This window comes from Cloacibacillus sp. An23 (genome assembly GCF_002159945.1).
Taxonomy (GTDB): domain Bacteria; phylum Synergistota; class Synergistia; order Synergistales; family Synergistaceae; genus Caccocola.
The window spans coordinates 1-115,343 of sequence record NZ_NFJQ01000009.1 but is presented as its reverse complement, the minus strand read 5'-3'; the positions used below and the strand labels follow the sequence as shown (position 1 = coordinate 115,343).

The window sequence follows — 115,343 nt, the reverse complement described above, 5'->3', positions numbered from 1 at the left end:
TATACAACTGGCACACGACGGCGCTGCACCGCGCTCAGGAGGGCGGCATCGACGACGTCGGCACCGGCGTCCTCTACGGACTCTACGACTACAAATACGAGACGGTGGCGCAGCTCATGCTCGCCGAGAACCTCGAAAAAGTCTGCGGCGTGGGGCCGCACACGATTTCCGTCCCGCGTCTGCGCGAGGCCGAGGGCGTGGACATCAAGACATTCCCGTACATTCCGACCGACGAGCAGTTCCTGCGCGTCATAGCGACGCTGCGCGTAGCGACGCCGTACACCGGCATGATAATCTCCACGCGCGAGACGCCCGAGACGCGCCGCAAAGAGCTCGACCTCGGCATATCGCAGTGCAGCGCCGGCTCCTGCACCGGCATCGGCGGATACCACAAGGAGATAGGCCAGCCCGACAGCCCCGACACGGCGCAGTTCAAAATCTCCGACGACCGCTCGCCCGACGAAGTCCTGACCTGGCTCTGCGAGGACGGCTACATCCCGAGCTACTGCACCGCCTGCTACCGCCAGGGGCGCACCGGCGACCGCTTCATGTCGCTCGCGAAATCCGGGCAGATACGCAACATATGCCAGCCGAACGCGATACTCACCTTCAAGGAATACTTAATAGGATACGGCTCCGACCATCTGAAAGAGCTCGGCGAAAAGGTCATCGCCAAGGAGGTCGAGCGCATCCCGAGCGAGCGCGTCCGCGAACTGACGAAAGAGCGCCTCAAGAAACTCGAAGAGGGCGCGCAGGACCTTTACTTCTAAACGATACAACGACGCGGAAAACCATAAAACAACCTTCCAGCAGGAAGCGGGCCGGAGCTTTTCACTCCGGCCCGCTTCGTATGCGCTCGTCCGCTGAAAACTGGAGCGGCGGTTTCTCAGCGCGTCACCGCTGTTTCTTCGGCTGCGAATAATGTATGTGCGCTATCTTCCACTCGCCGTCTTTAAGGACGAGGAACTGGGACTCGCGCCCCTCCGTGTGCATCTCAGAGCCGTCCGCCCGCGCCGTCGCATAGAAGTCCCACTCGAACTCGGCGAAGGCCGCCTCGCTGCACATCCTGCACGCGATGTTCCTGACCACGAGCTCGCGTTTGGTACAAAGCCGCTCCATAGTGCCCTTATAGAAATGCTCCGCGACCTCCTCGAACGAACGCTCGTACCCGTTCGGGTGGATGAACGACACCCGCCCGCTCGAGTCCCACAGGCCGCGCGCGAGTTCGACGTCGCACTCTTCCACCGAGCGCACGTAGTTCTTTATAAGTTTTTCGATCCCTTCGGGCAAAGACTGATTTTCCGCCATTACACGGACCTTCTTCCGCGGATACGCGCCCGCGCCGCGGGCTAAGCCCGCCTGCGCGTTTCCGGCTTCTTCGCCGTCACGCAGATCGCGCCGTCATCGTCGTAATGGACCTTTATCGCGGCGAAGCCGGCTCGCGCCAGACGCGCAGTTATATCGTCCTCTCCGTAGACGGTCATGCGGTCCACCACGTCCGTCCATCTCGCGGACGCCGGGTCGCTCTGGTTGTTGGCTATAAGGAACGTACCGCCGGGCCTTAGCACGCGCAGCGCCTCGGCGAAGCCGTCGTCCACGTCGCTCCAGAAATAGAGCGTCTCGAAGGCCGTGACGAGGTCGAACCAGCAGTCGGGATAGGGTACGGCTTCGGCGCTTCCCGCACGCACCTCGCAGCGTCCAGCGGCTATAGCGTTCGCGTTGCGCCGCGCGCTGCACTCAAGGCCGCACTTCGACACGTCTATGCCGCAGACCTTGCCATCGCGGCAGCGCCTCAGCATCAGCGCCATTGCAGAACCTCCGCCGCAGCCTATGTCCAGCGCCCTTGCGCGCGGCGCGATTTCAACAAGCGACAGCGCCCATTCGTGCAGCTCCCTGTGCCCCCTGTTCATCATCGAAAGGATCAGCTTCCCGACCGAGCCGCGCGGACAGCCGCTGTCTTTGAATAAGCTTTCAAGCATCGCGGAAATTCCTCCTCTATACGATGTTGTCGGATATAATTCATGCAGCCCGATTATAACACGGCGGCGGCTGAAAATTTTTTCTTTCAATCTTCACTAAAAGGGTTGACATATATGTTAGCTCATGCTAATCTTATCACGTCATCAGTTAGCGAGAGCTAACAGATAGACGAAGACGAAGGAATTTTACGGCGGCTTCCCTTCGGCCGCCGGCGAAGGTTCTCGTCGGTTTACCACACTCTCTCTCCTATAAGTCTCATAACCTTCCCAACACACAAAGCGCGCCCTCCGACATCCCGCGGGGGGCGCAAACCTTTTCATGCGGGCGTGATTGTAACGCGGAAGCCGCCGGCGCGCAAAAAAGCGCGGCGCGCGAAGTTTTCGTCCGCGCGCCGCGCCGCCAGTATTTCGGGAAAAGTTTTTACGCGCTTTCCCTGCCCGCCATCGCCTTGGCGAACCAGTCTTTGCCTTCGACGAGGCGCGAGATTATGAGCGACGAGCAGGTGTCGCCGGTGGCGTTGACCATCGTCGCGGCGGGGTCGACGAGGAAGCCTATCGTCGCGATTATCGGGAACGCCTCGGGCGGGAAGCCGTAGAGGCTGACTATCAGCATTTCGCCGACGAGGCCGCCGCCGGGGATGCCGGAGAGGACGACGCCCGAGAGCACCGCGACGGTGACCGCCGTAGCCATCGTGCCTATACCGTCGAAGGGCAGGCCGAATATCCCGAAGAGGAACGAAATTTTAAGAATGCCGGAAAGGCAGGAACCTTCCATGTGCGCCGTCGCGCCTATCGGGAGCGCTATCTCGCTGATGTCGCGCGGTATGCCCATCTTCGACGCGGCCTCGAGATTGATGGGCAGGGTCGCTGTGCTGCTGCCCGAGCCGAGCGCCATGAGCGCGGGCGGGATTATGTTCGTCCAGAAGGTGCGGACGCCCTTGCCCTGCGTCGCCCACCACGAGTAGATCGTGAAGGCAACGAAGAAATATCCGAATGTCGCGACGTGGTATATGACTATCGCGCGGAAGTACGCGCCCAAAAGCTTCGGGCCGTAGTCGCCTACGAGCGTCGCAAAGTAGGCCATGAGGCCGATGGGGGCGTAGTACATGAGATAGCCGACGAGCTTGAGCATAGCGTCCGCGAAGACGGCGATGCCGCGTCCGGCCGCGCGTCCCCTCTCACCGAGGGCCTGGAGGCTGAAGCCGAAGAATATCGTGAAGATTATGAGCGGGAGCATCGCGTTGCGCGAAAGCAGCTTGACGAAGTCGTCGGTCGTAACGGCCTTGACTATCTGGTCAGGCGTGCTGAGAGCCTGGATTTCGCCGGCGGCCTGCATTTCGATGTGGACTCCCTCAGCGGGGGGGAAGAGCGTTACGGTGACGAGCATCAGCAGCGCCGCGACGGCTCCGGTGACTACAAAGACGAGGACGAGGGACTTCATGACCTTGCCGAGACGCTCCATCGACGACATGGAGGCGACCGCGCTGCATATTGTAGAGAAGACGAGCGGAACGACGACCATGAACATCGCGTTGATGAAAAGGTCGCCGAGCGGTTTGAGGACGACGGCCCTCTCCCCCATCACCGCGCCGATGACGCAGCCCAGCGCTATCGCGCAGAGCAGTATTATCGGGAAGCGGTAAGACTTCAGTACGCTGTTCGATTCTGACATAGATTTCTTCTCCTTTCAAACGACGCTTCGAAAATACGGAATTTCTATAAGGATAGCCGCGCGGCCCGCCCGGCCGCCGCCGGCTTAACTTTTGCTCATACATCCGAAACTCGCTTTTTGATGGAATAGCCGCGGCGCGAAGCGCCGTTCCAGTTTGTAGCATTATACATGAATGCTTTTTGAATTTCTACAGATTAGATAAAAGATATTTTAGCGATTCATCGAAATAACGTCGTTAAAATTTCGCCGGGGGAACCGGACGGCGCGGCGCGGACGAAACGGGCCGCCGCGCCGTCGAATGCGGGGCAGGCGGCGCGCCGTACTCCGCTTGCGCTCCGCGTCGGAGGCGGCGAGCGCCGCAAAAAACGCGCTCCCATCAGCGGCGCGCGGCGGAGCACGGGACGTTCGCCGGCGTTTATGGCAGTTTGGGGACCGGCGGCCCCCAGTCATGAAGCGCTTGACGCGGCATCCGGCGGCGCCGTTTTCCGCCTGGGCGTGAAAATCAAGAGGCGAAGCCGCGCGCCGTGCGCTCCCGCCGCCGCAGAAGCGCGGCGCCGGCGGTTTCGGCTTTTCCGTCTAATCGGTATATAATAAAGCAACGCGGTTTTCACGCCGCCGCGCGTATGGGAGGAGGTGCGGCAATGCCGCTCAGGAAGAAGGGCGCGGCCCTTCTGGACAATGTCTTCGCGTCGCTCAAGCACAGGGACTTCCGCATATTCTGGACCGGGCAGTGCGTTTCGCTGCTCGGCACGTGGATGCAGAGGACGGCTCTGATGTGGCTCGTCTATACGATGACGGACTCGCCGTTCCTCGTCGGCCTCGTCGGCGTCGCGCAGTTCATGCCTATGCTGCTTTTCACACTCTTCGCCGGCGCGATAGTGGACCGCTTTCCTAAGCGCAAGATCCTCATAGTCACGCAATCCCTGCTCATGCTGCAGGCGGTCGCGCTCGCGGCGCTCGCCTTCTCCGGCTCCGCGCATTACTGGCAGCTTCTGGCGCTCTGCGTATTCCTCGGAATCACCACCACAATCGACGTCCCCGCGCGCCTCTCTTTCTTCGTCTGCCTGGTCGGCAGGCAGGACGTTATGAACGCCGTGTCGCTCAACTCGTCGATAGTCAACCTCGCGCGCATCGTCGGCCCCGCGCTCGCCGGAGCTGTGATGATGGAGTTCGGAGCCGGAGTGTGCTTCATGCTGAACGCCGTGAGCTTCCTCGCCGTGCTTTTCAGCCTGACGCGGCTGCGGACGGTTGAGCCGAAGGCCCTTCCTGCGCCGAAGAGGCGCAGCGTACTCCGCGAGGTTTTTGAGGGGATCAACTATATCCGCAGGGACGAGACTCTTTCGATAAACGCGACTTTCCTCGCTGTGGTCTGCACGTTCGCGCTGAACGGCGAGGTGATGGTTCCTGTGTTCACCAAGACGGTGCTCGAAATGGGGGCCGACGCGTACACCGGTATGCTCTCGGCGATGGGCGCGGGGTCGCTCGCCGGAGCCGTGACGATGGCCTCGCTCGCGAAGAGCGGCGAGAAGAAGTGGCTGCTTCCCGCCGGAGCCGCCGCGACGCTGTTCGCGCATCTGCTGATGCTTTTCGCGTGGAACAGAGGTACGGCTTATCTTTTCGTCGCCGCGATAGGATTTTTCAATCTCGTTTTCCTCAACGCCGGAAATTCCATATTTCAGGTGCATACGCCGGACGAGTACCGCGGCCGCGTGATGAGCGTCTACACGTTCCTAACGCAGGGCTCTCTGCCGCTCGGGAATTTTTTCGCGGGCTCCGTAATGCAGACTTTCGGCGGTTGGGCCGGGTATCCGTGCTGCGGCCTCTGTGCCGCGCTTCTGCTGTTCCTTACCCTGCGCCGTAAGAAGAATGTGCTGAAGGAATGGATAGCGCAGGCCGGCTTGACGAAAAGCCGCTGAAAAGGACGCCGTACGGACTAAGCGGCGCGCCCCGGGCAGTGTGACCGGACCGGCACGGCAAAATTAGAAATCTCGCACAGGACATACGCGGGACGACGAAGTTTTTATGTAAAAGTTGAAATAGCATAAAAACATGCCATACGCCTATCGAACGTGAAAAGGCCGCCACGCGGGCGGCCTTTGGCTTATCTGTGCGGCTTGCTGCGGGCGAACCTTACAGCCCGCGGCGTATAGTGTCTTCGCGGCCCGCGCCCACGCCTATCAGGACGACGGGGGTCTCCGCTTTGTCTTCGATGTATTTTACGTAGTCGCGCGCGGCCTGCGGCAGTTCGTCGAAGCTGCGGCATTTCGATATGTCGCACTTCCAGCCGGGCAGCGTTTCGTATACGGGCTTGGCTTTCGCGAGCTCCGCGCAGCTGCTCGGGAAGGTCTTTCTGATCTTTCCGTCTATTTCGTAGGCCGTGCAGATTTTTATCTCGTCGAATTCGTCGAGCACGTCGAGCTTAGTCAGCGCTATGCCGTCGAGGCCGTTGACCTTGACCGCGTAGTCGACCGCCACGAGGTCGCACCAGCCGCAGCGGCGCGGACGTCCCGTCGTAGCGCCGAATTCGCCGCCTTTCTGGCGCAGCGTTTCGCCGGCCTCGCCGTTTTCTTCGGTCGGGAAGGGGCCTTCGCCGACGCGGGTGCAGTATGCTTTCGCGACGCCTATGACGCGGTCTATGCGCGACGGGCCGAAGCCCGAGCCGGTGCATGCGCCGCCGGCGCAGGGGCTCGAGCTGGTGACGAAGGGGTACGTTCCGTGGTCGATGTCGAGGAGCGTCGCCTGCGCGCCTTCAAAGAGGACGTTTCCGCCGCTTTTCACGGCTTCGTCTATTTCAAGGAAGGCGTCGCCGAGCATCGGCTCGATGCGGCGGCCCCACGCGAGCGCCTTTTCGTATATTTCGCCGAAGTCAAGCGGCTCGGCGCCGTATATTTTCGTGAGTATGTCGTTTTTGATCTTGAGCGTGCGCGTGAGCTTGTCGCGCAGGACTTCGGGGTTGACGAGGTCTTCCGCGCGGATGCCTATGCGCTCGTATTTGTCGGCGTAACAGGGGCCGATGCCGCGGCCCGTGGTGCCTATCTTCGTGCCTTCGGAGCGCGCTCCCTCGGCCAGCCTGTCTATTATCTTATGATATGGCATGACGATGTGCGCCGCGTGGCTGACGACGAGCTTCGCCGTTTTTTTGCCGCGCGCGGCGAGGCCGTCTAGCTCTTCAAAGAGCGTATCGGGGTCTACGACGACGCCGTTTCCTATCACGCAGCTTTTCCCTTGGTAGAGTATGCCGGAGGGGAGCAGATGAAAGACGTACTTCTCGTTGTCCACGACGACGGTGTGTCCGGCGTTGGCCCCGCCCTGATAGCGCACGACCACTCCGGCGTCCGCGGCGAGGACGTCCACGACGCGGCCTTTGCCTTCGTCGCCCCATTGCACTCCTATGACTATGTCAGTGCGTCCCTTCATTGCGATACACCTCTTTATGCTGCCTTAATTTTCGCGGCCCTTACTATTAGGCCCAAACTTTGTTATTGTAATCACTGGCGCTGAAATTATCAAGCGCGCGCCGTTGTATTTTTACCTTCGCTTAACAAGAGCTTCTCTTCGTGCGTTAGCTTTTTTATCGCGGCTTCGCGGCTCATCGCTTCGCTTCTGCTCGCGCATTCCTCGGCGTAGAGCAGCCTCACCGGCCTGCGCCCGCGCGTGTATTTCGCGCCGCGTCCGGCGTTGTGCGCCGCCAGCCGCTTTTCCACGTCGTTGGTCCATCCAGTGTAGAGCGTGCCGTCGGCGCAGAGCAGTATGTAGGCGCAGGGCCTCATATCGAGAACGAGCCTGGCGGCTCAGGCGCAAACTCGTAATACCAGCGCGGTATAAGCCCGTGGCGGAAGAGGAGCGACAGGAGGTCCCAGAGGTCTTCTATGCCGCTCACCGTGACATAAGCGTCGTGAACCGACGAGCCTATCCAGTAGGAGAGCCCGGTGAAGGCCGAGAAGTGCGCCAGGAGTTCGAACCAGTCCGAACCGTCCCAGCCGCGCGCAAGGTTTATCTCTGGCAGCAGGCCGGGCGCGAAAAACGCGTGCGCCGGCGCGCAGAGCGGCGTCTGGAATATGAGGATGAGCGCAAGCGTCATCGCCGCGATTTTTTTACGTTTCACATGGATCATGTTTTTCTCAAAAAATGGGCGGGGCGCGGCCCCGCCCGCGGTTTTTATTCCACCGTGACGCTCTTGGCGAGGTTGCGGGGCATGTCGATGTCGCAGCCGCGCTGGCGCGCGATGTAGTAGGCGAAGAGCTGGAGCGGCACGACCGCGACGAAGGGGAAGAGCTCCGGCTCCGTCTCCGGCGTGAAGATGACGTTGCGCGTGTAGTGGCAGATCTGGTCGTCGCCCTCGGTCGCTAGCGCGATTATCGGAGATTTGCGCGCCATGGATTCTTCGATGTTGGATATGGTCTTTTCCCACAGCTCGTTCTTCGGCACGAGCGCGACGACCGGCAGCTCTTTGTCGAGCAGGGCTATCGGCCCGTGCTTCATCTCGCCCGCCGGATAGGCTTCAGCGTGGAGGTAGGATATCTCCTTGAGCTTGAGCGCGCCCTCGAGCGCCGGCGGGTAGGCTATGCCGCGCCCGATGAAGAAGAATCCGCGCGCGTCGGCGAAGTCGCGGGCGAGCAGCTCTATCTCGCGTTCGCGGTCGAGCATCGCCGCCTGTTTGCCCGGTATGTCCATGAGGGCTGAGACGAGGCGGCGCTCCGTGTTCGGGTCGAGCTCGCCGCGCAGCTTCGCGAGGTAGAGGCCGAGCAGCGTCAGTATCGTTATCTGCGCGGTGAACGTCTTGGTCGCCGCTACGCCTATTTCCGGCCCGGCTGGCGTTATCAGCGCGTCGCCGACTTCGCGGTGTATCGTAGAGCCGCGCACGTTGGTGATTACGAGGCACTTCGCTCCGCGCGACTTCGCCAGGCGCGCCGCGTGCAGCGTGTCCGCCGTTTCGCCGGACTGCGATACGAAGACCGCCAGCGTGTCCGGCCCGGTCGGGATATTCCTGTAGCGGTATTCAGAGGCGACTTCCGTGCGTATCTCGAAGTTGCCGAAGGTTTCCATTATATGCTGAGCGACTATCGTCGCGTAGTGCGAGGTGCCGCAGGCGACGAAGTGGATGCGCTTCCACTGCGCGGCCTCGTCCGGCGTCCACGAAAGCTCGCGGCTCAGGTCCACGGCGTCGTCGGCGACGCGGCCCAAAAGAGTGTGGGCGACTACGTCCGGCTGTTCGTGAATCTCTTTGAGCATGAAATGCGGATACTTGCCGCGGTTCGTCATAGCGGCGTCCCAGTCGAGGTGCATCGACGCCTTTTCGTGCTCCGCTCCCGAGAAATCGAAGAAGCGGCATCCCTCGCGCGTTATCTGAGCCATTTCGTCGTCGTCCATGAACCACACGTCGTGAGTGAACTCAAGCAGCGCGGTAGGGTCGGAGGCGCAGAAGCCCTCGTTACCCGCGTGTCCGACGACGAGCGGCGAGCCTTTGCGCGCGACCCATATCTCGCGCGGCTTGTCGTAGAACATGATGACGAGGGCGAAGGCGCCGCGTATGCGCGCGGTCAGCTTCACTATCGCCTCCTTCGGGTCGCCGTCGTAGACGTAGCCGAGATACTGCACGGCTGACTCCGTGTCGGTCTCCGTGTGGAATTTTATCCCCTTCGCCTCGAGCTCGGCCCGTATCTCGCGCGCGTTCTCTATGATGCCGTTGTGGACGAGCACCACGCGGTCGTCGCTCGAGATGTGCGGATGCGCGTTCGTCTCCGTCACGCCGCCGTGCGTCGCCCAGCGCGTGTGGCCTATGCCGATGTCGCCGGTCAGCCCCGCGGCGGCGACCTTCTCTGCGAGCTGCGCGACGCGCCCCACGGTGCGCAGCTCGGAAATTTTGCCGTCCTTTATAACCGCTATGCCGGCCGAGTCGTAACCTCTGTATTCATGCTTCGCAAGTCCTTCGAGAATTATCCGCGTCGTGTCTCTGTCTCCGACGTATCCCATAATCCCGCACATATATGATCATCCTTTCGCTTTATGCAAATGGCGGCAGTCGTGTCAAAACCTACGCTATTTTATATCATGTTAGCGCACGGCGCGCAATCGCGTACACTTGACGCGATCAGAGCCAGCGGAGCGCGGAATATGAAAAGGAGAGGAAAACCTCGGAGCCGGGCGAAAGGGCCGAAAGCGCCGCGTCGCCGGCGGAAAGGCGCGCCTTCACCGAACAGCCAGAAACGTCGGCGGAGAGCAGCACCCGCCCCGTCGCGCGCTCGAGCGTGAGCTGAGAGACGACGCCGCGCAGGACGTTCGTATCCTCAGCGCGCGGCGGGATCTCCGTGGAAACGGTTATGTCCGAAGGGCTGAGCGCCGCGGCGCGCGCCGAAGGGCCGGGCCACGCGAATAGCGCCTGACCGCCCGGGAAGGGGCGCGTCATAAGCCCGCCGCAGCGCGTCCAGCCGCCGCGGAAGACGTTCTCCGCGCCGCCGCCCGCGATGCGGCCTCCGTACATGCCGGCGACCTTCGAGGCCGTCTCGTAAAGCCACGCCGTGTCGTGCGTCGATACCACGACCGCGGCCCCGTGCTCGCGCGCGGCGCGCACGGCGGCCTCCATCACGAGCTGCGCGCTCGCCTCGTCCACGTTCGCCGTCGGCTCGTCGAGCAGCAGCGCCTTCGGCCTCAGAGCGAGCCGCGCCGCGAGCGCGACGCGCTGCGCCTCGCCGCCCGAGAGCCTGTACCACGGACGCGGCGCGAACTCCCCGGGCGCGAGGCCGACGGCCTCGAGGCTCTCGCGCACGCGCGTATCGAGCCGCGCTTTCTCCATGCCGCGCAGCCTCAGCCCGTAGGCGACGTTCTCGAATACGGAGCGTTTCAGAAGATACGGCTCCTGCAGCAGATATGTAACCTCGCGCCGAATCTCGCGCTCGCGCCCGGCCGCGGGACGTCCGTCGAAAATTATCTCGCCCGAGGCCGGGATTAGAAAAGCGAGCGCCTTCAGCAGCGTGGATTTGCCGCAGCCGTTCGGCCCGACGATTCCAGTGACGGCGCCGCGCTCTATGGAAAGCTCCGAAATGTCGAGATTCGGGCGTCCCTTTTCGTAGCTCTGCTTGAGATTATGAATTTCGTAAAGCAGGGAGTTCATCGTGCGTTCAGGGTACGGCGGGAAAATCCGCCCGCCTCCGTTTCGCGGACGTTATTTTCCGTGCTTTTTGTTCCATTCGTCCGAGTTCGGGAAGAAGAGCGGTTCGCCGTACTGATCGACTTTGAAGTCCTTTATTATCGTCTGCGCCTCGTCTCCGCAGAGCCAGTCGATGAAGGCGGCGGCGTCCTTATTGTTGACGTTCGGAAAACGCTTCGGGCTTACCTCGATGGCGGCGATGAGGTTGAGCAGTATCGGGTCGCCCTCGACAAGCGGGACTATGGCGATTTTATCCTTCTTCGTCAGGTAAGTCGCGCGGTCCATCAGCGTATAGGCTCCGCGCCTGTCCGCAAATTCCGTCGTATGTCCGTTGCCGAGCTTGCCTAGCGAGAACACAGTATACCACGCGTCCTTTTCTCCGTCCGGCGTGATTCCCGCGGCTTTCCATACGTTCGTTTCGGCGACGTGCGTGCCCGACATGTCTCCGCGGCTGACGAACTCAGCGCCTGACGCCGCTATTTTCTTAAACGCCCCGGCGGCGGATTTCATTCCCTTGATTCCGGCGGGGTCGTCCTGCGGGCCGAGGATGACGAAGTCGTTGTACATTACGTCTCGGCGGTTCTGCCCGTACCCCTCGGCGATGAATTTGTCTTCGAGGGCGCGCGCGTGGACGACGACCATGTCGAAGTTGCCGCTCTTCGCCTTTTCGAGAGTGGCGCCGGTCCCCGCCTTTTCGATGACGAACTCCGTCCCGGTCTCAGCCGTGTATGTATCGGCGAGCAGCGGGATTATGCCGGCGTCGACCGGGCCGATGGTGCTTGAAAGCCTTACCGTCCCGGCGAAGGCCGGGGAGCATATCATAAGAGCTGCGAGAGCTATTGCGAACTGTTTCATAGTTATGGTAACACCCTCCGTAGTACAGTATTTTATGAAGATTCAATTCTGGCTCCTGAGATTCAATTCTGGCTCCTGCGGCGCAGGAAAGTCAGCGAAATGTTGAGAAGAAGCGAAATAAGTATGAGAATGACGCCGAGCGCTATTCCGAGCGCGAACTCGCCCTTGCCGGTCTCGAGCGTTATCGCGGTCGTTATCGTGCGCGTGTGCCATTTGATGTTGCCGCCGAGCATCATCGCGGAGCCGACCTCGCCGACGATGCGCCCGAATGCCGTGAGAGCCGCGACGAGTATCATGAAGCGCGCCTCCCATAAACTCGCGAGCGCGAGCCTGCCGCCCGACGCTCCGAGCGTCATGAGAGTCTGACGCAGGCGGCTGTCGAGCCCCTCTATCGCCGCCGCGGTGTAGGCCGCGACTATCGGCGTGCCGAGTATCACCTGTCCTATAGCCATGCCGCGTATCGTGAAGAGCAGCTCCATGTCTCCGAGCGGCCCGCGCCGCGAGATGAAGGCGTAGACCAGCAGCCCTATGACGACTGTCGGAAGCGCGAGCAGAGTGTCAGTCACCGTGCGCACGGCTCGCTTTCCGGGAAAGTCGAAATATCCGAGAAGGAAGCCCGCCGGAAGGCCGAAGAGCAGCACGCCTGCCATCGACAGCGCCGTCAGCTTGAAGGTCGTCGCGACGATGACGCACGTCTCCTCGTCCATTGCGAGGAGCATTCTGAAAGCCTGTATAAAACCTTCGGCTATGAAGTCCATCTAAAAAACGCGCTTATACGCGAAGACGCGCCGCGAAAAAGGCGGCGCGCCCGTTATGCCTTAAAACGCTATTTCGCGGGGACCGCGTCGGGGAAGAAGAGCTGCTTGCCCTCGACCTTGAAGTCCGCGATATCCTTCTGAGCCTTCGGCGAGGTGATCCACTCGATGTACTTTACCGCGAGGTCGTACTTGACTTCGGGGTGTTTCTCGGGGTTGACCGCCATGATGCTGTACTTGTTGAGCAGTTCGTCGTCGCCCTCGCAGATGATGACGAGTCCCTCACGTCCGTTGAGGCCGGCCTCGTACTTGATGAAGGTGCCGCGGTCGGTGAGCGCGTAGCCGCCCTGCTCCTCTGCGATGTTGATCGTTTTGAGCATCCCCTGCCCGGTCTGCACGTACCACGGAGCCTTGTCGAAATCCTTCACTCCGGCTTTCGCCAGAAGCGCGAGCTCGGCCGTGTGCGTGCCGGACTTGTCGGCGCGGCTGACGAGCTTCTGCTGCTTCGCCGCTATCGCCGCGAGAGCTTCGGTAACGGGCTTGCCCTTCACGCCGGCGGGGTCGCCCGCGGGGCCGATGAGGACGAAGTCGTTGTGCATGACCTTGCGGCGGTCCACGCCGTAACCCTCGGCCTCGAACTTGTCCTCCTGCGACGGCGCGTGCGTCAGCACGACGTCTACGTCGCCGTTGCGCCCGTACTCAAGAGCCTTGCCTGTGCCGACGGCGACCCACTGCACGTCGATGCCGGTATCCTTGAGGCAGAGCGGCGCGAGATAGTCGAGCAGCCCGGTGTCGTCGGTGCTTGTAGTCGTCGCCATTCTGAGCACCGGAGCCTTGTCTTCGGCGCCGGCGAGCGATGCGAAAGCCAGCACGCAGACGGCGAGCAGAAGAGCGGTCACGGAAAACTTTTTGTTGATACGCATGGGTATAAACCCCTCCTCGTGAGATTTATGCTGCGTTTACAGCCCTCTATGCACGTCACGAAAAGGAGGAATTCGCCGTGAATCCCGGCAAGAAGCGTGAAGTCCCCTTTCCGCAGCGGGAGACGGCGACGTTTCCATCGCCGCCCTGACGTCCGGCGCTCATGGCGAAAGCTTTAGAAAGGCCGGATTCAGGGACGTACCGCGCCCGTCCGCGCAAAAGCGCGCGAGAGACGCCCGTCGCGGTTATTTTACACTATTTAGCTTCTTTTGTACCACAGAATAAAACGAAAAAGAACACAACCGGGCGCGAGACGTTGGGGTCGTCCGCGCCCGGCGGGGAAAAATGTGTGAAGCTCTGATAAAAGAAAAGGACCGTCCTCTCCAGAGCACGGCCCTTGTGAAATACAATCCGCCGTTCACCTTTCCAGAGGGAGGCCGCCCCGTTTCCGAAAGCGACCCTGACGGCCTGAAGTCCCTAGGCTTTCGCCCTTAGGCGCGGCAGGCTCGGAGAACCGTCCAAATCTCAACCAGCGCTTTAATCTTACAATGAACGGCCTCAAAACACAAGCGCGCCGCGCGCGTGTAAAACATAGGTAAAACTGCACGGGCGCGAAATTTGCAATAAACAGAAAATATCATATACTGTAGCAAATTCATCCGTCCAGAGGGAGAGATCTGAGGTGCGCATCGTAATAGTCGGAGCTGGTGAGGTCGGATACAGCGTAGCGAAAAACCTGTCTTCCGACGGACACGACATCGTGCTGGTCGAGGAGGACGATGCGCGCGCTGCGCAGGCTGAGGAGTCGCTCGACGTCATGGTGGTCAAGGGCAACGGGGCGCGCCCCAGCGTTCTCGCGAAGGCTGGCATAGAGGGCGGCCGCTCCGACGCGATGATGCTCATCGCCTGCACCAACAGGGACGAGGTGAACCTCATGGCCTGCTGGATAGCGAAGCGCTCCGGCGTGCCTCATGTGATAGCGCGCGCGGTCGGCCTCGAGTTCACCGACAACGAGAGCTGGGCGAAGGACCTAGGCATCGACATGCTGGTCTCTCCCGAGCGCTCCGTAGCGAAGGACATAGAAGAGCTGCTCGAGGTGCGCGCCGCGCTCCACGCGACGGAGATCGCGGGCGGGCGCGCCGGGATATATCTCTTCCGCGTCGCGCAGGACTCGCAGCTCTGCGGCCTGCCGCTCTACGAGATACGCAAGCGGAACCCGAATATGATAATGCTCGTCGTCTGGGTAAAGAGCGGCGAGGACTCCTTCGTCCCGAAGGCCTCCTACGAGCTGCGCCCCGGCGACCTCTGCTACACGATGTGCTACCGCTCGCAGATCTTCGAGATAGAGCGCCTCTTTCAGCCGGCGAAGTCGAAGCGGCTGAAAAGGGTCTTCGTCATAGGCGCGGGCAAGATAGGCCACCAGACGGCGGAGCGTCTGCTCGCGCACATACCGGGCATAGACCTTCGCATCGTTGACGAGGACCGCGCGAAGTGCGAGAAATTCGCCGGAGAGCTGCCTCGCGCGATGATTTTATGCGGCGACGGCTCCGACGCGGAATTTCTGAAATCCGAGGGGATAACCGACGCCGACGGCTGCGTCGCGGCGACGGAGCACGACGAGACGAACCTGATGCTCGCGGTGCTCGCAAAGACTCTCGGCGTATCGAAGAGCATCGCAGTCGTGCGCAACCACAACTACCTCGGCATGACGAACTACATCCCCGTGGACGCCATAGTGAACCGCAACCAGACGCTCGCCGACGTGATAACGCGCAGCGTCCGCTACCCCGGCACCTCGAAGGTTCTGACGGTCCTCGAGGAGATAAGCGCCGAGGCCGTCGAGACCACCATCGCCCCCGATTCGCCCGCCGCCGGCAAAAAGCTCATGGAGCTGCGGATGCCGGCCGGCTCGCTGATAGGGCTGCTCGACCGCGGCGGCGAGCTGCTGATACCGACCGGGCAGACGGAGCTGCGCGGCGGAGACAAGGTAGTCATATTCGGCACGGCCTCCTCCATGGAGACGGCGCTCGGCATACTCGGATAGGCGGAGGCGCGTCTTGCATTACGCCATAGTCGCCAGGTTCCTGGCAATGATAACCTTCACCGTCACAGCCTCGATGGGCTTCCCGTTCATATGGGCCGTCGCCGACGGCACGCGCGACGTGAGGGCATTCCTGCTCTCCGGCGCGATAGGGATGGCGCTCGCTGCGGCGCTCGCCGCCGCAGGGCGCGGCGCCCGGCGCGGAGACATGGGCGCGCGCGAGGCTATAGCCTGCGTCTCCCTCGCGTGGATCGCGGCCTCTTTCGTCGGCTGCCTGCCCTACATCTTCGACGGAACGATACCGTCCTTCACCGACGCCTACTTCGAGGCCATGTCGGGCTTCACGACGACGGGGGCTTCCGTCATACCCGTGCTCGAGCCGATACCGCGCGGCATACTGATGTGGCGCGCGACTACGCACTGGCTCGGCGGCATGGGGATAGTCGTCCTCGTAATAGCCATGCTGCCGCTGCTCGGCGGCAACATGACCTATCTCTTCAAGGCCGAGAGCCCCGGGCCGAGCCTGGAGAAGGTCAGCCCTCGAATCACCGACATGGCGATGACGCTGTGGAAGATCTACGTCGGCTTCACTATAGCCGGCGTCGCGCTGCTGATGGCTGGCGAGATGGATTTCTACAACGCGATAGCGCACTCCTTCGCCGCCGTCTCGACGGGCGGCTTCTCCACCCACACGGCCAGCGTCGCGCACTACGACTCGGCCTACATAGACTACGTGCTGCTCTTCCTGATGTTCGCCTGCGGCGCGAACTTCACGCTGCACCTCGCCGCGCTGCGCGCGCGGTCGCTCAAGCCGTACAAAGAGCCGGAGTTCCTCTTCTACACCGGGGTCGTCGTCACGGCGACGGTGCTGATATGCGCGCGTCTGCTCTGGGAGGGCGAATACGCAAGCTTCTGGGACGCGCTGCGCTTCAGCTCCTTCCAGGTCGTCAGCGTCATAACGACGACGGGCTTCATAACGGCGGACTACGCCAAGTGGCCATACTTCACGCAGCTCGTGCTGCTCGCGATAATGATGATAGGCGGCTGCGCGGGCTCTACGGCGGGAGCGATAAAATGCGTGCGCTTCCAGATAGTCATCAAGGCCGCCTTCGGAGAGCTGAAAAGGCTCGTCCATCCGAAAGCCGTCGTCGTAGTGCGCCAGGGGGATAAGACGGTCAGCCCGCAGATGGTATCGTCGGCCTCCTGCTTCATCGCCGTCTACTTCATGATATGGGGACTCTCCGCGCTGTTAGTGAGCCTCACCGGCAACGACATAGTGACGTCCATCAGCGCCGTCTCCGCGACGCTGAGCAACGTCGGCCCGGGGCTAGCCGACGTCGGCCCCGTGGAGAACTTCGCCGACCAGGCTCCGCTAGCCAAGTGGGTCTACACATTCGACATGCTCTGCGGCAGGCTCGAGATATACACACTGCTCGCGCTCTTCACGCGCGGGCTGTGGCGCAGATAGAAGGGGCGCCGCATATTATCCACACAATTAGCCACACTATGGATAGTGTCGCGGTGGATAAGATGTCAATATATCTAGTGTCTTCAACCTTTTCAACACAGAAATTTATGATATTATAGACGAGCCGGACGGCCGGGAGGCCGCGGCTCTTGAATATTAAAATCTGCTCCTTTGTGCATTTTATTGGAGGTTCTCTATTATGCTCATAAAACCGGCGTTCAGCCCATCAGCGAAGGACATTCTGCGCGACCGCTACCTGTGGCGCGACGAGAACAGAAACCCCGTGGAAAAACCCGAGGAGATGCTCGTCCGTGTGGCGAAGAACGTCGCCGCGGCGGAGGAGACCCTCGCTCAGCAGTACAAGTGGACGGACGAGTTCTACGACGTTATGGCGTCGCTTCTCTTCCTCCCCAACAGCCCGACCCTCATGAACGCCGGACGTCCCGCGCCGCACGGTCAGCTCGCGGCCTGCTTCGTCATCGGCGTCGAAGATTCGATGGAAAGCATATGCGAGGCGCTGCGCAAGCAGATGCTCATACACAAGAGCGGAGGCGGCACCGGATTCAACTTCTCGAAGCTCCGCCCCGAAGGATCTAAGGTCAACAGCACGAACGGACGCGCCTCCGGCCCGGTCTCCTTCATGGGACTCTTCGACAAGGCGACCGAGACCGTACAGCAGGGCGGGATGAGACGCGGCGCGAACATGGGGATACTCAACATCGACCACCCCGACATCAGGAAATTCATCCACTGCAAGGACAAGGACGGCACTATAACGAACTTCAACATCTCCGTCGGCGTATTCGACGGCTTCATGGAGAAGGCCGTCACCGACCCGCACGGCGAAGAGGCCGCGCTTCTCGAGGAGATAGCGGACTCCGCCTGGCGCACCGGCGACCCGGGGATAATCTTCCTCGACGCGATAAACCGCGGCAACACGACGCCGAACCTCGGCGAGCTCTCAAGCACGAACCCGTGCGGCGAGTCCCCGCTCTATCCGAACGAGGCATGCAACCTCGGCTCGATAAACGTAGCCGCGATGGTCAAGGACGGTAAATTCGACTTCGACATGCTGAAGCAGGTCACCGTGGTCGCAACGCGCTTCCTCGACGACGTCATCGACGTCAACCACTACCCGCTGCCCGAGATAGCGGCGGCTGTGAAGCTCACGCGCAAGATAGGCCTCGGCATAATGGGCTGGGCCGACCTGCTCTTCCGCCTCAGGATACCATACGACAGCGAAGAGGCCTACGCCCTCGCCGCCGAGCTGATGAGCACGATACAGAGTACGGCGCACGAAGTCTCCGTTGAGCTCGGCAAAGAAAAAGGCGTCCCAGAGCCGCTCGCGCACCTCGGCCGCCGCAACGCGACGCTCACCTGCATCGCGCCCACCGGTACGATAGCGCTGCTCGCGAACTGCTCGTCGGGCATCGAGCCGCTCTTCGCGCTCGAGCACACGCGCGTGCGCACTCAGATAGACGGCACGAAGGTCGTCATGAAGCAGCGCAACCGCTGGTACGAGCAGGCGATCAAGGAAGGAATGCCCGAAGAGGAGCTTAAAAAGGTCTTCGTCACATCGCACGACGTCTCCCCCTCGGCGCACGTCAGGACGCAGGGCGTATTCCAGCGCTACACCGACCTAGCGGTCTCAAAGACCGTCAACCTCCGTCACGAATGCACGGTGCGCGACGTACTCGACGCCTACATCCTCGCGTGGAAAGAGGGCTGCAAAGGCATCACGGTCTACCGCGACGGCTCCAAGTCGAGCCAGGTGCTCTACAGGAAAGAGGACGAGAAAAAGGCCGAATCCCTGACCGAAAGCGCCGGAGCCGCAAAAGCCGCCGAGCCGGTGCCGGCCGCTCACGGAGCCCCGGCCGCGGAGCCGAGATTCCGCTTCGTGCTGAAAAGGCCGAAAGATTAACCCCGCGCGAAACAGAAACCAGACAGCCCCGCCGCAGAGACGGGGCTGTTTTTTATGCCGGCAGTCAGCCGCTGCGCTTCGGGCGAAGGCTTGACATTCCGCCGCTTACGCGCCACAATATCATGCGGTGATATAGGCCAAACGCGAAGACGGGAAAGAAGTAAGCCCGCAGCCGCTCCCGCAGAGAGCCGCCGGTCGGTGTAAGGCGGCGGAGGGACGGGCCGAAATACATTCCAAGAGCGGCGCACCGAACGGATCTTTGAATTTCAGTAGGCTGCGACGGGTCCGCCCGTAAAAGCGGACAGGGTATCCGGCTTCGGCCCGTACCCGACGAGGGCGCGTTCCGCGAGGGAGCGCCAAACTGAGGTGGTACCACGGGATTCAAAGCCCGTCCTCTGATTAGGGAGGGCGGGCTTTTTTATTGCCGCCGCTCCGAAAAAGGAAGAAAAAGAAAACTTTTAGGAGGAGAACAGCAATGCCTATTACCGACCTGCTTGAGCGCAACGCGCACGAATTCTGCCACGAGACGGCGCTCGTCGAGATCAACCCCGAAGTCAAGGAAATCCGCCGCGTCACGTGGAAAGAATATGAGCTTATAGAGTCCAGCCCTACGGAGAGCTACCGCCGCGAGATAACCTGGGGCGTATTCGACGAGAAGGCCAACCGCTGCGCCAACCTGCTGCTCTCGCGCGGCATCAAAAAGGGCGACAAGGTCGCCATCCTCATGATGAACAGCCTCGAATGGCTGCCCGTCTACTTCGGCATACTCAAGACCGGCGCCATCGCCGTGCCGCTGAACTTCCGCTACACCGCGGAAGAGATAAAATACTGCCTCGAACTAGCCGACGTGGATGCGCTCTTCTTCGGCCCCGAGTTCATAGGCCGCGTCGAGGACATCTGCGACCAGATACCGCGCGTCAAGCTGCGCTTCTTCATCGGCGACGGCTGCCCGCGCTTCGCGGAGAACTACGTACACCTCGCCGCGAACCTTTCCAGCTACGCGCCGCGCATACTGCTCTCAGACGACGACGACGCGGCGATATACTTCTCATCCGGCACGACCGGCTTCCCCAAAGCCATACTCCACGCGCACCGCGCGCTCATGCACGCGGCGAAGGTAGAGCAGGCGCACCACGGGCAGACGCACGACGACGTATTCCTCTGCATACCGCCGCTCTACCACACGGGCGCGAAGATGCACTGGTTCGGCAGCCTTATATCGGGCAGCAAAGGGATACTGCTCAAAGGCACAGACCCGAAGACGATAATAGAGACCGTCTCGAACGAAAAATGCACCATCGTCTGGCTGCTCGTGCCGTGGGTGCAGGACATTCTCGACGCGATAGACGACGGGCGAATCAACCTCGCCGACTACGAGCTCTCGCAGTGGCGGCTCATGCACATCGGCGCGCAGCCCGTGCCGCCGAGCCTCATCACGAGATGGCGCAAGGTGTTCCCCAAGCACAAGTACGACACGAACTACGGCCTCTCCGAATCCATCGGCCCGGGCTGCGTCCACCTCGGTCTCGGCAACATAGACAAGGTCGGAGCGATAGGCGTCCCCGGCTACGGCTGGCGCGTCAAAATCGTAGACGCTAACGGAAACGCGATAACCGACGGCAGAGTCGGCGAGCTCGCAGTCAAAGGCCCGGGCGTCATGAAATGCTACTACAACGACCCGAAGGCGACCGCGGAAGTACTCAAAAACGGCTGGCTGCTGACAGGAGACATGGCGAGACAGGACGAAGACGGCTTCATCTACCTCGTAGACCGCAAGAAGGACGTTATAATCAGCGGCGGAGAGAACCTCTATCCGGTGCAGATAGAGGACTTCCTGCGCGCCAACGACGCTGTAAAAGACGCAGCCGTCATCGGCCTGCCCGACAAGCGTCTCGGCGAAATCGCCGCCGCGATAATAGAGCTCAAGCCGGGCGCGAAATGCACGGAAGAGGACGTAGAAAAATACTGCATGGCCCTGCCGCGCTACAAGCGCCCGCGCCGCATAATATTCGCCGACATCCCGCGCAACCCGACCGGCAAGATAGAAAAGCCGAAACTGCGCCACATGTACCGCGCCGACAACCTCGTAGCGCAGCAGACGAACGGCTAGCCGCGCTTGTAAGTTCGTCCGCTGCATCAAGGATAAAGAGCTGGTCACAACTTCCCCGTGAGGCCTCTGCCCAAGGGGCCTCATGGGGAAGTCGCCGTACCTGCGGTTATGCACTGCCGGCCGCTTTGCAAAATCTTACAGAGAACGGCGCTTATGCGGCGCGTAAAAATATTCGCTGCACTTCCCGCGCGGGTTTTCCGCCTTTCCGTTATGACGCGGCGTGCACGGTTTTACCGGTTTATGCCTTGTCCCATACTGCTCCAACGCCGTGCTCTCTAAATCCCTTCTGCGACAAGACAGGCATTCGGCACGAATTCGACGCCGGCCTGTACGCGCCGCCGCGGATATTGCATCCGTTCGTACGGCTTGATGACATACTTCTTCTTTTGATCAGGCGACGGCGAACGGGCTTCTCAGATACGCCGCATCACTCCGCTTAATGTTTACGCGTTCGCATCGGCATATAACCGGCATATATCTTACATAAACGGAACCTTGTGTAATCCTCTCTATCTCTAGCCGTCACATATTTATGGCAAACCTACAGCCGGCCGGCGGCGGAAACGGCGGACGGTGCGATAAACTGCGCCGCCTCATATTCTTATTTTATAGACAAGAGAGGCGGCGGGCGCTATGATTTTAGGGCTTCGCGCTGCGCGCGGGGCGGCACGGAGGTATGACTATGCGGATATATATGATACGCCACGCGCAATCGACGGCGAATTCTCTCAAGGTATGGACGGGACAGACGAACGCCGGACTCTCTGAGGAGGGGGCCGCCGCGCTGCGCTCGATATGCGGCCGGTTCGAGTATCCGCGCTGCGAGATATACTTTTCCTCGCCGCTGCTCCGCTGCACCGAGTCGATGAAGATAATCTACGGGCGCGCCGCCGACTATGAGCTCACGGAACTCGCGGAGTGCGACATGGGCGAGCTCGCCGGCATGCCGTACACGAGCCTCGACGACGACCCGAACTATTTCGCGTGGATCGGCAGGCCGGAGGAGACGCCGCCGTGGAAGGGCGAGAGCTTCGGGGCCTTCCGCCGCCGCGCGGAACGCGGCTTCGCCCGTATGCTCGGGATATGCCGCGAGCGCGGCGCCGAAAGCGCGGCGTCGGTCATGCACGGCGACGTCATGCGCGCCGTGCTGCACCGTTTCGCCGACGAGAAAGTCGCGCACGGAGACTGGAAGATCCCGAACAGCGGAGCGTACATGCTAGAGTTCGGCGACGGAGAAACGGCGCTGAGGTGCGAAACTCTGCCGGATTTTCTCTTCAGCGCCCGCGGATGACGCGCGCAGGGGTATTTCAGAAGAGCCGCCGGCTGCGGCAGAGCGTTTCCCGCCAGCGCTGAAGAAGCCGTCGCTCCGCGCCGTCGTAATTACGGGGGCTTTTCAGGCGGCGGCGAGGCGAGCGGCAGCCGTACGCAGAATAGGTACTTTTCACCATATATACAAAAATCAGATTTTATCTTACAATATGGGAAGTTTTTATAAAGGGGAAGAATACGCCGTATGGACGACGCGGACAGTTGCTCTGACAGCAGCCGATCATGTGAACAACGAATAACGGAATATACGCGCTTTAAGGACAAGCCTGTATCGTAAAAAGATACTATACGGGCGTGTCCTTTTTTTGTTTTTTCATCCGGGGCCGCTCCGGAAGCACGCGGCGCAGATTTTTAGGAGGAGTCATCTTGGAAGAAAGTATATTGTGGCAGATAGTCTTGCAGATAGTGCTTATCATATCCAACGCGATTTTCGCCTGCGCGGAGATCGCGGTGATATCGGTCAACGGCGCGAAGCTCGAGCAGCTCACGTCTCAGGGCGACAAACGGGCGGGAAGGCTCAAGAAGCTCACTGACAACCCGGCGACGTTTCTCGCGACGATACAGGTGGCTATAACGCTCTCGGGCTTCCTCGCGAGCGCCTTCGCGGCCGACAACTTCTCGAGCCGCCTCGTCGCCCTCTTCGTCGCGCTCGGAGTGCCGCTGCCCGAGAAGACGCTTGGCACTATCTCGGTCGTCGTGATCACCCTCATACTTTCGTACGTCACGCTCATTTTCGGCGAGCTCGTGCCGAAGCGCGTGGCCATGAAGAAGGCCGAGCAGCTCGCGCTCGCTATGTCCACGATGATCTCATTCATCGCGAAGCTCTGCGCGCCGCTCGTCTGGCTGCTGACCGTTTCGACGAACGGCGTGCTGCGCCTGATAGGCATCGACCCGAAGGCCGACGACGAAGAGGTCGGCGAGGAGGACATACGCCTCATGGTCGACGCGGGCAGCCGCAGCGGAACGATAGATGAAGAGGATAAAGAGATGATACAGAACATCTTCGAGTTCGACGACCTTCCGGTCGGCGAGTTCGCGACGCACCGCCGCGACGTAGCGATGCTCTGGCTGGAGGACAGCGCCGAGACGTGGAAGAAGACGATAAACGAGACGCGTTTCTCCAACTATCCGATATGCGACGAGAGCGTGGACAACATAATCGGAGTGCTCAAGGCCAAGGAGTATTTCCGTCTGCGCGACAAGACGCGGGAAAGCGTGATGAAGAACGCCGTCGTCCCGCCCTGCTTCGTGCCCGAGGGCGTGCGCGCCGACGTGCTTTTCAAGCGTATGAAGCAGACGCGCGACCATTTCGCGATAGTGCTCGACGAGCAGGGCGGCATGGCCGGCATCGTCACGATGAACGACCTGCTGGAGCAGCTCGTCGGAGACCTCGACGACGAGAACGCGCAGCCGCAGGAGACGCCGGAGATAGAAAAAGTGGACGACAACAAATGGGAGATAAAAGGCAGCGCGCCGCTCGAGGACGTCGCGGAAGAGCTGGGCGTGACGCTGCCCGTAGACGAGTACGACACCTTCGGCGGCTTCGTATTCGCGAGCTACGGATCAGTACCGGACGACGGCACGACATTCTCGATAGAGGCGGACGGGCTTGCGGTGGACGTCACGGAGATAACGGACCACAGGATAGAAAAGTCGTCGGTCTCCGTGATAAAGGACGAGGACAAGGAAAAAGAGGACGACGTGAACGGAGAGCCGTGCTGACGCGCGCGGCAAAAGCCGGATAAAAAACACAAAAACGGCGGGGCTTCCGGGGCCCGCCGTTTTTTTATGCGCGGCGCGCCGGGCGCGGAAACTTGACGCAATTTCAAAAAAAGAGGGCGCGTATAAGGCGAGACCGTACGGCGCGGCACTGTCCGCGCAGGCGCGGCAGATTCGCCCATTCGGAGGCGGCAGCATGACGTTTATGAGATTCACCGCGGCGCAGGAATAGCGAAGCGCTCGAAAACGCGCGCGAGGACGCTTCGCCATCCGATATTTCCATATTTCCTGTTTTCCGCGCGGAAAGCGATGAGCTTTCGCCGGGCGGCTTATAAGAAGGCGGGGACGGAGCCCGCGGACGGGACTTTCCTTATAAGCGAGGATGACGGCTCGGAGTTCGGCTAAGTTTCTCGCGCCGGCGGCGCTTACAACCTCGACGGCGCGTCCGGCCCGATAATCGCCCCGACGGCGGCAGCCTCGTTCGCGAAACGCGCGGCGCGCGAAAAAATATTCCTCAGCCGGGCCGGTTGACATAGAGCGGACTCCATATCATACAATTTCGCTGCTTCGGCGCGGCGCGGGCCTGTTTTCCGCGCCGGTTGACAAAACCCGGAGCGCGGGATATTTTTAACAGAGCGGCTTTTGAAAGGCGCGCCGTCACGAAGGCGGCGCGGGCGGGGCATCCGCCGGTTCCCGGAAAAAGAGCGCGCTTTCAGGCAGAAACTACACGGATCATGAAGATCCCCGTCTCTCCGGCAAGGGGTTTTCATGGTCCTTTTTTATGGGCTCCAGGCGATTTTCGGCCGTTCGGCCATACGCTGATGGCCGCAGCCCCGTCATGCCGCGCCCGCCGGAAAACGTGAACGGCGCGCGGCGTTAAGCGCGGAACGGTGAAATATGAAAGGCGGTAAATATGGAGAGGGAAAAGAGTTTTCTTGTGGACGGCGCTGGCGTGCCGTGGCTGATATTGTTTCTCGCGGCGGCGGCGCTGCTATCGGCGGCGGCGGCCTCCGGGCTCGGCCCGGTGTCGGTCGCGCCGGGCGAGACCTTGAAGATATTCGCGTCACGCCTGCCTATCGCGGGCGGGCTTGTGGAGCACTCGTGGCGCGCGCTCGACGAGCGGATAGTGCTGGGCCTGCGGCTCCCGCGCGTTCTGCTGGGCATGACGGTCGGCGCCTCGCTCGCTGTGACCGGCGTCGCGATGCAGGCGCTCGTGCGCAACCATCTCGCGGATCCGTTCATCCTCGGCGTGTCGTCAGGCGCCGCCGCGGCGGCTACGCTCGGGATGCTCTTCGGCGTTTTTTCGTTTCTCGGCGCCTATTCGCTTTCGATAAGCGCCTTCATCGGCTCCGCCGTCACGATAACGGCGGTCTACGCGCTCTCTCGCGTGCGCGGACGCATAAACATCCCTCAGCTCCTGCTCTCCGGCGTCGCTATAGCGATGATAATGGACGGCGTGACGCGCATCATAACTCTGAGCGCTCCGAACGCGCTCGGCCTGCACAACGCGACCTTCTGGATGTCCGGCAGCCTAGCCGGCGCGCGCTGGAGCTATCTTACACTGCCCTTCGCTGTGCTCGTGCTCTGCATGGCGGCGCTGATGCTCAACTACAGGGCGCTGAACCTGCTGCTGCTCGGCGAAGAAAGCGCCGCGACGCTCGGCGTGGACGTGCGCCGGACGCACAAGCTTCTCGTGCTTCTCTCGTCGCTGATGGCTGGGACTACGATAGCGGTCAGCGGCACTATCGGCTTCGTCGGACTCATGGTGCCGCACTTCACGCGGCTCATAGTCGGCTCCGACCATAAAAAGGTGCTGCCCGTAGCCGCGCTGCTCGGCGGGATACTCGTCGTCTGGACGGACGTGGCGGCCCGCATGGTGATCGCGCCCGAGGAGCTGCCCGTCGGCATACTGACCGCTGTAGCGGGCGGGCCGATATTCATATGGATGCTTAAGCGGCGCGGCGGGAGGAAGCAGAGATGAACCGCCTCGAAGCGACGCGCCTCTGCTACTCCTACGGCGGGAGGCCGGCTATCGAAGACGTCTCCGTGCGCGCGGAACGCGGAGAGTTCGTCGGCATAATCGGGCCGAACGGCAGCGGCAAATCGACGCTGCTCAAATGCCTCTACCGCGCGATAAGGCCGCAGAAAGGGGCGATAACGCTCGACGGGCGCGACGTCAGCCGCATGAGCTACCGCGAGTCGGCGCGCAAGATAGCCGTAGTCGGCCAGGAGAACGAGGTGCTCTTCGACTTCAGCGTCCGCGACATCGTCGCGATGGGGCGCAGTCCGCACAAGCGCTTCTTCGACATAGACGGCGCGGAAGACGAGAAGATAATAACCCACGCGCTAGAGCACGCGGGCATGGCGGAAATGTCGCACCGCCGCTACTCCTGCCTGTCGGGCGGCGAGAAGCAGCGCGTCCTCATAGCGCGCGCGATGGCGCAGGAGACGGACTTCCTGATACTCGACGAGCCGACGAACCACCTAGACGTGAGCTGCCAGCTCGAAATATTCGACTTCATCAAGCGGCTGAACCTCACAGTCGTCGCCGCCGTCCACGACCTCAACATGGCCTCGCTCTACTGCGACAGGCTCTACGTCATGAAGGGCGGGCGCGTCGTCCGCGAGGGGACGCCGGAGCAAATACTGACGCCGGAGCTGATACGAGAGGTCTACGGCGTTACGGCAGAGGCGGAGCTGCACCACGCCACTCGCAAGCCGGCCGTCACATATCTGCCCGAATGGGCGCTAGAAAACGAAAAACGACGCGAAAACGCGCACACGGAGGAAAAAATATGAAAAGCAGACTATTCACAGCGCTCGCGGCCTTCGCCGTGATTCTCGCCGCGCGTCCGGCGGCGGCATCGGGCTACCAGCCCGTGACGGTAGACAACTACGGCAGAAAAGTCACCGTGACATCGATGCCGCAGCGCGTCCTGACCTTCGGGCCGAACTGCAGCGAACTATTCGTCGCGCTCGGACTCGGCTCCAAAATCGCCGGCAACACGCTAGACAACCACAGCCGCGGCCCGCTGCCCGAGTACGCCGCCGAATACGCGAAGATACCAGAGCTCAACTACGGCAGCGCGACGCGCGAGGCCGTCCTGACGAGCGGCGCGGACTTCGTCTTCGGCATCGACTGGGAGTTCGGCGGCGCCGGGCTCGACATAGCGGAGCTCGAGGCGTGCGGCATGAACGTCCTCGTCGAGAAAGCGTCGAACTTCGACGAGATATACGGCGAGATACGGGCGCTCGGCAAAATATTCAAAATCGAAGAACGGGCGGAGAAATTCATAAAAGAGCAGGAAAGCCGCATCGCGGCCGTCGCCTCCAAGCTTAAAGGGCGCGAGCCGCTGCGCGTGCTCGTCTACGACAGCGGCAGCGGCGGCGTATTCACATGCTCCGGCGGCAACTTCGAGAGCCTGCTCATCGAACGCGCCGGCGGCAGAAACATATTCGCGGACCTCGGCGGCAAACAGTGGGCGACGGTGAGCTACGAGGAAGTGATCGAGCGCGCCCCGCAGGTGATAGTGGTACACGACTACGATTCGCCGTCGGTCGAGCAGAAGATAGCCGAGATAAAGGCCAACAGCGCGCTCTCCCAGCTCGAATGCGTCAAAAACGGACGCTTCGTCGCCATAGCGCTCGAAAGCGTCCTCCCGGGAAGCCGCATGGCCTACGCCGTGGAACGGCTGGCCGCCGGATTTTATCCCGAAATATTTGCCGGCAGATAACGCGGGCGCCCGGCTTGACACAAATTCAAAAATAATGCTAATTTAATTTACAGGCGGATTCGCGAATACACGCGGGCCGCTTAGTTTTTATTTGGAGGCACAACACATGAAACTGAAAATTCTTCTGGCCGTCCTCGCCCTCGCGCTGGCGCAGCCCGTCCCTGCGGCGTCCGCGGAAGAGGCTCCGAGATACGCGGAAGGCGAGGCGATCGTCGTGATGCGCGGCGGCTCCGGCGCACCCGCAGCGGCACCGGCTAAAAACGCGGCTGGGCAAAGCCTGGGACTCGCCGAAGGGGCCGTCATACAGTACTTTAATCCTATAAAAAAAGAAGACGAAACGCAGACCCGCGCCGCTTCAGCAGAAAGCGCGTTCCTGACCGTCGCCCACCTGCGCGCCCCCGAGGGCATGACGACCGAAGAATTTATAGAAAAGCTGCGCGCGGAGCCGAACGTAGTCAGCGCCATGCCGAACTACATAATGCAGACGCAGTCGGTCACGCCGGACGACGAGCATTGGGCCGAACAATGGGGCCCCGAGGCGATACGCGCGCCTGAATTATGGGAGCGCGGCACGGGCTCCGAAGAAGTAGTAGTCGCGGTGATAGACAGCGGCGTCATATACGACCATCCGGACCTCGCCGGCAACATGTACACCTTCGACGAGGCGGCGGCTAACGCCATAATTTCCGAAAATCCTGACATGCTCACAGGCGAGGTGCCGCTTGCGGGAAGCCACGGCGCGTGGTTCCACAGCGAGATAAGCGCACTGGGAATCGGCTCTCCGCACGCTGGAGTACCAGTCGGCCCGCAGCCTACGATGCAGGGCGACGAGGACGAACAGTGGTACATAGATTCCGGCACGATGCAGGAGATGAGCCGCATAGGCGACGTAGAGGGACACGGCACGCACGTGGCGGGCATAATCGGCGCGGTTGGGAACAACGCGCTGGGCGTCGCCGGGATAAACTGGCGCGTGCGCATAATGGCGGTCAACGTCTTTTCGTCCAGTTTTTTCGGCGGCAGGGCCGAGACGAGCGACATAATACGCGGCATAGACTTCGTCATAGCGGCGAAGCGCGCGGGCGTCAACATCCGCGCGGTCAATCTGTCGCTCGGCGGCTGGTTCAGGCCGTCGGAGATGGAGGGCAGCGCCTACGACTATAAAATCAAGGAGCTCAGCGACGCGGACATATTGGTCTGCATGGCGGCCGGCAACGACGGGCAGAACATCGACGCCCCGACGAGCGGGATGACGCGCGGACAGCGCTTCTACCCCGCCGCGTTCCGCCACGAAAACACTCTGTCGGTAGGCGCTCTGATGCGGAACGCGGACGGCACGCTCGCGCCGGACACTCCGGGAAACGGCGGCATCGGCTATAGCGACTACAGCACGAGCGGAGAGTGGGTAGACGTCTTCGCTCCGGGCACGGCTATATACTCCGCCTGCCGCACGGCGAACCTTCTTAACCGCCAGATGTTCGACAGCTCCGGCTACATCTCGGCGAGCGGCACCTCGATGGCGACCCCTCACGTAACTGGCGCCGCGGCGCTGCTTGCCTCGCTGACGCCCGAAAAGAGCGCCGGAGAGATAAAGCAGATGATACTCGACGGAGCCGACGGAAGCACGGCGCGCGAGGGCTTCTCGCGTTACGGCGCGCTCGACGTGTACGAGGCGTGGAACGGCTTCGCCGAACAAGTGGAGACTGTGGACCCCGACAACGAGCATGAAAGCGTCGCTCCGATATACGCGCAGATCGCGAAGGACGAGACGGCCCTAAGCGGCATTTTCTCCGAAGGCGATCTGCGGAAGTCCGACGGCTGCCTCTACCTCGACGCCGGGATAGCCAAGAAGGCAGCGATGAGCGTCCGCACGGATAAGACCGTCAAGGACATCGCGCTCTTCCCAGTCTTTACGGCGCAGAGCGAAAAACTTGAGCAAACCGGCCTCGGCGCGGTCGCCTTCGAAGTGAGCGGAGACGCCTTCGGCGACGGTGCCGCGCTGGCGGACTTGGCTATATGCAAACTGTTCGCCGACGGCACGGCTCTCGAATACAAAGAAGCCGGAGAAGAGCCGGAGGACGGGACTTTCACCGTGACAGAAGCCGGCGGCGGAGCGCTCGCAGGCCCCTTCGACGCCGGCAAAAACTACATCGTCACGCTTTACATCGAAGACAACGGCTCATACGACCTTGATAAGAGCACGGGAAGCATCGTCGATCCGACGGCGATCGTATCGTTCAAAAAGGCAGAAACGCGCGGCGGCTCAGGCGGCGGATGCTCCGCCGGCTTCGGCGCGCTAGCGCTCCTCGCCCTCGTCCCGCTCGCTTTGAAACGCCGCGGATAACGCGAAGCCGCACGACGCAAATACAAAAAACGGAGAGGGCCCGCCTCTCCGTTTTTTCGCGCCGTCCGCATGCTTTAGCGAAGATTCAGGCGCTCACTACGCTCGTCCGCCCGAAAACCTCCGCCGCCGCGGCGCGTGTTTTTTACGCCTCATTCGGCTCGAACGCAGCGGCCACGTCTTTCAGGCGGTCTATGACCTTTATGTGCTGCGGGCAGGCGCGCTCGCACTGTCCGCAGCTCACGCAGGCGGAGGCCTTCGCGCGCGTCTTCGCTATGTTCGCGTAGTAGACGGTCTGTACGTCGAAGATTCCGGCTTTCGTGTGCTTATGCGCGTTGTAGAGCGCGAAGTATTCCGGTATGGGGATCTCCATCGGACAGCCTTCGACGCAGTAGCGGCAGGCTGTGCATGGTATCGCGTGCGCCGCGGCTATCGCGCCCTTGGCGCGCTCGAGCGTCTCGAGCTCGCGCTCCGTGAGCGGCTTGAAGTCCTCCATGTAGCCCGTGTTGTCTTCCAGCTGTTCATAGGAGGACATTCCGCTCAGCACGAGCGCGACGCCCTCCTGCCCCGCCGCGAAGCGCACGGCCCACGACGCGGGCGACATGCCGGGCGTGCAGGCTTCGAACATAGCCTTGGCCTCGTCGGGGATCTCGACGAGCGATCCGCCCTTTACCGGCTCCATGACGAACACGGGCTTTCCGTAGCGGCGCGCCGTTTCGAGGCAGCGTCGCGACTGTATGCCCTCGTTGTCCCAGTCGAGGTAGTTTATCTGAAGCTGCACGAATTCCGTCTCGGGGTGCTCCGCGAGCACGCGGTCGAGAAGGTCCGCGCCGTCGTGGAACGAGAAACCGATATGGCGGACGCGCCCCTCTTCCTTCAACTTGCGGATGAAGCCGAAACTGTCGTATTTCCGCACGTTCTCGATGCTGTTCGCGTTGACGTTGTGCAGCAGATAGTAGTCGAAGTAATCGACGCCGCATTTTTTGAGCTGCTCGTCGAAGATGCGCTCCTGGTCGCCCTCTTTCTCGAGGAACATGAGCGGCAGCTTCGTCGCGACGGTGAACGCTTCTCGCGGGTGGCGCTCGACCAGCGTCTCGCGCAGCACGTCCTCGCTCGTATGGTCGTGATACATGTACGCGGTGTCGAAGTAGGTGAAGCCGCGCTCGAGGAACCTGTCGACCATCCTCTTGACCTGTCCGCGGTCTACGCTCTTCACGTCCTCCTTGTCCGTCAGAGGCAGGCGCATGAAGCCGAATCCGAGTTTTTTCAAAGCTTTAGTCCTCCAATGCAAAATTTCCGTACTTTTATAGAATACCCGCCGGCGGCGTGAAATGCAAACGCGCGGCTCAAACCGCGCGCGTTCCGCCGCCCGCAGCTTCGCCGCTTCGTCCGGCCTCGGCGTCGTGGACGGAAGTTACGGCCTGAAAATTGCCGGAACGACGCGAATTTCTGTCGTTTTCGTCAATATAAAAAAGGCCGAAGGATTTCTTCCCTTCGGCCTTTTGCGTATCCGCCGTTAAATTCCGGCGCGTTTGACTATTTTATTTCGTGAAGCCTATCGCGGAGAGCCACTCGGTCACTTCGCCCTTCGCGCTGCGCGCCGAGCTTCCGCCTATCGAGAGGACTTCGGTGAATTTCGCGCCGGGGCAGAGCTTACGCAGGTCGTCGTCGCAGTTCGCCGTCCCGCCGCCGCCGTGCGTGACGAACTGCGCCACGGTCTTGCCGGAGAAGTCGTTGGCCTCGAGGAATGCCGCGACCGGCATCGGTATCGAGCTCCACCAGTTCGGCGCGCCGATGAATATAGTGTCGTATTCCGCGAGGTTGTCTATCTTCGCCTGTTTCAGCGCGGGGCGGGCGTTCGCGCGCTGTTCGGCGCGTCCCTGGTCCACCGTCGCGTTGTAGTCTTCTGGGTAGGGCTCGACGGTCTCGATGCGGAAGATGTCCGCTCCGGTCTGCGCCTGTATCTCTTTCGCCAGCGCCTCTGTGTTGCCGCTCCACGAGAAGTAGACTACGAGCGCCTTGCCCGCTGCCTCGCCGCGCCCGCAGGCGAGCGAGAGCATGAACGCGAGCGCTATCGCGGGAAGCATACCCGCCTTGAATATTTTCAGAACAAGTGCCATTTTCTTTCAGCCTCCGTTATCCGTGTAATTTTTCTGTGTTATTCGTTATCCGCGCGGCCGGGCGCTGCCGCCGTCCGTCAGCCCCTTGGCGTACTGTTCGTCGGTGACGGGTTCCATCCACTCGACTACGCTGCCGTTCTCGTCCGACTGGCAGATCGAGACGTGGGTCATCGCCGCGTCGGGAGAAGCGCCGTGCCAGTGCTTGACGCCGGGCGGGCACTGGATGACGTCGCCGGGATATGCGCGCGTCACTTCGCCGCCCCACGTGCCGGTGAGGCATACTCCCATAGTCACGACGAGGGTCTGGCCGATCTGGTGGGTGTGCCAGTTGGAGCGCGCGCCTGGCTCGAAGGTGACGTAAGCGCCGCTGAACTTCGCCGGGCCGTTCTCGGGGAATATGTTGTCGATGCGCGCTTTGCCGGTGAAGTTCTGCGCCGGCCCCTCGACCGACTTGTAGGTTCCTGCGCGTATTATGGTCTGCGTCTTGCCGAGATACTGGCCGTCATCCGCCGCGAAGGACGCGCCCGCCGCGAGCACCGACGCCGCGGCTGCCGCGGCCATGAGCTTTTTCATTCCGTTTTTCATAAATTTTTCGCCTCCTGATGCAATTTCGTTTATTTCTCTCCGCGCGCCGGCGCGAATGTCCGTTATAAAATTTACTCTAAGCTATAGAGTAAGCTCTAAGTCAAGAACAACGCTATTCCATCGCCTCTATGCGCACGCCTTTGCCGAGCGTCGATATTTTGTCCGCGCCTTCGACGAACCGGCCGAGAGGCACGAGCCCGCGCGATTCGCGGAACGGCCTGTAAAATACCGCTATGTTGCCCCACGGCGCGTAGATCGTTATGTCTCCGGCCTTCGGCGTATAGCTCTCAGGAGCGCCGGACGTGTCGGGCTTTTCGGGCGTGTAGGCTATGCGCTCCGTGCCGTTGAAGTCCTCGAAGTCGAGCGTAAGCGGCAGCATCGCGAGCAGACTTTCCGCGGCGGCGCCGCCGTCGAGCTCGGCCACGGCCTCGCCGCCGTCCCACGTGAATTTCACGCGCGCCGGCCCGCCGGCCCACGCGGAGCTTACTGCAGTCAGCAGCGCCGTGACGCACACGGCAATCAGAATTTTCATTTTCGTCCGCTCCTTTCATTTCCGCGGCGGCCTTCCCCGCCGAGGCTTCCATGCGCGTATTCTATTTTGAAGCGTGCCGCGATGTCTAATACCTAGGCCGAATTGCCGAATCATGCCCGAAACGTATCTCCGCGCGCGACGCCTTTGCTATAATAAAGATTGGGAGAATTTAATATGACGAATCGATAAATCGAAAGAAGGGGGCGGCTGTATGGAGGTACGCGTACTGCGCTATTTTCTCGCCGTGGCGCGCGAAGAGAATATAACTAAGGCGGCGGAGCTGCTGCATATCACGCAGCCGACGCTCTCGCGGCAGCTCGCGCAGCTCGAGGACGACCTCGGAGTGAGGCTCTTCGAGCGCGGGACGAGGCACATCGTGCTGACGAACGAGGGCGTCCTGCTGCGGCGGCGCGCGGAGGAAATAGTAGAGCTGATAGACAAGACGGAGCGCGAGCTCGCGGAGCAGGAGGAGGTCGTTGACGGCACGATTTCGATAGGCTGGGGCGAGCTTGAGTCGGTGAAGTTCGTCGCGGAGATGCTGCGCGCCTTCAGCGCGCGTCATCCGAACGTGCGCTACAGGCTGTACAGCAGCAACGCCGACCACATCAAGACGCGCATGGACCGCGGGCTGATAGACGTCGGCCTTCTGCTAGAACCGGCGGACATATCGAAATATGAGTTCGCGCGGCTTGGGGTAAAAGAACCGTGGGCCGCGGTGGTGCGCCCCGACGACCCGCTCGCCGCGCTCGAATCGGTGACGGCTGGCGACCTGCGCGGGCGTCCGCTGATAGTCCCCTTCCGCCCGAACGTGCAGAGCGAGCTCTTCAACTGGCTCGGCGAGGCATACGACGAGAAGAATATAATCTGCGTCAGCAACCTCAGCACGAACGCGGCGGTAATGGTGAAGCACGGCTTCGGCTGCGCGCTCACCATCGCGGGCAGCCTTCCGTATCTCGACCCCGATGAGCTCGCGATGCGGCCGCTCGACGGGCTCGTCTCAACGTCCGTGCTCGCGTGGAAGCGCCAGCAGCCTTTCAGCCCCGCCGTGACGAAGTTCATAGATTTCATAAAATGCTTCCCGGGCATTGAGAAGCGATGAATCACAGGTATTAGACAGAGCTCCATATCGAAAATTATATTTTAAGCGCCCCGGCGGGAATTTCATCCGCGGAAGGGGCGCTTACTTTTTTTGTCTAACGCGCCGCGCGGCGGCGCTCATATCGGAGGGAGGATTCTCAATGAACCGTCGGGAGTTTATCAAAGGCGCGTTCGCGGCGGCTGCCGGCGGCGCGCTGCTCGGAGGGCTGAAAAGCGGCGGAGCGCGCGAAGCGTGGGCCGCGCCGTCGGACGGAAGGAAGAAGAAGGTGCTCGTCGTGACGGGCAGCCCGCGCAGGAACGGCAACTCCTGCACGCTCGCGGAGCAGTTCATACGCGGCGCTCAGGAGGCGGGGCACGAGGTCTCGCGCTTCGACGCGGGGCTATCGAACGTGCGTCCCTGCACGGCATGCAACCACTGCGGCATGAACGGGCAGTGCATACTCGACGACGACGATTTCGGCTCCGTGCGCGAGCGCATCGTCGAGGCTGACGCGATACTCTTCGCCTCGCCCGTCTACTACTACAACATTTCGACGCAGATCAAGGCGGTGATGGACCGCTTCTACGCGATAAACGGGCGCATCCACGTACATAAGCGCTCGGCCTTTATCCTGACGCTCGCTAACAGCGACATGGAGCGCGTGCAGCCGATAATCGACTTTTTCCGCAAAGGGCTGTACGACTACCTCGGCTGGGAGTACGCGGGACACGTCGTCGGCACGGGGCTGTGGCCCGCGGGCGCGGTCAACGGAACAAGGTTCATGGACGAGGCGTACCGCCTCGGCAGAAACATATAGAAAACCGAAAGAGGAGTGGTAAGAGATGTCGCTTGGATTCACGGAGATAATTCTGATAGCGCTGTTCATACTTATTGTTTTCGGTGCGAAGCGCATACCGGAGCTGGCGCGCGCTATGGGCCGCGCCTCGTACGAGTTCAAGAAGGCGAAGGCCGACCTCGAAAGTGAGAGCCGCGGCTTTATGGATGCCGCGGAGGACGCTAAGCGGGAGAACGCCGCATGAACGACAGCGAAGAAAGCCTCATAAGCCACCTCGAAGCGCTGCGCGGCGCTCTGCTGCGCTGCGTGATCGCGACGGCGGCGCTCTTCCCGGTCGGGTATCTGATCGCGCCGCGCGTCATCAACGCGCTGACGCTCTGGTGCTTTCCCGACGGCGCGACGCTGCACTATTTCGCGCCGATGGAGGTTTTCTTCGTACAGCTGCGCCTCGCGCTGATAATAGCGCTCGTCCTCGCATATCCCTGGAACATCGCGCAGATATGGCGCTTCCTGCTGCCTGCGCTCTATAAGGAGGAGCGGCGCGCAATAGCCCGCGCGGCGCTGTTTTCGTCGCTGCTCTTCGCATGCGGCGCGGCCTTCTGCGCGGGGCTCGTGCTGCCCGCCGTCATACGCTTCGCGGGGAGCTTCGCCACTCAGGAGCTTGAGGCGAGCCTCGGCGTCGCGAACTTCGCCGGCCTCGCGGGGCGGCTGACGCTCGCATTCGGCCTGATGTTCCAGACGCCGGTGCTCGCGCTGCTTGCGGTGCGCCTCGGCGTGATCTCGGCGGAGAGCCTCGGGCGCAAACGCCCCTACGTGATGACCGCGATACTGATAGCCGCGGGGATTCTGACGCCGCCCGACGTGATAAGCCAGCTCACGATGGCCGTCCCCGCGTGGCTGCTCTTCGAGCTCGGCCTTCTGCTCGCGCGGAGGCTCGAACGCGTGCGCGAACGCGGAAGCGCTTTCGCGGCGGAGCGTTCTTAATGCCCTCGGAGCATGGGAAACAGATAAAAGAGAAGTATTAGACGACGCGCGGCGGAAAAATTATATTGTAGGCGCGCGAGGGAGAAAAGCCCGCGCGCGTAAAAACGGCGGCGAAGCCGCACTCATACGAAAGGGCGCGTAACATGACGATAGACGAAGTAAGCGAATCCTGCGGCGTAAGCGCGGAAAAGCTGAAACATTACAGAGAGCTCGGGCTGATACCCTCCTGCGGAGAGGAATGGCGCAAGCGCCTCGGCCTCATAAGCTCGCTCGCGAAGGCGGGCGTGAGCGCCGAGAAGATAGCCGAGAACCCCGTGCTGCTCGACGAGAGCGCGGGGACGCTCGAAGAGCGCGTGCGGATAATGAAGAAGGAGCGCTTCCGCCAGCTCGACGACCTGCACGAGCGGCAGCAGTCTCTCGATTGTCTCGACTGTATAATAAGAGACATCAAAAAGAACGGCGGCCCGATAAGCCGCTGAAAGAAGGAGATGCCTTGCAGATGAAGACGAAAATGAGAAAATTCCTGCTCCCCGCCGCAGCGGCCTTCGCGCTGGCCTTCGCGGCCCAGTCGCAGGCGCAGGAGGCGCGCAGCTTCCCCGCCCCGACGACGGTCAGCGAACAGATGGCGGCGACCGTTACCGCACCGCCTTCTCAGGTCTGGCTCAAAGCGCCCGCGGACGCCAAGGAATGGAGCGAGCTGCAAAAGCGCAACGCCGAGGGCGGCGCGAAGTTAGCGCTCGGCCTCGCCCAGCGCACCGGAGTAAAGATAGAAGAGGGCAAAATCGCAGGCGTCACCGTGCGCACGCTCACGCCGCCCGCGATAGACGAAGACAAAAAAGATAAAATAATCTACGCGATACACGGCGGCGGCTACGTCCTCGGCGGCGGAGCCGGCGGCGTGACGGAAGGGCTGCTCATGGCGCACTTCGGACATTACAAAGTGATCGCGGTCGATTACCGCCTTGCGCCCGAGCATCCGTACCCCGCGGCGATCGAAGACGCCTTCGCGGTATATAAAGAGCTCGTCAAACAGTACGGCGCGGAGAACATCGCCGTCCTCGGCACCTCGACCGGCGGAGCCATGACGCTGATACTCGCGCTCCAGGCTATCCAGTCCGGGACGCCGCTTCCCGCGGCGCTCATGTCCGGCACGCCGTGGACGGAAATCGGCAAGGTCGGCGACAGCTACTTCACCAACGACGGCGTAGACAACGTGCTCGTGACCTACGACGGCCTCATCGACGCATCGGCGAAGGCCTACGCGAACGGCGCGGACTACAAAGACCCGCTCGTCTCTCCGATGTACGCGAAGGACGAGGATCTCGCGAAATTCCCGCCGACTCTGCTCTTCTCCGGCACGCGCGACCTCTTCCTCAGCAACACGGCGCGCATGCACGAGCGGCTGCTGCTCAACGACGCGGAGGCGGAGCTGATAGTTTACGAGGCTATGTCCCACGCGCAGTACTACCTGAACTTTGAAGCGCCCGAAACGGCGACACACTACGAACTGCTCTGTCAGTTCCTCGACAAAAATCTGCTGAAAGCCAAAAAATAAAACCGAAACGGAGCGCTCCGCCCCGCCCGCGCGGAACGGCGGCGGAGCCCCGTCAGACCGAGGAGGCAACGACATGACGATAGGCGAAGCTGCGGAAAGAACAGGACTAACGGCGGATACTCTGAGATATTACGAAAAAATCGGCCTCATACCGCCCGTCCCGAGAAAAGAGAACGGACTGCGCGACTACGGCGATGAGACTCTGAAAATCGTCGGGCTGATACAGCGCTTCAAGGCGATAGGAATGCCGCTCGAAACGATACAGAACTACCTCCGCCTCGCGGCGCTCGGCAGCGCCACGAGGAACGAGCGCCGCGAGCTGCTGCTCGAAACGCGCGAAAACCTCATGAAAAAGATAGACCGCCTCAGCTTCTGCCTGCGTCTCGCCGACTACCAGCTCGAACGCTGCGACGGCGGCCTGACCTCCGAGACCGAGCTCGCTCTGCGCGGCTGGGCCGTAAACGGCGCGCTCGCCGGAACGGCGGCGTAAGGGACGGGGCGCGAACCGAGCGGAGCCTAAGCCGCGCAGCCGCGCGATATGCTTCTCGGCCCGCGCAGACGGACGCCACAATATTTTCGACCGCCGAGAGCGCAGGACGAAACGAACCCCGTATAACGAAAACACGGGAGCAGGATCTAAAGTAAGCCCTCTCGCGCATTCCGCGCTTCAGCGGGACGCGCGGCGGCCACATTAAAAAATTACCTCGTCCGCGCCGCCGCAGCCCGCGCGGAGCGGCCCGCAGCGGCGCTCTTGACTTTAACCACACTCGAAGATGTAAATTAACGCGGAAGCCGAACGAAAGGAGCGCAGCGCATGGAAAAGGAGCTTGTATATTTCTGCCGCCATTTCTGGATGGTGCTGCGCGACATCGCGCCGTTTTGGGCGCTCGGCATCGCCGCCGGCTCTTTCGTCTCCGTCTTCGCCAAGGAACGGATAAACGCGCTATTCGCGCGCATATCGGACGGGCCGCTCGCGATATTCGCGGCGAGCGCGCTCGGCATAGCGTCGCCGCTCTGCATGTACGGCACGGCGCCGCTCGCGGCCTCGTTTTCGGGAAAGGGCATGGACGACGGCGTGCTCGCCTCGTTTATGATGAGCTCCGTGCTTCTCAACCCGCAGCTGATGATTTACACCGCGGCGCTCGGCATGGAGACGCTAGCCGCGCGCACGGTCTCGGTCTTCGTCTGCGGCGCGGCGGCGGGATTTCTAGTCAAGCGCTGCTTCGGCGGGCGCGGCTTCTTCAATTTCAAGGGCTTCGGAAGCGCGGAGAACCGCGACACCGACCCGAACATGACGATGCGCCTGCTCAAAAACATCGGGCGCAACATCCGCGCGACGGGGCCGAGCTTCCTCGCAGGCGTAGCGCTCACCGCCGCGCTGATACGGCTGATCCCCTCGCGCGCGATAGCGGGGGCCTTCGGCGAGAGCGGCTTCGGCGTCGCGGCTGCGGCGGTCGCGGGCGTGCCGCTCTACTTCTGCGGCGGCGGAACGATACCGCTGCTCGCCGAATGGATGAGCCGCGGAATGGGGCTCGGCCCCGCCGTCGCCTTCATGCTCACGGGCCCCGCGACGAAGCTGACGAACCTCGGCGCGCTGAAGACGGTGCTCGGCGCGGCGCACTTCGCGCTCTACATAGCCTTCTCGATGATATTCGCGCTCGCGGCGGGCTACGCCGCGGCCTTTCTCATATAGTTCGTTCCAATCCTCTGTACGAGCCGCCCGCCGCGCGATACGGCGGGCGGCTTCACAATATGAGGCAGAGAAAAGCCGGACGCCGGGCTTAAGCGCGCCGGCGCAAAAGGGCTCATTTTCAGGCAATTATGCTCTATGCTCAATTAACTGATATAACCGGTTGACTTTATTGCGAAAATTCGGCGTTTCGTCATGCCGCGCTTTGCCGGCGCCCGGGAGACGGATGGCTCCGCCGGGCGCGTTTTCGGGCTTTCCGAACGGGCGCAGCATAACGCTAAAGCCGTCTTTCGTGTACATTGCGGCGGCTTTCCATCTCCGGGCAGGCGCGCGCGGAAAAGCAGAAGCGAGCTGCGGCGGTCGTGCGGCTCGCCTGTCGTTCTCAGCCCCTCTTATTTTTATCGCTCTTCCTGCTCTTCGTGCGCCTCTTTGCGCGCGGCGCGTTCGGCGCGCATCGCGTATTTTTTTGCGTGCGGGTCGCCGCAGGTGGGAACTATACAGAAAAATTCGAGCGGAATGTCCGCGTCGTTTTTATATTCGTGGACGAGGCCGCCGGGGACGCGCGTCCAGTAGCCGGTCTTCATAAGATAAGGCGTGCGCTTGCCGGGCTCTTCCTCCACTTCGACTACGCCGTCGCCGGAGAGGGTGAACATGAGATGGTCCCAGTCGTGTACGTGCGCCGGGATGCCGCGGTGCGGCGGCAGGATGAAGTGGCGCATGACGTAGTCCTTCCACACGCCCCCCTCTGGGCCGTAGACGGTGCGTTTCTCGATTTCGGGCGCGAGCGCCGAGGCGTTCTGGAGCGGCAGGTCGTATATGGAGCCGTAGTTTTTCGCTTTCTCGCTCATAAAAAATTCCCCTCCTTATAAAAATCCGGCATTGCCGGGTGTGCTGGCAATGCCGGGCTGTCTCCGATTATATCAGAGTTTTACTTCTTTCCGAGCGCTTCGAGGCCCGCGCGGATTTTTTCCGGCTTCGCGGGGATGGCCTTGATGCGCACTCCGCATGCGTCGTGTATCGCGTTGCATACCGCGGCGTGCGGCGCGGCGAGCGGCATCTCTCCGGTGCCGGCGGCTCCGAACGGCCCGAGCGGACGCGGCGTCTCGACGTGGACGAGCGTGAGGTCGTCGGGGATGTCCTTGATGTAGGGCAGGCCCATGACGACGAAGTTGTTGTATTTATTCTCGTCAAGGAAGTCCTCGGTGAGCGCGAGGCCTATGCCCTGCGCGATTCCGCCGTACTGCTGCCCGTCAACTACGAGATAGTTGTTGATGACGCCGACGTCGCCGACGAGGACGAACTTCTCGCAGTGCGCCTTGCAGGTGTCCATATCGACGGAGACCATCGCAAGGTTGACCGCGAACATGTGGAAGCCGAACGGCTTGCCGTGGCCGGTATCCTTGTCGTTGCCGGAGCAGACTTCGGTCGTGCCGTCGGCGTGGAGTATCTTAGCCTGGGTGTATCCTTCGTAGAAGGTCGGGATTTCCTCGGCCACCATCTCGTCGTAGGTGCGGTAGGTGCCGTCTGGCTTGCGCATCGCGTCGAGCAGCTTTTTGCAGCTGTCCACTATGGCGTTGCCGACCATGACCTGGCAGCGGCTCGCTGCGGCGGCTCCGCTGTTCGGCGCTTTCGCGGTGTCGGAGAGAACGAGCTTTATCTGCTCGGGACGCAGGCCGAGCGGCTTGAGCGCCTCGTGCGCGGTGCCGATGCAGCCCATGTCCGCGCCCTGCCCGTGGTCTTCCCAGGTGTTGTAGAGGATGACGCCGTCCTTCGTGAGCTCGATGTTGCTCGCAGCCTCGTCGGCTCCGTCGTCGTTGGAGTTGTAGATGCCTATCGAGACTCCGACGCCGTACTTGACCTTATCGTTCGAGAGCTCCGCGGCCTTTTTCTTCATCTCTTCGTAGTAAGGGCGCGCCTTCTTCATCATTTCGGGAAGCGGGAAGACTTCCGGCGCGTAGCCGGAGGGGAACTGCCCGCGCGGATTCTCCGTGAAGGGCTCCCATTCGAGCAGGTTCATCTCGCGGAAGTCGAACGGGTCGATTCCGCACTTGTTCGCGAGCATGTCTATCGCGGTCTCGCAGCCCCAGTAGGTCTGCGGCGCGCCGTAGGCGCGGAAAGCGGCGCTCCAGCGGTGGTTGCTCCAGCAGGTGTAGCCGGTGGCGCGCATCTTGTCGTAGGCGTAGGGGGCCATGAAGAACTGCCCGCCCTTGTTCGTGAGGTCGTTCGCGGACTCGCTGAACGGGCCGTGATCAACCCACCAGGTCTGTTCCGCTCCGACGAGCTTGCCGTTCTTGTCCGCGCCGACGCGGATGTGCATGAGGAACGGCGAGCGTTTCGGCGTGCGGACGTTGTGCTCCTTCATGTTTATGCGCATGTAGACGGGGCGTCCGCAGGCTATGAGAGCTATCGCAAGATACGGCTCGTTGGTCGGCGCGACCTTGTAGCCGAACGACGCGCCGAGATTGTTTTGAATGACGCGGATTCTCGACGGCGGGACGCCGACGCCGCGCGCTATCATCATCTGGTGGCGGTAGACGCATATCGACTTGGAAGCTATCGTAAGGAGGCCGTTCTCGTCGTAGTAGGCGTAGCCGCAGTCCGTCTCGAGGACCATGTGCGGCTGGCGCGAGCTGAGGAACTCGTCGTCCACGAGGTACGCGGCGTTGTCGAGGTCTTCCTTCGGGTCGGCACCCTTCGTGAATACGCGCTTGTTCCACGCGTTCGGCATTCCGTCGTAGCCCTCGATGTTGTCGTAGACCTTTATAGCGTCCGGGGCCTTCGCCTGGTAAATGTCTATGAGCTCTGGCAGCGGCTCGTAGTCAACCTTTATCTTCTGGGCCGCGGCGCGCGCGTTGGTCTCTGTGTCGGCGCAGACGATGGCTATCACGTCGCCCCACTGGCGTATCTTGTCGCCCTCCTCGACCATTATGCGGCGCTCCCAGCCGTCGGTGAGCGCGGAGTCGCAGCCGACCTGTCCGCGGATGCGGTTAGTCCCTTTGACGTCCTTGTAGGTTACGACTTTGAAGACGCCCGGCATCTGCTCCGCTTCGCTCACGTCTATCTTGTTGACCTTTGCGTGGCGGACGCCTTCGAGCGTGTAGGGATACGCGAAGAGGAATTCCTCCGGCAGCTTGAGGCGGTCGTCGTCGCCGAAGTCCCAGAGCCCCGTCGCCTTGTATACCGCGGAGGGACGCGGATAGCTCGTGTTCCATACGGAATCGCCGGGCTTGTACATCTTCGCGAGGTCTTCTATCTTTTCCTCGCCGCGCAGAATGGCCGCGGCCTTCATGACAGCGTCCACTATCTGCTTGTAGCCGGTGCAGCGGCAGGCCATCCAGTTCTTGCTGAACCACTCGCGCACCTCTTCGCGCGTTGGGTTCGGATTCTGGTCGAGGAGCGCCTTTCCGCTCGTGATGAACCCCGGCGTGCAGAAGCCGCACTGAATGGCTCCGCAGACTATCATGGCCCACTGGAGCGCGTGCAGGTTGTCAGGCGTGCCTATTCCCTCGATGGTGGTGATCTGCGAGAATTCCGGCACGTTCTTCCAGCGCGTGATGCAGGCGCGGACGACCTTCCCGTTTAATATGACGTTGCAGACGCCGCACTGCCCGCAGTCGCAGCCGCGCTTCGTCCCCGTCATCTTGAGCTGGTCGCGCAGCACCGTGAGCAGCGACACGTCGGGCTTGCCGATCACGCGCCTCGGCACGCCGTTGATGGTGAGATTCTTGACATGATAGCTCGCCGCGATCGGAGCTTCTGTCTTTTCCTTCGCCATTGGTAATCCCCTCTCTCGTGATAAAAATTTCTCCATTTTCCCGCGCTGCGGGAATCCCAAAGAACACAATGAAGCTTTTGCGCGAATTGGAGAAGAAGGAAGGAAACGGACGCTCTGCGCCTGATGACCTGTACCCCTTTCCAATTTGGACGCCCTCAGGCGTCCCGGGAGGCGCGGCGCTTTCGCGCGCGCCCTCGCGGACTCTCGCCCGCTGGCCCGGCCTCCGTGGCTTTCGCTTTAGGCGGCGGGGCTCGGGGTTGCAACAACGTTGCAACAATAGTCAAAACTTTCTATACAAATCATACAAAAGTACACAATAGCGAGCAATATTTAGTCGAAATAAGGGAGCATTTGCGCGCTTTTAATTAGTTTGTGTCTATTAAAATTCATGCGAATATTTGTAAAAAGGAAGTAATTTACCAAGAAAGGAAAGCCGCCGGGCGCGGCGCAAAAACGCCAGCAAGGAGGCGAGCCGCGGCGGCCGCCGCACGCGTCGGAGCTGACGCGGCGGCGAAAAATATCCGGTGAAATTCCTGGCGGCGCGGATCGCAGCGCCGCGCCGCGGCACGCGCGTGAAACCGGCGCAGCCTACGCGGCGTCCTCCGTTCTGCGCCGCCAGCCTAAAGCGAAGCCCACCGCTTACGTATAGCGGCGGGCCGTCAAACGTCTGCTTTTTGGTAAAATCGGAGCTAGAGAAGCGCCATGCGGTAACGCTTCTCTGGGCGTCCTACGCGCCGGTATGCGTATTCGACGACGACGCGCTCGCTGAGCGTCAGAAATTCAAGGTAACGGCGCGCCGTCGAGCGCGAGATGCCGAGGCGGTCGCCTACCTCCTGCGCCGAGAAGGTGCCCTCGTTTTCCTTGAGGAATGTCTCGATGTCGTTGAGGCACTTTAGCTGCAGCCCCTTCGGTATCGTGCGGTTGTTGGCCCACGCGGGATCGTGCGTCTTCATCGCTACAAGAGCGTCTATGTCTTCCTGCTGCCACGGGCTCGTGCGGCCCGTCAGCGAATGGTGGTATACCTGGTAATTCTTGAGCGCGGCGCGAAGCCTGTCGAACGAGAAAGGCTTTACCAGGAACTCGAAGACTCCGGCGCATATCGCCTTGCGCACGAGCTCCGGGTTGTCGCCCGACGAGACCACTATGTAGTCAGTGCGCGGGAACTCCTTGCGCAGCTCGTCTATCTGATCGAAGGCGCTGAACTCCTTCAGATAAAGGTCGAGCAGCACGAGATCGACATCGACGCAGCGCATCGCCTCGAACATCTGCGGCCCAGTATCGACGCTCTTCAGCAGCGTGAAAGAAGGGTCGTTCAGTATAACGTCCGAATATAATTTTTGAAGCAGCGGGTCCGATTCGGCTATAAGGACTTTTAGGCTCCGCATCGCGCCGTTCCTCCTCCTTCGTGTTTCTGCCGGAGACGTCTTCCGGCGGCATAGGACGGGAAAAGGGGAGCGCGCTGCGCTCTTCCGACGAGCCTTTTCCCCTTTCCGGACGGGAGGCGCCGCCGTTTCCAAACGGCACCCAATGGCCCGGCCGCCATAGGAACGCAAGCTCCCGCAGGACGGCGGGCTCGGGGTATTTATTCATTTTTATCCATTTACGATTATAACAACTGAGATGCACTTGTCAACATGCGCGCCGCCCTTTAGACGGCGAATGCGCCGCGCGGCCAAGTTGTATATAATAGGAACGTACCGAAGAGCTCCCGCTCAAATCATGGAAAGAGGTGCCTTCTATGACGAACCAGATATGGAATCCGCATGAATACAGGAAGAGCGCGGACTTCGTCCCCGAGATGGGACGGGCCGTGATAGAGCTGCTGGAACCGAAGGCCGGTGAAAGGATACTCGACCTCGGCTGCGGCACCGGCGTGCTGGCGAAGGAACTCGCCGCCGGGGGCTGCACCGTCGTCGGAACCGACGCGAGCCCCGAGATGGTGGAGGCGGCGCGCACGGCCGGCGTGGACGCGCGGCTCGCAGACGCGCAGACGCTCAAGATGGACGAAAAGTTCGACGCCGTCTTCAGCAACGACGCGATACACTGGATGCCGGACCACTACGCGGTAGTGCGCCGCGTGTGGAACCTGCTCGTGCCCGGCGGGCGATTCGCGGCGGAGTGCGGCGGCGAGGGCTGCGTGCGCATAATCCGCGAGGGCATGAAGATAGCGCTTATCAAGCGCGGGATAGATTACAAGGCGCGCAATCCGTGGAAATTCCCCGAGCTCGGCACGTTCTCGGACATTCTTGAAAATCAAGGCTTCCGCGTGAAGTTCATCGCGCGCATAGACCGCCCGACGCCGCTCGTCCACGGGCTGCGCCGCTGGCTCGAGGTGTTCTCGGCGAGCCACACGGACGGCTTTACCTCCGAAGAAAAGGAGGCCTTCTATAAGGAGGTCGAAGACTACTGCCGCCCGACGCTCTACAGTGAAGCGAACGGATGGAGCGCCGACTACGTGCGTCTGCGTTTCCTAGCGGTGAAGCCGGAGGAATAAGAAAAGTAAGGCTCTATGCGCCGGGTTCTTCGAGTACGTATCCCGGTATATACTGTCTTTTCGAGCTGGTGTTGGCGATGCCGCTCGTCTGCATCAGCGATACCATTTTCGCGTTGGTATCCGTCGCGATTTTTTTAGGGGTACCTTTGTTTATTCTCGGCAGTCCGGCCTATGTGATTTTTCACCTTTAAATAAGCGGCGGCAAAAACGCGGAGAAATTGTGGTCACTTTGGAGACGTTAGATTTCGCGCAGGCGGGAAACATACGCGGCTTTAACTGCGCGGAGGTGATTTTTTGTCTTTGTTTCCCATCGACTGCGCTCGGAGTCAAAAAATCTGCGTTTCACTTATACGGTCAAACAACTGTATGTAACAAGCGGCGGCCCCTCACGGAGCCGCCGCTTTTGCGTTTCTTATAGAGTTTCGTTACAGCGCCGCTTTCGCTCCCGCTTCTACGGCTTTGATCATTTTTTCTGTCTCTTCGTCGCTCATGTGGATGTTGAGGCCGAACATGACGGCGCGCGACAGAAGGGATTCGGCCTGGGCCATCGTCTCGGGCATGTAGGATGGCGTGCGGTTGCCGAAGTATTCTTTTTCGCCCATTTCCTGAAGGGCTTTCCAGTGTTTCGCGTAGTGCCACGTGTTGTCGGCGATTACTGCGCAGCCCGAGGCGGCCTGGAATTTGCGCGCCGCTTCGGCGGTGGGCAGCATGAATATGACGTGCGTCGCAGTGTCGCCCTCCGCGTCGTGCATCGGGCGCGGCGTGAGCCCCGCGGCGACTCCCGCGTCTATTATTTTTTTCTTCGTCGCGCGCAGCGAGGCCAGGGCCTCGGGCATTTTTTTCAGCGCGACGACGCCGAGCGCCCCCTGGAGCTCGCTTATGCGGTAGTTGACGCCGAAGCCGAATTTGCCTTCCGCGCCGCGGTCGTGCTCTTTGCTGTGGACGTGGCCGTGGTCGTGGTAGCAGTCCATGCGGAACCACGTGTCGTGGTCGTCGGTGAAGACCATGCCCGCTTCGCCGACCGTGAGCGTTTTGTTGGGGTCGAAGCTCCACGCGCCGCAGTCGCCGATGCCGCCGAGCGCGCGGCCTTTGTAGGTGCCGCCTACGACTTCACAGGCGTCCTCTATTATCGGTATGCTGTATTTTTTGCCGAGGGCGACGAATTTGTCCATGTCGGCGGCGACGCCGAACATGTGTACCGGCATTATCGCCTTCGTGCGCGGCGTGACGAGCTTTTCGGCAGAGGCCGCGTCGAGGCTGAGCGTCTCGTCGAGCTCGCCGAGGATGGGGACGGCGTCGCAGGCGACTATCGCCTCTACCGTCGCGATGAAGGTGAAGGGCGAGGTTATGACCTCGTCGCCGGGCTTGACGCCTATTCCCTTGAGCGCCGTGATGAGAGCCGCGGTGCCGCTCGAGACCGCGAGCGCGTATTTAGAGCCGGTTATCGCCTTCGCCGCGTCCTCGAACTCTTCTGCGCGGTATACTCCGCCGCGCAGATGGTGCGAGCCGTAGCGGTGTATCATTTTGCGTTCGATAACGTCCGCCGCCGCGGCTATCTCTTCTCTTCCGAAAATCTCAGTTCCCGCCATTTTCTACCGCTCCTTTATTATTCTGTTGTAGATGCCTTCGATGTATTCCGGCGTCGCCTTTTCCTGCCAGCCGTCGCCGAAGCAGCTGTGCCACAGTTTTTCCATGCCGAGCGCGGTCTTTACCATCTTCGGCACGTCTTTCTCGCCGATTCCGTAGTCGGCGGCTTTCGGCTTCTGCCGTCCGTTCGCGGCGAGGAAGCTCATCGTGTCGCCGTAGCCGTCGGGGTAGACGTCCTCGAGCGCGCACATCGAAATCGCCACGGCGACGCTGTGCGGAAGGTGCGGCGCGCTGTTGCTTAGGCCGTAGGAAATGGCGTGCGCCGCCCCGACGCGCCCGGAGACGGAGCTGCTGCCGCCGAGCACAGAGGCGACCGCGGAGATCACCGCGTTTTCCTCATTATACACGGAGAGGTCGCGGCTCAGCACCTGCTTCGCGAGGGCAAAGCCGAGCGTGGCGTCCTCAACGCCTTCCGGCGCACTCGTCTTGCTCGTCTTTATCTCGTAGTGGTGGAAATAGCAGTCCATCATCGTGTAGAAGCGGTTGAAGGCCGGCGCGTGCCGCGCGAGCGACGGGTCTATGACCGCCACCTCAGCTTCCGTGTATTTGTTGTTGATGCCGAGTTTCTTCTCCGGCCCGCGCAGCACCGCTATCGGCGTTATCTCCGCGCCGGTGCCGGTCAGCGCCGGCAGCACCCAGATGTCCGCGCCTTTGTTCATGTCGAGGCCGTAGCCCTGATAGACCTGCGCGGGCTCCGGGTTCGCGAGACATATCGCGGTCGCCTTCGCGAGGTCCATCGTCGCGCCGCCGCCGACGCCGACGAGAGTGTCCGGCTGCTCCGGCAGAGCCTGTATCAGCGCGCGGAGAGCGTCAACGTCGCCGGTGCGCGGCTCGGAGAAGCTGGCGTCGAAGGCGAATAAGTTCTTCTCGGCGAAGAAGCGCGCGAACTCGGCTTGTCCGGCGAGCGCCTTGTCCACGACGAAAAAGGGCTTCTTCCCCGCCTCGGCGAGCATCCTGAAAATGTCGCCCACTCCGTCCTCCGACGGCACGACGCGCGTGTTCACCGGAGTTTTCCACCAGGGCTCAAGTTTCACAAATTCCTTTATAGTCTTCGGAACGTTCATAGCAAAGTCTCTCCTTCCGTAATTTCGGCAAAAAGCAATAAGACATGGGCAGGTGCGAAAATCCGCGCCTTCCCCCTCAGCTTGTCATAAAATCCCCGGCCTTATCAAAGGCCGGAGAAATATTTTTCTATCTTTATGAGATCCTCCGGCGTGTCGATCTCGATCGTGTCGCGCGACGCTGGGACGCAGCGTATCGTGTGTCCGCGTTCGAGCACGCGGAGCATTTCGAGGCTCTCCGTCTTTTCGAGCGGAGTCTGCTCCGAAGACGCGAAATCGAGCAGAAAATCGCGCCTCCAGCCGTAGGGGCCGATGTGCTTGTACCAGACGCCGCCGCCGCACCTCGGGTACGGTATCGGCGAACGGCTGAAATAAAGCGCGCGCCCGTCCGCGCCGAAGACGGCCTTCACGACGCTGGTCTCCTCCACCTCTTCCATGCGCTCGATGCGCTTCACGAGAAGCGCGAGCATCACGGACGAATCGGCGTCGAGCGCCTCGACGAGCGGGTCTATCATGTCCGCACCCACGAGCGGGTCGTCCACCTGTACGTTGAGCACGTAGTCAGACGGCACGCGCCGCGCCACGTAAGCCACGCGGTCGCCGCCGCTCGGCAGCTCCGGCGGCGTCATGACGGCCTCGCCGCCGTGCGACGAAACGAGCCGCGCGATGCGCTCGTCGTCCGTGGCTACGATCACTCTGTCTACGTTGGAACACTTGGAAACATTTTCCAGTACGCGGACTACAAGGGGGACTCCGGCAATCTCTATCATGGGTTTGCCAGGAAGCCGCGTGCTGGCGTAACGTGCGGGTATCACTGCAAGGGTCTTCATCCCTCTAACCTCCTTCGAGGGCAGCCTATGCAGTGTATGGCCGTTTTTAACGGCTTTCTCGGCTGCCAAACCTCGGTTAGATGCTAAGAATAATCCTAAATATACGATTTTGTCAATTACGAAAAATTAATTTTTTTGTCATATTGCAAAAAACGACGTATAACGACCATGAGAATTCATGCAAGCGAACAATCGCATCTTGCGCGAAAATTCACTTTCATATACACTTCCATCGTCGTCCGGCAAAAACACGCGGCGCGCGGCGGCAAAAACGCCGGACGGCGTCAAAAAATCTAAGGAGGAAACAGACATGAAAGCAAGAAAGTTTCTGGCGATAGCGGTAATGTGCGCGGCGATGGCCGCGGCGGCCTGCGGAGTGTCGGCGGCGGCCGAGAAGGCCGACGGCTACACGAAGATCAACGCACAGGAAGCCAAGGAAATGATCGAGGGTTCCGCCCCGGTCGTCCTTCTCGACACGCGCAAGGTCGAAGAGTACAACGAGGGACACATACCCGGCGCTATCGTCATCTCCCACGAGAGCGTAAAGACCGAGCTTCCGAAGATTCTCCCCGACAAGAACGCGACGCTCGTCATCTACTGCCGCTCCGGCAAGAGGGCGACGGCGGCCACGCAGGATCTCGTCGCGGAAGGCTACAAGAACATCTATCTCTACACCGGCGGAATGCTCGACTGGCCATACGAAGTAGCGAAATAACGAGCTCCGCTCAAAAAGCAAAATTTTACGGGACGCCCGATAAGCGTCCCGTTTGCCGTATTTTTACGCCGCGCCGGCGAAAACCCGGCGGCGGACGGAAGGCCCAGCCGCGCAAAGTACCGTCCGCTTACGGCAAGCCTGCTCTAAAAACGCGGACGGACGCGCACGGCTTGAATATCCCGCACACCGCGCACACCCGTCCTAAAATCCTACAACACAGCAAAAACACGCCGCAAGCCCGAAACCGCCGGCTGCGGCTTACCTCCACGGCGCTGCCGCCGCGCTACTTCGCCTCAAGTTCGTAGATAGTCCAGCGAAGCGACTCCGCCGCGCGGCACTTCTTATAATCGCCCTTCAGATAAAGATCCTTGAAAGCGACCGAGCCTCCTGCCTCTATCTCCGTCTTCGCGATATAAACGTCGCCGAGCTCGCGGCGCCGCCCGTCTACAAAGGCCAGGGCCGCGTTGAAAACGACCGGCTTGTCTCCTCTGTTTAATATGGTGACGCTCACGCCGTCCTCCGTCACGCGCAGCCCCCTGTATATAAGCGGATCGCCCTCCGGTATATAGCCCCTCTTCGAGAAAGCCATCGCCGCGCCGCACAGCGTCAGAACAAGGAAAAACGCAAGCAAGAATTTCTTCAACACATGTACCTCCGTCCTATTCATATGCCGCGCCACTATTATAACGGAAAAGCCCCGAACGCCGAAACGCCCGGGGCCTGCAATATTCATTTGGCGGAGAGTGGAGGATTCGAACCCCCGGGGCTGTGACACCCAATTGATTTCAAGTCAATCACCATAGACCGCTCGGACAACTCTCCGCGTTTACGGGTGCATTATAATGTCTAGCGCCTTTTATGGCAAGGGCGCGGCTCAGGCTGTGTCAGTCCGCGAGGCCGGCCGCGGTTAAGAGGCCCAGGAATGCCGCCTGTACGCCGAGGCAGGCGTCCGTCGGGTCGAACCATTCGCCGGGGCTGTGGTTCGCTCCCGCCCGGCCTCCGCCGCCTACACATACGGCGGCGACGCCTCTTCCCATCGCGGCGCTCGCGTTCGTCGGGCAATTACGGTCGAGCAGCGGCGTCATTCCGAGCGCGCGTATCGCTTCAGACATGCGGAGGACGGCTTCCGAGTCTTCCGGCATGGAGGCGGCCGGTATGTCCACGAGCTCCTGCACCTCGAACGTTATATCGCGGGCTTCGCAGCGCGCGTTTTCTTCTTCGGCGCCGCGCGCTATGGCCTCGTCGGCTGCGCGGTCGAGTTTTCGCAGTTCGCATGCGCTCTCTGAACGATAGGTTACTATCAAAGAGGCCTCCGGCGGCATCGCGTGCGCCCCCGCGTCGGTGCCGGCATGGAAGCTCGTGACCGAGAGGGTCGTTTTCGGACTTTTCGGAAGCTCGAGCTCCGCGAGCTTAGCCGCGGCGGCTATCGCAGCGTGTACTGGGTTTCCGTTTTTGCCGTATGCCGCGTAGGAGTGTCCGCCGCGTCCTCTGAATGTGACGCGCCTCGTCCTTATGCCGGGACCGCCGCATACGACGACGTCGGAATCGGGGCCGTCTATCGACAAACAGCTTTCTACGGCAGGATGTTTTTCAAGAAAGTACGAGATTCCGGCGCAGCCGCCTATCCCTTCTTCGCGAACGGTCGCGAGGAAGACGACGTCTTTTTTTGTTCTTACGCCGGATTTTACGAACGCCTCCGCGACGGTCAGCAGCGCCGCGAGGCCGCGCGCATCGTCGGAGATGCCCGGGCAGTAAAGTATCCCGTCCTTTTCCGTCACTTCTTTGACTGTCCTGAAGGGGAATACCGTGTCCAAATGCGCTTCGGCGGCGACGCATCCGCAGCCGCTTCCGCGCAGCGCGCCGAAAACGTTGCCGGTTTCGTCGCGCGTTATTCCGCTCAAGCCTAGCCGCTCGAAATGTTCAGCGACGAGCGCGGCGCGCCCTTCCTCGTGGAAGGTCGGGCTTTCAGTGAGGGCTATTCTTTTCTGAAGTTCCAGCGTATCGCCTTCGGATTCTTTTATGAAGCGGAGCGCGGCTCGCACGCGCTCGTCTTCAAGAGCGCGCGCGAGCTTAGCCGCTATTTCCGATTTTTCAGCCATTTTTAAAGCCGTCCGTACTTTTCCGCCGCCATGCGGACTGCGAAGTAATTCTCAAGCGGCGTGTCCTCGTAGATGGTGCATCCGGGGCCGAGCATGAATCCGCGTCCGCCGGAGTATTCCACAGCCTCGCGCACGTGCTCGTAGAGCTCGTGATAGTCCACCCTGTTGAGAAATTGTTCTTCGTTTATCCCGCCGATCAGACATTTGTGCGTCAGCTTCCGCGCCTCGGAGAGGGTCGGGCCGCACCATCTGTCGTGCCAGTTTATGCAGTTCGCTGGATAGCCGACGAGACGGCGGAACATCGACTTTTCGGGCTCAGGCGTGAAGCTGTGGATATGGACGACGTTGAACCAGCTTCTTTCGTCCATCGCCTCAAACACTTCGCGGTCGTATTTTTCGCCGAATTCGTCGTATGCGGCGTCGTCCATGAATTTATAGTTGGCGAGCTGGCTAGCGAAGAAGAAGCCGCTCACGCCCAAACGGAGGTTTTCGCGCACGAATGCGGCCGTCGTCTCCGTTATCGTCGCGAGCGCCCTGTGTACGCGCTCAGGGCATTCCACCATGGATTTTTTCAGCGCGTCCCAGCCCATCAGCTTGTAGAGCGTCGTGAGCGGGCTGAATATCGTGTGTATGACCGGCGCTTCGTCGCCGTGCGCGCGCATCCCGGCGAGCATCATTTCCGCGTAGCGGAGCTGCTTGCCGTAGACGCCCTTCGTCACGTCGAGCGGGCGTATCTTTTCCCAATCGTCCGGCGTTTTGATAAATTCCTCGTCTACCTTCGCCCACTGGTCGGGCAGGTTGAACTTCTTTATCTTCACGCCGTAGTCCTCGACGCCGTAGAGCCCGTAGGGCATGAGCTTAACGAAGTCGAGGTCCAGCTCGTCGTAAAATCTGTAGTGCGCCGCGGCCAGCTTATCCACGTCCTGATCAACCGGCGTGAAGTGCGGCCACAGGCCTATCGGTATGCGGTCCGCCGCATCGAAGGCGACGGCGGCCCGCACTCTCTCCGTTTTGGTCATTCCGCTCATGCCGCGCCCCGTTAGTAGCCGATGCTGGCCGCGACGTAGACGGCGACGAGCCCTATGACGAACCAAACAGCGACTATAGGGAAGACGAACTTAACCCACTTAGCGTACGGTATCTTTACCATCGCGATGTAGGTCATCATGCTCGCGCCGGTCGGGTAGATTATGTTTGTGAAGCCGTCGCCGAGAAGGAAGGCCAGCACCGTCGTCTGACGCGAGACGCCGACGAGGTCGCCGAGCGGCACCATTATCGGCATCGTGACGCTGGCCTGTCCCGAGCCGGACTGTATCGGGAAGTTGATGAGCGTCTGAGTGATGTACATGCCTATCGCTGAGAGCTGGCTCGGCAGGCCGCCGATCGCGGTCGCGCAGGCGTTGATTATCGAGTCGCGGATGCCCGCGTCGTTCATTATTACCGAGACGGAGCCAGCGCAGCCGACTACGAGCGCGCCGAGGACGAGCATTTCCGCGCCAGCCGTGAATTCTTTGGCTATCTTGTTCATGCTGAAGCGTTTGACGACGCCGGAGAGGAAGCCTATGACGATGAAGAGCGCCGACATCTCGGCGAACCACCAGCCGCCCTTGCCGACGCTGTAAACGAGCCACGCGAGGCCGCCGATGAGTATGACGACCACGACCCAGTCGCTCGGCGTGAATTTCTCGACCTCGTCGAAGTTGAGCTTATTGGTGCCCTTCTCTTCTTTTTCCAGGTCGGCGACGATGCTGAGCTCAGGGTTTTTCTTCACCTTGCGCGCGTACATCATCAGATACGCGCAGGTCGCGACTAGCAGTATGGCGAGCAGCGCGGCGCGGAAGCCCATGCCGGAGTAGAGCGGCAGCTCTGCTATCGTCTGAGCGACGCCGGTGTTGAACGGGCTCGTCAGTCCGCAGGAATATCCAGCGACGGCGCCGAGGCCTATCATTCCAGTCCCGGTGAGAGCGTCGAACCCCATGCTCCGCGCTATCGCCACTCCGAGCGGCACGAAGAGCACCAGCTCCTGCGACATGGCCATAGTCGTCCCGAATGTCGCGAAGAGGCAGACGAATATGGGTATGACCCAGACCTCGTTGCCGGCGAAGCGTCTCGCCGCGCTGACTGAAATCTTCGTGATGACTCCCGTCGCCGTGATTATCTGGAAAGCGCCGCCGATGATGAGGACGAAGAAAATGACGGACGCGTTATACTGCATTCCTTTGATGAACGACTCGAAGAAGCCGCTTATCGTGCAGGGATTTTCCTCGACAAGATGATACGACCCGGCGACGACGACCGTGCGCCCGCTCGCGTTCACCGCCGTGTCGAACTTCCCCGCCGGTATGACGTATGTCAGAAGCGCCGTTGCGATTATTATCGCGACGAAGACGACCAGCACGTGCGGTATCCTAGATTTCTTTTCCGTTGTTTCTGCCATTTCATGAATCCTTCCTTTTAGTAAAAAGTCTATAAAAAACTAACGGGGCCTTGCGACCCCGGGACATTCTAATATTTTATAGATTGTAAGTCAAAGGCAGAAATTTTATAGAATTTTATAAAATGTTTACAATATATAAAAGTCCCGCCGTTCGTTCCGCACGGGAAGGTTTAAGGGCGGCAGCGCCGCCCGGCGCCGTTCGAGCGGTCCGCGCTATTTCTTCCCTTCCATATACTTCGCCCAGTCGGCGTTGAACTGGTCTATGCCTTTGGTCGTGAGCGGGTGATTGAAGAGCATTTTCAGGACTTTGAATGGAACGGTAGCGTAGTCGGCGCCGGCTTTGGCGCATTCGAGGACGTGCGCCGGGTGGCGCAGGCTTGCGGCTATGACTTTCGTCTCTATGCCGTAGGACCGGTATATGTCCACTACGTCGTAGACGAGCTTCAGTCCGTCTTCGCCGATGTCGTCGAGGCGTCCGACGAAGGGGCTGACGTAGGTCGCGCCCGCCGCCGCGGCGAGTATCGCCTGATTGGCGGAGAAGACGAGCGTGACGTTGGTCTTGATGCCGAGCGCCGTCAGCTCCCTGGCCGCGCCGAGTCCGTCGGGGCAGAGCGGTATCTTGACGACGACATGCGGGTGTATCTTGGCGATGACCTTGGCCTCTTCGACGAGCTTCGCCTTTTCTAGCGACACGGCTTCGGCGCTGACGGGGCCGTCCACCACCTCGGCTATCTCGCGCACGCGCGTGTGGAAGTCGATGCCGCCCTCTTTGGATACGAGCGTCGGGTTGGTGGTGACGCCGGCGACGACGCCCCACGAGCATGCTTCTTTGATTTCGTCCAGGTTGGCTGTGTCGAGGAAAAATTTCATTTTCGTAGCTCCTTTTGGGATAATTTATAAATTTTTACGGCGGGGCCGCGTTTCATCTTTTTTCCGTTTCCGCGGCGCGTTCGTTTATCTCGCGCTCGCGCCTGTCCATCTCCGCGACTTCGCGGCTCAGCGTGAAGCTCAGTATGACGCGCAGCAGCACGATGACGGCGAGCACCGCGACGCCCTGAAGGTCGGGATTGCTTATCGTCCCTATTATATCCGCCGCCATGAGGAACTGCAGGCCGAGCATGAGCGTCTCTTCAAGCGAGAGCCGCAGGTGTATCCATTCGTTCTTGGCCGCCCTGCGGCCCGAGAGCCGAAGCGCAGCGCCGCGGACGAGCGCCGAACCGACGCCGCATATTATTATAACAATGCTGACGAATTCGATGACGGCGCAGGAGTATTCCGCGAATATGTGCAGAACTTCGGGCGCGTATGCAAGTATGCTCATGGCGCGCCTCTATTTGAGCAGTATGCCGCAGACGAGCACGAGATACTCCGGCAGTTTCCCGTCGGCGGCCCATTTTATAGGAGTGCCGAGAAGCTTTTCCGCCGTGTCGCACACATTGCCGCCGAGCGACTCTATAGAGTAGCGCATCCGGTCGGGGCGGCGGCAGGGCGAGCCGAATCTTTTCGTGCAGTTCGCGCCGCATATTTCGCAGCTTCCGGCGTAGAGGGCGAGGCTGCCGGGATATTCTTTTTCGAGCGCCAGCGCGCGGTCGAGCAGCTTTGTCTTTTCCGCCGCGAGCGCCGCATGTACGCCGCCTCCCTTGTCCCAAACGTCCCAGCCGCTTCCCGCCTCAGCGCCGAAGGTCAGCTTAGTGCCGAATATCCAGAACTCGCGGAATCCGCGCCAGAGCGCAAGCGGGTCGAAATCATACGGCGGGCACGACCATTTGACGGTGTAGTTCGGGCACGCGCGGCAGCATTCGAGAAAACGCGGCACGTCAACGTAGCCCCTTATATATTCGTCCGCGGGAATCCTGTTTTCGAGCGCCGCCGTGCCATAGTTCAGCATCACGCGCCTCCCCCTTTCACTTTTCCAGTGATTCTCTACATTGTACTCAAGCGCGCGCGAAACTTCAACGAGCGCGCGGCGAATGCGCGGTTTCCGCAATGCCGCCAGGCGTTGTAAAATGTTACAAGGAGAACGTCGCGTCGCGCGGGGGGCCGGTTATGGAGAAAAATTTGACGACTGGCAGCGTTTTTAAGACTGTGGTGTATTTTTCGCTGCCCTACCTTCTTTCGTATTTTTTGCAGACTCTTTACGGAATGGCGGATCTGTTCATCATCGGGCAGTTCCGCGGAGTGGCCAGCACGACGGCTGTCGCGATAGGCAGCCAGGTGATGCACATGCTGACGGTAATGATAGTCGGCCTCGCGATGGGCGCGACGGTGATGATAGGACGAGCCGTCGGCGGTATGGATCACAGGGGCGCGGCGCGCGCCGTCGGGAACACCGTGACGCTTTTCATGGCGCTCTCGGTAGTGCTGACGGCGGCGCTGCTGGCCTCGGTAGGGCCGATAGTGCGTGCCATGTCCACGCCGCCCGAGGCCGCCGCCGGCGCGGCGGCCTATCTTGCGATATGCTTCGCGGGAGTTCCTTTCATAACGGCCTATAACATTATCAGCTCGATATTCCGCGGCATGGGCGACTCTAAAAGCCCGATGTATTTCGTCGCCGTCGCCTGCGCCGCGAACGTCGGCCTCGATTATCTGTTCATCGGCGGCTTCGGCATGGACGCGGAGGGAGCGGCTCTCGCGACGACGCTCTCGCAGGCTGTCAGCGTCGCCGTGGCGCTCGCCGTGGTCAGGCGGCGCAAAACGCAGATAAGGCCGGCGCGCGCGGACTTCCGCCCGGAGCGGAAAACTATGGCGGGACTGCTCAAGATAGGCGTGCCGGTGTCGCTTCAGGACGGCTTCATACAGATAGCTTTCATAGTGATAACGGTAATAGCGAACAGGCGCGGGCTAAACGACGCGGCGGCCGTCGGCATCGTCGAGAAGATCATCTCCGTGCTCTTCCTCGTGCCGTCGTCGATGCTCTCGGCAGTCTCCGCGCTGTCGGCGCAGAACTTCGGCGCAGGCAAGCCGGAGCGCGCGCGGCTGACGCTCAAATACGCGGCGGCGATTGCCGTCGGCTGGGGCGTCGCGGCGACGGCGGCGATGCAGCTTTACGCTGACGGCGCGGTGGCGCTCTTCTCCGACGCCGCCGCCGTGATAACGCTCGGCGGGCAGTATATGCGCGGCTACGTATGGGACTGCATCTTCGCGGGGATACACTTCTGCTTCAGCGGCTACTTCTGCGCGCGCGGACTTTCCGTCGTCTCATTCATACACAACTCGCTCTCGATGGCGTGCGTGCGCGTGCCGCTCTCGTACCTCGCCTCCGTCTATTTCCCTTACACGCTCTTCCCGATGGGGCTCGCCTCGCCGGCCGGCTCCGTCTTCTCCGCCGCGATATGCGCCGGCGTCTACCTGTGGCTCGAGAGGCGAGAAAGACGAAGCGGCGACCTCTCGGCGCACATAGGATGAGCGCCGCCGCCCCGCGTTCCGGCGCGGTCCTGACGGCTGCCGCAGCTTTTCAGCGGAAGGCCGGGCCTGCCATTCCGAGAGCGGCGAAGCCAAGATGTTGAAAATAAAAAAGCGAGACGCTCGCAATGGCGTCTCGCTTTTTTCTATGGTTTTCCGACAAGAAGCTATATCGCGTAGGCTTCCGGGGCTTCCTGGGGTTCTTCGCCGATGTCTACGAGGTTTTCCCTCGCGAATTTCGCGGGGAGGAAGTCCTTCGCGACCTGCGGGAAGAGGATGTAGGAGAGGACGTCCTCCGGCTGGGTGCACCAGACGCCGATCTCCTTCTTCGCCTGCTCGATCTCCGGCGGGATCTTTTCGCCGGGGCGGCAGGTGATCGGCTGTTCGTCGCCGAGGACTATTTTCTGTATCTCGGGATCGACCGGAGCCGGGGTCTTTCCGTAGTAGCCGCGGAAGTACTGACGCACTTCGTTCGGTATCATCTTCCAGCGTTTGCCGGAGATGACGTTCATCGCGGCCTGCGTTCCGACTATCTGGCTGGTCGGAGTGACGAGCGGCGGGTATCCCATCTCCTTGCGGACGCGCGGCACCTCTTCAAGCACCTCGTTGAATTTGTCGAGGCATCCGCCCTCCTTGAGCTGGCTCTGGAGGTTCGAGTACATTCCGCCCGGTATCTGGTAGAGCAGGATGTTGACGTCTACGCCGCTGATGCCCATGATGAGATCCTTGTATTTCTCGCGGAGTTTCTGGTAGTGCTTCGCTATCGGCAGGAGCTTCTCGAGCGAGAGTCCCGTGTCGAGCGGGCCGCCCGCGAGCGCCGCGACCATCGTTTCCGTGGCGGGCTGGCTCGTGCCCATCGCGAAGGGCGAGATGGCGCAGTCCACGACGTCCGCGCCGGCCTCGAGAGCCGCCATGTAGGTCATGGACGCCATGCCGCTCGTGTAGTGGCTGTGTATCTGTACGGGCAGGTTCACCTTTTTCTTTATCGCCTTGACGAGCGCTGCGACGGAGACGGGCGAGAGAAGGCCGGCCATGTCCTTGATGCATATCGAGTCCGCGCCCATGTCCGCCATGTCCTTCGCCTGCTTGGCGAAGAGCTCGAGCGTATGGACCGGCGATACGGTGTAGGAGATCGTCATCTGGAGCTCGCCGCCCTCTTTCTTGACGGTCTCGGCGGCTATGGACATGTTGCGGAGGTCGTTGAGCGCGTCGAATACGCGGACGATGTCTACTCCGTTGCCTATCGCGCGCTTGACGAATTCGCGCACGGTCTCGTCGGAGTAATGGCGGTAGCCGACGAGGTTCTGCCCGCGAAGGAGCATCTGCGTCTTGGTTTTCTTGAGGCGTTTTTTAAGCTGACGGAGCCTGTCCCACGGATCTTCGTGAAGGAAGCGCATCGCGGCGTCGAAAGTCGCTCCGCCCCAGCATTCTATGGAGTGGTAGCCTACCTCATCCACTGCCTCGCATATCGGCAGCATATCCTCCGTGCGGAGGCGCGTCGCCATAATCGACTGATGCGCGTCGCGGAATGCCGTCTCGGTTATTCCGACGCGGGGTTTCTTCTTCGCTTCAGCCGGCTTTTTTACCTCGTTTACGGTGACCGCCGGCGCGGCGGCTTCCGCCTGCTGAGCGGCCTCGGCCGTCGTTATCTTCGTGGCTATCACGTTGCCGTTGGCGTCCTTGATTTCCTGCTTCACCACTGTTTCTGACATGGATGACCTACCCTTCCCTCTTGATTTCCATCTGCACCGCCGCAGGCCGCGCGAAGCTGCGCCGCCCCTCGGGCGCGGCTCCGGCGTTTTATGCCGGCGGCTGTAACGCTACTGTATATTACTTCGTTATGAGGGTTTAATTCAAGTGGTATGTCGGTTTTTTGCGTCAATTATTGACAATTTACATGATTCGGCGCGCAGATAAATACTTATCGGCAAACTTCTTCAAGCTGCATATACATAAAGAGAGCCCCGTCTCCGGGGCTCTCTTGTCTCCGCTTATTTTTACGAAGCGGACTAGTCGTCCATCTTCATCTCGGCCATATGCTTGTAGAAGCGCCATCTGTCCTTGATGGCTTTCTTTTCTTCTTCGAGCAGCACCGCGGCTTCTTCCGCGTTCATGGTCTTGAGGCTCTTGTAGCGGACTTCGTTGTAGATGTAGTCCTCAAGCGGCAGCGTCGGCTCTTTGCTGTCTATGATGAGCGGGTTCTTGCCTTCTTTGGCGAGGTCCGGGTTGTAGCGCATGAGCATCCAGTGGCCGGATTCCACCGCGCGTTTCTGCTGGTCGAGGCCGTTCACCATGTCTATGCCGTGCGCTATGCAGTGGCAGTAGGCTATGATTATCGACGGGCCGTTGTAGGCTTCGGCTTCCTTAAAGACTTTGACGGTGTGCGCGTCGTTGGCGCCTATCGCGACTTTGCCGACGTAGACGTCGCCGTAGCTCATGGCCATCATGGCGAGGTCTTTCTTGCCCATCTTTTTGCCGGCGGCGGCGAATTTCGCCACGGCTCCGCGCGGCGTGGATTTCGAGGCCTGTCCGCCGGTGTTGGAGTAGACTTCGGTGTCGAGGACGAGGATGTTGATGTTGCGGCCCGAGGCTATCACGTGGTCGAGTCCGCCGTAGCCGATGTCGTAGGCCCAGCCGTCTCCGCCTATGCTCCAGACGGATTTCTTGGCGAGGTTGTCGATGACGGACTCAAGCTCTTCTGCTTCTTCGGCGCCCATGTAGTGGAGCTGGGCTTTGACTTCGTCTATCTTTTCTTCGACGGCCTTTATTTCGGCTTCGGTGGTCTGAGGCGCTTCGAGTATCGCCTTGACGGTCTCTTCGCCGAGTTCGGGCTCGAGCTTCTTGAGGAGCTCCGCGGCGTATTCGGCGTGTTTGTCTATCGCGAGGCGGAAGCCGAGGCCGAATTCGGCGGCGTCTTCAAATAGCGAGTTGCTCCACGCGGGGCCTCTGCCTTCGTCGTTGACGCACCACGGCGTGGTGGGCAGGTTGCCTCCGTATATCGAGGAGCAGCCCGTGGCGTTGGCTATTATCGCCCTGTCGCCGAAGAGCTGCGAGAGGAGTTTGAGGTACGGCGTTTCGCCGCAGCCGGCGCAGGCTCCCGAGAATTCAAAGAGCGGACGGAGGAGCTGTACGTCTTTGACTGTCGAGGTGTTGAGCTGGTTTCTGTCTGTCTCGGGTATGTCGAGGAAGAATTTCCAGTTGGCGCGCTCCGTCTCGCGCAGCGGCATCTGGGTGCGCATCGTGAGCGGGCGCGGGCCGCCTTCTTCCTTGGCCTTTACCGGGCAGTTGTGGGCGCAGAGGCCGCAGCCGGTGCAGTCTTCGGGCGCTATCTGTACGGTGAAGGCTTCGCCGGGGAAGTTTTTCCATTTCGCGTCGGCGTGTTTGAAGGTTTCGGGCGCTTCTTCGAGCAGTTTCTTGTCGTAGACTTTGGAGCGTATCGCAGCATGCGGGCAGACGAGTACGCATTTGCCGCACTGGATGCAGAGGCTCGGATCCCAGACGGGTATGTCTATCGCTATGTTTCTCTTTTCGTACTGCGTGGTCGCGGTCGGGAAGGTGCCGTCTTCAGGCAGCGCGGAGACGGGGAGGCTGTCGCCTTCCTGTACCATCATAGGGCCGAGGACTTCTTTGACGAAGTCGGGCGCGTCGTCGGCGACGGGCGGCTTGATGTCGAAGGTGCTGGTCGCTTCGGCGGGGACTTTGACCTCGTGGAGGTTGGCTAGGGTCTCGTCGACGGCTTTGATGTTCTTGTCTACTATGGCCTGGCCTTTGCGGCTGTAGCTCTTGACTATGGAGTCTTTGATGGCTTTGATGGCCTCGTCCTGCGGGAGGATGCCGCTTATCGCGAAGAAGCAGGTCTGCATTATGGTGTTGGTGCGCGAGCCCATGCCGGTCTCTTTCGCTATTTTGACGGCGTCGATGACGTAGAATTTGAGGTGTTTGTCTATTATCTGCCTCTGGTAGCGGTAGGGCAGCTTGTCCCAGATCTCTTCGGGGCCGAAGGGCGCGTTGAGCAGGAAGGTGCCGCCGTCGGCCGCGTTCTTGAGCACGTCGAGTTTCTCAAGGAATGAGTAGACGTGGCAGGCGAGGAAGTTGGCCTTGTTGATGAGGTAGCTGGCGTATATTGGGTCGGGGCCGAAGCGCAGGTGGCTGACGGTGATGCCTCCGGACTTCTTGGAGTCGTAGCTGTAGTAGCCCTGCGCGTAGAGGTCGGTCTCCTGGCCTATTATCTTAATGGAGTTCTTGTTCGCTCCGACTGTTCCGTCGGAGCCAAGCCCGTAGAAGAGGCAGCGGACTGTCTTGGGGTTTTCGGTGTCGAAGGACGGGTCGTAGGGCAGGCTGGTGAAGGTGACGTCGTCTTCTATGCCGATGGTGAAGCCGTCCTTGGGTTCGAGTTTGTTGAGTTCGTCGTAGACTCCTTTGACCATCGCCGGGGTGAAGTCCTTGGACGAGAGGCCGTAGCGTCCGCCGACTACTGTGATGCCGCTGCCGTTAAGCGCTTCGCGCACGTCGGCGCAGAGGGGCTCGCATATCGCCGCGGGATCTTTGCTGCGGTCGAGTACGGCTATGGTCTTGACTGTCGCGGGGAGCGCGTTGCAGAAGCGCTTGACGTCGAAGGGACGGAAGAGGCGGACTGCGACGAGGCCGACTTTTTCACCCTGCTTGAGCATGTAGTCGACTGTTTCGCGGGTCACGGCGGCGCCCGAGCCCATGATTACTATTACGCGCTCCGCGTCGGGCGCTCCGTAGTAGTCGAAGAGGTGGTACTGGCGGCCGGTGATTTTAGCGAATTTATCCATGGCGCTCTGGAAGATGTCGGGCATATCCGCATAGTAGCGGTTGGCGCCTTCTCTGGCCTGGAAGAATACGTCGGGGTTCTGCGCGGTGCCGCGGACGAGCGGGGCGTCGGGCGTGAGTCTGTTGTAGCGGTGCTCGCGGACGAGGTCGTCGTCGATGCAGGCGCGCATTGTGTCGTAGGATATTTCTTCTATTTTCATTTCTTCGTGGCTTGTGCGGAAGCCGTCGAAGAAGTGGAGGACGGGGACGTGTCCCTCGAGGGTCGCCATCTGCGATATGAGTGCGAAGTCCGTCGTTTCCTGTACGGTGGAGGAGCAGAGCATGGCCCAGCCGGTGTTGCGTACCGCCATTACGTCCGAGTGGTCTCCGAATATGGAGAGCGCGTGGGTGGCGAGGCTTCTCGCCGTCACGTGCATTACTGTGCTGGTGAGTTCTCCAGCTATCTTGTACATGTTCGGGATCATGAGGAGGAGTCCCTGCGACGCCGTGAATGTGGTGCCGAGCGCTCCGGCCTGTATGGCTCCGTGGTAGGCTCCGGAGGCTCCGGCTTCGCTCTGCATCTCTTCTACGAGCGGCACCGTGCCCCATATGTTCGGACGGTGCTCCGCCGACCACTGGTCGGACCATTCTCCCATCGGCGACGACGGCGTGATCGGGTATATTGATATTACCTCGTTCACCGCGTGCGCTACGTGCGCCGCCGCTTCGTTTCCGTCTACCGTTACCATCTTTCTTTCTGACATTTCTTTACCTCCCATTTGCTTCCCAACATTTGGGGTTTGCGCATATATCATTATCAAACGCCTTATTATTACATAATTTTCTGCAAATTTCCAGCTCTCCGCGCTAAGTACGTCAAGATATCGGCAATACGCGCCAATATTAAAAAATAGACGCCGTTCCGCCGTTATTATGCGCCTGTATCTATGTAAAAGCTGCGTAAAAATTCCAAGCGCCGTGCCGCGGCGCGAAGAAAGAGCCCTCGCGCACATGGCGGGAGGGCTCTTGGGTTTATCGTGATTTTGCGAGTTTTTCCTAGCGTTTCGCCGCGTACACTCCGTCGATGAGTGTGCCGTCGCGGTATTCGACGGCTGCTATAAGCCTGCCGTAGTCGAACTCTATCGGCTCCGGCGTTCCGGTGAGCTTTTCGACCTCGGCCTTGAGCTTTTCTATATCAACTACCGGAAGCTTCGCCTTGAGGGCCGCTTCGAGCAGATCGGCCCGTCTCGGGTTGACGCATATCCCGCGTTCGGTAACTATCGCGTCCACCGTCTCGCCGGGGGTCGTGACTGTGGTGACGCGGCTTTTTATCGAGGGCACGCCGCCCCTGAATGACGGGCAGACTATTATCGAGAGCGCCGCGCCTGCCGCGGCGTCTTGATGTCCGCCCGAAGCTCCGCGCAGGACGCCGTCGTTGCCGGTGAGCACGTTGACGTTGAAATCCGTGTCTGCCTCGAGCGCCGCGAGTATTACGCAGTCGAGGTTGTTGACGAGCGCGCCAGCGTTGAACGGGTTCGCGTACCACGAGGCGTCTATTTCGATGTGGTTCGGGTTGGAGAGCATCGACTTCGTGACCACGGCGTCGAACGACTGCACGTCGAATACGGTGCGGAATAGCCCTTTGTCGTGCATCGAGGCCATGTAGCCGCCGACTCCGCCGAGACCGAAGCTGCCGGTTATGCCCTTCTCCGCCATGTATTCCTCAAGGTAGGCCGCGACCGCGAGGCTCGCGCCGCCGACGCCCATCTGGAAGGAGAAGCCCGGCTGTACAATGCCCGAGGCTTTCATGAGACGGAAGGAATCCTGCGCGATTTTCAAGTCTACCGGGTTGCGCGTGATGCGTGCCGCGCCTGTGGCGATCTTCGCCGGGTCGCCGATGCTGTCTGCTACGACGACCTGGTCTACGAGGTATTGCGGAATGGAGATTTTCGGCGAGAGCGGATACTCGACGAGGTTGTCCGTTATCGCTATGACGTGGGCCGCGCTGCGCGCGTCGGTTATCGCGTAGCCGAGCGAACCACAGGCCGAAGGGCCCTGCACGCCGTTTATGTTGCCGAGGCAGTCGCAGGAGGGGGCCGCGAGGAAGGCGACGTCTATCTGTATGGAGCCCTCTTCGATGGCGCGCGCGCGTCCTCCGTGGCTGCGTATTATCACCGGGATGCCGGCCTCGCCGCTTGAAAGAAGCTGCCCGAGCTTGCCGCGGACGCCGGAGGTATAAAGTTTGCCGATAAGCCCGCTCCTTATGTAGTCCGCGACGCAGTCGTGCGCGTCCGGTATCGAGCTTGGGGCGAAGGTGAGGTTCCTGAATCCCATAGCGTCGAGCTCGGCGAGCACCATCGGTATTACGGCGTCGCCGTTGCGCAGATGGTGGTGGAAGGAAACCGTCATGCCGTCGCGCAGGCCGGACTTTTCTATCGCCTCGCGCAGCGACTTCGCGCGCTTGTCGCGGCACGGGGCCGCCGCGCGCACGGGGCGAGGCGCGGAGCGCAGCCCGGAGGCCGCCTCGATTTTGCCGAAGGGCGAAAGGTAAGGCTCGAAGGCCCCGACGCCGGGAACCTCGAGAGGCACAGTCCTGCCGAGAGAATTAACAACGGTCTTCATCTAAAGCGCCTCCCTTTCTATGCCGTACATCCGCGCTAGCTCGAGCAGGTGCGCCGAGCGCGCGACAATCGGCGCGTCCACCATCTTGCCGCCGACCGAGATTACTCCCTTGCCCTCGCGTTCAGCCGCCTCCGCGGCCTCGACGACGCGCAGCGCCTTGCGCAGCTCCGTCATCTCGGGCATGAAGGCCTTGTGGATAGTCGCTATCTGCCCGGGGTGTATGCAGGCCTTGCCTGTGAAGCCTAGCTCGACTATCTCCTTGGATTCCATGTAAAGGCCCTCGGGGTCGTTGAGATCGGTCCAGACCGTGTCAAACGAGGCGACGCCCGCCGCGTGCGCCGCGGCGACTATGCGGCTGCGCGCGTAGAAGAGCTCGCGCCCGCCGCGCGTCTTCTGTATCCCCATGTCGGCCGTGAAGTCCTGTCCGCCGAGCGTCAGAGCCGTCACGCGCGGGCAGGCCGAGGCGATGCGGAAGGCGTTCTCGAGGCCCAGCGCGGTCTCGACCATAGCGTGGAGCTGCACAGTGCCGCGCGGTATGCCGCATCTCTCCTCAGCCTCGCCTATCTTCCCGTCGGCGAGCAGCACGTCGGCTTCCGAGTTGCACTTAGGCAGGCGCACAGCGTGCGGGCGGCATGGGATTACCGTCTCTATGTCCTTTTCAAAAAATTCCGTGTCCGCGCCGTTGAGGCGCACCGTCACGAACAAGTCCTTGAAGTCGAACTCGCGCAGGAACCACGAGGCCATCACGCGCGCCGAGTCCTTCTCCGTGTAGGCTATCGCGTCCTCGAGGTCTATCAGTATGCTGTCGCAGCCGAAGACGGGCGCGTGCTGCAGCATCCCGGGCGAGTTCGCGGGAATATAGAGCATCGAGCGCATCGGACGCATGAACTATTCCCCCTTCGCCGCGCGCAGCAGAGCCGTCTCGAGCCGCGCCTTTATCGTGATTTCTATCGCGCCCTGGTCCTGTATAACGATGTTGGCGGCTTCGACAGAATGTTTTTCCAGTATTCCGCGCACAAGCGTTTCCGTCCTCTTTGCAAATACTACGCTGTTCGCCCCGCGGTAGTCGAGCGCGAAAGCTCCGCCCGGCGAAACGGTGACGACGCAGTCCGACGACTCGAGAGTGCCGGCGCTCGCCGTGTGAAGAAGTTTCATGGCATCATCACCCCTCCGTTAAACTAACGGGGAAGCCGAAGCTTCCCCACAAACGTTTTCTAATTATAGCCCCCTACGCGGCGGCCGCCTTCCGCTTTTTCCTCCAATCGCTTATGAAAGGCCACGCTATCGAGAAGATAGTCAGGAAGAACAGCGCCCAGCAGATACCGCCGCGGAAGAATATCGACGGGTCGCCGTCGGATATCATCATAGCCTGACGGTAGGACTGCTCCATCGAGACGCCGACGACGACGGCGAGTATCAACGGAGATGTCGGCACCTTGTACTTCTTCATAAAGTAGCCGATGAGCCCAAGCACCACCAAAACCACGAAATCCACGGCACTGAAGTTTATCGTATAGACGCCGATAAGAGCGACCGCCACTATCGCGGGATAGAGTATCTTAGTCGGGACGGCGAGGACGCGGACGAGAAGGCTCGCGAGCGGCAGGTTGATGACGGCGCATATGACGTTGCCGAGGAACATACTCGCGATGACAGTCCACGCCACGTCGGCGTGCTGCTCGAAGAGGAGCGGCCCCGGCTGCATTCCGAGTATCATAAGAGCGCCGAGCATGACCGCCGTCGTGCCTGAGCCTGGGACGCCGAGCGTCATCATCGGGATGAGCGCTCCGACGGAGCAGGCGTTGTTCGCCGCTTCGGGAGCCGCGAGGCCTATTATTTCACCCTTGCCGAAATCGTCCGGGTTCTTCGCCATCTGCTTTTCGTTGTTATAGGCCATAAGACAGGCTATAGTGCCGCCGGCTCCGGGAAGGACGCCCACGAAGAAGCCGACTGGAGTCTGGCGCAGAATCGCGGGCAGGCAGCGCTTGAACTCAGCCATCGTGACCCAGATACGCCCGAACTTCGTCTGAACCTTCACGGCGAGATCGGACCTTATATGCTCCATATTGTGGAATACTTCGCCGAGGCCGTAGATGCCGATGATGACGACGACGACGTCGATGCCGGTCTGAAGCTCGGTTATGCCGAAGGTGAAGCGTATAGCGCCCGACTGCGGGTCGATGCCGACCGTAGCGATCATGAGGCCGAGGCACATCGAGAGAAGCCCCTTGAGCATGGCCTCCTTGGAGATGGCAGCCGTCGCTGCGAGCGCGAAGCACATCAGCATGAAATATTCCGGGGGACCGAACTTAAGCGCGAAACGCGCTACAGGGACGGCGACCGCGACGAAAGCTATAGTAGAAAGCAGGCCGCCTATGAACGACGCGATGGCGGAAATAGCGAGGGCCGCCTCCGCGCGTCCCTGCTGGGCCATCGGGTAGCCGTCGAAGCATGAGGCGACGGCGGCGCCGTCTCCCGGAACGTTGAGAAGTATCGAGCTGCGCGAGCCGCCGAACATCGCGCCGTAGTAAATAGCGCACATAGTGACGAGAGCCGTGTCCGGCGGCATCGTAAATGTGAGCGGCATCAGGAGCGCTATGCCAGTCGTCGGCCCGAGCCCGGGAAGCATCCCGAGGACCGTGCCGAGCGCCGACCCGGCCGCCAGCCATATAAGGTTGAGCGGCGTCATGGCCTGCGCGAAGCCTGAGAACAACAGACTTAAAGTTTCCATTCAGATATTCCTCCCTTATGGCAGAGTGAACAGGAATATTTTCGTAAAGGCATACCAGATGCCTACCGTGAAGACGAGCGAGACGGCTATATTGGCGATCCAGCCCTTGACCCCGTTGACCAAGAACAGCATAGCCGCGAGGAAGACCGTGGTGCTGATAAGAAAGCCTATCCTTTCAAGAACGGCGGCATAGACAAGGCAGCAGGCGCAGAGTCCGGCGATAAGGACCCAATAGCCGGGGTCGGGAGCCTTGCCCTTCCTCGCGACGCGCCCGCGCTTCATTCCGCGCGAGAGAAGCATCAGGGAGAAGACCGCTCCCATTATCCCTACGCCGAGCGGGAAGTACTTCGGCGCCATCGGATTGCCGATAGCCGCGTCCGGCAGAAGCCACGCCGCGATAGTGTAGGCGATGCAGAACACTAACGAGAACAGGCCGACGATAACGTCAGAGTTCACATTTCTCACTCCTTTATAAACGTGGCGGCAGACACAGTCTGCCGCCCTTTGATAACGTTCTTGCTATTTCTTTAGGAATCCTATTTCGTCAAGGATGACCTTGTACTCTTCGTTGGTCTGGTCGAGGAATTTCGCGAACTCCTCCGGCCCGGCGTACACGGGTTCCCATCCGTTCTTTTCGCAAATGTCGAGCCACTCCTGGCTTTCGGACATCTGCTTTAAGACGTTCGCCATGTAGTCGCGCGCTTCATCGCCCATGTTCGGCGCGCCGAAAAGTCCGCGCCAGTTGATGAACACGGTGTCGATGCCGGCTTCCTTGAGCGTCGGGACGGCGGCGAGCGGGCCGCTCTTCACACGCTCGGGGGCGCTTATCGCGAGGACTTTGATGTCGCCCGACTCAAGAGCTCCGACCGTTTCGGCCATACCGGTGGAAAGAAGGTCAATGTGTCCGCCCATGAGCGAAGCCATGCTTCCTTCCTGAAGGGAGATGAACGGGATTTCTTTAAGCGCAGTCACACCGGCTGCGCGCATCGCCTGAAGGAACTGCACGTGATCCATGCTTCCCGCGGAGCTGGTGCCTCCGACCTTTACGCTCCTCGGATCCTTCTTGATGGCTTCGACCACGTCCATCATACTGTTGTAAGGCGAGTTCTTCGGGACGGCAAACGCTCCGTAGTCGTCGATAAGGCGGGCGATGGGCGTAAGATTCTTATAACCGAGCGGGGTCTGTCCGGTGAGGTTGATGAGAAGAAGCGGGGGCGAATACACGGTGATGACGTAGGGGTCGTTCTTCTTTCTCTGAATGTACGCGAGGTTGACCGCGCCGCCGCCTCCGGGCTTGTTTGTGACGGGCATCGGCTGCGTGACGAGCTTGAGGTCGCCCAGCGCCTTGCCTACGAGCCTTATGGTCGTGTCCCAGCCGCCGCCGGCTCCCGCGGGGGCGAGAAACTCAAAGGGTTTCGACGGATAATCCGCCGCCGTTGCCGCAAACGCGAATACCGCAACGAACAATGCCGCTAACACCGATACTGCTGCTGAACGCTTCATTTGAAAAAATTCCTCCTTACTGTTTTTTGTATCCATGTATCCATGTATCCGCGATAGCTATATAATAGTACTGCGAGGCGAAAAGTCAATACGTGCAAAAAAGTTTCTTGGTTTATGCCGAGCGCTTATTTTAATTTTTATGTTATTCTAGTGACCGGATCAGCATGAGAAAGAGTTGGGAGTGGCGCACTGTGGCTATAAAATTGGAGACCGGGCTGGATTTAGCCCATAACAGCACGCTTCGCGCCGAGGTCGCGAATCTGCTGCGCAAGCAGATTCTCGACGGAGAGATACCGAGCGGCACGCGCCTTATAGAAACTGAGATAGCGTCGCAGCTCGGCGTGAGCCGTATGCCTGTGCGCGAGGCGCTGCGCATGCTCGAGAGCGAGGGGCTGATCAATTCGGTGCCGCGCAAGGGGCTCATCGTCGCAGAATATACGGAGGAGGACATCCGCGAGTATTACACGATACGCGAGGCGCTCGAGGTCTGCGCGATAAAGATCGTCATCGACAAGATAACGAAAGATGAAATCCACGAGCTTGAGTGCTACTGCCGAAGGGCCGAGGACGCGCGTCTCGCCGGCGACCGCGACGAGGTCTGCAAGTGGACCGGCAGGTTCAACGACAGGCTTTACGACTGCTGCGGCATGCCGCGCCTCAAGGAGCAGATCAAGAACACGCATAAATATCTGCGCACTTTCCGCTTTACGTCGTTCAAGGAGCCGTCGCGCACGGCGCAGGCGCTGCGCGAGCACGAGGAGATACTGCGCCTCGTCGCGGAGAAGGACTACGAGGGCGCGGCGCGCGCGACGTCGGTGCATCTGCGCGACTCGATGGAGATGTACCTCAAGCTCTGGCGTCAGAGGAAAGATCCGCAAAATTGAACGAAAGCCGAAAGAATACGGGAAGCGGCGCTCTTTTTACGGAGCGCCGCTTTTTTGTCTTTTCTTATAAAATTTCCGCGGCCGCGCCGCTTCGCGTCATTCGCCGCAGATGTTGCGGAGTTTTCCTATCGGTTCTATCTCGACTTCGACAAGGTCGCCGGGGACTATTTCGCCGACGCCCTGCGGCGTGCCGGTCGATATCACGTCGCCTTCCTCGAGCGTCGCGAAGCGGCTGATGTGCGAGATTATGCGCGGTATCGGGAATATCATCTGCTCTATCGCGCCGTCCTGGACGACTCGGCCGTTGACGCGGGTCACGACGCGCGTCTCCTGCGGCAGCTCTTTCGTGACGAGTATCGCGGGGCCGAGCGGCGCAAATGTGTCGAAGCTTTTGGCGCGCGTCCACTGTCCGTCCTTGTTTTGGAGCGCGCGGGCCGTTACGTCGTTCATTATCGTGTAGCCGAGGACGTGGTCGTAAACTTCTTCTTCCGGGATATTTTTGCCGCCTTTGCCTATTACGACGGCGAGTTCGCCCTCGTAGTGTATCGGGCCGGCCCATTTCGGGATACGGATGAAGTCGTGCGCTCCGGTGACGGCGGAGGTCGCTTTGAGGAATATCAGCGGCTCTTCCGGGATGTCGTGGTCGAGCTCCTTGACGTGGCCGACGTAGTTGCGTCCGACGCACCAGATTTTTTTAGGCATGAAAGGCGGCAGGAATTTTATCCGCTCGACTGGATAGCTGAGACGTATCTGCGAGGTTATGCCTGAGAACGGGTCGCCCTCCACTATGTCCACCGAGCCGCCGCGGAGCTGCCCGCTGTAGGCGCGCCCGTCCATCGTGAAACGGCAGTAAAGAAGCGGGGTTTCTTTTCTCATCGCCGCGCCGCCTTACTTGCCTTCTCTTTTCTCGAGGGCCGCCGCTATGCGTTCCAGCCCTTCCTTAAGCTGCGCGCGCGTCGTTCCGATGTTGATGCGCGCGAAGCCGTCGCCGGCAGCTCCGAACCACTTGCCGGGGTCGAGCGCGACCTTCGCCTCTTTGACGAGGAACTCGGTCAGAGTTTCGTCGTTGAAACCGTAGCCGCGGAAGTCTATCCAGAAGATGTACGTCCCCTCGGGGTGATCCATGTGCGCCTTCGGCATACGCTCCCTGACGAACTGTTCCGTGAAGTCGCGGTTGCCCTCCAGGTAGGCCATGAGCTGCCTGTGCCACTCGCCGCACTTTCCGTAGGCGGCTTCCATCGCGGCGATGCCGAGGATGTTCAGCGAATTGAGGTGGAAGCGCTCGAGCACGGAGACGTAGACGCCGCGCAGGCGCTCGTCGGGGATTATCGCGACGGAGGCCTTCATGCCGGCGATGTTGAAGGTCTTGCTCGGAGCGATGAAGGTCAGCACGTGCTTGTCCATTCCGGGCAGAGAGCCGAGGCATGTGTGCTTCGCGTCGCTGTAGACGAGGTCCTGATGGATTTCGTCGGCGATGACTATCATGTCTTTGCGGCGCACGACGTCGGCGAGGGCTTCGAGCTCCTCGCGGCTCCAGACGCGCGAGACGGGGTTGTGCGGGCTGCAAAGGATAAGCGTGCGGCAGGTCGGAGTGACGAGGCTCTCGAGTTCCTCGAGGTTCATCTCATAGCGCCCGTTCCTGTAGACGAGCGGGTTCTCGACGATTATGCGTCCGGCCTCGCGCACGGTGCGGTAGAAAGGCATGTAGACGGGCGTCTGGATTATCATCTGGTCGCCGGGCTTCGTCAGCCCCATCGTCGCGAAGGAGAGCCCCGCCACTACGCCGCAGGCCCAGCTTACCGCCTCGCGCCCGAACTCCCAGCCGTAGTGGTCCTTCTCCCACTTGCGCACGGCGTCGCGCAGCGAATCGGGGATTATCGGATAGCCGAGGGCGCCCTGATCAAGCTTCGCGCGTATCGCGTCGAGAATCTCCGGCGCGGCGGGAAAATCCATGTCGGCGACCCACATAGCGAGAAGGTCGTTGGTTCCGAAATCCTCAGCCATGCCGTCCCATTTTTCACAGTCAGTGCCGCGGCGCTCCATATATCTGTCGAAATCGTACGTCATAAAAAAGCCCTCCGTTTCGCGGCCGAAGCCGTATTTATTCAATTTTATATTTTCCGCTTTCGCGCCCGCGCGCGCAAGTATAAAATAGATGTAGAATATAAAAAAATATGCGCTTGAACAATGTCGAATGGAGGAATAGCATGAAGTCCGATATAAAGAAGAAGGAACTCGAACTCGGGCGCGGTTCGTCGCTGCCCGAGCGCTCCGCGGTGCCCGCGGAATACAGGTGGAAGCTCGAAGACATCTGCGCTACGCGCGAGGATTGGGAAAAATCGTTCGCGGAGATAAAATCGCGCCTGCCGGAGCTCGCGGCCTACAGGGGTACACTGGCGCAGTCGCCGGAAAAAATGCTCGAATTTTTCAAACTGCGAGACGAGCTGTCGATAGAGCTCGGCAAGCTCTACGTCTACGCGAACATGAAGAGCCACGAGGACACCGGCGACTCATCCAACCAGGGGCCGGCGAACCGCGTCTCGGCGCTCGCCGTCGAATTCTCCGCCGCCGTGAGCTACGTCACGCCGGAGATACTCTCGATGCCTGAGGAAAGGCTGAGGGAATTCGCCGCGGCCCCCTGTCTCGCTGAATACGCCTTCCCGCTGCGCGAGCTGCTCCGCCGCAAGGCGCACGTGCTCTCCGAGGCCGAGGAGCTGATACTCGCGCGCTCCGGCGACATGGCTCAGACGGCGGACAACGCATTCTCGATGCTCACCAACGCCGACATGGAATTCCCGCCGATACGCGACGAGGAAGGCAAGAAAGTCGAGATGTCCGAAGAGCGCGCCGTCGCCTACCTGCGTTCGCCGAAGCGCTCCGTGCGCAGGGCGGCCTTCGCCTCGCTCTACGAGCCTTACTCCAAGATGAAGAACACGATCGGCGCGACCTTCGACGGGATGCTCAAATCGGCGAAGTTCTACGCCGAATGCCGCCGCTACGGCTCGCCGCTCGAGGAGGCGCTCGACGCGGACAACATCCCCGTATCCGTCTACGACAGCCTCGTCTCCGCCATCGAGGACAACCTGGCGCCGATGTACCGCTACATGAAGCTCCGCCGCAAAATGCTCGGCGTCAAAGAGCTGCACATGTACGACCTCTACGTCCCGCTCGTCGAAGACCCGTACAAAGAAATAGCGTGGAGCGACGCGAAAGAGATGATGTACCGCTATCTCGCGCCGCTCGGCGGACAATACCTCGAGCAGATAAAGGCCGGCGTCGAGGGAGGCTGGGCCGACGTCTTCCCGAACAAGGGCAAGCGCAGCGGGGCCTACTCGTGGGGCACCTACGGCACGCATCCGTACATCTTCATGAACTACACGAACAACCTCAACGACGTCCTGACGCTCGTCCACGAAATGGGGCACTCCATGCACAGCTGGTACTCGCGGAAGAATCAGCCCTACGCGACGGCCGACTACTGCATATTCACCGCCGAGGTGGCCTCGACGACCAACGAAGTGCTATTCCTCTCCGGCCTGCTCGCCGAGACGGACGACAGGAAAAAGCGGCTCTACCTGCTCAACCGCCGCCTCGAGAACATCCGCACCACAGTCTATCGCCAGACTATGTTCGCCTCCTTCGAGCGCGAGGTACACAAGCGCGCGGCGGAGGGCGGAGACACGACCCCCGACGGGCTCAAACAGCTATGGTACGAGCTCAACAGGAAATACTACGGCGAGGGGATAACGATAGACGAGCCGCTCAAAATGGAATGGGCGCGCATCCCGCACTTCTACACGCCATTCTACGTCTACCAGTACGCGACCGGCTACTCCGCCGCAACGGCGCTCGCTTCCGCGATACTCGAGCAGGGCGGGCCCGCGACGCGCAGATACCTGAGCTTCCTCACCAAAGGCGGCTCCGACTACCCCATCGAGCTGCTCAAGGGCGCGGGCGTTGACATGAGCACGCCGCAGCCCGTCGAGGCCGTGATAAAGCAGTTCTCCGAAACGCTCGACGAAATGGAAGAGCTGGCGAAATAGCAGAAAGTCCGAGCGTAAATCAAAAACGCAAAGCCGCCGCCCCGGTTCCCCGAAGGCGGCGGCTTTTTCACACCTCAGCGCAAACCGTCATACTGTTACAAATAAACACGCAGCCGTGCAGATCTTCCGTGCCAGACGGGGCGGGGCGTGCGGGGTTCCGTCCATTTCTCTGCAGCCATGCCGCTTCGTTCGGCATCCGTGTTCAAGGCCGGCGTTCCGCAAATTTCACGCGCCGGGCGAAACGCGGAGCGCGCACCGGCGCAGCCTCCAACGCCAGGCACGCGAGGCCCAGCGCGGCTGACCGGCGGCGCGCCGTCGTTTTCGTTCGTCAGGCGGCATAACAGAAAAGGCGCGAAGACTTGCTCCGCGCCGTAAAATCCCGCTTATTCGCAGCCGTGGCTTCCGTGGCCGCAGCCGCGGCATTCTCCCTGCGGAGCTCCGCCGCTCCCGCCGCATTCGTGCCCTTCGTGGCCGTGATGGTGCGTGCATTCCGCGGACGGGTCGTCGTGAAGTTTCCCTTCGAGATAGAGTTTAACGGCCTCGTCCACCGGGCCGCTGACGCCCGATATCAGTTCGATGCCGGCAGCCGCTAGGACGTTTTTCGCGCCTCCGCCTATGCCGCCGCAGATGAGCAGATTCACGCCGTTTTCGCGCAGAAGTCCGCCGAGCGCCGAATGCCCGCTGCCCTCGGCGTCGAGCGTCCTGTGAGACGCGACCGCGCCGTCCTTTATCTCGTACAGCTCGAAAAATCTGGTGTGTCCGAAATGCTGGAAAATCTGTCCGTCTTCCATGGTTACCGCTATTATTCCGTCTTTCATCATGGCTTCGTCCTCCGTTTCCGAATTCGTCTCTTTATCAGAATTCCCGCAGCCTTCGCCGCGCGCGAAGCGGCATCGCGAACATCCCGCGCGCCCGCATTTCCGCACGGCGGCGCTGAAATTGCCTCCGCCGATGTGGATGGCCTTTCCGGAGCAAAGCGCGTCCGCGACCTTGCGCCGCGCCGAATAGACGATGCGCTGGAGCGTGCCGCGCGACACGCCCATCGACTGCGCCGCGGCGCTCTGGTCGGCGCCTTCCAGGTCGCAGAGCCTTAGACTTTCGAGCTCTTCGACCGTGAGCGTCACGAAGCCGGCCGCGCCTTCCGTCAAAAACCGCCGCGCGCGCGTGTCGCAGCAGACGCGGCGGCATTTCGTCACTCCGGGCAATTTCATCCCTCCGTCTTCTCGCGCTTATAATAATGTGCATATGCACACATGTCAAGCAAAACACGGCGGCTTCGTAAAATCCCGTAATCCGCACAGGGCTCCGTGTTTCGGCGCGCGCGCGGCTTTTTTCCGCCTCCGCGCAGGGCTGCGGCGGCGAGGCGCGGTGGTAGAATATGAAAAAACTTTGGAGCGTGCGTGATGGAAGAGTTCAATTTTGCCGGCTTCGCGCTTTACGTATTCGCCTCGGCGTTCACGCCGGGGCCGAACAACATCCTTTCAATGTCCGCGGCTGGGCGCTACGGCATAGCGCGCGCGTGGCGCGTGCTCGTAGGGGTCTTCGCCGGCTTTGTGATCGTCATGCTGCTCTGCGCGCTTTTCTCCGTCGCGCTCGCCTCGCTCGTGCCGCGCATAATGCCGTTCATGCGCTGGGGCGGCGCCGCCTATATCCTCTGGCTCGCTTGGCGGACGTGGCGCTCTTCCGGAGAGTCGGGCGGCGTGGAGGCGGACTGCAGTTTCTGGGCCGGATTCGCGCTCGAATTCGTAAACGTGAAGATAATGCTGTACGGCGTGACGGCTCTGACTTCGTTCGTCATGCCGGCCTTCGATTCGAACGCAGCCGTCGCGGCATTCGCGCTGCTGCTTGCCGTGATAGGCTCCGCGGCGAACTGGACGTGGGCGCTCTTCGGAGTGTTTTTCGAGCGCGCGCTGCGCCGCCGCGGCAGGCTTTTCAACGCGGTCATGGCGCTGCTTCTCGTCTACTGCGCCGCGGGAATCCTCTTCTAAAATCCGATCTGCGCTATAAGGAAGGCCGAGGCGATGGAGGCCGCCATGACGGTGACGACGCTGCCGCTGTACCAGCCCGCGGCGAAGGCGGCTATCGTTCCGGCTGCGGAGCTGTAAAAGTTCCCGGTCGCGAAAAGGCAGTCGGGGAAGGTTATCGAGCCTATGACCGCGAACGGCATGTAGCCGAGCACGGCGGAGAGCAGCGGCGGCAGCTTCCTCCCGGCGAGCAGGAAGGGCGGCAGCACGCGCGACGGCGCGGTCGCGAGCATCATCATTATGAAAAGATATACGAGTTCGGGCCTCACGCGGCTTCCTCCCCGCGCGGCGGGAACAGCAGCGCGCCGAAGAGCGCCGCGCCTCCCGCGGAAATCATTATCGCAACGCCTTTGTTGAGCTCCGAGAGGACCGGCGCGAATTTGAAAAGAGACGAGAGCGCCATCGCCGCCAGCGTGACGGCGAGCGCGGCGCGGCTTTTGCGCGCGGACGGTATTATGAGCGCGATGAAGAGCGCGTATATCGCTATCCCCATGCTCGATCTAAGAGCGGGAGGAAGGGCCGAGGTCCCGAGCCATCCGAACACGGTAAGGGCGTTCCACGTAAAGTATATCGGCGTCTGAAGCCCCCAGAGGAACGGAACGCTTACCGGGCCGACGCCCTGCAGCGACGCGACGCTGAAACTTTCGTCTGTTAGGAAGAAGAAGAGGGCGGCCCGAAAGAGCGGCCTTCCGCCGCCTTCAATACGCCGCGAGAGCGACGGGCCCATCATTATGTGGCGCGCGTTAAGCAGCGCCGTGGCGAGCACTATGTCCGCGGCCGGCGCTCCGGCCGCGAGCAGGTTGAGCGCCGCGAACTGGCTGGCCCCGGCGAAGACGGTCATCGACATCAGCAGGCTTTCCCACACGGAGAAGCCCGCCGTCTCAGCGAGTATGCCGAAAGCCGCCGCGCTCGGTATCATGCCCGTTATTACGGGCAGGCTCTTACGCGCGCCGCAAAGAAACTCGGACGCCGCGCTTCCGCCGGTCATACGCAATCCCTCCGTCCGCCCTTCATGCGACGATTATATAGCCGCGCGGCCCGCGCGCCAACGATCCGGCGCAAAAAAACCGGAAGGCGGCGACGCCTTCCGGTTACGTCAGAGTGTTTGCGTTTTCCTAGTATCCCATGGCTTCCGAGTGGCTTTTAAGCTGCGCCATGTTTTTGTTGACTTTCTTCAAATAGCTGTTCGATATGCCTCCGTAATATCTGTTGAGCGCCTTCTGCACCGTGCCGTAGGCCGAGATATAGCGCGAGAGTATCAGCACCCCCGCCTCGACCCCGCGCTCGGGGTCGAACATGTGGTCGCGCGTCGGGGCTATGCCTTTGGCGCGCAGCATCCCGTTGTGTACCTTCCACATCACCTGCATGACGCCGAGCGCCCCCGCGCTGCTTTTCGCGTTCGGGTTGAAGTGGCTTTCGGCTTTCGCTATGCCGACCGCTAGGTTTGCGGGCACGCCGTATTTCACGCTGTAGAACACGAGAGCGCAGGCTTCGCGCCACGCCGTCTCGTGCGGTATATTGGGGTTGACTTTTCTTATAAACGTAGCTGTGTCCGCCACGCTGCGCTGTTTTGCCGGCGGGAGCTTGTCCAGCCTGTTGAGCGTGCTGAGCGGGTGCTTGTGACGCCATTTCGCGATATGTTCCTCCGTCAGCCCCTGGTGTTTGAGCGCCCCGTATATGGACTGATCGTACCGCGCCGCTTTCGCCTCTTCGCGTCTTTTTTCGGCTTTCGCCTGTACCGCGGCGTTGTCCTGCGCGATGCGGAGTATCTCGCTCCGTATCTTGTCGGCAGCCGTCTGCGCTTCGGCGGGCTTTTCCGCCGGTTTTATCACAGTTTCGTCCGAGAGGGTGGTATGTGTTTTCGGCTGCCGTTCCGTGCTTCCCATGCCAGCGTCCGGATGAAGGACGACGGAAAGGGCGAGCAGGAACATCGCTGCGATCCGCGGCAGGTGGAAATGCCGCTTTCTCATTAGTTTCCGCATATTTACCTCCTTGAGAGTTCGAACACGGCGAGGAGCGTTCCTCAAAAACAAATAATCTCCGCATTTTTATATATTTTCGCGGCTGCGTCCGTCGCCGTCACTCTAAACGCGTTTTTATGATAACGTCAAGCGCCGAGAAGTCAAGCCGCGCGCGGCAAAGGCCGTGTTTATCAAGGCACGGCGCGCAGGCGGCCTTATTTATCGCGGAATTTACAGTCGTTTAAGAATGTTTTACATTAAAAATGTCCGGAGGGGCGCGCGTTTCGGAAGGCGCGGAAATGTTTTCCGGCGCGCTCTTACGTTTTGTTCACGTTTGGGCGTAAGGTAAAAGACCTAAAAAAATAGGCAAAATTACCAATGTGCAAAAAAATTTTTATAACTTACGAGCCGCCGCGCGCTCGGTTATGCGTCCCGCTCCGGCACTCCGAGGAAGACGTCTCCGGCTTTCGCTATTATCGCGACGTCGCCGCGGATTTCCGCGGCCTGCCGTTCCACCGGAACGTCTATGACGGGCGAGAACATTCCGCGGCGGCGCACAGCCACGTAGAGCGTCTCGCCTGAGAACGAGAGCGAAACCTGCCCGCCGGCCGACTCCGCGAAGAACGATATTTTTTCCATCATAGGCGGCGTGAGTATGTAGTAGGCGTTGTGCTCGTCGTCGGCGTAGATGTTGAATTCGTCGTTGAAGCGCGCGTTCTCCGTGCGTATCCTGTGCTCAGCGCGCGGGCCGCCCATGTCGCGGAAGAATTCTTTCCGGAACACCTGCACGAGCCCGGCGCTCTCCTTGCCGCCTGTGCGGCTGAAGCATAGGAGCTGCCCGCCGAAGACCTCTACGAGCTCGTTCTTTTTGCCGCGCCGCGTCATTTTGCGCGCGGTAACGTCGCTTATGCGGAAGCGCGCGCCGTTGTAAAACCCCGTGAGCCGGTCCTCGCTCTTGAAATATTTTTCCTGCCCGCAGTCCACGACAGCAGCGCCGCGCAGCTCGTCCCACGTGAAGCCGGAACGGCTGTCGTATTCGAGGCCGGAGAAGCCGTCCATCGCGCCGACGACGCCGAGGACGTATTTAGATTTGAAGCTTTCCACAAAGCGGTCGTAAGCGCGCCTGCCTATCACGTACCACAGCGCGCCCGCCGCACAGCCGGAGAGCGCCGCAGCCGCGCCGGCCGTCGTCAGGAGCGTCTTGAGCGCTCCCTCGCCGGAGTCCCTGCCGCTGTAGACGAGCCACGCGAAGAGGGGGAAGGCCGCAGCGCCCGCGGCGAATACGGCGCAGAGCCGCCGCTTCGCAGACTCGCGCATTTTTTCAAGCTCTTCGACCGTTATCTCCGCGCCGCGCGCGCTTTCCGCGTCAGTCAAAATTTACCTTGAACTCTCTTTTCTTGTCGTCCGCTTCGTAAAATTCGGCCTTCTCCATACCGTGCAGCCGCGCGACGACGAGCCACGGGAAGGACTGTATCGTCTGGTTGTAGAGCGATACGTTGGCGTTGTAGAGACGGCGCGCGGCCTGAAGGTGTTCCTCAGCGTCGCGTATCGAGCTCTGGAAATGCCCCATCGAAGCCGACGAGTAAAGCACGGGGTACTGTTCGGCAAGCGCGTCCACCGCCGCGCCGACTCCGCCGAGCCCCTGCTGTATCGAGGCGAGCAGCCCGATCTTCTGTCCCGCGGCCTCGCGCAGCTTTTCGGCCCCGGCCTCGAGCTCCCGCTTCGCCTCCGCTTTGCCGCCGCCGCGCCTTCTTCTCTCGCGGCGGACGTCGAGCTGTTTTTTGATCTGAGCCATCTTTTCCGACTGCGCGCGTATCTCGCCGTCTATCGCCTCGACCGCCTCGCGCGAGAGCGCCCGGCGCTCCTCGAAAGTCTTTTCCTCGAGCTCCGTGCCGCCGCGCAGCGCCGTGACCGCCGTGTACGTCTCGTATTCGTGTCTGAGGAATTTCTTGACGGCCTCTATCTCTTCCGAGAGAAGGTCGTAGCGTTTTTCGAGCGCAACGTCGATGCCCGAGCTTCCTTCCTCGACCTTTACGGACAGGCGGCGCAGCCTGTTGTACATCGCTATGTAGCCCACGACGGCGGCGAGCGCCGCGCCTCCCGCTATCATCTGTATCTGCATGTCGAAACCTCCCCGCCGCGACCGCGGCTTCGTCAATTATACGACAGCGCCGCTCATCCGTCCTTCTTGGAAAGCGCGAGCAGAAGTATCCCCGCGAAGAGCACCGCGACGCCGGTCATACCGAGCGGGGAGAGACGTTCGCCGAGCAGCACCGTCGAGAGGAACCACGCCGTCAGAGGCTCCGCGAGGCCGAGCGTGTACACTACGCCGAGCTTGATGCTCTGAACGCCTATCGTGAAGAGCGTGTAGGGGATTACTGTGCTGAGAAAGGTCAGGAGCGCCATGCAGGCCGCGCCGCGCGGCTCGAACATCCATGAGACGTCGCCCGCGAGCAGCCACGGCAGCGCCATCAGGCCGCTGACGATGCTGACTACCGCTATCGTCTCGTAGGGGCCTTTTTCTATCATGCGCAGGCCTACGCCCTCGAGCGCGTAGGAGAGCGCGGCGCAGAAGGCGAGGAACACCCCGAAGGCGCTGACCTTGAGCGCGCCGCCGCCGTTTCCGCCGAGGACGAGCATGACGCAGCCCGCGACCGCGAGGACGGTCGCCGCATACCAGCGCGCGGAGAGCCTTTCACCGAAGAAGAGCCGTCCGCATATCCCCGCGACGGGCGGGGCCGCGCCTATCGCCACCATCGTACCGACCGCGACGCCGGTCATGCGCACGGCGGTGAAGAACGTGAGCTGATAAGCCGCGAGCCCGGCCGCCGCGAGAAGCACGCCGCGCACGTTCCAGCCGCCGGAGAAGAGCTTCCGCCCATCTTTAGCGAGCATGAAGGCCATCAGCACGATTCCGGAAAAGAACACGCGCGCCGCGCCGACCGTGAGAGACGAGGCCCCCTCGGGCGCGAAGGCCTGTATCGTCCCAGTGGTGCCCCAGCACATACCGGCGCCGAGGACGCAGAGCGTCCCCTTCATCGCGTTTTTTGAGAAACCGCCCATGAGCCGGCCCCTCTAGCAGCGGCAGCAGCCGCAGGCCTCCATGCGGCGCACGGGACGCGCGATATACGGAAGCAGCTCCCATATCACCTCGCGCCTGTCCTTCACGGAAAAGAGAGCCTCTTCCGATAGCGTCCATATCTCGAAGGGCTCCGCCCACGCCGTGAGCGCCTCGCCGAAGCGCGCCAGCTTCTCCGCGCGTTCCACGGCCTCGGATTCCTTTTTCGAGACGAGGTACAGCACGCTCACGCTGTCCTGCTCCTGCTCGTCTATGTCGAAATAGTCGGCCAGCACGACGCGACGCGTCAGCATGACCCAGCGGCGGAATTTCCCGATTTCGCGCAGCTCGTCCGCCTCGCTTCCGCCGTCGAAGACGAATGAGAAGCGGTCTGTGTTCACGAGCCTCATCGGGTCGTTCGGGTGCGGCCTGAAATGGTCGTAGCAGCCGTGGTCGTAGCGGCAGACGTAAAAAACGTCGGGCGAATATATGTCTATCAGCGCGCGGTTGGCCTCCATCCACGCCGATGCCTTTTCGCACGCGGCGGCGAGCCGCTCGCGCCTTCCGCGCAGGCCGCCGGGTACGAAGGCTTCCTCCATCTCCGTCTCAGCCGCGCCCTCCATGTAAGGCCACGACAAAACGTCCCCGTCGATGCGGAAGAGCTCATCGTCCGCGACTTTCGGGAACATTTCGAGCGCCGGCGAAGTATAGTACTGCTTTATGCCCCAGCGCTGCGCGTGCGCCGCGTCGAGCTTTCTCAGAAATTTCGCGGCGCGCACCGACCTCGCGCGGTCAGCCGGAGCTTTGCCCGGCTTCTCGTCGAGGAAGTTCTCGAGCGCCGCGCGGCGGAATTCCTCCGCGCCCGCCTCCGTCAGCGAATAGACGCCGCCGCGCGCGTCGAGCAGCCCCTCGCCCGCGAGCCGCGCGACCGCCTCCATGTCCGCACCCTCGGCTTCGAGCATCTCTTTGTCCCAGCACGGATAAAGCCTGTCGAAAAGAGTTATCAGCATCGCGTTGTCAATCACGCCGCACACTCCTTTGCTTTTGATATAAGTTTCATTTTCTATATAAATGATAAGACGCGCGGGCGCGCCGGAAAAGAGAGAGAAATTAACAGCGGCTGTGAAAGTTTCTCACAGCCGCCGCGCGAAAATACCGCCGCGCGCGTGGCGGCGGGCGACGAAGAACTCAGGCGCGCAGGCGCTGCGCTTTCAGTTCGTCCGCGTAATGCGATTTTACGTATTCGACGCACTCCGCGGCGCCGTATTTCGCGCCGTATTGCAGCAGAGCTTCACAGACGGCCCTGGCCCCGAATATTTTTATCATCTCCTGAAGGTCGTATTCCCTGCTGTTCCGGTCGAGCGCGGCGAGGCACATCACGCGCGACTCCATATCGCGGTAGCGCGGCGACCTGAGGAATATATGCCTCGGAGACTGATCACGCAGCCGCCACGCCGTCAGCGGCTGCCGGAACGACGCCGCTTCGCAGAACATATAGTCCATATCCATGACCTTGGAAACGTCCCAGCGGCCGAGCGGCTGGTTGAAGCGCTCCGCCCCGTCGAACATCAGCGCCATGTTTTCGACGTTCGAGACGTTCCACGAGTTCAGCGGCTGGTTGAAGCTCAAAGCGTAGTGGAACATATCGCTCATGTCCCTCACATTTGAGACGTCCCACGACGCAAGCGGCTGATTGAACGCGTCCGCCTGATGGAACATCCTGCTCATATCCGTGACGCCGGAGACGTTCCACGCTTCGAGCGGCCGGTTGAAGCTCTTTGCCGCGTCGAACATGCCGCACATATCCTTCACGCCTGATGTGTCCCACGAGCTTATATCCTGATTGAAGCTGCATGCCCACAGGAACATGAACCGCATACTGCGCACCTTTGAGACGTTCCAGCTTCCCAGAGGACGGTTGAAGTTACGGCAGCCGCAGAACATTCCTTCCATATCCGCGACGTTCGAGACGTCCCAGCCGTCGAGCGGCTGATTGAAGTGAAAAGCGCAGTGGAACATATTGCTCATGTTTTCGACGCGCGAGACGTTCCACCCGCTTATGTCGTGGTTGAAGAACTTCGCTCCGGCGAACATATTCTTCATCGTGACCACGTTCGAAGTATCCCACAGCTCTATCCCGTCGAAGTTTTTACGCTTCGACTTGCGGAACAGCCCCTCCATGTCCGTTATCAGAGAGGTGTCGATGCCGCCGAGCGGCGCTTTGGCGTCCCTGTCCAGCAGCTCTATCAGCTCGCGTTTGGTGCGGGGCCTGTGCTTTCCCGTCGCCGCGGCGGCGCGAACGGAGCCGCGCAGTTCCGGATGAGCCGCTTCGAGCTCGCGCCGGTATTCCGCCGTGTGCTTGCAGTCATAACGCGAGAGCTCGGCGTACACCCGCGCGGCGTCGAATCTGCCGAGGACTTCCTTCAAGTACTCGCGGTATCTCTTTTTGTTGGTCAGGAAGAAGTTAAGCGCCAAAGTTTTGACGTCGGTGAAGCGCAGCGCGTCGGTAAACATATCGTTGACGTTGCAGAATCTCGGAATTTGCCACATATCGAGCGGCCGGCTGAAACTCGCCGCGTCGTTGAACATCTTTTCCGCCGTTTCGACGCGGCTCACGTCCCAGTTGTCGAGCGGCTGGTCGAAGCTCGACGCCCCCCTAAACATACCGCTCATGTCCCTGACGCCGCCGGTCCGCCACGAATTGAGCGGCTGATTGAAGCGAACCGCATTCGTGAACATACCGGACATGTCCTCGACCTTCGACGTGTCCCATGAATCGATATTCTGATCGAACTCAGGGCACATGCTGAAGGTCATTCCCATGTCCGTGACGCTCGACGTGTCCCATTCGTCGAGAGGCTGGTCGAACGACTGCGCGCCGCAGAACATACACGAAATGTCCCGAACCTTTGAGACGTTCCATGAGTTGAGGGGCCGGTTGAAGCTCTTCGCGTAATAAAACATGCAGCGCATATTCTCTGCGTTCGACACGTTCCAGCCTTCGAGCGGCCGGTTGAAGCAGCGCGCCCATGCAAACATGGATTCCATGTTCCTGACGTTCGACACGTCCCAGCCATCGAGCGGCTGGTTGAAGGCGGAAGCCTCGCTGAACATATGCGACATGTCCCTGACCTTCGATACGTCCCAGCATTCTATAGGGTGATTGAAATATTTCGCGCAGCAGAACATTCCCTTCATCGTGGTCACGTTCGAGGTGTTCCACGTTTCAAGCCCGTCGAAGTTTCTGCGCTTTGAAAAACGGAACAGCATATCCATCCTCGTTATCAGAGAGGTGTCGATGTCTCCGAGGCAGACGCTCTCATCCTCCGTCAGCTTCCACAGCTCCCGCCAGCAGCCGGGTTTGTACAGTTTGCCCATTTTTTCGAGTCCCTTTCATTTACGGTTTTACAGCCCGCAGCGCCGCCAGTCGTCAAGACGCATCTGAACGTAATCTATCTTCCAGCCCTCCGCCGTCCGTTTCATCAGAAATCTGTATTCGCTCTTCGCTCCGCCAGTCTGGTCCGCGTAGAGCCAGAGTTTGTTTTTCGTCACCTGCTCCGCGTCTGTGACACTGACACCCGTATATGTCCCGAGGCTGGAATAGGAAAGGCTGACGGGACGATAGCCCGGCCTCGGCTTCTCGCTGACGAACTTGTCCCATACGGCAAGAAGCGACGGCGCTGTGTCCGGATGGTCGAAGCCGTTTCGCTCCGTCTCCGCCTCCCATTGCGTCATCGCGGCGAAGAAGGCGCGGAGAGTATCTTTCGCCTCACGCACGGAGTTTTCGTCAATCGCAGTTTTCTTCTTCGCCCTTTCTCGCTGTTCTTTATGAAAGGCTTCCATCTGTTCCGCCGTGAACAGGCCGCTTGCAATGATGTTCAGCCGCCTGTTGCCGGAGACTGCCATCATTCCGCCGTAGGTTATTTTCGTGCGTTCCGCATGGATATATGACAGTTTGGGAAGCGCCGCCGCCAGCTTAAGGCCGCCGTCGTCAAGCATCGTATCGTTGAGCGAGATTAAATTCACCTTGGAGTTTCCCAGCGCGGAAAGCCCCTCGCCGTTTATGCCGGAGTTGCCGTCGAGCAGCAGTATCTCGAGTTTCGGCATCGACGCGAATATGGGAAAGCAACCGTCGGTCAGCAGGCCGCCCTCCACGCCGAGGTTGACCATATTTTTCAGCCCGGCGAGCGGCTGTATCAGTTCGTCCGTCAGCGGCACGCCGTATGAATGGAAGCCGGCCATGCCTGACAGCGCGCCGAGGCGCTCCATTATTTCAATCGTGGGCTCGTACGCTTCGACGGGCGCGCCGCCGTCGAATATAAGCGTTCCGTCGCGCCAGTCTACGCATCTGGCTCTTCTGGGAAAATCCTCCATAGTGTGATTCCCTTTCTCCGTCTCGGGCAATTTGTCGGAGCGGCTAGCGCCGCGCGCGCAGTCCTGGAATCATGCGCTTCGCGTATTCTATGAATTCGAGCGCGGCGGGAGAGAGCTTGTCCGACGACGGGTAGGCTATGCCGAAATTTATCGCGCGCGGCGGGTCGAGCGGGATTATCGCGGCGTCGTGGACGCGGCATTTCGTTATGAGCTCGTTCATTATGCTCATGCCGAGGCCGCACTCTATCATCGAGATGGCGGCGAAATTTTCGATCGTCGAAAAAACTATGTTGGGGGATATTCCGGCCTCTTCGAGCACGGCGGCGACGTCCTCGTCGCGTCCGAGCGCCGGCATGATGAAGTCCTCTTCGGCGCATCGCGCGAGAGGGTAGCTAGAAGTCTCCGCGAGCGGGTGGGTTTTGGGAAGCACCGCGACTATAGGGTCTTCGGCGAGCGGTATCCACTCACCCTTCATACCGGGGCGCTCGGTGTAGAAGCACATCTCGACGCTGCCGTCGTCGAGCCAGCTTTGAAGCTCCTGACGGATGCCCTCGCGTATCTGTATCCTTATGCCTGGGTAGTCGGCGCGGAAGGCCTTGACGACGTGCGGAAGCCACTGTATCGAGACGCTCGGGTAGCTGCCTATCGTGACAGAGCCGCTTCTTATGCCGCGTATCTCTTCCATCTTGCGCGAGAAGCGCTCGCTGCACCGCACCAGCTCGCGCAGCTCGGGCGCGAGGCGCAGGCAGTTGTCGGTCGGCGTCACGCCGCCGCTGCCGCGCAGGAAAAGCGGAAAGCCGAGCTCGTTCTCGATTGCGTCTATCATGTGCCAGACTCCGGAGGGCGTGTAGCCGTAGTCCTTAGCGACCTTGGAGAGGCTGCGGCAGTCTATCGCGTCGAGCAGTATGCGGCACTTTTTGAGATCCACGGGCGCGTCCTCCTTTTTCCGTTCCGTCCGGTATTTTACGCCGCGGCTACCACGCGAGCTTGACGACTATCTTTTTGACGCGCGACGGCTCGTCTCCGCACGAAGCGCCGGGGCGGTGCCCGTCCCACGGCGCGAGCAGAGCCGCGACGCCGCGCGCGAGTTTTACTTCGCTGCCGCTTCCCTTATAAAACGCTATGTCTTCCGCCTCGTCGTAGGAGATTGTCTCCGTCAGCGTTTCGAGCGGCGCGACGCCGATAAGTTCCTCGCCTTCCAAGACGAGCTGCAGGTCCCAGAATTTCCTGTGCGCCTCGTAGGGTATCTCGTTTCCGGGCTTTGTCTCGTATTCGTTGAAGCGCAGGCCGAGCGGTGAAAAGTCCGTATTTTTGAGCTCCTCGAAACTTTTTTCGCGCGCGGCGCAAAGGAAGTCCGCGAGTCCGGCGCAGCGCGGCATATAGCGCGGCAGGTTTTCTATTAAATTGTCGAGGGAGTCGTAGACCATCGTTTTTCCTCCTATTTTATCTCTTCTATCTTGAGGCTGAGCTCTTCCCACTCGTCGTAGAGTTTTTTCAGCGAGTTTTCTTTTTCTTTGAGTTCTATCATAAGTCCCTGAACGCGCTTCGAGTCGGACAACACTTCCTGCGTGCATAGAAGCCCGTTTATTTCTTCTTTGCGCGCTTCGCCGGCGGCTATCTCTTCCTCGCATTTTTTGAGGCGCGCGACGAAATCTTTCTTCGCGCGGTAGATGCGGTTGCGTTCCTCGGCTTCGGCGCGTTTCTGCTCTTTCGTCTTGCTTTCGCTTTTCTCGGGCTGCGCCGCATTCGCGCGCCCGGCGGCCTCTCGCGCCTCGCGTTCGGCGCGCTTCTCTATGAACCACGAATAGTTGCCCGGGTAGTCGTAAACGTGTCCGCCGCGTATCTCGAGTACGCGGTCCACGAGGTCGTCTAGGAAGGCGCGGTCGTGCGAGACTATGAATATCGTGCCGCCGTACTCGAGCAGCGCTTTCTGAAAAAGTTCCTTCGTGCCGTAGTCTAGGTGGTTGGTGGGCTCGTCGAGTATGAGAAGGTTGGATTCGGAGAGCAGCATCTTGAGCAGGCCGAGGCGCGACTTTTCGCCGCCCGAGAGCACGGAGACGGGCTTGTGTATCTCGTCGCCGTGGAAGAGGAACGCGCCCAGCAGGTTGCGTTTTTCGCCTTCGAGCAGCTTCGAGCCGGTGTTGTTGACCTCCTGCCATATCGTGCGGCTGTAGTCGAGGTTCTGCGCGCTCTCCTGCGAGAAGTAGGCTTTTTTGACGTTGAGGCCGAGCGTTGCGCGCCCCGCGGTCGGCTCTTCTATCTGGTCGATGAGCCGCATCAGCGTCGATTTGCCCGCGCCGTTGACGCCGACGAGGGCGACGCGCTGCCCGCGCTCTATCGTGAAATTCACGCCGCTGAATACGACGTGCTCTCCGTAGCGCTTTTCAAGATTTTCGGCCTTTATCACCTCGCGGCCGCTGCGCGGACATTCCGGGAACTTGAAGCTGACGCTCTTCTGCGGCCCTTCGAGCTCCGTTATCTCCATCTTTTCGAGCTGCTTTATGCGGCTCTGCACCTGGCGTGCCTTCGTCGCCTTGTAGCGGAAGCGCTCGACGAATTTCTGGATTTCTTCTATTTTTTCCTTCTGCTGTTCCCACTCGGCTTCGAGGCGCGCGCGGCGCTCTTCGCGCTCGGTGAGGAATTTTTCGTAGCCGCACGAATAAAGATGTATTTCTCCGTTCGCGAGCTCGGCGACGGTCGTCACCATGTTGTCGAGGAAGCGGCGGTCGTGCGAGACGGCGATTATCGTGCCGCGGTAGTCGCGCAGCCACGACTCCAGCCACTCCATGCTCTCGGTGTCAAGGTGGTTCGTAGGCTCGTCGAGCAGAAGTATGTCGGCGTGAGACAGCAGCAGCGCCGCGAGCGCGATGCGCATTTTCCAGCCGCCCGAGAACTCCGAGGTGCGGCGCGCCGCGTCCACTTCGGGCGCGAAGCCGAGCCCCTTCATCACCTGTTTGGCCTCCACGTCGAAGCCGAAGCCGCCCTTCGCCTCGAACTCGCGCTGAAGCCTGGCGTGCTCCGCGAGCAGCGGCTTCACCGCGTCGCCCGAAGCCTCGCTCATGCGCGCCTCGCAGTCCGCGAGCTTTGCGGATATGTCAGTCAGCCCCGCGCGCTCGCGCAGGTAGTCGAGCAGCACTTCGTCTTTGACCTCGACCAAATCCTGCGGCAGATAGCCGACGGTATGCCCCTTCGGGACGGAGACGCTGCCTTCGTAATCGGCTTCGCCCGCGAGGACGCGCAGCAGCGTAGTCTTGCCAGCGCCGTTGCCGCCGACCAAGCCGACGCGGCTTTTCGGCGGGATGAACCAGTCTATCCCGCGCAGCACCTCCTGTTCGCCGAAGCGTACTTTCAAACCTTTTATCTCGATCATAGGAAGATATTTCCCTCCGTCGTCAAACAGTCGCGTTAATTATAGACGGAAAGCGCGCGCGTGAAAATCGCAGGAAAAAACGGCTAAATTTATAGCTACACAAAATAACGCAAATGTATTATTGTAATTACACTCAATTATATTGAGATGTCCATCCCTGACAGTACGCGTTTTCGTAAAGTCCGGAAAACGCCGAACTCAGGGATTATTTTTAATTCGGAGGCGAATTTAATTGATAAGGACTGCGATAATGATAGACGGAGCTTTTTTCATCCGCAGGGCTAGGCACATTTTCGGCGCTCTTGACCCTGAACAGCTGGCATCGCGTCTTTACAGGCATTCATGCGCTCATGCGTCCCAGAAGGGGATACCGGTAAATGAAAGCCTTTACCGCATTTTCTTTTACGACTGTCCGCCGCTTCAGAAAAAAATGCATCATCCGCTTACAGGCAAGCCTATAGATTATGCAAAATCCGAAAAATCAAACTGGCGCAGAGCTTTTCACGACGTATTGAGGCGCACGCCTAAGGTGGCTCTTAGGCTCGGCGTGCTTGACGATGTCAATTGCAGCTGGTCGATTTCAAATGACAAAATAAAAAAACTATGAGCAGGAAAGATACAAGTTGCGGACCTTTTGGAGGACGACGTGACCCTAAACGTAAAACAAAAAGGAGTCGATATGCGGATAGGACTTGATATCGCCTCCGTGACATATAAAAAGCAGGTTCAGCGTATCGTACTGATATCAGGGGACAGCGATTTCGTCCCAGCCGCCAAGCTGGCCAGAAGAGAAGGAATGTAATTTATACTCGACCCTATGTGGGCGCCCATCAAGCCGGACTTGCAGGAACACATAGACAGGTTAAAATCATATTTTCCCAAGCCTCAGCCAATCCAAAAGCTATAATTTGCCGGCCGCGTTTCGTTCTATAGCCGGTGCTTCCGTTATGCGCGGCCGTCCGCCGCAAAAAATTTTTTTCTTCCCGCCCCGTCTTCCGCCGTCGGGATTTAAGCGCCTTTCTCCGCTTGATTTTGCGTTTAAAAAGAGATATAAAGATACGAGTGCATCAGCATTAACCTGATATGGAGGATAATGTATGACAGAGATAAGAGAATACCCAAAGATGAAAGACATTTACGGCTCTCTCGTCTTTGACCAGAGGGAGATGAAGCAGCGGCTTCCGCGCGACGTCTTCGACAGCCTCGTCGCGGCTATGGAGGGGCGGCAGAAGCTCGACTCGAGCATCGCCGACACCGTCGCACTCGCTATGAAGGACTGGGCCGTAAGCAAGGGCGCCGACCACTGGGCGCACTGGTTCCACCCGCTCACCGAGCTGACCGCGGAGAAGCACACGGCTTTCCTGATGGCGGACGAAAACGGCAACCCGCTGAACTCCTTCCGCGGCAAGGACCTCATGCAGAGCGAACCGGACGCCTCCTCTTTCCCGTCCGGCGGCACGCGCAGCACCTTCGAGGCGCGCGGCTATTCCGCGTGGGACCCGACGAGCCCCGCCTTCATCATCAAGTCGAAGAAGGGCGGCACGCTCTGCATACCGTCGATATTCATAGCCTACGACGGCTCGCCGCTCGACATGAAGACCTATCTGCTGCGCGCGATGCAGGCGATAGAGACGCGCTCGATGCGAATGCTCAAGCTCTTCGGCAACCGCGGCGTCCGCTACGTCCACGCGACCGTCGGAGGCGAACAGGAATTCTTCCTGCTCGACCGTCCGCGCGCGCAGAAGCGCCCGGACATCCGCTTCTGCGGACGCACGCTCGTCGGCTCGCCGCCGCCGCGCGACCAGAAGATGGAAGACCACTACTTCGGCGCGATACCGACGCGCGTCCTATCCTACATGGAGGACGTGCAGCGCGACCTGGCGCGCCTCGGCGTCGACCTCGCGACGCGCCACAACGAAAACGCCAGATGCCAGTTCGAGTTCGCGCCGCAGTTCACCGAGGCGAACCTCGCCTGCGACCAGAACCAGCTCGTCATGGAGACGATGCGCAAGATGGCGCGCGAGCACGAGCTGCGCCTGCTCTTCCACGAGAAGCCGTTCAACGGCATGAACGGCAGCGGCAAGCACATCAACTTCTCACTCGAAGACAGCGAGGGACGCAACCTTCTGAAGCCTTCGACGAACCACAGGAAGAACGTAATATTCCTCGCCTTCCTCTCGTCATTCATACTCGGCACGGCGGAGCACTTCGGACTGCTCCAGGCCTCCGTCTCTACGCCGGGCAACATGTACCGCCTTGGCGGGCAGGAGGCTCCGCCGAACATCATCTGCGTCTACCTCGGCGACGCTATAGCCTCCATGCTGCGCGCCGTCGAAGAGGGCACCGACGACGGCACGATGAAGCCGTCGCGCGGCACGCTCGACCTCGGCCTCTCGAAGCTGCCCGACATCGTGGCCTTCGACAGCGACCGCAACCGCACGAGCCCGATAGCCTTCACCGGCAACAAGTTCGAGTTCCGCGCGCCCGGCGCGTCGCAGGCTATGGCCATACCGGTCATGGCGCTGCTCACAGTCTGGGCCGCCGGCATGGAAAAGTTCCTCGGCTTCTTCGAAGAAGAGATAAACGCGGGCCTCGACCCCGTGGACGCCGCGATAAAGACGATACGCAAGGTCGCCGCGATGAGCCGCAACATCCGCTTCGAGGGCAACGCCTACAGCGCCAACTGGCACGAGGAGGCGGAGCGCCGCGGCCTGCTCAAGGCCAAGACGATACCCGAGGGCATAGATCTCTTCGTAGAGCCGTCTACGATAAAAATGCTCGAAGAAATGAAGGTATTCTCGAAAAAAGAGATCGAAGCCTTCCACACGATAAAACTCGAGCAGTTCGTCAAGAGCATCGAGATAGAAATGTCCGTGCTGCGCGACATGGTATGGGAGGGGATACTCCCCGCGCTCTCGAAACAAATGCTTCTCGAGAAAAGCTCGCGCGACGCCGTCGCCGGCTACGACGCGCTGTCGCTGGAAAAATGGGACGGCATCATCGTCCGGCTTGCCGCGGCGAAGCTCGACCTCATAGCAAAGACAGAAGAGCTCGCGAAGCTGCGCGAGGAGATGTCCCGCATGACCACGCGCGCCCACGCCGAGGCGATAGTTAAGAGGGCAGTGCCGCTCATGCTCGAGATACGCAAAATCGCCGACTCCGTCGAGATATTCTTCTCCGCGGAGAACATGCCCTACCCGAACTACAGGAACCTGCTCTCGCTCTCCGCGTAACGCGCGGACGCAAAATCCGAACCTATCCCCCGCTCCGCGCGGGGGAATTTTTTATACTCTTTTAGTTACTTATGTTCATAATATCACTAAGTTATAGCGTACTCTACATATTGACGGGTGATATATAATAATAATTAGATAGATTCTTCTTTCCGCGTAAACACACGGCGGAAAGCCGACAGTAAGGAGGACACAGAAATGGCTTTTGCAATGCCAGAGCTTCAGAAGGAATACGGCTGCTTCATCGGCGGCGAGTGGCGTCCGGCGAAGGACGGGAAGACATTCGAGACACACTGCCCGGCGGACGGGCGGCTGCTCGCGTCGTGCGCAGAGGCGACGCGCGAGGATGTGGACGACGCGGTAAAAGCCGCGTGGAAAGCGTGGGAGTCATGGAAGAACGTCGCTCCCGCAGAGCGCGCGGCGATCCTGATGAAAGTCGCCGACGCGATAGACGCGAATAAAGAACGTCTCGCGATGGTCGAGACGCTCGACAACGGCAAGCCGATACGCGAAACGCTGAACGTCGACGTGCCTATGTCGGCCGACCACTTCCGCTACTTCGCGGGCGCGGTGCGCACGGAAGAAGGCAGCGCCGCGATGCTCGACGGAAACACGCTCTCGCTGATACTCCGCGAGCCGATAGGCGTAGTCGGGCAGATCGTGCCGTGGAACTTCCCGTTCCTCATGGCGGCGTGGAAACTCGCGCCTGTGCTAGCCGCGGGCTGCTGCACGGTCTTCAAGCCGTCGAGCATAACGCCGCTCTCCGTGCTCGAGTTCGCCCGCATCGTCGAAGGCATACTGCCTCCCGGCGTATTCAACGTCGTCACCGGCAAGGGCTCGAAGTCGGGCCAGTACATACTCGAACATCCGGGCTTCCGCAAGCTGGCCTTCACGGGTTCTACAGACGTAGGCCGCGACGTGGCGAGAGCGGCGGCGGACCGCCTCATTCCGTCAACGCTCGAACTCGGCGGAAAATCGGCGAACATCTATTTCCCAGACTGCAAATGGGACATGGCGATGGACGGCCTGCAAATGGGCATACTCTTCAACCAGGGACAGGTCTGCTGCGCCGGGTCGCGCGTCTTCGTCCACGAGGACATCTACGACAAATTCGTGGCGGACGCCGCCGCGGCCTTCAACAAGATAAAAGTCGGGCTGCCGTGGAAAGAGGAGACCCAGATGGGCAGCCAGATCAACAAACACCAGGTCGAGCACATCCAGGAATGCGTCGAGGCCGGAGTCAAAGAGGGTGCGGCGATAGCCTGCGGCGGGCACCCGCTCACCGAAGGCGAGCTCGCCGGCGGAGCCTTCTACGCGCCGACGCTGCTCACGAACGTGACGAACGACATGAAGGTCGCGCAGGAAGAAATCTTCGGCCCCGTCGCATGCGTCATAAAGTTCCGCACGGAAGAAGAAGTCATAAAAATGGCCAACGACAGCAAATACGGCCTCGGAGGCGCGGTCTGGACGCGCGACGTCAACCGCGCCATCCGCGTGGCGCGCGGCGTCGAAACTGGGCGCATGTGGGTCAACACATACAACTCGATACCGGCGGGAGCGCCCTTCGGCGGCTACAAAGAAAGCGGCATCGGACGCGAGACGCACAAAGTCATCCTCGAACACTACACTCAGATGAAGAACATCATGATAAACCTCGGAGAGTCGCCTACCGGCTTCTACCCGAAAGACTAACGGCGCCTGGAGCATACCCAAACCAAGCCCCGCCCCCAAGGCGGGGCTTTTCACGTTTATAACAGTCCGGCAAAATAACGGAAAAAGAAAAACCGTCATGCCGGACTCAGGCGCAAAGCACAGTTCGCGTCATTCGAGCCGGCGGATATTTAATACACCGGCGCTTCGCCGATACACGGAGCGCCCTCGCCGGCTGACGCGGCGTTACGCGCCGCCGTCACGCGCGCGCCGCGGACGCCGGCCCGGTCCGGGCCGCGCGTCAGACGGCACTCGGCGGAATCCGCCCTTACTCTTTATGACTGAACCGCCATATACTAAGGATCACTCTTTCGCGTTTTTCCCGCCCGTCAGATCGGCCAGTTTTTTCAGGTCGCGCGCGTAGGAGAGCACCTTTATCTTCTCCTCGACAGGAAGCTCCGTCACGACGGAAAAAATCTCCCTTGTAATGCCGCTCACCTCCGCCAGAGCCGAAGGCGAGTCCATATAAGATATGAAGGGACACTGTACGAACACGTCTTTTTTCTGTTCCACGTCCGGGCCGTCGTCAAGCAGCGCAGCAAGCGGCACGTCTAGGACGGAGGCGATTTTCTGCAATGTTTTCATTGACGCTCTTTTCTTCCCGGTCTCAATCTCTGACACATACCCCGGAGAAAGGTCTACTTCTTCTGCCAGACGCTCTTGAGTGAGCCCTTTATTTATTCTATATTTCTGAATTTTCCACATATGCAGCTCACCTCTCGCTTACCGTTACTTTCTCACACAAATAAGCGAAAAGACTACAAGCTCAAACAATATGGACAACCCAGATTATAGCGATAAAATGCAACTATTATTGACTTTAAGCGAGGTTATATCTACAATAAGCTAGAAATTATTCAATATCAGCGAGGAAAAAGTGAAACACGACATACCGAATTGCGAAGCAGGAGGGAGGTCGGACATCTCAAAGCACCACGGCAAAATCCGCGCGCAAAGGCTTTTTCATCACAGAACTGAGGACGACGAAGGATACTGAAAGGAGAAGGACGAATGAAATTCGGCAAAAAAGGACTGGCCGCGCTTGCCGCAGCGCTGTGCGTAGCGTTTTTCGCACCGGCGGCGATGGCGGTGGAAGTTGACAGTTTTGACAGTCTGCAAAGCGCATTAAACGGGACAGAAGGAATCACCGTTACTGGCGATTTCCAAATTACTTCACAGCTCATCGTATCAACCAATGCAACTCTTGATTTAAACGGGCATACCGTAAGTGCTACTCTTGAAGGGGCTGATATATTTGTCGTTACAGACGGAGCCACTTTTACCATTAATGACACAGCCGGGGGCGGCAAAATATCCAGCAATGGATGGGCTGCAATACAAATATTAGGCGAAACTTCGCCTGATGAGAACGCGTCCGCTATTAATTCCAAACTGATTTTGAACGGCGGGACGATAGAAGCACAGTGGTATCCTATCACGGTCATGGGAAAAGGCGCGCAGTTCGACATCAACGATGGAATAGTTCAAGTAACGGCTGTTGATGGATATGCTGTTTCCGGTTCTTCCGCAACAACGGATTCAAATAAAAATCCCGTAAGCTATCACGGAACAATTATAAACGTCAACGGTGGCCAGCTCATAGGTGGCACGGGCTTGGAATCTGATAGTAACCCGTCTTCTGGACGCGACTATATCGCAGGCGCAGGCATCTTCCATTCTCAGGAAGGAGTTCTGAACATAACCGGAGGGACTGTATCCGGCTACGTCGGGATACAGTTCAGAAGCGGTACGCTGAATATGACCGGTGGTACTGTAATTAGTAACGGAAATATGCCGACTGCCGTCACACCGAGTTCAAACGGAGTTGTTGCAATCGGCGCAGGGATTGCATTTATCACGAACGGAGACCCTGAAAAAGTCGGATACCGCGGAAATATGAGCGCGACAATATCAGGCGATGCGGAGGTAATCGCAACGGGTGAAGGGTCATACGCAATTTACGAAGCAAACCATGAGACAGCAGGCAATGAAAGCGACACGCAGCTGGTTGCACTGACTATTACAAGCGGCACTTTTGAAGGTAAAGTAGGCGCTCTTTCAATACAGAATAAGGGCGATGAAGATAACACGAATGGCAACGTCTCCATCAGCGGCGGTGCTTTCAGCAGTCAGCCGGAAGAAAAATATCTCGCTGAAAATGTCACTTTCGTCGATGACGGGGAAGGCCATTTCGTTGTACCGTCACTGACGTTTGCGACCAACGTAATAACGCTTGCCATGAATGAAACGATTACTCTTGATTATACGGTCGTTCCGGCAAACGCCATGATTAACTGGACGAGCAGCAATCCTGAAATCGCAACAGTCGATGCAAACGGCGAGATAACTCCCGCCGCGGCAGGAGAAACGACTATAACGGCGACACTGGCTGACTACGACACTATTTCGGCCTCCTGCACGGTAACAGTAACCGAAGACGATACTCCGATTACACCGCCAGTCACCTCCGACGACGTCACGCCTCCGCACACCGGCGGCAGCGGCGGAGGGTGCTCGGCTGGGTTCGGCGCGCTTGCTCTGCTTGCGGCTGTTCCGCTTTTCCGCATGAGGAAGAGGTAATTTTTCGAGAGCTCCAACAAAGCGTCGTATATACGGAGGCCGCGCTTCGGCGCGGCTTCCGTTTTTTGTCGGGGTTGAAGTCCGCTCTCAATTATCGTTTAATGTAATATTTGCGCCTAAACCATGCTATTACTTTATTTTTAGCGCTTAACACAGTTTTTCTTCTTTTCTGCTATTCCTAAAACGGCATCGCGTGTTGCACAAAATGGCATATCTCTTAGTATTGACCCTAATATATGTAAATGCTATAAAGTCAAATATAAAATAGTCCCATATTTTAGGGACGGAGGGGTGGAGTTTTATGGTTACGTTTTTTATAGCGCTTTTCATGCTCATAGCGGGCTTCGCGGTTTACGCTAAGTTCGTCGAGCGGCTGCTTCCGCCGGACGAGCGGAAGACTCCGGCTATCGACCATCCGGACGGCGTGGACTATATTCCGCTGCCGCTGTGGAAGTCGTTCCTTATCCAGCTTCTGAATATCGCCGGGCTCGGCCCTATCTTCGGCGCGCTCTCCGGCGCTCTGTGGGGGCCGGTGGTCTATTTCTGGATAGTCTTCGGGACTATCTTTGCGGGCGGCGTTCACGATTATTTCTCGGGGATGCTTTCGGAGCGCCACAACGGCGGCAGTATTTCGGAGATCGTCGGCTTTTACCTCGGCCCCGTGATGAAGACTGTGATGCGCTTTTTTTCCGTCGTGCTGCTCATCTTCGTCGGGGCCACTTTCTCTATCGGCCCGGCGGGGCTGCTTGCTCTGCTTACGCCGGAGTCGCTCGACATGCATTTCTGGCTCGCCGTGATTTTGATCTATTATTTCCTTGCGACTCTGCTGCCTATAGATAAGATCATCGGGCGGCTCTATCCGCTTTTCGGCGCGGCGCTTATCATTATGTGCCTCGGAGTCGGCGGCGGCATGGTCGCGCAGGGCTATGAGATGCCGGAGATGTGGCATAATTTCGGCAATCTGCATCCCGACGGGCTGCCGATATGGCCTCTGATGTTCATCACTGTCGCATGCGGCGCGATTTCTGGCTTCCACGCCACGCAGTCGCCGATGATGGCGCGCTGTATCCGCAGCGAGTACGAGGGGCGCAAGGTCTTTTACGGCGCGATGGTCGCGGAGGGCGTTATAGCGCTTATCTGGGCCGCCGCGGGCGTGACGGTGTATAACGGCACCGGCGGTCTGTGGGAGGCGACGAACCGCCTCGCGGGGCAGTCGGCGCTGGTCTACGACATCTGCAATACTCTGCTCGGCCCGGCCGGAGCGGTGCTGGCTATGCTCGGAGTCATCGTCTGCCCGATAACTTCGGGCGACACTGCGTTCCGCTCGGCGCGCCTCACCCTCGCGGACTGGTTCGGCGTGGACCAGAAGCCGCACATGAAGCGGCTGATGCTTTCGCTTCCGCTGCTTCTCTGCGGCGGCGCGCTGTCGCTCGTCAATTTCCAGATTATCTGGCGCTATTTCTCGTGGTCTAACCAGACGCTCGCTATGATCACGCTTTGGACGGCGGCGGCCTTCCTCGCGAAGGTGCGCCATAATTTCTGGCCCGTCGTGATTCCCGCCGTTTTTATGTCGGCTGTGTGCAGCACGTACATTCTGGTCGCGCCGGAGGGCTTCGGCCCGATGATTTCGCGCGCGGCCGCCGGCTCCGCCCTTTCGGGCGCGGCGGCCATCGACGCTGCGGCGAAGGCGGGCTACCCAGCGGGGATAGTTTTCGCCGCGGTCTGCTTCGTGCTGTTCTGGGTAAAGTGCGTGAAGCCCTATCAGGAGAAGAAGCTCGGATAGCAATTTAAGGAAAACGCAGAAGCCGCCCGCCGAAACGTAAGGCGGGCGGCTTTTTTGTGCGTTTCCGGCGGCACGCTAAAATTTAGGCTCGCGTTTTTCAAGGAAGGCGGCTACGCCCTCTTTGCATTCTCCGCCGCATATCAGCTCCGCCTGTATTTTCTCCTCCCGGTGAAGCGCGGCTTCGAATAGTTCCGCATCGTTCTGGAATTTTTTTATTTCTGCCAGCGCCCGCGGAGGCTGCTTCGCGAGGCGGGCGGCGAGCGCCGCCGTTTTTTCCGCGAGTTCCGCATCATCCGCGACCGCAGAGACGAGGCCGAGCGCGGCGGCTTCGTCCGCGGAAAGCGTCTCGGGCAGCATCATCAGCCGTTTCGCCATGGCCGGCCCTACGAGGCGCGGCAGCAGGAAGTTTCCGCCGCAGTCGGATATCAGCCCTATCGTGCTGAATGCCTGCGTGAATTTCGCTTTTTTCGACGCGCAGACGAAATCGCATGCGAGCGCGAGGTTGAACCCCGCGCCGGCGGCGGCCCCGTTCACCATCGCGACGTAGGGCTTCGCAGAGCGTATCACGGCGAGCGCGACGGCCCCGGCCGTCCGCACGTAGGCCTCCGCCTCCTCGCGGCTTTTGAGCGCGGCGAGCGTCTTCAGGTCGCCTCCGGCGCAGAAGGCGCGCCCGGCCCCAGTGAGGACGACGGCGCGCACGCACGCGTCGCGCTCGCATTCCGCGAGCGTTTCCACAAGCCCGGCGCACAGCTCCGCGGTCAGAGAGTTCAGCGCCTCGGGCCTGTTCATCGTCACCCACGCGGCCCCGTCCCTCTTTTCAAAAATGACCTCTTTCAGCGAAAACACCTCCAAAAATTTTCTTTTGCGTCCGCGTTACATACTATCACGGCGCGGCGCGGATGTCTCAGGCTGCATAAAGGTGTTGACGGCCCGGCGCGCTGCGGCTTACTATTAGGTGCGATTATTATATTGGAGGAGTTACATGTTTTACGACTACGGCAACGGAATTTACGGGATAGACGCCCATTACGAGGGCGAGGGCTTCGTCGAGGTGTATCTTGTCAGGAGCCTCGGCGAGGCCGCGATCATAGAGACGGCGCACAACAGGTCCCTGCCCTGCGTGCTCGAGGCCCTCGGCGAACTCGGCGTGGCGCGCGAGAGCGTGAAGTACGTCTGCGTGACGCACGTCCATCTCGACCACGCGGGCGGCGCCGGCTCGTACATGCGCGAGTTCCCGAACGCGAAGCTCGTCGTGCATCCGCGCGGCGCGCGCCACATGATAGACCCGGCGAAGCTAGTCGAAGGCGTCAAAGAAGTCTACGGCCCCGAGGAGACGGAGCGCCTCTACGGCACGATAATCCCGGTCCCGGCGGAGCGCGTGCTCGCGCCGCAGGACGGAGAAGAGCTGACGCTGGGCGGCAGGCGGCTGGTATGCTATGACGCGCCGGGCCACGCGAAACACCACATGATATTTTTCGAGAAAACGACGAAGTCTGTATTCGCTGGCGACGGCTTCGGCATCTCGTACAGCTGCATGGACGGGACGCGCGGACGCTGGGCGATACCGACGGCCTCTCCGGTGCAGTTCGACCCGGAGGCGATGAAGGCGACGATAGACCACATCGTATCGCTCGAGCCGGAGACTGTGTTTCTGACGCACTTCGGCCCGCTGACGAACATCGCGGAGATAGCGGAAAGCCTTAAAAAATCCGTCGATAAATACGTCGAGATAGCGGTCGCCTCGCGCGGCGAACGCGAAGGGCTGAGCCGCCGTCTCACCGAGCTTTACCGCGAGCTGATAACGGAGAACGGACAGGCTTCGCGCATGGAAGAAATAGAGCGCGCGCACCGCTGGGACCTCGAGCTGAACATTCAGGGACTCGCCTGCTGGTACGCGCACGAGCACAAAAAATAAAGGCCGCGCCCCAGGCGGGCGGCGCGCCGGCGAAGGAGGCTAAAAATTTGAAAGCGGTAAAAATTTTCGCATTCGCGCTGATGATTTTCACTCTGGCGGCCTGTCCGTCATACGCCGGTTTATCGCACGAGCAGGCCAGGCGGGTTTGGAACAAAGTGGCGGCGCCGACAGGGCTGACCGGGCTTCCGTTCTCCATAAAAAACGAGGAAGCTCCCAACGCCTGGGTCACGAACGGGCAGTCTGTTACGGTCACGACGGGCCTGCTCGACCTGCTCGACAGCGAGTCCGAACTGTACGCCGTATTCGCCCACGAGGCCGGACACGTGAAGCTGAACCACCACCAGAGCGGCGCGAACCGCGCCGCCGGCCTGTCGCTCGCCGCCGCGATACTAGGCAATATACTGGGAGACGGCCTTGCGGGGGCCGCCGTCAACGTCGGCGCGAACCTCGTGAACTCGGGCTGGAGCCGGGAGCAGGAGATAGCGGCCGACGACTACGCCGTCGAACTCGCGCACGCGCAGGGCGAGGACCCGGTAGGGATGTACATGGCTATCAAGAAGCTCTCATCCGTCAGCAAGACGCAGCCTAGCGGATTCAACTCCCATCCGCCGGACGACCGCCGTATGCTGCACATCAAGAACAAAATACTCGAGCTCGAGCCCGACGCGGTCATTCCGGAATAGGGAGGGACGGACTATGGGCGGACTTCGCGCGATACTCTGGGACGTGGACGGCACTCTGCTCGACTTCAAGGCTGCGGAGCGCGCCGCGATGCGCTCGCTCTTCGCGGATTTCGGCCTCGGCGAATGTACGGACGGCGCTCTCGCGCGATATTCCGTGATAAACAAATCATACTGGCGCAAACTCGAACGCGGCGAAATGGCGAAGGCCGAGATACTCGTGCGCCGCTTCGAAGACTTCTTCGCGGCAGAAGGGCTCTCCGGCCCCTCTGCCGCCGAATTCAACGCGGCCTATCAAACGCGCCTCGGCGACACGATAGTCTTCCGAGACGGCGCGGACAAACTCGTCGCCTCGCTGCGCGGCAAAATAGAGCAGTACGCCGCCTCGAACGGCACGACAGCCGCGCAGACGCGCAAGCTCGCACGCTCCGGCCTCGGCAAACTGCTCGACGGAGTCTTCCTCTCCGAACGGATAGGATACGAAAAACCCGCGAAAGAATTTTTCGACGCAGTATTCCGCGAGATAGGCGAGGACAAGCGCGCCGCCGCGCTGATAGTAGGCGACTCGCTGACGAGCGACATCGCGGGCGGCGCGGGCGCTGGCATAAAAACCTGCTGGTACAACCCCGACGGCGCGCCGAACGCGACGGAAGCGAAGCCGGATTTCGAGATAAGTGATCTGAACGAGGTGACGGGGCTGCTGTAACGCGCAAAAAACCGCGTCTCCTTGACGGTGGAGGCGCTGGGCTGCAAAAATACTCTCTGGTAGTCCGGCTACCGGAGATGCTTGAGGGCCAAGTTAAGCATCCTCAGCAGTAAGTCAAACAGGGGGACGTATCGGAGCATCTGGGCACCGAAGGTACGTCCCTCTCGCCGTCTTAAATGTCTCCATCTGCGGCGGCGTTTCCGAGAGGATCCGTCTGAGTCTCGCGGCACGGCTTCACCTCACCATGGGAGAACCTTCTGCTTCGAGTTCCCTTACCTAGAAAGTCCGTCGCGGAGAATCATACCACAAATACAAAACGAAGGCCGGAACTCAACGCCCCGGCCGTCGTCCGATCTTTACTTTAACGCGCGCCGTTACTCCTTGATATACGCGCAGACGTACTGCACCGGGACGCAGCAGCGGAGGCCGTATTTGCTGTTCGCGGGGACGCGGAAAGCCTCGCCGGCTTTCATCGGTTTCCACTCATCGGAGCCGGGAAGCTGCACCTCGCATTCTCCTTCTGTGAGATCCATTATCTCCGCTTCGGCTGTGCCGAACTCGTATGAGCCTGGCATGAAGATGCCGAGAGTCCTCTTCTCGCCGTTCGCGAGCCACAGGGTGTGGCTGACGACCTTTCCGTCGAAATAGACGTTCGCCCTCGTCTCCGCGGTGACGTGTTCAAATTTTTCGATCATGACGAGCCCTCCTGAAAAAAATAAAATACGGTGTATAAATGATAGTGTTCTTTTGCCGCCAAGTCCAGTACAATACTCTCGGATATATCCGCGAAAGACTGGAAAGAAGGGGCGCAAATGTCTTTGTGCTATATGTTTCGTAACGGGCGCGTGATTTTGGACGGCGGCGGGCGCGTGCCGGAGGCGGGCGAGGTTCCGCCCTCGCTCATGGAAAGGGCCGTCAGCTCCGGGCTCGTGGACAGGGACGGAGGCTCCGACCAGTGGGCCGAGATAGACGGCGCCGCCGCGCTGCCCGACGGGTTCTCCGAGCGCGAGCGGCGGAGCTGCTGGGCCGAGCTCGGCGAGGAGCAGTTCTTCCGCGTCGGCAAGGCATTTCACTATATGGACTGGCGGAGGACGCACAGATACTGCGGCAGATGCGGCGCGGAGAACGTCTTCGACGAAAAGGAATGGGCGATGCGCTGCACGAAATGCGGCGAGCTCGCCTATCCCGTCATCTGCCCCGCGATAATCGTCTGCGTCGAGCGCGGCGGAAAGATACTTCTGGGCCACGGAGTAAATTTCCCGCCCGGGCGCTACAGCGTGCTCGCCGGCTTCGTCGAGCCCGGCGAGAGCCTCGAGCAGTGCGTCGCGCGCGAAGTCTACGAGGAATCTAAGATCCGCGTAAAAAACATAAAATACTTCGCGAGCCAGCCGTGGGCATTCCCGCGCTCGCTCATGCTCGGCTTCACCGCGGAATGGGAATCGGGCGAAATATGCCCGGACAGGACGGAGGTCAGCGATGTGCGCTGGTTCGCGCCGGAAGAGATACCGGACTACTACCGCGGCGTAAGCATATCGGCGCGGCTGATAGAGGATTTCGTGCGCAGGCACGGGGGAGGTCCGGAAAAATGCTAGGCGAAAAAGGGCTGATACAGGTCTACACGGGAGACGGCAAGGGCAAGACGACGGCGGCGCTCGGCCTCGCGCTGCGAGCCGCCGGACGCGGCGCGAAGATCGCCTTCGTGCAGTTCATGAAGGGAAGCCCCATATACGGCGAGATAACGTCGCTCGCCATGCTTCCCGGCGTCACGCACATACGCACGGGGCGCGCTCACTGCATATTCAAGGGCGACGAGACTGAGGAAGATTTCGCCGAGGCGCGGCGCGGCCTCGAAGCTGCGGCGGAATTCGTCAGCTCGGGCGAATACGACCTCGTCGTACTCGACGAGATAAACGTGGCGGCGGACTTCGGCCTTCTCAAAGCCGAGGAGGTCGCGGAAGTCCTCGCGAAAAAGGCGGAGGGAACGGAGGTCGTGCTGACGGGGCGAAACGCGCCGGAGATTTTCATAAAAACGGCGCAGCTCGTGACGGAAATGCGCGAGATCAAGCATCCGTACAGCGATGGGATACAGGCGCGCGCCGGCATAGAATATTAAACGGCGGAAATTTCACGCCGCTTGACAAAAACGCCATTAGACATTAAACTAATAATCGTTTTAGATAACGTGTTCTAAGGCGCGTTAAATGTGTGGGAAAAGCAATAGTATAAAGAGCTCTTAAGGAGGAAAATTTTTATGTCGACAAAAGATAATCTCGCTACAGCGTTCGCCGGGGAGTCCCAGGCCAACCGCAAGTATCTCATGTTCGCCGAGCAGGCTGAGAAAGAAGGACACAAGGGCGCGGCGAAGCTCTTCCGCGCCGCGGCCGAGGCCGAGCAGATCCACGCTTTCGCCGAGTTCCGCGCCAACGGCGGCGTAGGCACCACCGCCGAGAACCTCCAGGCCGCCATCAACGGCGAGACCTACGAATTCACAGAGATGTACCCGCCGATGATAAAGGAAGCCGAAGCCGAGGGCGACAAGACCGCGGCCCGCGTCTTCCACCTCGCCAACGAGGCCGAGAAGGTACATGCGCAGCTTTACAAAGAGGCCCTCGCCGACATCGACGGCGACGCCGACTACTACCTCTGCCCCTTCTGCGGCTACATCCACAAGGGCAAGACCGAGGAAGCCTGCCCCATCTGCGGCGCGAAGGCCTCGATGTTCAAGAAGTTCTAGTTGAACTGATAAAAAGGCGGCGCTGCAAAGCGCCGCTTTTTTTTTTTGTATCGCCCGCTTCGGTCTCCGCATTTACGGCGCGGAAGCAATGACGAAGCGGCTTTCCCTCCGCACCGCAGAGGACGTTCATATTCCGGCATCTTTGCAGAGTTTGTAAAAATCCTTACTTCCGCCGCTCTGCCTGTATTCTTCATAACAGCGGTACAGCTTCCTGTAATATTCGAGCGCTGAGGCTAGCTCCGCCTCCACGGCGTTTTCTTCGATCACTCGCTCCGCCGCCGCTGCGGTCTTTTCGTAATATTCGCGCGATATGAGGCCGCACGCGGGAAATTCGTGCGAACCGTAGTCCAGCCGGCGCAGCAGCTCGCGCAGCCACAGCTCCGCGGTCTTGTCGTCGCGTTCCGGGCTTTCGTAGGCTTCTTCGAGGATTTCATATACGTCGGGTTCGCCGCACGGCGCGAAAGCGAAAGGATTGTTGCGGAAAAGCTGGAAGATCCAGCGCATTTGCGGCATTTTGCGCTCCGCGCACTTTTTTATAAGATAGTCCCAGACGACGCGCGCGAGCGCGTGCGGCAGGAGGCCGTCGCCGCGCTCGGTCAGTTCTGCAAATTTGCCGCCGTCGCAGATGTCGAAGCAGAAGCGGAAAAGGAGCGCGTCCCGTTCCGCCTCCGGTTTGTCTTTCTCAAATTTTTGGACGAAGTCCGCGATGTACGCATTGGCCTGTTTTTTCAGGCCGCGTTCGTAGAGCGCGGCGTAGCGGCGCAGCCCTTCGGAGAACTCCGCGTATTCGTCTCTTCCCATATAATGCGCCCGCCTCCGCTCCTACGTCTGCTGGTGCAGCAGCCCCGCAATATGGCAGTCGGGGCATATTTCAAGATAGAGCGTCCCTTCGCCGCCGTACTCATCAAATAGCATATCCCACTCTATCTGCGCTGCGTATTTCATCGGCCTGCCGCACTCGGGACATTCGAGATACTGCCAGTCCTGCACCCAGTTCGCGAAGCCGCCTATAGTGCTCACGCCCTCGTAGTACGCGCCGTAGAATGGCGGCTCGAAGCGCTCCGCGAGGACGAGCCTATTGTTTGTAATCTCCGCAAGCCCTTCGTCGCCAAGATAATTCTCAATATCGTCGAGCATGAGCGTTCCCGGCAGAGGTTCGCCGCCCCCGCGCGGGTCGAAGCGCGTGAAGGCGCCCTCCGTAAAGGCGACGCAGTTCGGACAGCAGGCGGCGGTTATCACGCCGTCCACGCCGAGGAAACGCAGCCGCTCGTCGCGGCCGTCGAGAATCACCGCGTCCACCATACGGCAGCCGCAGTGCGGGCAGAAGTCCTCGCGCGGACGCATGAGGCGCGCCGGCTCGTTTGCGCCGGGCGTTCCTTTTACGAGCGGGATACAGCGCCCGAATACGAGCTCGCGCCGCCGCCCCTCTTTGCCGAATGTCCAGCCTCCGCACTCGGCGTATATGGACGGGTCTACGTACAGTTTTTTGCGCCACGCGCGCGGGCTGCGCTCAAGCTCGAGCAGAGCCGCGAGAGCCTCGTCCCCGCCCTGCATCGCGAGGCAGCACATCAAATAGCCCGCCTCGTGCGGCGATTTAGTCTCCATCAGCGCCTTAGCCAGCCCCGCGCCCACGTCCGACGGAGCGTGGTAATAAACTTGCTCAAAGCCGAAAACTCCCGCCGCGAGCGCCGCGCGCTGCATCTCGGGCGCCGGCGCGCCGTGATACGAGAGCAGGCTCCAGAAGTCCTCGCATTCCGGCGAGTCCCAGTCGTCGAGCGCCGTTATGTTTTTGATTATCTTCCGCTGTTTTTCCGCAATCTGCTCCGCGGTCCAAGACTGCGCCTCGCGCCGCTTCTCTTCCGCGCGGCAGAGCCAGCACAGCCCCTCGTAGCCGAGCCGGCGCCCGCACTGCGGGCATCTGTGATCAAGCATTTTGAACGCCTCCCCACGCGTCTCCGTTTACGCGCCGCTCCGCGTGCATTTGATTTTCTCCGCCCTCCGACAATTTTTCACTCACGAAAGCCGCGCGTGAAAACACCGAAGAAACTATCCGCAAACGGCGCGCCTTGATTATACACACTGATGCGTCTCACGCGAAGCCGCAAAAACCCCCGCGCCGTCGTGCGGAGCGGGGGCTTGTGTATTTTTGATTTGCGCTGAGCGGCGCGCCGTTATTCCGCAAGCTCTATCAGAACTTCATAGCTGCCTTCGAGCGCCGCTATCTTCGACAGTTCGCAGGTTATCACGCCGATGTTGACCTGATAGCCGTACTGTTCGGAATTTTCCTCGTCGTCGAAGAGTATCGTGAAGTAGTCCGCGTCTGCGGCGAAGTCTATGTCGCCGTTGAGCCAGCCGTAGTGTACGTCCTCTTCTTTGTACGGGAGCGCGTCGTCCATGACGCCGCAGAAGTCGTGCGAGTAGCGGCTGACGCGCACCTTGTAGGGAAGCATTTTGACGAGGGCGCGCGCCGTCTCGCCGTCGTTGAGCACGCCGGGGATGACTGTGTCGCCGAAGTGCATGATTATCTTCGTGCCGTTCTCGGGCGCGACGCGCGTCGGCATCGCGGTGTTTTCACGCTGGATCTGCGCGCCGTCGGAGGCGGCGCGGACGGGCGCGGCCTGCGCGCAGACGGCGAGGCCGAGCGCTGCGGTCAGGGCTGCGGCTAAAGTCAGTATTGGTCTCATTGATTACGCTCTTTTTCCTCTATTTTACGGATCGGCCCATCTCGTAGGCGCGTTCGAGCGCGGGATTGCCCTTCGCGTCGCCGACGTTCTGCGCGCCCGCGGCGAGGACGCTGCCCTTGAGCTCCGCTTTTTCAAAGCACTCTATCCAGCCCTGCAGGCCGCAGAGCGCGCGCTCGTCGGCGTCCTCGGAATCGTCAGCGGCCGCGCTGAACAGATAAATGTCGCGGAAGTTGTAGTCCGAGCCGAAGAGCGGGTTCGCGCGGTCGAGCAGGGTCTTCATCTGCCCGCTCATCTCGTAGTAGTAGATGGGCGTCGCGAAGGCTATCACGTCGGCGTCCTTCATCTTCCCGATTATCTCTGCGGCGCCGTCCTTTATGACGCACTTACCGGTCTTCTGGCAGGCCAGGCAGCCTTTGCAGAATTTCAGCTCGTAGTCGCCGAGGAATATTTTTTCGACCTCGTTGCCCGCGTCCTTCGCGCCGCGCATGAACTCGTCCGCGAGCGTCTCGGAGTTGCCGCCGCGGCGCAGGCTCGTCGCTATCACAAGTACTTTTTTAGACATGTTTTTTCCTCCAATGCAGATTTTTCAATTCCACGCGCGTAATATATCGCCGTGAAGAAACCATGGCAAATACTTATGACGAATATACTTCCATAGCGGAAAGGCATTGCGCCGCGCTCAGAAGTTGACGCGGCGCTTCGGGCCGAGAGGCAGCGCCGGGCGTCCGCGCGCGTCCTCAGCCGCGCCGTGCTCGCGCTTCGGGTGCCAGCGCGCGCTTTTCTCAGGCGCCGTAAAATTGTCCGCCGGGGCTATGACGACGCGCCCGAACTCCGCGTTGAGCGCGTCGGCTGTCTCCGCCGCACGGTGCGCCGCGTCGGAGCCGGATTCCCCGCCGTCGAAGAGGAGCGACTGCACGCCGCAGCTGACGTCCGTGAAGTCCGAGAGGAAGACTCCGGCCTTCTTGTATGGGCGTCCGGCTTCGAAAGCGCGCGACAGCAGCTGCCGCGCCGCGCCGAGGAAGTCCGCGTCGAGCGAGCGCGGCAGGCGGAAGGTGCATTCTTCGAACCGCGAGTAGAAGCTCTCCCTGTGGAACGGGCTCGTCCTGAGGTACAGCCCCATGCGCGAGGCACGCTGTTTCATGCCGCGAAGCTGGCGCGCCGCGCAGATAGTGAAGTATGACACCGCGTCGAGCAGCTCCGCGTAGTCGCAGACGGGCTCGCCGAAGGAGCGCGAGACCTGCACGGACTTCGCCGCGCCGTGGTTCGCCGCGAGCGGGTAGGCCGGGTAGCCGCGCAGCTCCCATGCGGTATAAAGGGTGTTTATCGAGAAATTTTCCTTGAGCCACAGGTCGTCGGCGCGCATCAGCTCCGCCGCCGTCACGACGCGCCCGCGCAGCGCGAGCTTCGCGGCGGTCTTGCGCCCTATCCCCCACACCTCGCCGGCTGGAAAGGCCCCCATCCACGCCGCGTCCTCCCTGTGCGCCGCGTCGAGCCAGAACACGCCGGAGCGGGATTTTTTCGCGACGTGCGAGGCGAGCTTCGCGAGCGTCTTCGTCGAGGATATGCCGAGCGACACGGGGATGCCGCATCTCCGCCATATCTCGGCGCGTATCCCGCGGCAGTATTCCTCCGCGTCCTCAATTGAGGCTATGGCTAGATTTATGAAAGCCTCGTCTATCGAATAGACCTCCATCGTATCCGTAAAACGCGAAAGGCAGGCCATAACGTCCGAGGATATCTTGTTGTAAAGGCCGAGCCGCCCGCTCAGCACGACGGCCCCGATGTGCTCCAGCACGCCGCGCGCCTTGAAGTACGGCTCGCCCATCGCGACGCCCGCGGCCTTCACCTCCTCCGAGCGGGAGACGACGCAGCCGTCGTTGCCGCTCAGCACGACGACCGGACGCGAGACGAGCGAAGGATTCTCCCTGCGCTCGCACGAGACGAAAAAATTGTTGCAGTCGCAAAGGCCGATGGAACGCTCGGAGTACTTCCTCATGTAACGAATCACCTCATAAAGAAATCTCTTATATAACTATTCTACGTGCCGCCGCGTCGTTGTCAACAATCAGTAATCTTTGCACTGCTTTAGAAAATCTACCGGTTCTCGGCAAAATTGCTAAACATACGGGAAATCCTGTGCGGGTCTTGCCAAAGCGGTAATTATGGAATAATATATCCACGATTCCACTATTAAGAGGAATCGCCGTAGTTTCGAGAATAAATATCCTGAAAGGAATTCAAAATGGCCATTAAAAACAAGGAATTACCCGCATTAAAGATCGGCGAGCACCAGCCGAAATATCCCATAATCCAGGGCGGCATGGGCATCATGGTCTCCGGGCCGAGACTCGCGACGGCGGTCGCCGCAGCCGGCGGGATCGGCACCATAGCCTCGGTAGGCCTCGCCGCGTCGAGCGACGATTTCGACCTCTCGCTCGGGCCGAAGGAGATCAGCGGGCGCAACCAGCAGATACTCGCGCGCTACGTCAAGGAGGCGAAGGAAGCCTCGAACGGTGGCGTCATCGCCGTCAACTGCATGTGCGCGCTCAGCGACTACGAGGATCTCGTGCGCACATCCTGCGAGGCGGGCGCGGACGTCATCATCTCCGGCGCGGGGCTGCCGCTCAAGCTGCCGCAGCTCGCGGAAGGCCACCCGAACACGGCGCTCGTCCCGATAGTCAGCAGCGTCAAGGCCGCGGGGCTCATTCTCAACCGCTGGCTCAAGCACTACAGCCGCATCCCGGACGCTTTCGTCGTCGAAACGCCGAACACGGCGGGCGGACACCTCGGCGCGCGCAACGAAGACGAGGCTCTCGACGGGAAATTCTCGCTGCGCGAGGTCGTCCCGGCCCTCGTGAAATACATCCGCGACCTCGGCCTCAACATCCCGGTAATCGCGGCGGGCGGAATATGGGACGCAAGCGACATCGACGATGCGATAGAGATGGGCGCGAGCGGCGTCCAGATGGGCACGCGCTTCGCAGCCACCGAGGAGGGCGACGCCTCCGACCGCTTCAAGGAGGCCTACGTCGAGGCGACCGACAAGGACGTCGTGCTTCTGAAAAGCCCATGCGGGCTGCCCGGCCGCGCGATAATGAGCCCTCTGCTCGAGCGCTACTTCTCGAACACGCTCGAAAAAATGAGCTGCCGCGCCGGCTGCCTCTCGCACTGCATCTGCAAATTACAGCACGAGACGTTCTGCATAGCCGACGCGCTCGTCAGCGCCTACCGCGGCGACTGGGAAAACGGCCTCTTCTTCTGCGGGACGAATGTCTCGAAGGTAAAATCGATAATGAAGGTAAAGGAGCTCATGCAGGAGCTCGTTGCCGACTTCCGCCTGCCTGAGCCGTCGCTCGAGCCGGCGAGGTAAGCGGCGCGAAACGCGCGTAAAAGCAAAAAACGGAACGCGGCGGGGCTTCACGTCCCGCCGCGTTTTTTATATACTGAATCAACTAAAACAGCAAACATTTACGTCATTCCGGCAATCTTCATGAGAACCCGCCCCGGAAATGTCCTGCGCCCGATAAAGCGGGGCGGCCCCTCCAAGGGAATCTCCATCCCCGGCCCGAGGCTGAATGAAGCGGTATAGAGGCGACGGAGGCTATTGAGTATAGGACGGAAGCCTCGCACGCAGAATTTGCGGGGCAACATAGATTTTCTAGGAGAAGTTAATCAAGTATATCCTCAAACTTTGCCCCCGCGCCGACGTTTCGCCTGCTTCTCTATGATCTGCAAAAACGAGCAAAACGCCGGCGACGTCGCCGCTGTGACTCTCATATCCTTCACAGTCTCCGCCGCGCTGCTGCTAGCGGCGGAGGCCGCCGTCGGGCTTTCGCCGCTGCCTTCGGCGGGCGAGCTCGCGGCCGCCCCGTGGTGGAGCTGGACGGGCGGCGTCGTCGCGCTCTTCACGATAGCCGCCTCGATACAGCTTTTCAAGACGCTGGGGCAGCTTCAGGCCTCGCTGCTTCCGATGCTCGGGCAGGTGCTTTTCAGCCTAGTCATAGACCATTTCGGCCTCTTCGGCGCGGCTCGCGCTGCGATTACCCCGGCGCGCGCCTTTGCGGCCGCGCTGGTGACGGCTGGGGCGATAGCCGCGGCGGCGGCCCCGTACATAAGGGAAAGCGCGCGAAACGGAGGCGGGCGCAGCCCTTCCGCGCTGCCGTGGCAGGCCGCCGGAGCCGCCGCGGGGTGCATGCCGGCCACGATAGGCGCGGTATACGGGACGCTCGGGACGGCGCTCGGCTCGGCGGTGCGCGCGGCCTCGTCGTCCTTCGTCATCGCGGTCTGCGCCGACGCACTCTTCTGCGCCGCGACCGGAAGACTGCGGAACGTCCGCGCGGCCTTCCGCGGCGGCCCGTGGTGGATGCGGCTGGGCGGCTTCTGCGGCGCGCTCGCCATCTGCGGCAACTCGTGGCTGATTCCGCGCATAGGCGCGGAAGCTTTCTTCATGTCGCTGATCTTCGGGCAGATGTCTCTGAGCCTCTGCATGGAACTGCGCGGCTGGCTCGGAGCGCCGCGCCGCCGCGTCTCCGCGCCCCAGCTCGCAGGCATCGCCGCAATGCCGCTAGGAGTCGCGCTGCTGCGATTGTAACCGCAGTTTTTTTTTGATAAAAATATTACGTTTATAACATTCGCCTTTCCGTCATATAATATCCGCGGCGGCGCAAGCCGGCCCAAAAACTGCGAAAGCGGGGATTTTTACGATGGACGAAACACTCCGGCCTGACGGCGCGGACGACGGCGGAACCGAAGACGAAACGCGGCGCGGCGCGCCTAGCCTGCTCGGCGAAGACGACGTCGCGATGCTCGAATACTATCTCGCGGACGACGGAGCGCGGAGCTACTTCGGACGCGGGATGCAGTTTCTCGACGATTTCATAGAATCCGGGATAAAGGAAGGGCGCTTCACCGAGGAACAGGCGGCGGAAGACCTGCAAATCGCGCTCTGGTACGCCTATATCTACAACAACCTCGACCAATACGGCGCATACTGGTCCGTCGCGGAGCGTATGCCGGCGTCGGAGAAAAACGCGAAAGGCTGCGGAGCGTGGTACTACCGCTACGCCTGCGCGCTCATGTACACCGGACAGCTTGAAAAAGCGCGCGAATACACGGAAAAAGGGCTTGTCGAAGAGCCGTCCTACCCGTGGGGCTGGCTGACCGCGGGCAAACTGCGCGCGCATTTCGGCGACAAAGCCGGAGCGCTCGAGGCCGCCGCGCGCGGGCTTGAACTCGTACCGGGCGACTATGAATTCACGACGCTGCGCCGCGAGATAGAAGAAGGGCGCACGCTCGAAGAAATGGAATTCCACTGGATAAACCCGGACTACGACGCCGATCTCCAGGAAGGGCTCGACGCTGACGCCGAAGCGAAGCTGCGCCAAATAGACTGCATAGTCCTCGATAAAGAAAAGCTCGACAGGATAAAGGCTATATTCAACATCGAAACACTCGACCGGGTCGGCCCCTTCCGCCGCTTCACCTACAAAGGCGGCGCGCGCGAAATAGACATGGTCTTCCGTATGAACGAAGCGGGACTCTCCAAGACCAGTCAGGAATGGCTGACGGAGCTGCGCGGCAAAATCGACGGCGAATGGGCGGAAATAACCGATGCCGAGGGGCGGACGTACCCGCTCGCGGGCATAGCCCTCTCCCTCGACTACACGACCGAAGCCTATTATCTCGCAGACGCGGAAAGCGGTGAAGCCTTCGTCGTACGCCGCGACAAAAACGGCGGCATAATCGCGCAGAAAAACGACGAAACGCCGGAACGCGAAACAGAATACTACACCGAGGATGAAACGGCGGCGATAACCGCCCACATCGAAAAATACTACGGAAAGATAAAAACCATATCGCACGACAACAATCCCGGCGGCGTCTGCGCGGACATCTGCATAATCCCGCCGTCGATCGAGCGCGACTACTACACTCTCGTCACATGCGGCGCAGGCGCGCACGTCATGGACCTGCCGGAAGAGCTGAAAGACAGCGACATGTCGCGTGCGGAGCTCATGATATGCCTGCCGAAGGACTGGAAAATCTCGGACGGCGGCGACGTCTGGCAGTGGCCCGCAAACGTACTGCGCTGGATTGCGGAAATAGCCTCCGAGCCGGATACATGGATAGGCTGGGGGCACACAATAGGCGGCGGGCGCGCCTTCTCGCGCGACACGGAGCTCTGCGCCGCCTTCCTCGCCGCGCCGCAGAACGTCAAAAAAGAAGCCTTCCGCGCGGCTCTGCCCGGCGGCGAAAAAGTATGCTTCTACCTCGTAATCCCGATATACCAGGAAGAGCTGGACTACAAAACAGCCCACGGCGCAGACGGGCTCTCTTCCAGGCTAGCGGACGCTGGAACAAGCTTCGTCGTAGACCCGCGGCGCCCGAACACATGCGACGGCGGCGCGGACGAAATTCCGCCGGAGCTGATGGACGACGCAGAATGGCACCTCAAGGACCTGCGCGGGAAAAATCTGCCGCTGGATGAAATAACGGCTTACGGACACATGGCGATATACCTCCGCTGGTGCATAGAGCGCGGCCTCATGAGCGCGGACTTCACAAGAAAATACGGAAACGTCATGAAACAAGTCCTCGAAGGCGAAAAAACGGACCTGCGCGAATTCGTCCGCGGCGAGCTCGGCGGCAGGCTGCTGCACACGCTCTTCGACGAAACGGGCGACGCCTTCGCGTGGAGCTACTACGACTACTCCGACACGGACGAACCGTTCTATCCCAAAGATGTGGACGATTACGCCGAGCGATGCTTCGGCAAAGAACGCTGCGAATCCGGCGAAATGCAGGACGAAGAATATCTCTTCGTACCCTTCGACGAAAATTACTACAAAGCCCTCGCCGAAATCATCAGCCGCCGCTTCGACGACTGGGCGTCGGAACGGCGCGGCGGCGCGGAAAAATAAAAATCAGCAAAAAACAAAAACGCGGACGCCGGCCGCTTCAAGAGCAGGCCGGCGTCCGCGTTTACAGGGCATGAAGAATAAAAGGGAAAATATATAAAAAGCCTAAAGCTTGACGTCTACCCAGAAGGAGCTGAACATCTTCTCCCTGCAAAGGCCGTCGAGCGGAAAACCGTTGATACCGAGCTCGCTGTAAAGCCTCCGCATACGCCGGAACATAATGATACGCGCGAACGGAGCCACATAACGCTCCGTCTTCAGAAACCCCATATAGCCGTTCGTGTGAAAGCCCTTGAGGTCTATGAACACCACCCTCTTTTCTCCGGTGCAGGTAGTCTTTACGACGAAATTACCCCTGTTGAAATCATAGAAAAACAGATTATATTGGACAAGACGGCGCAGCACGGAGCGCAGATCAGGCTCGATCTCGCCGATATCGCCGCCGGACTCCTGATAGGTTATCAAAGCGGGCGCGACAGTGCCGTCGGAATTCCTGACAAGATCGCAGACCATGCCAGGCCCTTTATCCGTCTCGACAAGCTCGTCCTCATAGGCGACGACATGCCCTTCAAGAAAAGACGACACCAGCTTTGCGATGCCGATCTCAAGCGTGAGCAGAGACAAATCCTTCTCGTCCTTCACGACCTTGACGCATTTATCCGCTCGCGTCGGATGTATATAACACATCCTGACGGCGCTGCCGCCAATATAATCAGTCAGATAAATCATAATCGACGCCCCTATACATTCTTAAAAGACGGTATAAAAAGAACAATAAACAACGACATAGAATGTTTAATGAACTTTAGTATATTATAACACAATCTTTAACCGCGCATAAGAATATCAAAAGCAGGCAGATTCCTGCGAAATCACAGCCGCCGCAAGGCGTCAGCCAAAAGGCCGCCAGCGAGACTGCCATCTCACGAATTTCACCGTTGAGTTCAAGGGCGTAGAGAAGCGGAGCCGGATGGGGGCGAGCGAGAGCACGCGGTCCGGTCCGGCTATAGGCCCGCGGCGGGGAGCGCCGCACCCGCAGCGGCCGCCGGAGCGGCGGGGCCGTATGGATATAGCAGAAGGAAGATATAAAAGCGGGACTTTCTTATACTACGTCGGAGGAGATTCTTTTCACGGCAGTAAGCCGAAAGGGCTCCCGGCGCAGGGGGGAGATTCCTGTAGATATAAATATAATATAAAGCGAGAGAATAAAGCGAGAGAGGGACGGCCTAAGGCCGTCCCTCTCTCATTCAACTAATTCCGGCG

General features: G+C 60.4%; 102 protein-coding genes, 1 tRNA gene, 4 riboswitches and 1 other annotated feature (1 of these 108 running past the window's edge). Of the genes, 42 read left to right on the top strand and 61 right to left on the bottom strand.

Features of this window, described 5'->3' with window-relative positions:
* Positions 1-770: the 3' portion of a [FeFe] hydrogenase H-cluster radical SAM maturase HydG gene (hydG, locus tag B5F39_RS10175; protein WP_087366914.1), read on the top strand. 658 nt of this gene lie to the left of the window's left edge; only the last 770 of its 1,428 coding nucleotides appear in the window; its start codon lies off the left edge, out of view; its stop codon occupies positions 768-770.
* Between the two features lie 124 nt (positions 771-894).
* Here hydG and B5F39_RS10170 read toward each other — a convergent pair whose 3' ends face one another.
* From B5F39_RS10170 to B5F39_RS10160, 3 genes are all read right to left on the bottom strand, one after another.
* On the bottom strand, positions 895-1,308 hold the full coding sequence (locus B5F39_RS10170) for a nuclear transport factor 2 family protein (protein WP_087366911.1): 414 nt from the start codon (positions 1,306-1,308) through the stop codon (positions 895-897).
* Positions 1,309-1,349: 41 nt separating this feature from the next.
* Complete coding sequence (locus B5F39_RS10165; protein ID WP_087366908.1) at positions 1,350-1,979, bottom strand: class I SAM-dependent methyltransferase; 630 nt, start codon at positions 1,977-1,979, stop codon at positions 1,350-1,352.
* Positions 1,980-2,400: 421 nt separating this feature from the next.
* Positions 2,401-3,651, bottom strand: coding sequence for a dicarboxylate/amino acid:cation symporter (locus B5F39_RS10160; protein WP_087366905.1), 1,251 nt, complete (start codon positions 3,649-3,651; stop codon positions 2,401-2,403).
* Between the two features lie 641 nt (positions 3,652-4,292).
* Here B5F39_RS10160 and B5F39_RS10155 point away from each other — a divergent pair.
* On the top strand, positions 4,293-5,567 hold the full coding sequence (locus B5F39_RS10155; protein WP_087366902.1) for an MFS transporter: 1,275 nt from the start codon (positions 4,293-4,295) through the stop codon (positions 5,565-5,567).
* Between the two features lie 214 nt (positions 5,568-5,781).
* Here B5F39_RS10155 and B5F39_RS10150 read toward each other — a convergent pair whose 3' ends face one another.
* From B5F39_RS10150 to B5F39_RS10115, 8 genes are all read right to left on the bottom strand, one after another.
* Positions 5,782-7,068, bottom strand: a complete 1,287-nt coding sequence (locus B5F39_RS10150) for an adenylosuccinate synthase (protein WP_087366900.1) — start codon at positions 7,066-7,068, stop codon at positions 5,782-5,784.
* Positions 7,069-7,157: 89 nt separating this feature from the next.
* Entirely contained in the window at positions 7,158-7,421 is a 264-nt protein-coding gene (locus B5F39_RS10145; protein WP_087366898.1) for a GIY-YIG nuclease family protein, read from the bottom strand.
* Entirely contained in the window at positions 7,418-7,756 is a 339-nt protein-coding gene (locus B5F39_RS10140; RefSeq protein WP_143330716.1) for a hypothetical protein, read from the bottom strand. The genes B5F39_RS10145 and B5F39_RS10140 overlap by 4 nt, the downstream gene beginning before the upstream one ends.
* 53 nt (positions 7,757-7,809) lie before the next feature.
* On the bottom strand, positions 7,810-9,636 hold the full coding sequence (gene glmS, locus B5F39_RS10135) for a glutamine--fructose-6-phosphate transaminase (isomerizing) (protein ID WP_087366891.1): 1,827 nt from the start codon (positions 9,634-9,636) through the stop codon (positions 7,810-7,812).
* 106 nt (positions 9,637-9,742) lie between these two features.
* Positions 9,743-10,762: an ABC transporter ATP-binding protein gene (locus tag B5F39_RS10130; protein WP_087366888.1), complete on the bottom strand. Its 1,020-nt coding sequence runs from the start codon at positions 10,760-10,762 to the stop codon at positions 9,743-9,745.
* Positions 10,763-10,813: 51 nt separating this feature from the next.
* Positions 10,814-11,653, bottom strand: coding sequence for a substrate-binding domain-containing protein (locus B5F39_RS10125; RefSeq protein ID WP_087366885.1), 840 nt, complete (start codon positions 11,651-11,653; stop codon positions 10,814-10,816).
* 62 nt (positions 11,654-11,715) lie between these two features.
* Positions 11,716-12,411, bottom strand: a complete 696-nt coding sequence (locus tag B5F39_RS10120; RefSeq protein ID WP_087366881.1) for an ABC transporter permease — start codon at positions 12,409-12,411, stop codon at positions 11,716-11,718.
* Positions 12,412-12,479: 68 nt separating this feature from the next.
* The gene (locus B5F39_RS10115) at positions 12,480-13,331 is read right to left on the bottom strand and encodes a substrate-binding domain-containing protein (RefSeq protein WP_087366878.1); all 852 of its coding nucleotides are present in this window, start codon (positions 13,329-13,331) and stop codon (positions 12,480-12,482) included.
* Between the two features lie 87 nt (positions 13,332-13,418).
* Positions 13,419-13,537: riboswitch (molybdenum cofactor riboswitch) on the bottom strand.
* Between the two features lie 195 nt (positions 13,538-13,732).
* A riboswitch (molybdenum cofactor riboswitch) is annotated at positions 13,733-13,853 on the bottom strand.
* Positions 13,854-14,011: 158 nt separating this feature from the next.
* Between B5F39_RS10115 and trkA the strand changes: the two genes are divergently transcribed.
* The 10 genes from trkA to B5F39_RS10065 all read left to right on the top strand — a co-directional run bounded on the left by trkA (position 14,012) and on the right by B5F39_RS10065 (position 29,995).
* A complete protein-coding gene (gene trkA, locus B5F39_RS10110; protein WP_087366875.1) occupies positions 14,012-15,373 on the top strand; it encodes a Trk system potassium transporter TrkA in 1,362 nt (453 codons plus the stop codon).
* Positions 15,374-15,386: 13 nt separating this feature from the next.
* Complete coding sequence (locus B5F39_RS10105) at positions 15,387-16,838, top strand: potassium transporter TrkG (RefSeq protein WP_087366872.1); 1,452 nt, start codon at positions 15,387-15,389, stop codon at positions 16,836-16,838.
* 199 nt (positions 16,839-17,037) lie between these two features.
* The gene (locus B5F39_RS10100) at positions 17,038-18,759 is read left to right on the top strand and encodes an adenosylcobalamin-dependent ribonucleoside-diphosphate reductase (protein ID WP_087366869.1); all 1,722 of its coding nucleotides are present in this window, start codon (positions 17,038-17,040) and stop codon (positions 18,757-18,759) included.
* A gap of 137 nt (positions 18,760-18,896) precedes the next feature.
* Positions 18,897-19,158, top strand: a binding site (T-box leader).
* Positions 19,159-19,234: 76 nt separating this feature from the next.
* On the top strand, positions 19,235-20,869 hold the full coding sequence (locus tag B5F39_RS10095; protein WP_087366866.1) for a class I adenylate-forming enzyme family protein: 1,635 nt from the start codon (positions 19,235-19,237) through the stop codon (positions 20,867-20,869).
* 682 nt (positions 20,870-21,551) lie between these two features.
* Entirely contained in the window at positions 21,552-22,160 is a 609-nt protein-coding gene (locus B5F39_RS10090) for a histidine phosphatase family protein (protein WP_158096023.1), read from the top strand.
* 404 nt (positions 22,161-22,564) lie between these two features.
* Positions 22,565-23,920, top strand: a complete 1,356-nt coding sequence (locus tag B5F39_RS10085; protein ID WP_204245100.1) for a hemolysin family protein — start codon at positions 22,565-22,567, stop codon at positions 23,918-23,920.
* A 910-nt stretch (positions 23,921-24,830) separates the two neighbouring features.
* Complete coding sequence (locus B5F39_RS10080; protein WP_087366861.1) at positions 24,831-25,898, top strand: iron ABC transporter permease; 1,068 nt, start codon at positions 24,831-24,833, stop codon at positions 25,896-25,898.
* Positions 25,895-26,716 carry an ABC transporter ATP-binding protein gene (locus tag B5F39_RS10075; protein WP_087366858.1) on the top strand — a complete coding sequence of 274 codons (822 nt, stop codon included), beginning with the start codon at positions 25,895-25,897 and terminating at the stop codon, positions 26,714-26,716. The genes B5F39_RS10080 and B5F39_RS10075 overlap by 4 nt, the downstream gene beginning before the upstream one ends.
* A complete protein-coding gene (locus B5F39_RS10070) occupies positions 26,713-27,651 on the top strand; it encodes an ABC transporter substrate-binding protein (protein ID WP_087366855.1) in 939 nt (312 codons plus the stop codon). Before B5F39_RS10075 ends, B5F39_RS10070 begins: the two co-directional genes overlap by 4 nt.
* A 106-nt stretch (positions 27,652-27,757) precedes the next feature.
* Positions 27,758-29,995 carry a S8 family serine peptidase gene (locus tag B5F39_RS10065; RefSeq protein ID WP_087367079.1) on the top strand — a complete coding sequence of 746 codons (2,238 nt, stop codon included), beginning with the start codon at positions 27,758-27,760 and terminating at the stop codon, positions 29,993-29,995.
* Positions 29,996-30,137: 142 nt separating this feature from the next.
* On the opposite strand, the gene B5F39_RS10060 is transcribed toward B5F39_RS10065, so the two are convergent.
* From B5F39_RS10060 to B5F39_RS10040, 4 genes are all read right to left on the bottom strand, one after another.
* Complete coding sequence (locus tag B5F39_RS10060; RefSeq protein WP_087366852.1) at positions 30,138-31,262, bottom strand: aldo/keto reductase; 1,125 nt, start codon at positions 31,260-31,262, stop codon at positions 30,138-30,140.
* A gap of 271 nt (positions 31,263-31,533) precedes the next feature.
* The gene (locus B5F39_RS10050; protein ID WP_087366847.1) at positions 31,534-32,112 is read right to left on the bottom strand and encodes a flavodoxin; all 579 of its coding nucleotides are present in this window, start codon (positions 32,110-32,112) and stop codon (positions 31,534-31,536) included.
* 45 nt (positions 32,113-32,157) lie between these two features.
* Positions 32,158-32,697, bottom strand: coding sequence for a cupin domain-containing protein (locus B5F39_RS10045; RefSeq protein ID WP_204245099.1), 540 nt, complete (start codon positions 32,695-32,697; stop codon positions 32,158-32,160).
* A gap of 112 nt (positions 32,698-32,809) precedes the next feature.
* A complete protein-coding gene (locus B5F39_RS10040) occupies positions 32,810-33,229 on the bottom strand; it encodes a cyclophilin-like fold protein (protein ID WP_158096022.1) in 420 nt (139 codons plus the stop codon).
* Positions 33,230-33,440: 211 nt separating this feature from the next.
* Between B5F39_RS10040 and B5F39_RS10035 the strand changes: the two genes are divergently transcribed.
* The 8 genes from B5F39_RS10035 (at position 33,441) to B5F39_RS10005 (ending at position 39,335) form a co-directional block, all read left to right on the top strand.
* Positions 33,441-34,328, top strand: a complete 888-nt coding sequence (locus tag B5F39_RS10035; protein ID WP_087366845.1) for a LysR family transcriptional regulator — start codon at positions 33,441-33,443, stop codon at positions 34,326-34,328.
* Between the two features lie 139 nt (positions 34,329-34,467).
* Positions 34,468-35,124 (top strand): flavodoxin family protein, encoded by a 657-nt coding sequence (locus tag B5F39_RS10030; RefSeq protein ID WP_087366842.1) that lies wholly within the window; start codon positions 34,468-34,470, stop codon positions 35,122-35,124.
* A gap of 25 nt (positions 35,125-35,149) precedes the next feature.
* A complete protein-coding gene (locus B5F39_RS10025) occupies positions 35,150-35,347 on the top strand; it encodes a twin-arginine translocase TatA/TatE family subunit (RefSeq protein ID WP_087366839.1) in 198 nt (65 codons plus the stop codon).
* Entirely contained in the window at positions 35,344-36,087 is a 744-nt protein-coding gene (gene tatC / locus B5F39_RS10020) for a twin-arginine translocase subunit TatC (RefSeq protein WP_087366836.1), read from the top strand. Before B5F39_RS10025 ends, tatC begins: the two co-directional genes overlap by 4 nt.
* Before the next feature lie 143 nt (positions 36,088-36,230).
* On the top strand, positions 36,231-36,566 hold the full coding sequence (locus B5F39_RS14275; protein ID WP_158096021.1) for a hypothetical protein: 336 nt from the start codon (positions 36,231-36,233) through the stop codon (positions 36,564-36,566).
* 20 nt (positions 36,567-36,586) lie between these two features.
* On the top strand, positions 36,587-37,642 hold the full coding sequence (locus B5F39_RS10015) for an alpha/beta hydrolase (protein WP_158096020.1): 1,056 nt from the start codon (positions 36,587-36,589) through the stop codon (positions 37,640-37,642).
* Positions 37,643-37,715: 73 nt separating this feature from the next.
* Positions 37,716-38,132 carry a MerR family transcriptional regulator gene (locus B5F39_RS10010; protein ID WP_087366830.1) on the top strand — a complete coding sequence of 139 codons (417 nt, stop codon included), beginning with the start codon at positions 37,716-37,718 and terminating at the stop codon, positions 38,130-38,132.
* Between the two features lie 324 nt (positions 38,133-38,456).
* Positions 38,457-39,335 carry a permease gene (locus tag B5F39_RS10005; protein ID WP_087366827.1) on the top strand — a complete coding sequence of 293 codons (879 nt, stop codon included), beginning with the start codon at positions 38,457-38,459 and terminating at the stop codon, positions 39,333-39,335.
* 395 nt (positions 39,336-39,730) lie between these two features.
* Here the strand turns inward: B5F39_RS10005 and B5F39_RS10000 are convergent, their stop codons facing one another.
* The 3 genes from B5F39_RS10000 to B5F39_RS09990 form a co-directional block, all read right to left on the bottom strand.
* Positions 39,731-40,180 (bottom strand): cupin domain-containing protein, encoded by a 450-nt coding sequence (locus B5F39_RS10000; RefSeq protein ID WP_087366824.1) that lies wholly within the window; start codon positions 40,178-40,180, stop codon positions 39,731-39,733.
* An 80-nt stretch (positions 40,181-40,260) separates the two neighbouring features.
* Positions 40,261-43,107, bottom strand: a complete 2,847-nt coding sequence (locus B5F39_RS09995) for a molybdopterin-dependent aldehyde oxidoreductase (RefSeq protein WP_087366821.1) — start codon at positions 43,105-43,107, stop codon at positions 40,261-40,263.
* 117 nt (positions 43,108-43,224) lie between these two features.
* A riboswitch (molybdenum cofactor riboswitch) is annotated at positions 43,225-43,376 on the bottom strand.
* Between the two features lie 420 nt (positions 43,377-43,796).
* Complete coding sequence (locus B5F39_RS09990; protein ID WP_087366817.1) at positions 43,797-44,492, bottom strand: response regulator; 696 nt, start codon at positions 44,490-44,492, stop codon at positions 43,797-43,799.
* An 82-nt stretch (positions 44,493-44,574) separates the two neighbouring features.
* Positions 44,575-44,698, bottom strand: a riboswitch (molybdenum cofactor riboswitch).
* Positions 44,699-44,845: 147 nt separating this feature from the next.
* On the opposite strand from B5F39_RS09990, the gene B5F39_RS09985 reads away from it, so the two are divergent.
* Complete coding sequence (locus B5F39_RS09985) at positions 44,846-45,601, top strand: methyltransferase domain-containing protein (protein ID WP_087366814.1); 756 nt, start codon at positions 44,846-44,848, stop codon at positions 45,599-45,601.
* A gap of 425 nt (positions 45,602-46,026) precedes the next feature.
* Here the strand turns inward: B5F39_RS09985 and B5F39_RS09980 are convergent, their stop codons facing one another.
* From B5F39_RS09980 to kdsB, 3 genes are all read right to left on the bottom strand, one after another.
* Positions 46,027-47,190, bottom strand: a complete 1,164-nt coding sequence (locus B5F39_RS09980; RefSeq protein ID WP_087366811.1) for a DegT/DnrJ/EryC1/StrS family aminotransferase — start codon at positions 47,188-47,190, stop codon at positions 46,027-46,029.
* Between the two features lie 3 nt (positions 47,191-47,193).
* Entirely contained in the window at positions 47,194-48,312 is a 1,119-nt protein-coding gene (locus B5F39_RS09975) for an iron-containing alcohol dehydrogenase (protein ID WP_087366808.1), read from the bottom strand.
* A 104-nt stretch (positions 48,313-48,416) separates the two neighbouring features.
* Positions 48,417-49,139, bottom strand: a complete 723-nt coding sequence (gene kdsB, locus B5F39_RS09970; RefSeq protein WP_087366805.1) for a 3-deoxy-manno-octulosonate cytidylyltransferase — start codon at positions 49,137-49,139, stop codon at positions 48,417-48,419.
* Positions 49,140-49,449: 310 nt separating this feature from the next.
* Between kdsB and B5F39_RS09965 the strand changes: the two genes are divergently transcribed.
* Positions 49,450-49,854, top strand: coding sequence for a rhodanese-like domain-containing protein (locus B5F39_RS09965; protein ID WP_158096019.1), 405 nt, complete (start codon positions 49,450-49,452; stop codon positions 49,852-49,854).
* 283 nt (positions 49,855-50,137) lie between these two features.
* On the opposite strand, the gene B5F39_RS09960 is transcribed toward B5F39_RS09965, so the two are convergent.
* The 8 genes from B5F39_RS09960 to B5F39_RS09925 form a co-directional block, all read right to left on the bottom strand.
* Positions 50,138-50,497: a hypothetical protein gene (locus B5F39_RS09960; RefSeq protein ID WP_087366799.1), complete on the bottom strand. Its 360-nt coding sequence runs from the start codon at positions 50,495-50,497 to the stop codon at positions 50,138-50,140.
* Between the two features lie 91 nt (positions 50,498-50,588).
* Positions 50,589-50,676, bottom strand: a tRNA-Ser gene (locus B5F39_RS09955).
* A gap of 62 nt (positions 50,677-50,738) precedes the next feature.
* Positions 50,739-51,953: a M20/M25/M40 family metallo-hydrolase gene (locus B5F39_RS09950; RefSeq protein WP_087366796.1), complete on the bottom strand. Its 1,215-nt coding sequence runs from the start codon at positions 51,951-51,953 to the stop codon at positions 50,739-50,741.
* 2 nt (positions 51,954-51,955) lie between these two features.
* Positions 51,956-52,972 carry a uroporphyrinogen decarboxylase family protein gene (locus tag B5F39_RS09945; RefSeq protein WP_158096018.1) on the bottom strand — a complete coding sequence of 339 codons (1,017 nt, stop codon included), beginning with the start codon at positions 52,970-52,972 and terminating at the stop codon, positions 51,956-51,958.
* Positions 52,973-52,992: 20 nt separating this feature from the next.
* Entirely contained in the window at positions 52,993-54,390 is a 1,398-nt protein-coding gene (locus B5F39_RS09940; RefSeq protein ID WP_087366790.1) for a TIGR00366 family protein, read from the bottom strand.
* 213 nt (positions 54,391-54,603) lie between these two features.
* Positions 54,604-55,260, bottom strand: a complete 657-nt coding sequence (gene fsa / locus B5F39_RS09935; RefSeq protein WP_087366788.1) for a fructose-6-phosphate aldolase — start codon at positions 55,258-55,260, stop codon at positions 54,604-54,606.
* Between the two features lie 52 nt (positions 55,261-55,312).
* Positions 55,313-55,711, bottom strand: coding sequence for a DUF1622 domain-containing protein (locus B5F39_RS09930; RefSeq protein WP_087366785.1), 399 nt, complete (start codon positions 55,709-55,711; stop codon positions 55,313-55,315).
* A 9-nt stretch (positions 55,712-55,720) separates the two neighbouring features.
* On the bottom strand, positions 55,721-56,278 hold the full coding sequence (locus B5F39_RS09925) for a DUF2284 domain-containing protein (RefSeq protein WP_087366782.1): 558 nt from the start codon (positions 56,276-56,278) through the stop codon (positions 55,721-55,723).
* Between the two features lie 158 nt (positions 56,279-56,436).
* Between B5F39_RS09925 and B5F39_RS09920 the strand changes: the two genes are divergently transcribed.
* A complete protein-coding gene (locus B5F39_RS09920; protein ID WP_087367070.1) occupies positions 56,437-57,795 on the top strand; it encodes an MATE family efflux transporter in 1,359 nt (452 codons plus the stop codon).
* Between the two features lie 164 nt (positions 57,796-57,959).
* Here the strand turns inward: B5F39_RS09920 and B5F39_RS09915 are convergent, their stop codons facing one another.
* From B5F39_RS09915 to B5F39_RS09880, 8 genes are all read right to left on the bottom strand, one after another.
* Positions 57,960-59,504: a pyruvate carboxylase subunit B gene (locus B5F39_RS09915; RefSeq protein ID WP_087366779.1), complete on the bottom strand. Its 1,545-nt coding sequence runs from the start codon at positions 59,502-59,504 to the stop codon at positions 57,960-57,962.
* Positions 59,505-59,801: 297 nt separating this feature from the next.
* Positions 59,802-63,332: a pyruvate:ferredoxin (flavodoxin) oxidoreductase gene (gene nifJ, locus B5F39_RS09910; protein WP_087366776.1), complete on the bottom strand. Its 3,531-nt coding sequence runs from the start codon at positions 63,330-63,332 to the stop codon at positions 59,802-59,804.
* Between the two features lie 292 nt (positions 63,333-63,624).
* Positions 63,625-65,190: a citrate lyase subunit alpha gene (citF, locus tag B5F39_RS09905; protein ID WP_087366773.1), complete on the bottom strand. Its 1,566-nt coding sequence runs from the start codon at positions 65,188-65,190 to the stop codon at positions 63,625-63,627.
* Positions 65,191-66,075 (bottom strand): aldolase/citrate lyase family protein, encoded by an 885-nt coding sequence (locus B5F39_RS09900; RefSeq protein WP_087366770.1) that lies wholly within the window; start codon positions 66,073-66,075, stop codon positions 65,191-65,193.
* Between the two features lie 3 nt (positions 66,076-66,078).
* Entirely contained in the window at positions 66,079-66,345 is a 267-nt protein-coding gene (gene citD / locus B5F39_RS09895) for a citrate lyase acyl carrier protein (protein WP_087366767.1), read from the bottom strand.
* A 73-nt stretch (positions 66,346-66,418) separates the two neighbouring features.
* Complete coding sequence (locus tag B5F39_RS09890; protein ID WP_087366765.1) at positions 66,419-67,921, bottom strand: tripartite tricarboxylate transporter permease; 1,503 nt, start codon at positions 67,919-67,921, stop codon at positions 66,419-66,421.
* 15 nt (positions 67,922-67,936) lie between these two features.
* Positions 67,937-68,377, bottom strand: coding sequence for a tripartite tricarboxylate transporter TctB family protein (locus B5F39_RS09885; RefSeq protein WP_158096017.1), 441 nt, complete (start codon positions 68,375-68,377; stop codon positions 67,937-67,939).
* 63 nt (positions 68,378-68,440) lie between these two features.
* Positions 68,441-69,424: a tripartite tricarboxylate transporter substrate binding protein gene (locus B5F39_RS09880; RefSeq protein WP_087366759.1), complete on the bottom strand. Its 984-nt coding sequence runs from the start codon at positions 69,422-69,424 to the stop codon at positions 68,441-68,443.
* A 191-nt stretch (positions 69,425-69,615) separates the two neighbouring features.
* Between B5F39_RS09880 and B5F39_RS09875 the strand changes: the two genes are divergently transcribed.
* Positions 69,616-70,308: a GntR family transcriptional regulator gene (locus B5F39_RS09875; protein WP_158096016.1), complete on the top strand. Its 693-nt coding sequence runs from the start codon at positions 69,616-69,618 to the stop codon at positions 70,306-70,308.
* Between the two features lie 96 nt (positions 70,309-70,404).
* Here B5F39_RS09875 and B5F39_RS09870 read toward each other — a convergent pair whose 3' ends face one another.
* Both B5F39_RS09870 and B5F39_RS09865 read right to left on the bottom strand, forming a co-directional pair.
* Complete coding sequence (locus B5F39_RS09870) at positions 70,405-71,184, bottom strand: fumarylacetoacetate hydrolase family protein (protein ID WP_087366754.1); 780 nt, start codon at positions 71,182-71,184, stop codon at positions 70,405-70,407.
* A 12-nt stretch (positions 71,185-71,196) separates the two neighbouring features.
* Positions 71,197-72,375, bottom strand: a complete 1,179-nt coding sequence (locus B5F39_RS09865; RefSeq protein ID WP_087367067.1) for a MalY/PatB family protein — start codon at positions 72,373-72,375, stop codon at positions 71,197-71,199.
* Between the two features lie 140 nt (positions 72,376-72,515).
* Here B5F39_RS09865 and pepF point away from each other — a divergent pair, with 140 nt between their 5' ends.
* Positions 72,516-74,351, top strand: a complete 1,836-nt coding sequence (gene pepF, locus B5F39_RS09860) for an oligoendopeptidase F (RefSeq protein WP_087366751.1) — start codon at positions 72,516-72,518, stop codon at positions 74,349-74,351.
* 383 nt (positions 74,352-74,734) lie between these two features.
* On the opposite strand, the gene B5F39_RS09855 is transcribed toward pepF, so the two are convergent.
* Positions 74,735-75,562, bottom strand: a complete 828-nt coding sequence (locus B5F39_RS09855) for a NifB/NifX family molybdenum-iron cluster-binding protein (protein WP_087366748.1) — start codon at positions 75,560-75,562, stop codon at positions 74,735-74,737.
* A gap of 192 nt (positions 75,563-75,754) precedes the next feature.
* Between B5F39_RS09855 and eamB the strand changes: the two genes are divergently transcribed.
* Positions 75,755-76,339: a cysteine/O-acetylserine transporter gene (gene eamB, locus B5F39_RS09850; RefSeq protein WP_087366745.1), complete on the top strand. Its 585-nt coding sequence runs from the start codon at positions 75,755-75,757 to the stop codon at positions 76,337-76,339.
* Here eamB and B5F39_RS09845 read toward each other — a convergent pair.
* From B5F39_RS09845 to B5F39_RS09790, 12 genes are all read right to left on the bottom strand, one after another.
* Positions 76,336-76,644 (bottom strand): AzlD domain-containing protein, encoded by a 309-nt coding sequence (locus B5F39_RS09845; protein WP_087366743.1) that lies wholly within the window; start codon positions 76,642-76,644, stop codon positions 76,336-76,338. The genes eamB and B5F39_RS09845 overlap by 4 nt on opposite strands.
* Positions 76,641-77,363: an AzlC family ABC transporter permease gene (locus B5F39_RS09840; RefSeq protein WP_087366740.1), complete on the bottom strand. Its 723-nt coding sequence runs from the start codon at positions 77,361-77,363 to the stop codon at positions 76,641-76,643. Before B5F39_RS09840 ends, B5F39_RS09845 begins: the two co-directional genes overlap by 4 nt.
* Positions 77,364-77,490: 127 nt before the next feature.
* Positions 77,491-78,345 carry a lytic transglycosylase domain-containing protein gene (locus B5F39_RS09835; protein ID WP_204245098.1) on the bottom strand — a complete coding sequence of 285 codons (855 nt, stop codon included), beginning with the start codon at positions 78,343-78,345 and terminating at the stop codon, positions 77,491-77,493.
* A 414-nt stretch (positions 78,346-78,759) separates the two neighbouring features.
* The gene (locus tag B5F39_RS09830) at positions 78,760-79,710 is read right to left on the bottom strand and encodes a DUF3137 domain-containing protein (protein ID WP_087366734.1); all 951 of its coding nucleotides are present in this window, start codon (positions 79,708-79,710) and stop codon (positions 78,760-78,762) included.
* Positions 79,703-80,458 carry a LemA family protein gene (locus B5F39_RS09825; RefSeq protein ID WP_204245097.1) on the bottom strand — a complete coding sequence of 252 codons (756 nt, stop codon included), beginning with the start codon at positions 80,456-80,458 and terminating at the stop codon, positions 79,703-79,705. Before B5F39_RS09825 ends, B5F39_RS09830 begins: the two co-directional genes overlap by 8 nt.
* Positions 80,459-80,511: 53 nt before the next feature.
* Positions 80,512-81,399, bottom strand: coding sequence for a DMT family transporter (locus B5F39_RS09820; RefSeq protein WP_087366731.1), 888 nt, complete (start codon positions 81,397-81,399; stop codon positions 80,512-80,514).
* A gap of 12 nt (positions 81,400-81,411) precedes the next feature.
* On the bottom strand, positions 81,412-82,419 hold the full coding sequence (locus B5F39_RS09815; protein ID WP_087366729.1) for a hypothetical protein: 1,008 nt from the start codon (positions 82,417-82,419) through the stop codon (positions 81,412-81,414).
* A gap of 163 nt (positions 82,420-82,582) precedes the next feature.
* Positions 82,583-84,772: a BspA family leucine-rich repeat surface protein gene (locus tag B5F39_RS09810; protein ID WP_087366727.1), complete on the bottom strand. Its 2,190-nt coding sequence runs from the start codon at positions 84,770-84,772 to the stop codon at positions 82,583-82,585.
* Between the two features lie 27 nt (positions 84,773-84,799).
* On the bottom strand, positions 84,800-85,768 hold the full coding sequence (locus tag B5F39_RS09805) for an NTF2 fold immunity protein (protein ID WP_087366724.1): 969 nt from the start codon (positions 85,766-85,768) through the stop codon (positions 84,800-84,802).
* Positions 85,769-85,811: 43 nt separating this feature from the next.
* Positions 85,812-86,696 carry a LysR family transcriptional regulator gene (locus B5F39_RS09800; RefSeq protein ID WP_087366721.1) on the bottom strand — a complete coding sequence of 295 codons (885 nt, stop codon included), beginning with the start codon at positions 86,694-86,696 and terminating at the stop codon, positions 85,812-85,814.
* A 46-nt stretch (positions 86,697-86,742) separates the two neighbouring features.
* Positions 86,743-87,195 carry a YhcH/YjgK/YiaL family protein gene (locus B5F39_RS14270; RefSeq protein ID WP_158096015.1) on the bottom strand — a complete coding sequence of 151 codons (453 nt, stop codon included), beginning with the start codon at positions 87,193-87,195 and terminating at the stop codon, positions 86,743-86,745.
* Between the two features lie 11 nt (positions 87,196-87,206).
* Positions 87,207-89,138 carry an ABC-F family ATP-binding cassette domain-containing protein gene (locus B5F39_RS09790; RefSeq protein WP_087366718.1) on the bottom strand — a complete coding sequence of 644 codons (1,932 nt, stop codon included), beginning with the start codon at positions 89,136-89,138 and terminating at the stop codon, positions 87,207-87,209.
* A 232-nt stretch (positions 89,139-89,370) separates the two neighbouring features.
* Here B5F39_RS09790 and B5F39_RS14455 point away from each other — a divergent pair, with 232 nt between their 5' ends.
* The 4 genes from B5F39_RS14455 to B5F39_RS09775 all read left to right on the top strand — a co-directional run bounded on the left by B5F39_RS14455 (position 89,371) and on the right by B5F39_RS09775 (position 94,063).
* The gene (locus B5F39_RS14455; RefSeq protein ID WP_204245096.1) at positions 89,371-89,745 is read left to right on the top strand and encodes a hypothetical protein; all 375 of its coding nucleotides are present in this window, start codon (positions 89,371-89,373) and stop codon (positions 89,743-89,745) included.
* 27 nt (positions 89,746-89,772) lie between these two features.
* Positions 89,773-89,940, top strand: a complete 168-nt coding sequence (locus tag B5F39_RS14450; protein ID WP_204245095.1) for an NYN domain-containing protein — start codon at positions 89,773-89,775, stop codon at positions 89,938-89,940.
* 295 nt (positions 89,941-90,235) lie between these two features.
* Entirely contained in the window at positions 90,236-92,371 is a 2,136-nt protein-coding gene (locus B5F39_RS09780) for a glutamine synthetase III (protein ID WP_087366716.1), read from the top strand.
* A gap of 198 nt (positions 92,372-92,569) precedes the next feature.
* On the top strand, positions 92,570-94,063 hold the full coding sequence (locus B5F39_RS09775) for an aldehyde dehydrogenase family protein (RefSeq protein ID WP_239391214.1): 1,494 nt from the start codon (positions 92,570-92,572) through the stop codon (positions 94,061-94,063).
* 321 nt (positions 94,064-94,384) lie between these two features.
* Here B5F39_RS09775 and B5F39_RS09770 read toward each other — a convergent pair whose 3' ends face one another.
* Positions 94,385-94,786, bottom strand: coding sequence for a helix-turn-helix transcriptional regulator (locus tag B5F39_RS09770; RefSeq protein ID WP_087366713.1), 402 nt, complete (start codon positions 94,784-94,786; stop codon positions 94,385-94,387).
* Positions 94,787-95,092: 306 nt separating this feature from the next.
* Here B5F39_RS09770 and B5F39_RS09765 point away from each other — a divergent pair, with 306 nt between their 5' ends.
* The gene (locus tag B5F39_RS09765) at positions 95,093-96,661 is read left to right on the top strand and encodes an Ig-like domain-containing protein (RefSeq protein WP_087367055.1); all 1,569 of its coding nucleotides are present in this window, start codon (positions 95,093-95,095) and stop codon (positions 96,659-96,661) included.
* A 301-nt stretch (positions 96,662-96,962) separates the two neighbouring features.
* Complete coding sequence (locus B5F39_RS09760; protein WP_087366710.1) at positions 96,963-98,444, top strand: carbon starvation CstA family protein; 1,482 nt, start codon at positions 96,963-96,965, stop codon at positions 98,442-98,444.
* A 75-nt stretch (positions 98,445-98,519) separates the two neighbouring features.
* Here the strand turns inward: B5F39_RS09760 and B5F39_RS09755 are convergent, their stop codons facing one another.
* The gene (locus B5F39_RS09755) at positions 98,520-99,290 is read right to left on the bottom strand and encodes an enoyl-CoA hydratase-related protein (protein ID WP_143330714.1); all 771 of its coding nucleotides are present in this window, start codon (positions 99,288-99,290) and stop codon (positions 98,520-98,522) included.
* A 136-nt stretch (positions 99,291-99,426) separates the two neighbouring features.
* Here B5F39_RS09755 and B5F39_RS09750 point away from each other — a divergent pair, with 136 nt between their 5' ends.
* Genes B5F39_RS09750 through B5F39_RS09740 form a run of 3 tightly spaced genes read left to right on the top strand, consistent with a single transcriptional unit; the run spans position 99,427 to position 101,745 of the window.
* On the top strand, positions 99,427-100,359 hold the full coding sequence (locus tag B5F39_RS09750) for an MBL fold metallo-hydrolase (RefSeq protein ID WP_087366704.1): 933 nt from the start codon (positions 99,427-99,429) through the stop codon (positions 100,357-100,359).
* Positions 100,360-100,406: 47 nt separating this feature from the next.
* Positions 100,407-101,042 carry a M48 family metallopeptidase gene (locus B5F39_RS09745; protein ID WP_087366701.1) on the top strand — a complete coding sequence of 212 codons (636 nt, stop codon included), beginning with the start codon at positions 100,407-100,409 and terminating at the stop codon, positions 101,040-101,042.
* Positions 101,043-101,055: 13 nt separating this feature from the next.
* Complete coding sequence (locus tag B5F39_RS09740; protein ID WP_087366698.1) at positions 101,056-101,745, top strand: YjjG family noncanonical pyrimidine nucleotidase; 690 nt, start codon at positions 101,056-101,058, stop codon at positions 101,743-101,745.
* A 374-nt stretch (positions 101,746-102,119) separates the two neighbouring features.
* On the opposite strand, the gene B5F39_RS09735 is transcribed toward B5F39_RS09740, so the two are convergent.
* Complete coding sequence (locus B5F39_RS09735) at positions 102,120-102,440, bottom strand: pyrimidine/purine nucleoside phosphorylase (protein WP_204245094.1); 321 nt, start codon at positions 102,438-102,440, stop codon at positions 102,120-102,122.
* Positions 102,441-102,572: 132 nt separating this feature from the next.
* Here B5F39_RS09735 and nudC point away from each other — a divergent pair, with 132 nt between their 5' ends.
* From nudC to B5F39_RS09720, 3 genes are all read left to right on the top strand, one after another.
* Positions 102,573-103,337 (top strand): NAD(+) diphosphatase, encoded by a 765-nt coding sequence (nudC, locus tag B5F39_RS14605; RefSeq protein WP_158096014.1) that lies wholly within the window; start codon positions 102,573-102,575, stop codon positions 103,335-103,337.
* Complete coding sequence (gene cobO / locus B5F39_RS09725) at positions 103,331-103,858, top strand: cob(I)yrinic acid a,c-diamide adenosyltransferase (protein ID WP_239391212.1); 528 nt, start codon at positions 103,331-103,333, stop codon at positions 103,856-103,858. The genes nudC and cobO overlap by 7 nt, the downstream gene beginning before the upstream one ends.
* Positions 103,859-103,996: 138 nt before the next feature.
* The gene (locus B5F39_RS09720; RefSeq protein ID WP_087366689.1) at positions 103,997-104,479 is read left to right on the top strand and encodes a rubrerythrin family protein; all 483 of its coding nucleotides are present in this window, start codon (positions 103,997-103,999) and stop codon (positions 104,477-104,479) included.
* 126 nt (positions 104,480-104,605) lie between these two features.
* Here the strand turns inward: B5F39_RS09720 and B5F39_RS09715 are convergent, their stop codons facing one another.
* The 5 genes from B5F39_RS09715 to B5F39_RS09695 form a co-directional block, all read right to left on the bottom strand.
* Complete coding sequence (locus B5F39_RS09715) at positions 104,606-105,280, bottom strand: hypothetical protein (RefSeq protein WP_087366686.1); 675 nt, start codon at positions 105,278-105,280, stop codon at positions 104,606-104,608.
* 21 nt (positions 105,281-105,301) lie between these two features.
* Complete coding sequence (locus B5F39_RS09710) at positions 105,302-106,411, bottom strand: hypothetical protein (protein WP_087366683.1); 1,110 nt, start codon at positions 106,409-106,411, stop codon at positions 105,302-105,304.
* A gap of 239 nt (positions 106,412-106,650) precedes the next feature.
* Complete coding sequence (locus B5F39_RS09705) at positions 106,651-107,163, bottom strand: cyclophilin-like fold protein (RefSeq protein WP_087366680.1); 513 nt, start codon at positions 107,161-107,163, stop codon at positions 106,651-106,653.
* 19 nt (positions 107,164-107,182) lie between these two features.
* Positions 107,183-107,725 (bottom strand): flavodoxin family protein, encoded by a 543-nt coding sequence (locus tag B5F39_RS09700; protein WP_087366677.1) that lies wholly within the window; start codon positions 107,723-107,725, stop codon positions 107,183-107,185.
* A 117-nt stretch (positions 107,726-107,842) separates the two neighbouring features.
* Entirely contained in the window at positions 107,843-109,159 is a 1,317-nt protein-coding gene (locus B5F39_RS09695) for a Y-family DNA polymerase (RefSeq protein ID WP_087366674.1), read from the bottom strand.
* A 246-nt stretch (positions 109,160-109,405) separates the two neighbouring features.
* Here B5F39_RS09695 and B5F39_RS09690 point away from each other — a divergent pair, with 246 nt between their 5' ends.
* The 3 genes from B5F39_RS09690 (at position 109,406) to B5F39_RS09680 (ending at position 114,083) form a co-directional block, all read left to right on the top strand.
* Positions 109,406-110,533 carry a nitronate monooxygenase family protein gene (locus tag B5F39_RS09690; RefSeq protein ID WP_087366671.1) on the top strand — a complete coding sequence of 376 codons (1,128 nt, stop codon included), beginning with the start codon at positions 109,406-109,408 and terminating at the stop codon, positions 110,531-110,533.
* Between the two features lie 354 nt (positions 110,534-110,887).
* Positions 110,888-111,754, top strand: coding sequence for a DMT family transporter (locus tag B5F39_RS09685; protein ID WP_143330713.1), 867 nt, complete (start codon positions 110,888-110,890; stop codon positions 111,752-111,754).
* Positions 111,755-111,866: 112 nt separating this feature from the next.
* On the top strand, positions 111,867-114,083 hold the full coding sequence (locus tag B5F39_RS09680) for a suppressor of fused domain protein (RefSeq protein ID WP_087366665.1): 2,217 nt from the start codon (positions 111,867-111,869) through the stop codon (positions 114,081-114,083).
* 102 nt (positions 114,084-114,185) lie between these two features.
* Here B5F39_RS09680 and B5F39_RS09675 read toward each other — a convergent pair whose 3' ends face one another.
* Complete coding sequence (locus B5F39_RS09675; RefSeq protein WP_087366661.1) at positions 114,186-114,809, bottom strand: YrbL family protein; 624 nt, start codon at positions 114,807-114,809, stop codon at positions 114,186-114,188.
* A 334-nt stretch (positions 114,810-115,143) separates the two neighbouring features.
* Here B5F39_RS09675 and B5F39_RS14075 point away from each other — a divergent pair, with 334 nt between their 5' ends.
* Positions 115,144-115,335 (top strand): hypothetical protein, encoded by a 192-nt coding sequence (locus B5F39_RS14075; protein WP_143330712.1) that lies wholly within the window; start codon positions 115,144-115,146, stop codon positions 115,333-115,335.
* Positions 115,336-115,343: the final 8 nt, after the last annotated feature.

Bases quoted from the DNA above. Each gene is read 5' to 3' on its own strand.
- B5F39_RS10170 (WP_087366911.1), bottom strand. From the start codon at position 1,308: ATGGCGGAAAATCAGTCTTTGCCCGAAGGGATCGAAAAACTTATAAAG.
- B5F39_RS10165 (WP_087366908.1), bottom strand. From the start codon at position 1,979: ATGCTTGAAAGCTTATTCAAAGACAGCGGCTGTCCGCGCGGCTCGGTC.
- B5F39_RS10160 (WP_087366905.1), bottom strand. From the start codon at position 3,651: ATGTCAGAATCGAACAGCGTACTGAAGTCTTACCGCTTCCCGATAATA.
- B5F39_RS10155 (WP_087366902.1), top strand. From the start codon at position 4,293: ATGCCGCTCAGGAAGAAGGGCGCGGCCCTTCTGGACAATGTCTTCGCG.
- B5F39_RS10150 (WP_087366900.1), bottom strand. From the start codon at position 7,068: ATGAAGGGACGCACTGACATAGTCATAGGAGTGCAATGGGGCGACGAA.
- B5F39_RS10145 (WP_087366898.1), bottom strand. From the start codon at position 7,421: ATGAGGCCCTGCGCCTACATACTGCTCTGCGCCGACGGCACGCTCTAC.
- glmS (WP_087366891.1), bottom strand. From the start codon at position 9,636: ATGTGCGGGATTATGGGATACGTCGGAGACAGAGACACGACGCGGATA.
- B5F39_RS10130 (WP_087366888.1), bottom strand. From the start codon at position 10,762: ATGAACTCCCTGCTTTACGAAATTCATAATCTCAAGCAGAGCTACGAA.
- B5F39_RS10125 (WP_087366885.1), bottom strand. From the start codon at position 11,653: ATGAAACAGTTCGCAATAGCTCTCGCAGCTCTTATGATATGCTCCCCG.
- B5F39_RS10120 (WP_087366881.1), bottom strand. From the start codon at position 12,411: ATGGACTTCATAGCCGAAGGTTTTATACAGGCTTTCAGAATGCTCCTC.
- B5F39_RS10115 (WP_087366878.1), bottom strand. From the start codon at position 13,331: ATGCGTATCAACAAAAAGTTTTCCGTGACCGCTCTTCTGCTCGCCGTC.
- B5F39_RS10100 (WP_087366869.1), top strand. From the start codon at position 17,038: ATGCTCATAAAACCGGCGTTCAGCCCATCAGCGAAGGACATTCTGCGC.
- B5F39_RS10095 (WP_087366866.1), top strand. From the start codon at position 19,235: ATGCCTATTACCGACCTGCTTGAGCGCAACGCGCACGAATTCTGCCAC.
- B5F39_RS10090 (WP_158096023.1), top strand. From the start codon at position 21,552: ATGCGGATATATATGATACGCCACGCGCAATCGACGGCGAATTCTCTC.
- B5F39_RS10080 (WP_087366861.1), top strand. From the start codon at position 24,831: ATGGAGAGGGAAAAGAGTTTTCTTGTGGACGGCGCTGGCGTGCCGTGG.
- B5F39_RS10075 (WP_087366858.1), top strand. From the start codon at position 25,895: ATGAACCGCCTCGAAGCGACGCGCCTCTGCTACTCCTACGGCGGGAGG.
- B5F39_RS10070 (WP_087366855.1), top strand. From the start codon at position 26,713: ATGAAAAGCAGACTATTCACAGCGCTCGCGGCCTTCGCCGTGATTCTC.
- B5F39_RS10065 (WP_087367079.1), top strand. From the start codon at position 27,758: ATGAAACTGAAAATTCTTCTGGCCGTCCTCGCCCTCGCGCTGGCGCAG.
- B5F39_RS10050 (WP_087366847.1), bottom strand. From the start codon at position 32,112: ATGGCACTTGTTCTGAAAATATTCAAGGCGGGTATGCTTCCCGCGATA.
- B5F39_RS10045 (WP_204245099.1), bottom strand. From the start codon at position 32,697: ATGAAAAACGGAATGAAAAAGCTCATGGCCGCGGCAGCCGCGGCGTCG.
- B5F39_RS10040 (WP_158096022.1), bottom strand. From the start codon at position 33,229: ATGAAAATTCTGATTGCCGTGTGCGTCACGGCGCTGCTGACTGCAGTA.
- B5F39_RS10035 (WP_087366845.1), top strand. From the start codon at position 33,441: ATGGAGGTACGCGTACTGCGCTATTTTCTCGCCGTGGCGCGCGAAGAG.
- B5F39_RS10030 (WP_087366842.1), top strand. From the start codon at position 34,468: ATGAACCGTCGGGAGTTTATCAAAGGCGCGTTCGCGGCGGCTGCCGGC.
- B5F39_RS10025 (WP_087366839.1), top strand. From the start codon at position 35,150: ATGTCGCTTGGATTCACGGAGATAATTCTGATAGCGCTGTTCATACTT.
- tatC (WP_087366836.1), top strand. From the start codon at position 35,344: ATGAACGACAGCGAAGAAAGCCTCATAAGCCACCTCGAAGCGCTGCGC.
- B5F39_RS14275 (WP_158096021.1), top strand. From the start codon at position 36,231: ATGACGATAGACGAAGTAAGCGAATCCTGCGGCGTAAGCGCGGAAAAG.
- B5F39_RS10015 (WP_158096020.1), top strand. From the start codon at position 36,587: ATGAAGACGAAAATGAGAAAATTCCTGCTCCCCGCCGCAGCGGCCTTC.
- B5F39_RS10010 (WP_087366830.1), top strand. From the start codon at position 37,716: ATGACGATAGGCGAAGCTGCGGAAAGAACAGGACTAACGGCGGATACT.
- B5F39_RS10005 (WP_087366827.1), top strand. From the start codon at position 38,457: ATGGAAAAGGAGCTTGTATATTTCTGCCGCCATTTCTGGATGGTGCTG.
- B5F39_RS10000 (WP_087366824.1), bottom strand. From the start codon at position 40,180: ATGAGCGAGAAAGCGAAAAACTACGGCTCCATATACGACCTGCCGCTC.
- B5F39_RS09995 (WP_087366821.1), bottom strand. From the start codon at position 43,107: ATGGCGAAGGAAAAGACAGAAGCTCCGATCGCGGCGAGCTATCATGTC.
- B5F39_RS09990 (WP_087366817.1), bottom strand. From the start codon at position 44,492: ATGCGGAGCCTAAAAGTCCTTATAGCCGAATCGGACCCGCTGCTTCAA.
- B5F39_RS09985 (WP_087366814.1), top strand. From the start codon at position 44,846: ATGACGAACCAGATATGGAATCCGCATGAATACAGGAAGAGCGCGGAC.
- B5F39_RS09980 (WP_087366811.1), bottom strand. From the start codon at position 47,190: ATGGCGGGAACTGAGATTTTCGGAAGAGAAGAGATAGCCGCGGCGGCG.
- B5F39_RS09975 (WP_087366808.1), bottom strand. From the start codon at position 48,312: ATGAACGTTCCGAAGACTATAAAGGAATTTGTGAAACTTGAGCCCTGG.
- kdsB (WP_087366805.1), bottom strand. From the start codon at position 49,139: ATGAAGACCCTTGCAGTGATACCCGCACGTTACGCCAGCACGCGGCTT.
- B5F39_RS09965 (WP_158096019.1), top strand. From the start codon at position 49,450: ATGAAAGCAAGAAAGTTTCTGGCGATAGCGGTAATGTGCGCGGCGATG.
- B5F39_RS09950 (WP_087366796.1), bottom strand. From the start codon at position 51,953: ATGGCTGAAAAATCGGAAATAGCGGCTAAGCTCGCGCGCGCTCTTGAA.
- B5F39_RS09945 (WP_158096018.1), bottom strand. From the start codon at position 52,972: ATGACCAAAACGGAGAGAGTGCGGGCCGCCGTCGCCTTCGATGCGGCG.
- B5F39_RS09940 (WP_087366790.1), bottom strand. From the start codon at position 54,390: ATGGCAGAAACAACGGAAAAGAAATCTAGGATACCGCACGTGCTGGTC.
- fsa (WP_087366788.1), bottom strand. From the start codon at position 55,260: ATGAAATTTTTCCTCGACACAGCCAACCTGGACGAAATCAAAGAAGCA.
- B5F39_RS09930 (WP_087366785.1), bottom strand. From the start codon at position 55,711: ATGAGCATACTTGCATACGCGCCCGAAGTTCTGCACATATTCGCGGAA.
- B5F39_RS09925 (WP_087366782.1), bottom strand. From the start codon at position 56,278: ATGCTGAACTATGGCACGGCGGCGCTCGAAAACAGGATTCCCGCGGAC.
- B5F39_RS09920 (WP_087367070.1), top strand. From the start codon at position 56,437: ATGGAGAAAAATTTGACGACTGGCAGCGTTTTTAAGACTGTGGTGTAT.
- B5F39_RS09915 (WP_087366779.1), bottom strand. From the start codon at position 59,504: ATGTCAGAAACAGTGGTGAAGCAGGAAATCAAGGACGCCAACGGCAAC.
- nifJ (WP_087366776.1), bottom strand. From the start codon at position 63,332: ATGTCAGAAAGAAAGATGGTAACGGTAGACGGAAACGAAGCGGCGGCG.
- citF (WP_087366773.1), bottom strand. From the start codon at position 65,190: ATGAAGACCGTTGTTAATTCTCTCGGCAGGACTGTGCCTCTCGAGGTT.
- B5F39_RS09900 (WP_087366770.1), bottom strand. From the start codon at position 66,075: ATGCGTCCGATGCGCTCGATGCTCTATATTCCCGCGAACTCGCCCGGG.
- citD (WP_087366767.1), bottom strand. From the start codon at position 66,345: ATGAAACTTCTTCACACGGCGAGCGCCGGCACTCTCGAGTCGTCGGAC.
- B5F39_RS09890 (WP_087366765.1), bottom strand. From the start codon at position 67,921: ATGGAAACTTTAAGTCTGTTGTTCTCAGGCTTCGCGCAGGCCATGACG.
- B5F39_RS09880 (WP_087366759.1), bottom strand. From the start codon at position 69,424: ATGAAGCGTTCAGCAGCAGTATCGGTGTTAGCGGCATTGTTCGTTGCG.
- B5F39_RS09870 (WP_087366754.1), bottom strand. From the start codon at position 71,184: ATGAGAAAAGAAACCCCGCTTCTTTACTGCCGTTTCACGATGGACGGG.
- B5F39_RS09865 (WP_087367067.1), bottom strand. From the start codon at position 72,375: ATGACGTACGATTTCGACAGATATATGGAGCGCCGCGGCACTGACTGT.
- pepF (WP_087366751.1), top strand. From the start codon at position 72,516: ATGAAGTCCGATATAAAGAAGAAGGAACTCGAACTCGGGCGCGGTTCG.
- B5F39_RS09855 (WP_087366748.1), bottom strand. From the start codon at position 75,562: ATGAAATTGCCCGGAGTGACGAAATGCCGCCGCGTCTGCTGCGACACG.
- eamB (WP_087366745.1), top strand. From the start codon at position 75,755: ATGGAAGAGTTCAATTTTGCCGGCTTCGCGCTTTACGTATTCGCCTCG.
- B5F39_RS09840 (WP_087366740.1), bottom strand. From the start codon at position 77,363: ATGACCGGCGGAAGCGCGGCGTCCGAGTTTCTTTGCGGCGCGCGTAAG.
- B5F39_RS09835 (WP_204245098.1), bottom strand. From the start codon at position 78,345: ATGAGAAAGCGGCATTTCCACCTGCCGCGGATCGCAGCGATGTTCCTG.
- B5F39_RS09825 (WP_204245097.1), bottom strand. From the start codon at position 80,458: ATGCAGATACAGATGATAGCGGGAGGCGCGGCGCTCGCCGCCGTCGTG.
- B5F39_RS09820 (WP_087366731.1), bottom strand. From the start codon at position 81,399: ATGGGCGGTTTCTCAAAAAACGCGATGAAGGGGACGCTCTGCGTCCTC.
- B5F39_RS09810 (WP_087366727.1), bottom strand. From the start codon at position 84,772: ATGGGCAAACTGTACAAACCCGGCTGCTGGCGGGAGCTGTGGAAGCTG.
- B5F39_RS09805 (WP_087366724.1), bottom strand. From the start codon at position 85,768: ATGGAGGATTTTCCCAGAAGAGCCAGATGCGTAGACTGGCGCGACGGA.
- B5F39_RS14270 (WP_158096015.1), bottom strand. From the start codon at position 87,195: ATGGTCTACGACTCCCTCGACAATTTAATAGAAAACCTGCCGCGCTAT.
- B5F39_RS09790 (WP_087366718.1), bottom strand. From the start codon at position 89,138: ATGATCGAGATAAAAGGTTTGAAAGTACGCTTCGGCGAACAGGAGGTG.
- B5F39_RS09780 (WP_087366716.1), top strand. From the start codon at position 90,236: ATGACAGAGATAAGAGAATACCCAAAGATGAAAGACATTTACGGCTCT.
- B5F39_RS09775 (WP_239391214.1), top strand. From the start codon at position 92,570: ATGGCTTTTGCAATGCCAGAGCTTCAGAAGGAATACGGCTGCTTCATC.
- B5F39_RS09770 (WP_087366713.1), bottom strand. From the start codon at position 94,786: ATGTGGAAAATTCAGAAATATAGAATAAATAAAGGGCTCACTCAAGAG.
- B5F39_RS09765 (WP_087367055.1), top strand. From the start codon at position 95,093: ATGAAATTCGGCAAAAAAGGACTGGCCGCGCTTGCCGCAGCGCTGTGC.
- B5F39_RS09760 (WP_087366710.1), top strand. From the start codon at position 96,963: ATGGTTACGTTTTTTATAGCGCTTTTCATGCTCATAGCGGGCTTCGCG.
- B5F39_RS09750 (WP_087366704.1), top strand. From the start codon at position 99,427: ATGTTTTACGACTACGGCAACGGAATTTACGGGATAGACGCCCATTAC.
- B5F39_RS09740 (WP_087366698.1), top strand. From the start codon at position 101,056: ATGGGCGGACTTCGCGCGATACTCTGGGACGTGGACGGCACTCTGCTC.
- B5F39_RS09735 (WP_204245094.1), bottom strand. From the start codon at position 102,440: ATGATCGAAAAATTTGAACACGTCACCGCGGAGACGAGGGCGAACGTC.
- nudC (WP_158096014.1), top strand. From the start codon at position 102,573: ATGTTTCGTAACGGGCGCGTGATTTTGGACGGCGGCGGGCGCGTGCCG.
- cobO (WP_239391212.1), top strand. From the start codon at position 103,331: ATGCTAGGCGAAAAAGGGCTGATACAGGTCTACACGGGAGACGGCAAG.
- B5F39_RS09720 (WP_087366689.1), top strand. From the start codon at position 103,997: ATGTCGACAAAAGATAATCTCGCTACAGCGTTCGCCGGGGAGTCCCAG.
- B5F39_RS09715 (WP_087366686.1), bottom strand. From the start codon at position 105,280: ATGGGAAGAGACGAATACGCGGAGTTCTCCGAAGGGCTGCGCCGCTAC.
- B5F39_RS09710 (WP_087366683.1), bottom strand. From the start codon at position 106,411: ATGCTTGATCACAGATGCCCGCAGTGCGGGCGCCGGCTCGGCTACGAG.
- B5F39_RS09705 (WP_087366680.1), bottom strand. From the start codon at position 107,163: ATGAGACCAATACTGACTTTAGCCGCAGCCCTGACCGCAGCGCTCGGC.
- B5F39_RS09700 (WP_087366677.1), bottom strand. From the start codon at position 107,725: ATGTCTAAAAAAGTACTTGTGATAGCGACGAGCCTGCGCCGCGGCGGC.
- B5F39_RS09695 (WP_087366674.1), bottom strand. From the start codon at position 109,159: ATGAGGAAGTACTCCGAGCGTTCCATCGGCCTTTGCGACTGCAACAAT.
- B5F39_RS09690 (WP_087366671.1), top strand. From the start codon at position 109,406: ATGGCCATTAAAAACAAGGAATTACCCGCATTAAAGATCGGCGAGCAC.
- B5F39_RS09685 (WP_143330713.1), top strand. From the start codon at position 110,888: ATGATCTGCAAAAACGAGCAAAACGCCGGCGACGTCGCCGCTGTGACT.
- B5F39_RS09680 (WP_087366665.1), top strand. From the start codon at position 111,867: ATGGACGAAACACTCCGGCCTGACGGCGCGGACGACGGCGGAACCGAA.
- B5F39_RS09675 (WP_087366661.1), bottom strand. From the start codon at position 114,809: ATGATTTATCTGACTGATTATATTGGCGGCAGCGCCGTCAGGATGTGT.
- B5F39_RS14075 (WP_143330712.1), top strand. From the start codon at position 115,144: ATGGATATAGCAGAAGGAAGATATAAAAGCGGGACTTTCTTATACTAC.